This is a genomic window from Vibrio sp. Vb1980 (assembly GCF_033338615.1).
GTDB classification, from domain to species: Bacteria; Pseudomonadota; Gammaproteobacteria; order Enterobacterales; family Vibrionaceae; genus Vibrio; species Vibrio alginolyticus.
This window is the reverse complement of the sequence record NZ_JAWOSZ010000002.1, coordinates 576,714-692,056: the sequence shown is the minus strand read 5'-3', so window position 1 is coordinate 692,056 and position 115,343 is coordinate 576,714. Positions and strand designations below refer to the sequence as shown.

103 protein-coding genes (2 of these 103 cut by a window edge) are annotated in these 115,343 nt (G+C 43.8%); 59 read left to right on the top strand and 44 right to left on the bottom strand.

Annotated features, from left to right (window positions below):
• The 10 genes from pepN to rmf form a co-directional block, all read left to right on the top strand.
• On the top strand, positions 1-1,195 hold the 3' portion of the coding sequence (pepN, locus tag R7F64_RS06255; protein WP_054574165.1) for an aminopeptidase N. It extends 1,412 nt beyond the left edge of the window; 1,195 of the gene's 2,607 nt are visible here — the last part of the coding sequence; its start codon lies off the left edge, out of view; it ends in the stop codon at positions 1,193-1,195.
• A gap of 65 nt (positions 1,196-1,260) precedes the next feature.
• Positions 1,261-1,479, top strand: a complete 219-nt coding sequence (locus R7F64_RS06250; protein WP_005377440.1) for a DUF2835 domain-containing protein — start codon at positions 1,261-1,263, stop codon at positions 1,477-1,479.
• 201 nt (positions 1,480-1,680) lie between these two features.
• Positions 1,681-6,522 carry an NAD-glutamate dehydrogenase gene (locus R7F64_RS06245; protein ID WP_042522994.1) on the top strand — a complete coding sequence of 1,614 codons (4,842 nt, stop codon included), beginning with the start codon at positions 1,681-1,683 and terminating at the stop codon, positions 6,520-6,522.
• 311 nt (positions 6,523-6,833) lie between these two features.
• Positions 6,834-7,844: a quinone-dependent dihydroorotate dehydrogenase gene (gene pyrD / locus R7F64_RS06240; RefSeq protein WP_017634281.1), complete on the top strand. Its 1,011-nt coding sequence runs from the start codon at positions 6,834-6,836 to the stop codon at positions 7,842-7,844.
• Positions 7,845-8,012: 168 nt separating this feature from the next.
• The gene (locus R7F64_RS06235; protein ID WP_005377444.1) at positions 8,013-8,555 is read left to right on the top strand and encodes a cell division protein ZapC; all 543 of its coding nucleotides are present in this window, start codon (positions 8,013-8,015) and stop codon (positions 8,553-8,555) included.
• Between the two features lie 486 nt (positions 8,556-9,041).
• On the top strand, positions 9,042-11,162 hold the full coding sequence (rlmKL, locus tag R7F64_RS06230) for a bifunctional 23S rRNA (guanine(2069)-N(7))-methyltransferase RlmK/23S rRNA (guanine(2445)-N(2))-methyltransferase RlmL (RefSeq protein ID WP_053350765.1): 2,121 nt from the start codon (positions 9,042-9,044) through the stop codon (positions 11,160-11,162).
• A 21-nt stretch (positions 11,163-11,183) separates the two neighbouring features.
• Positions 11,184-11,426, top strand: a complete 243-nt coding sequence (locus tag R7F64_RS06225; protein WP_017821808.1) for a glutaredoxin family protein — start codon at positions 11,184-11,186, stop codon at positions 11,424-11,426.
• Complete coding sequence (locus R7F64_RS06220) at positions 11,404-13,323, top strand: ABC transporter ATP-binding protein (protein WP_054730902.1); 1,920 nt, start codon at positions 11,404-11,406, stop codon at positions 13,321-13,323. Before R7F64_RS06225 ends, R7F64_RS06220 begins: the two co-directional genes overlap by 23 nt.
• Positions 13,324-13,330: 7 nt before the next feature.
• Positions 13,331-15,064, top strand: coding sequence for a DUF3466 family protein (locus R7F64_RS06215; protein ID WP_318071534.1), 1,734 nt, complete (start codon positions 13,331-13,333; stop codon positions 15,062-15,064).
• 181 nt (positions 15,065-15,245) lie between these two features.
• Positions 15,246-15,419 (top strand): ribosome modulation factor, encoded by a 174-nt coding sequence (gene rmf, locus R7F64_RS06210; protein WP_005377453.1) that lies wholly within the window; start codon positions 15,246-15,248, stop codon positions 15,417-15,419.
• A 140-nt stretch (positions 15,420-15,559) separates the two neighbouring features.
• On the opposite strand, the gene fabA is transcribed toward rmf, so the two are convergent.
• Both fabA and R7F64_RS06200 read right to left on the bottom strand, forming a co-directional pair.
• A complete protein-coding gene (gene fabA / locus R7F64_RS06205; protein ID WP_005390081.1) occupies positions 15,560-16,078 on the bottom strand; it encodes a bifunctional 3-hydroxydecanoyl-ACP dehydratase/trans-2-decenoyl-ACP isomerase in 519 nt (172 codons plus the stop codon).
• 70 nt (positions 16,079-16,148) lie between these two features.
• Positions 16,149-17,789, bottom strand: a complete 1,641-nt coding sequence (locus R7F64_RS06200) for an AAA family ATPase (RefSeq protein ID WP_053303052.1) — start codon at positions 17,787-17,789, stop codon at positions 16,149-16,151.
• A gap of 210 nt (positions 17,790-17,999) precedes the next feature.
• On the opposite strand from R7F64_RS06200, the gene matP reads away from it, so the two are divergent.
• The 3 genes from matP to R7F64_RS06185 all read left to right on the top strand — a co-directional run bounded on the left by matP (position 18,000) and on the right by R7F64_RS06185 (position 19,214).
• A complete protein-coding gene (matP, locus tag R7F64_RS06195; protein ID WP_005396497.1) occupies positions 18,000-18,449 on the top strand; it encodes a macrodomain Ter protein MatP in 450 nt (149 codons plus the stop codon).
• 15 nt (positions 18,450-18,464) lie between these two features.
• The gene (locus R7F64_RS06190) at positions 18,465-18,776 is read left to right on the top strand and encodes a DUF3634 family protein (protein ID WP_005377468.1); all 312 of its coding nucleotides are present in this window, start codon (positions 18,465-18,467) and stop codon (positions 18,774-18,776) included.
• A 114-nt stretch (positions 18,777-18,890) separates the two neighbouring features.
• Entirely contained in the window at positions 18,891-19,214 is a 324-nt protein-coding gene (locus R7F64_RS06185; RefSeq protein ID WP_318071533.1) for a hypothetical protein, read from the top strand.
• Between the two features lie 620 nt (positions 19,215-19,834).
• Here R7F64_RS06185 and R7F64_RS06180 read toward each other — a convergent pair.
• From R7F64_RS06180 to R7F64_RS06170, 3 genes are all read right to left on the bottom strand, one after another.
• Entirely contained in the window at positions 19,835-21,556 is a 1,722-nt protein-coding gene (locus tag R7F64_RS06180) for an ATP-binding protein (protein WP_005377471.1), read from the bottom strand.
• Positions 21,546-22,727: an FIST signal transduction protein gene (locus tag R7F64_RS06175; RefSeq protein WP_017634895.1), complete on the bottom strand. Its 1,182-nt coding sequence runs from the start codon at positions 22,725-22,727 to the stop codon at positions 21,546-21,548. Before R7F64_RS06175 ends, R7F64_RS06180 begins: the two co-directional genes overlap by 11 nt.
• A gap of 113 nt (positions 22,728-22,840) precedes the next feature.
• Positions 22,841-23,197, bottom strand: a complete 357-nt coding sequence (locus R7F64_RS06170) for a hypothetical protein (RefSeq protein ID WP_171342957.1) — start codon at positions 23,195-23,197, stop codon at positions 22,841-22,843.
• A 257-nt stretch (positions 23,198-23,454) separates the two neighbouring features.
• Here R7F64_RS06170 and ccoN point away from each other — a divergent pair, with 257 nt between their 5' ends.
• The 10 genes from ccoN (at position 23,455) to uspE (ending at position 32,456) form a co-directional block, all read left to right on the top strand.
• On the top strand, positions 23,455-24,882 hold the full coding sequence (gene ccoN / locus R7F64_RS06165) for a cytochrome-c oxidase, cbb3-type subunit I (protein ID WP_005396488.1): 1,428 nt from the start codon (positions 23,455-23,457) through the stop codon (positions 24,880-24,882).
• 12 nt (positions 24,883-24,894) lie between these two features.
• On the top strand, positions 24,895-25,515 hold the full coding sequence (gene ccoO, locus R7F64_RS06160; protein WP_005377475.1) for a cytochrome-c oxidase, cbb3-type subunit II: 621 nt from the start codon (positions 24,895-24,897) through the stop codon (positions 25,513-25,515).
• 9 nt (positions 25,516-25,524) lie between these two features.
• Positions 25,525-25,698 carry a cbb3-type cytochrome oxidase subunit 3 gene (locus R7F64_RS06155; protein WP_005377485.1) on the top strand — a complete coding sequence of 58 codons (174 nt, stop codon included), beginning with the start codon at positions 25,525-25,527 and terminating at the stop codon, positions 25,696-25,698.
• Positions 25,698-26,672: a cytochrome-c oxidase, cbb3-type subunit III gene (ccoP, locus tag R7F64_RS06150; RefSeq protein ID WP_005377487.1), complete on the top strand. Its 975-nt coding sequence runs from the start codon at positions 25,698-25,700 to the stop codon at positions 26,670-26,672. Before R7F64_RS06155 ends, ccoP begins: the two co-directional genes overlap by 1 nt.
• A 105-nt stretch (positions 26,673-26,777) precedes the next feature.
• A complete protein-coding gene (locus R7F64_RS06145; protein ID WP_005377489.1) occupies positions 26,778-27,254 on the top strand; it encodes a FixH family protein in 477 nt (158 codons plus the stop codon).
• Positions 27,255-27,258: 4 nt separating this feature from the next.
• On the top strand, positions 27,259-29,622 hold the full coding sequence (locus R7F64_RS06140; protein ID WP_213872050.1) for a heavy metal translocating P-type ATPase: 2,364 nt from the start codon (positions 27,259-27,261) through the stop codon (positions 29,620-29,622).
• 15 nt (positions 29,623-29,637) lie between these two features.
• Entirely contained in the window at positions 29,638-29,802 is a 165-nt protein-coding gene (ccoS, locus tag R7F64_RS06135; RefSeq protein ID WP_005377493.1) for a cbb3-type cytochrome oxidase assembly protein CcoS, read from the top strand.
• An 8-nt stretch (positions 29,803-29,810) separates the two neighbouring features.
• Positions 29,811-30,491 (top strand): sulfite exporter TauE/SafE family protein, encoded by a 681-nt coding sequence (locus tag R7F64_RS06130; protein ID WP_017634899.1) that lies wholly within the window; start codon positions 29,811-29,813, stop codon positions 30,489-30,491.
• A gap of 90 nt (positions 30,492-30,581) precedes the next feature.
• Complete coding sequence (locus tag R7F64_RS06125) at positions 30,582-31,328, top strand: FNR family transcription factor (RefSeq protein WP_005377497.1); 747 nt, start codon at positions 30,582-30,584, stop codon at positions 31,326-31,328.
• A 180-nt stretch (positions 31,329-31,508) separates the two neighbouring features.
• Positions 31,509-32,456, top strand: coding sequence for a universal stress protein UspE (gene uspE / locus R7F64_RS06120; RefSeq protein WP_005377500.1), 948 nt, complete (start codon positions 31,509-31,511; stop codon positions 32,454-32,456).
• Positions 32,457-32,596: 140 nt separating this feature from the next.
• On the opposite strand, the gene ttcA is transcribed toward uspE, so the two are convergent.
• The 4 genes from ttcA to R7F64_RS06100 form a co-directional block, all read right to left on the bottom strand.
• On the bottom strand, positions 32,597-33,490 hold the full coding sequence (gene ttcA, locus R7F64_RS06115) for a tRNA 2-thiocytidine(32) synthetase TtcA (RefSeq protein ID WP_005377502.1): 894 nt from the start codon (positions 33,488-33,490) through the stop codon (positions 32,597-32,599).
• A gap of 198 nt (positions 33,491-33,688) precedes the next feature.
• Positions 33,689-34,351, bottom strand: coding sequence for a DUF2987 domain-containing protein (locus R7F64_RS06110; RefSeq protein ID WP_318071532.1), 663 nt, complete (start codon positions 34,349-34,351; stop codon positions 33,689-33,691).
• Between the two features lie 13 nt (positions 34,352-34,364).
• A complete protein-coding gene (locus tag R7F64_RS06105; protein ID WP_025766642.1) occupies positions 34,365-35,201 on the bottom strand; it encodes a glucosaminidase domain-containing protein in 837 nt (278 codons plus the stop codon).
• On the bottom strand, positions 35,194-35,991 hold the full coding sequence (locus R7F64_RS06100) for a hypothetical protein (RefSeq protein ID WP_005389175.1): 798 nt from the start codon (positions 35,989-35,991) through the stop codon (positions 35,194-35,196). The genes R7F64_RS06105 and R7F64_RS06100 overlap by 8 nt, the downstream gene beginning before the upstream one ends.
• Positions 35,992-36,391: 400 nt before the next feature.
• Between R7F64_RS06100 and potA the strand changes: the two genes are divergently transcribed.
• The 5 genes from potA (at position 36,392) to R7F64_RS06075 (ending at position 41,539) form a co-directional block, all read left to right on the top strand.
• Positions 36,392-37,507: a spermidine/putrescine ABC transporter ATP-binding protein PotA gene (gene potA / locus R7F64_RS06095; RefSeq protein ID WP_017634901.1), complete on the top strand. Its 1,116-nt coding sequence runs from the start codon at positions 36,392-36,394 to the stop codon at positions 37,505-37,507.
• On the top strand, positions 37,488-38,348 hold the full coding sequence (gene potB / locus R7F64_RS06090) for a spermidine/putrescine ABC transporter permease PotB (protein ID WP_005377512.1): 861 nt from the start codon (positions 37,488-37,490) through the stop codon (positions 38,346-38,348). Before potA ends, potB begins: the two co-directional genes overlap by 20 nt.
• Positions 38,348-39,118: a spermidine/putrescine ABC transporter permease PotC gene (potC, locus tag R7F64_RS06085; RefSeq protein WP_005389180.1), complete on the top strand. Its 771-nt coding sequence runs from the start codon at positions 38,348-38,350 to the stop codon at positions 39,116-39,118. The genes potB and potC overlap by 1 nt, the downstream gene beginning before the upstream one ends.
• Positions 39,119-39,220: 102 nt before the next feature.
• Positions 39,221-40,252, top strand: a complete 1,032-nt coding sequence (locus R7F64_RS06080; protein ID WP_054579293.1) for an extracellular solute-binding protein — start codon at positions 39,221-39,223, stop codon at positions 40,250-40,252.
• A gap of 249 nt (positions 40,253-40,501) precedes the next feature.
• Entirely contained in the window at positions 40,502-41,539 is a 1,038-nt protein-coding gene (locus tag R7F64_RS06075; RefSeq protein ID WP_005377521.1) for an extracellular solute-binding protein, read from the top strand.
• 88 nt (positions 41,540-41,627) lie between these two features.
• On the opposite strand, the gene cobB is transcribed toward R7F64_RS06075, so the two are convergent.
• Entirely contained in the window at positions 41,628-42,359 is a 732-nt protein-coding gene (gene cobB, locus R7F64_RS06070) for a Sir2 family NAD+-dependent deacetylase (protein WP_005377522.1), read from the bottom strand.
• A gap of 118 nt (positions 42,360-42,477) precedes the next feature.
• Between cobB and R7F64_RS06065 the strand changes: the two genes are divergently transcribed.
• Positions 42,478-42,651 carry a hypothetical protein gene (locus R7F64_RS06065; protein WP_005377524.1) on the top strand — a complete coding sequence of 58 codons (174 nt, stop codon included), beginning with the start codon at positions 42,478-42,480 and terminating at the stop codon, positions 42,649-42,651.
• Positions 42,652-42,683: 32 nt separating this feature from the next.
• Here the strand turns inward: R7F64_RS06065 and R7F64_RS06060 are convergent, their stop codons facing one another.
• The 12 genes from R7F64_RS06060 to R7F64_RS06005 all read right to left on the bottom strand — a co-directional run bounded on the left by R7F64_RS06060 (position 42,684) and on the right by R7F64_RS06005 (position 58,844).
• A complete protein-coding gene (locus R7F64_RS06060; RefSeq protein WP_017634904.1) occupies positions 42,684-43,904 on the bottom strand; it encodes an ammonium transporter in 1,221 nt (406 codons plus the stop codon).
• A 322-nt stretch (positions 43,905-44,226) separates the two neighbouring features.
• Positions 44,227-45,126, bottom strand: a complete 900-nt coding sequence (locus R7F64_RS06055) for an immunity 49 family protein (protein WP_005377528.1) — start codon at positions 45,124-45,126, stop codon at positions 44,227-44,229.
• Positions 45,119-49,504, bottom strand: coding sequence for an RHS repeat-associated core domain-containing protein (locus R7F64_RS06050; protein WP_318071531.1), 4,386 nt, complete (start codon positions 49,502-49,504; stop codon positions 45,119-45,121). The genes R7F64_RS06055 and R7F64_RS06050 overlap by 8 nt, the downstream gene beginning before the upstream one ends.
• A gap of 423 nt (positions 49,505-49,927) precedes the next feature.
• The gene (locus R7F64_RS06045; RefSeq protein WP_005377532.1) at positions 49,928-50,344 is read right to left on the bottom strand and encodes a membrane protein; all 417 of its coding nucleotides are present in this window, start codon (positions 50,342-50,344) and stop codon (positions 49,928-49,930) included.
• The gene (locus R7F64_RS06040; RefSeq protein ID WP_005377534.1) at positions 50,328-51,380 is read right to left on the bottom strand and encodes a formate dehydrogenase subunit gamma; all 1,053 of its coding nucleotides are present in this window, start codon (positions 51,378-51,380) and stop codon (positions 50,328-50,330) included. The genes R7F64_RS06045 and R7F64_RS06040 overlap by 17 nt, the downstream gene beginning before the upstream one ends.
• A gap of 14 nt (positions 51,381-51,394) precedes the next feature.
• Positions 51,395-52,003, bottom strand: a complete 609-nt coding sequence (fdh3B, locus tag R7F64_RS06035; protein WP_005377536.1) for a formate dehydrogenase FDH3 subunit beta — start codon at positions 52,001-52,003, stop codon at positions 51,395-51,397.
• Positions 52,004-52,014: 11 nt separating this feature from the next.
• Entirely contained in the window at positions 52,015-54,870 is a 2,856-nt protein-coding gene (locus R7F64_RS06030) for a formate dehydrogenase subunit alpha (protein WP_005377539.1), read from the bottom strand.
• Between the two features lie 10 nt (positions 54,871-54,880).
• Positions 54,881-55,081: a twin-arginine translocation signal domain-containing protein gene (locus R7F64_RS06025; RefSeq protein ID WP_005377542.1), complete on the bottom strand. Its 201-nt coding sequence runs from the start codon at positions 55,079-55,081 to the stop codon at positions 54,881-54,883.
• Positions 55,082-55,154: 73 nt separating this feature from the next.
• Positions 55,155-55,781, bottom strand: coding sequence for a molecular chaperone (locus tag R7F64_RS06020; protein ID WP_005377544.1), 627 nt, complete (start codon positions 55,779-55,781; stop codon positions 55,155-55,157).
• 9 nt (positions 55,782-55,790) lie between these two features.
• Positions 55,791-57,452, bottom strand: coding sequence for a 4Fe-4S dicluster domain-containing protein (locus tag R7F64_RS06015; RefSeq protein WP_318071530.1), 1,662 nt, complete (start codon positions 57,450-57,452; stop codon positions 55,791-55,793).
• 308 nt (positions 57,453-57,760) lie between these two features.
• Positions 57,761-58,390, bottom strand: a complete 630-nt coding sequence (locus tag R7F64_RS06010) for a DUF3306 domain-containing protein (protein WP_318071529.1) — start codon at positions 58,388-58,390, stop codon at positions 57,761-57,763.
• Positions 58,380-58,844 carry a DUF3305 domain-containing protein gene (locus R7F64_RS06005; RefSeq protein WP_005389514.1) on the bottom strand — a complete coding sequence of 155 codons (465 nt, stop codon included), beginning with the start codon at positions 58,842-58,844 and terminating at the stop codon, positions 58,380-58,382. Before R7F64_RS06005 ends, R7F64_RS06010 begins: the two co-directional genes overlap by 11 nt.
• A 323-nt stretch (positions 58,845-59,167) precedes the next feature.
• Between R7F64_RS06005 and R7F64_RS06000 the strand changes: the two genes are divergently transcribed.
• A complete protein-coding gene (locus R7F64_RS06000; RefSeq protein ID WP_054730068.1) occupies positions 59,168-59,992 on the top strand; it encodes a formate dehydrogenase accessory sulfurtransferase FdhD in 825 nt (274 codons plus the stop codon).
• Between the two features lie 240 nt (positions 59,993-60,232).
• Here R7F64_RS06000 and R7F64_RS05995 read toward each other — a convergent pair whose 3' ends face one another.
• The 3 genes from R7F64_RS05995 to R7F64_RS05985 form a co-directional block, all read right to left on the bottom strand.
• Positions 60,233-61,825 carry an ABC-F family ATPase gene (locus R7F64_RS05995; RefSeq protein WP_017634911.1) on the bottom strand — a complete coding sequence of 531 codons (1,593 nt, stop codon included), beginning with the start codon at positions 61,823-61,825 and terminating at the stop codon, positions 60,233-60,235.
• A gap of 215 nt (positions 61,826-62,040) precedes the next feature.
• Positions 62,041-64,080, bottom strand: a complete 2,040-nt coding sequence (locus R7F64_RS05990; RefSeq protein ID WP_005377562.1) for a cache domain-containing protein — start codon at positions 64,078-64,080, stop codon at positions 62,041-62,043.
• Positions 64,070-65,521 carry a sigma-54-dependent transcriptional regulator gene (locus tag R7F64_RS05985; protein WP_031778964.1) on the bottom strand — a complete coding sequence of 484 codons (1,452 nt, stop codon included), beginning with the start codon at positions 65,519-65,521 and terminating at the stop codon, positions 64,070-64,072. The genes R7F64_RS05990 and R7F64_RS05985 overlap by 11 nt, the downstream gene beginning before the upstream one ends.
• A gap of 334 nt (positions 65,522-65,855) precedes the next feature.
• Here R7F64_RS05985 and R7F64_RS05980 point away from each other — a divergent pair, with 334 nt between their 5' ends.
• From R7F64_RS05980 to R7F64_RS05955, 6 genes are all read left to right on the top strand, one after another.
• Positions 65,856-66,674: a substrate-binding domain-containing protein gene (locus tag R7F64_RS05980; protein WP_005389522.1), complete on the top strand. Its 819-nt coding sequence runs from the start codon at positions 65,856-65,858 to the stop codon at positions 66,672-66,674.
• A gap of 6 nt (positions 66,675-66,680) precedes the next feature.
• The gene (locus tag R7F64_RS05975) at positions 66,681-67,379 is read left to right on the top strand and encodes an ABC transporter permease (protein WP_005377569.1); all 699 of its coding nucleotides are present in this window, start codon (positions 66,681-66,683) and stop codon (positions 67,377-67,379) included.
• A 50-nt stretch (positions 67,380-67,429) separates the two neighbouring features.
• Entirely contained in the window at positions 67,430-68,149 is a 720-nt protein-coding gene (locus R7F64_RS05970) for an energy-coupling factor ABC transporter ATP-binding protein (RefSeq protein WP_005377570.1), read from the top strand.
• Positions 68,127-68,714: a molybdenum cofactor guanylyltransferase MobA gene (gene mobA / locus R7F64_RS05965; RefSeq protein ID WP_005377572.1), complete on the top strand. Its 588-nt coding sequence runs from the start codon at positions 68,127-68,129 to the stop codon at positions 68,712-68,714. The genes R7F64_RS05970 and mobA overlap by 23 nt, the downstream gene beginning before the upstream one ends.
• The gene (locus tag R7F64_RS05960; protein ID WP_033905269.1) at positions 68,711-70,489 is read left to right on the top strand and encodes a bifunctional molybdopterin-guanine dinucleotide biosynthesis adaptor protein MobB/molybdopterin molybdotransferase MoeA; all 1,779 of its coding nucleotides are present in this window, start codon (positions 68,711-68,713) and stop codon (positions 70,487-70,489) included. Before mobA ends, R7F64_RS05960 begins: the two co-directional genes overlap by 4 nt.
• Before the next feature lie 74 nt (positions 70,490-70,563).
• A complete protein-coding gene (locus R7F64_RS05955) occupies positions 70,564-70,830 on the top strand; it encodes a DUF2960 domain-containing protein (RefSeq protein ID WP_005377584.1) in 267 nt (88 codons plus the stop codon).
• 219 nt (positions 70,831-71,049) lie between these two features.
• Here R7F64_RS05955 and nagK read toward each other — a convergent pair whose 3' ends face one another.
• The gene (gene nagK / locus R7F64_RS05950; protein ID WP_005377586.1) at positions 71,050-71,958 is read right to left on the bottom strand and encodes an N-acetylglucosamine kinase; all 909 of its coding nucleotides are present in this window, start codon (positions 71,956-71,958) and stop codon (positions 71,050-71,052) included.
• A gap of 176 nt (positions 71,959-72,134) precedes the next feature.
• The gene (locus R7F64_RS05945; RefSeq protein ID WP_005389532.1) at positions 72,135-72,884 is read right to left on the bottom strand and encodes a tRNA-uridine aminocarboxypropyltransferase; all 750 of its coding nucleotides are present in this window, start codon (positions 72,882-72,884) and stop codon (positions 72,135-72,137) included.
• A gap of 140 nt (positions 72,885-73,024) precedes the next feature.
• Here R7F64_RS05945 and R7F64_RS05940 point away from each other — a divergent pair, with 140 nt between their 5' ends.
• Positions 73,025-73,840: a sterol desaturase family protein gene (locus R7F64_RS05940; RefSeq protein WP_033905359.1), complete on the top strand. Its 816-nt coding sequence runs from the start codon at positions 73,025-73,027 to the stop codon at positions 73,838-73,840.
• Positions 73,841-73,944: 104 nt separating this feature from the next.
• Here the strand turns inward: R7F64_RS05940 and R7F64_RS05935 are convergent, their stop codons facing one another.
• The 5 genes from R7F64_RS05935 to R7F64_RS05915 form a co-directional block, all read right to left on the bottom strand.
• Complete coding sequence (locus tag R7F64_RS05935) at positions 73,945-74,163, bottom strand: hypothetical protein (protein ID WP_033905267.1); 219 nt, start codon at positions 74,161-74,163, stop codon at positions 73,945-73,947.
• 48 nt (positions 74,164-74,211) lie between these two features.
• Positions 74,212-74,592: a hypothetical protein gene (locus tag R7F64_RS05930; protein ID WP_033905266.1), complete on the bottom strand. Its 381-nt coding sequence runs from the start codon at positions 74,590-74,592 to the stop codon at positions 74,212-74,214.
• A 211-nt stretch (positions 74,593-74,803) separates the two neighbouring features.
• Positions 74,804-75,217, bottom strand: coding sequence for an NUDIX hydrolase (locus tag R7F64_RS05925; RefSeq protein WP_033905265.1), 414 nt, complete (start codon positions 75,215-75,217; stop codon positions 74,804-74,806).
• Entirely contained in the window at positions 75,207-75,626 is a 420-nt protein-coding gene (locus R7F64_RS05920) for an NUDIX domain-containing protein (protein WP_033905264.1), read from the bottom strand. The genes R7F64_RS05925 and R7F64_RS05920 overlap by 11 nt, the downstream gene beginning before the upstream one ends.
• Positions 75,627-75,833: 207 nt before the next feature.
• A complete protein-coding gene (locus tag R7F64_RS05915; RefSeq protein ID WP_005389543.1) occupies positions 75,834-77,852 on the bottom strand; it encodes a methyl-accepting chemotaxis protein in 2,019 nt (672 codons plus the stop codon).
• A 134-nt stretch (positions 77,853-77,986) separates the two neighbouring features.
• On the opposite strand from R7F64_RS05915, the gene R7F64_RS05910 reads away from it, so the two are divergent.
• Positions 77,987-78,481, top strand: coding sequence for an NlpC/P60 family protein (locus R7F64_RS05910; RefSeq protein WP_258649981.1), 495 nt, complete (start codon positions 77,987-77,989; stop codon positions 78,479-78,481).
• A 45-nt stretch (positions 78,482-78,526) separates the two neighbouring features.
• On the opposite strand, the gene R7F64_RS05905 is transcribed toward R7F64_RS05910, so the two are convergent.
• From R7F64_RS05905 to R7F64_RS05895, 3 genes are all read right to left on the bottom strand, one after another.
• Entirely contained in the window at positions 78,527-78,871 is a 345-nt protein-coding gene (locus R7F64_RS05905; protein WP_005377620.1) for a DUF3802 family protein, read from the bottom strand.
• A 190-nt stretch (positions 78,872-79,061) separates the two neighbouring features.
• Positions 79,062-80,024 carry a GGDEF domain-containing protein gene (locus tag R7F64_RS05900; RefSeq protein ID WP_258649980.1) on the bottom strand — a complete coding sequence of 321 codons (963 nt, stop codon included), beginning with the start codon at positions 80,022-80,024 and terminating at the stop codon, positions 79,062-79,064.
• On the bottom strand, positions 80,024-80,998 hold the full coding sequence (locus R7F64_RS05895; RefSeq protein WP_021033872.1) for a response regulator: 975 nt from the start codon (positions 80,996-80,998) through the stop codon (positions 80,024-80,026). Before R7F64_RS05895 ends, R7F64_RS05900 begins: the two co-directional genes overlap by 1 nt.
• 224 nt (positions 80,999-81,222) lie before the next feature.
• Between R7F64_RS05895 and R7F64_RS05890 the strand changes: the two genes are divergently transcribed.
• Both R7F64_RS05890 and R7F64_RS05885 read left to right on the top strand, forming a co-directional pair.
• Positions 81,223-82,089, top strand: a complete 867-nt coding sequence (locus R7F64_RS05890) for a fructosamine kinase family protein (protein WP_005377623.1) — start codon at positions 81,223-81,225, stop codon at positions 82,087-82,089.
• Between the two features lie 253 nt (positions 82,090-82,342).
• On the top strand, positions 82,343-82,537 hold the full coding sequence (locus R7F64_RS05885; RefSeq protein ID WP_017634925.1) for a CPXCG motif-containing cysteine-rich protein: 195 nt from the start codon (positions 82,343-82,345) through the stop codon (positions 82,535-82,537).
• Positions 82,538-82,612: 75 nt separating this feature from the next.
• Here R7F64_RS05885 and R7F64_RS05880 read toward each other — a convergent pair whose 3' ends face one another.
• Complete coding sequence (locus R7F64_RS05880; protein WP_005377625.1) at positions 82,613-83,224, bottom strand: riboflavin synthase; 612 nt, start codon at positions 83,222-83,224, stop codon at positions 82,613-82,615.
• Positions 83,225-83,616: 392 nt separating this feature from the next.
• Here R7F64_RS05880 and R7F64_RS05875 point away from each other — a divergent pair, with 392 nt between their 5' ends.
• The gene (locus R7F64_RS05875) at positions 83,617-84,987 is read left to right on the top strand and encodes an MATE family efflux transporter (protein WP_005377626.1); all 1,371 of its coding nucleotides are present in this window, start codon (positions 83,617-83,619) and stop codon (positions 84,985-84,987) included.
• A gap of 133 nt (positions 84,988-85,120) precedes the next feature.
• Entirely contained in the window at positions 85,121-86,119 is a 999-nt protein-coding gene (locus R7F64_RS05870; protein WP_213969924.1) for a DUF3080 domain-containing protein, read from the top strand.
• A gap of 15 nt (positions 86,120-86,134) precedes the next feature.
• Here R7F64_RS05870 and R7F64_RS05865 read toward each other — a convergent pair whose 3' ends face one another.
• Positions 86,135-86,980 carry a DNA ligase gene (locus tag R7F64_RS05865; RefSeq protein ID WP_086046755.1) on the bottom strand — a complete coding sequence of 282 codons (846 nt, stop codon included), beginning with the start codon at positions 86,978-86,980 and terminating at the stop codon, positions 86,135-86,137.
• A 422-nt stretch (positions 86,981-87,402) separates the two neighbouring features.
• On the opposite strand from R7F64_RS05865, the gene R7F64_RS05860 reads away from it, so the two are divergent.
• From R7F64_RS05860 to R7F64_RS05785, 16 genes are all read left to right on the top strand, one after another.
• Entirely contained in the window at positions 87,403-87,723 is a 321-nt protein-coding gene (locus tag R7F64_RS05860; protein ID WP_017634929.1) for an STAS domain-containing protein, read from the top strand.
• A gap of 26 nt (positions 87,724-87,749) precedes the next feature.
• Complete coding sequence (locus R7F64_RS05855) at positions 87,750-88,616, top strand: OmpA family protein (RefSeq protein WP_053350556.1); 867 nt, start codon at positions 87,750-87,752, stop codon at positions 88,614-88,616.
• Positions 88,613-90,715, top strand: a complete 2,103-nt coding sequence (locus R7F64_RS05850) for an SLBB domain-containing protein (protein WP_318071528.1) — start codon at positions 88,613-88,615, stop codon at positions 90,713-90,715. The genes R7F64_RS05855 and R7F64_RS05850 overlap by 4 nt, the downstream gene beginning before the upstream one ends.
• Positions 90,715-91,401 (top strand): AAA family ATPase, encoded by a 687-nt coding sequence (locus R7F64_RS05845; RefSeq protein ID WP_033905258.1) that lies wholly within the window; start codon positions 90,715-90,717, stop codon positions 91,399-91,401. The genes R7F64_RS05850 and R7F64_RS05845 overlap by 1 nt, the downstream gene beginning before the upstream one ends.
• Positions 91,402-91,412: 11 nt before the next feature.
• Positions 91,413-91,793, top strand: a complete 381-nt coding sequence (locus tag R7F64_RS05840; RefSeq protein WP_005377636.1) for an Hpt domain-containing protein — start codon at positions 91,413-91,415, stop codon at positions 91,791-91,793.
• A 308-nt stretch (positions 91,794-92,101) separates the two neighbouring features.
• Complete coding sequence (locus tag R7F64_RS05835) at positions 92,102-93,628, top strand: sigma-54-dependent transcriptional regulator (protein ID WP_053350558.1); 1,527 nt, start codon at positions 92,102-92,104, stop codon at positions 93,626-93,628.
• Positions 93,603-94,673, top strand: coding sequence for a glycosyltransferase family 4 protein (locus R7F64_RS05830; RefSeq protein ID WP_033905256.1), 1,071 nt, complete (start codon positions 93,603-93,605; stop codon positions 94,671-94,673). Before R7F64_RS05835 ends, R7F64_RS05830 begins: the two co-directional genes overlap by 26 nt.
• 144 nt (positions 94,674-94,817) lie before the next feature.
• A complete protein-coding gene (locus tag R7F64_RS05825) occupies positions 94,818-96,002 on the top strand; it encodes a glycosyltransferase (RefSeq protein ID WP_053350559.1) in 1,185 nt (394 codons plus the stop codon).
• Between the two features lie 11 nt (positions 96,003-96,013).
• Positions 96,014-97,186, top strand: coding sequence for a glycosyltransferase (locus R7F64_RS05820; RefSeq protein ID WP_017634933.1), 1,173 nt, complete (start codon positions 96,014-96,016; stop codon positions 97,184-97,186).
• Positions 97,179-98,609: a lipopolysaccharide biosynthesis protein gene (locus R7F64_RS05815; protein WP_017820656.1), complete on the top strand. Its 1,431-nt coding sequence runs from the start codon at positions 97,179-97,181 to the stop codon at positions 98,607-98,609. The genes R7F64_RS05820 and R7F64_RS05815 overlap by 8 nt, the downstream gene beginning before the upstream one ends.
• The gene (locus tag R7F64_RS05810; RefSeq protein WP_162497020.1) at positions 98,606-99,970 is read left to right on the top strand and encodes an O-antigen ligase family protein; all 1,365 of its coding nucleotides are present in this window, start codon (positions 98,606-98,608) and stop codon (positions 99,968-99,970) included. Before R7F64_RS05815 ends, R7F64_RS05810 begins: the two co-directional genes overlap by 4 nt.
• Positions 99,971-100,085: 115 nt before the next feature.
• Complete coding sequence (locus tag R7F64_RS05805) at positions 100,086-101,210, top strand: glycosyltransferase (protein WP_318071527.1); 1,125 nt, start codon at positions 100,086-100,088, stop codon at positions 101,208-101,210.
• Complete coding sequence (locus R7F64_RS05800; RefSeq protein WP_005377649.1) at positions 101,207-102,640, top strand: GumC family protein; 1,434 nt, start codon at positions 101,207-101,209, stop codon at positions 102,638-102,640. Before R7F64_RS05805 ends, R7F64_RS05800 begins: the two co-directional genes overlap by 4 nt.
• Before the next feature lie 221 nt (positions 102,641-102,861).
• Positions 102,862-103,980, top strand: coding sequence for a glycosyltransferase (locus R7F64_RS05795; protein ID WP_318071526.1), 1,119 nt, complete (start codon positions 102,862-102,864; stop codon positions 103,978-103,980).
• Positions 103,973-105,163, top strand: coding sequence for a glycosyltransferase family 2 protein (locus R7F64_RS05790; protein WP_042522924.1), 1,191 nt, complete (start codon positions 103,973-103,975; stop codon positions 105,161-105,163). The genes R7F64_RS05795 and R7F64_RS05790 overlap by 8 nt, the downstream gene beginning before the upstream one ends.
• Before the next feature lie 10 nt (positions 105,164-105,173).
• Entirely contained in the window at positions 105,174-105,812 is a 639-nt protein-coding gene (locus tag R7F64_RS05785; RefSeq protein ID WP_005377654.1) for a sugar transferase, read from the top strand.
• 19 nt (positions 105,813-105,831) lie between these two features.
• On the opposite strand, the gene R7F64_RS05780 is transcribed toward R7F64_RS05785, so the two are convergent.
• From R7F64_RS05780 to hrpA, 5 genes are all read right to left on the bottom strand, one after another.
• Complete coding sequence (locus tag R7F64_RS05780) at positions 105,832-106,221, bottom strand: ATP-binding protein (RefSeq protein ID WP_005377656.1); 390 nt, start codon at positions 106,219-106,221, stop codon at positions 105,832-105,834.
• A 126-nt stretch (positions 106,222-106,347) separates the two neighbouring features.
• A complete protein-coding gene (locus R7F64_RS05775; RefSeq protein WP_005377659.1) occupies positions 106,348-107,928 on the bottom strand; it encodes a BCCT family transporter in 1,581 nt (526 codons plus the stop codon).
• 362 nt (positions 107,929-108,290) lie between these two features.
• Positions 108,291-108,806, bottom strand: a complete 516-nt coding sequence (locus tag R7F64_RS05770) for an outer membrane beta-barrel protein (RefSeq protein ID WP_005377661.1) — start codon at positions 108,804-108,806, stop codon at positions 108,291-108,293.
• A 199-nt stretch (positions 108,807-109,005) separates the two neighbouring features.
• Entirely contained in the window at positions 109,006-109,485 is a 480-nt protein-coding gene (locus tag R7F64_RS05765; RefSeq protein ID WP_021033871.1) for an outer membrane beta-barrel protein, read from the bottom strand.
• A gap of 182 nt (positions 109,486-109,667) precedes the next feature.
• On the bottom strand, positions 109,668-113,654 hold the full coding sequence (gene hrpA / locus R7F64_RS05760; RefSeq protein ID WP_318071525.1) for an ATP-dependent RNA helicase HrpA: 3,987 nt from the start codon (positions 113,652-113,654) through the stop codon (positions 109,668-109,670).
• A gap of 185 nt (positions 113,655-113,839) precedes the next feature.
• Here hrpA and R7F64_RS05755 point away from each other — a divergent pair, with 185 nt between their 5' ends.
• On the top strand, positions 113,840-114,424 hold the full coding sequence (locus R7F64_RS05755; protein ID WP_025766683.1) for an FMN-dependent NADH-azoreductase: 585 nt from the start codon (positions 113,840-113,842) through the stop codon (positions 114,422-114,424).
• Positions 114,425-114,518: 94 nt separating this feature from the next.
• Here R7F64_RS05755 and R7F64_RS05750 read toward each other — a convergent pair whose 3' ends face one another.
• A complete protein-coding gene (locus tag R7F64_RS05750) occupies positions 114,519-114,806 on the bottom strand; it encodes a hypothetical protein (protein WP_005389458.1) in 288 nt (95 codons plus the stop codon).
• A gap of 164 nt (positions 114,807-114,970) precedes the next feature.
• Positions 114,971-115,343, bottom strand: the 3' end of a protein-coding gene (locus R7F64_RS05745) for a MipA/OmpV family protein (protein ID WP_318071524.1). It continues 932 nt past the right edge of the window; the window shows 373 of its 1,305 coding nt (coding positions 933-1,305); its start codon lies beyond the right edge, outside the window; the stop codon is at positions 114,971-114,973.

The following is a 115,343-nucleotide window of genomic DNA, read 5'->3' as shown; positions in this document are numbered from 1 at the left end:
GCAAGACCAAGCAGAAAAACAAGCGCTGCATATTCCGTTCGATATCGAGTTGTATGATTCGAAAGGTCGAGTTATCCCACTGGTGATTAACGGTGAATCAGTTAATAACGTGCTGGATATTAAACAAGATAAGCAAACGTTCGTATTTGAAAATGTCGAAGAACAGCCAGTGCCATCTTTGTTGCGTGAATTCTCGGCACCAGTCAAATTAGAATACGATTACAGCGATGACGAGTTAGTCTTCTTGATGAAGCACGCAACGAACGATTTTGCTCGATGGGACGCTAGCCAAATGCTATTGGCTAAATACATTCGTCAGAATGTGAAAAACGTTCAAGCGGGACAAGAAGTATCGCTTTCTGAAGGTGTGATAGATGCTTTCCGCGGTGTGCTGTTGGATGAAACGCTTGAGCCTGCTTTCATTGCTCAAGTTTTCTCTATGCCTTCAATCAATGAGATTACTGGTTGGTACCAGCAAATTGATATCGATGCCGTAGACAAAGTGCTAAACAGCATTACAGTGTCACTTTCTAAGGAATTAGAAGATGAGCTAAGTGCGACTTATCACACGCTTAAGCAAACAGAGTATACGATCGACCATGCTGCTATTGGCAAGCGTGCTTTACGTAACCGTTGCCTTCAGTACCTAGCATATACGGAAAAAGGTAATGATTTAGTCAACGCGCAGTACGCATCTGCAAATAACATGACAGATACGATTGCTGCGATGAGTGCCGCAAATAACGCTCAGCTCGAGTGTCGTGAAGCACTTATGGCTGATTATAGCGATAAATGGAAGCACGATGGTTTGGTTATGGATAAGTGGTTTGCACTGCAAGGTAGCAATCCTGCAGAGGATGCTCTTGAAAAAGTAAAAGCAACCATGAACCACGAAGCATTTAGTTTGAAAAATCCGAACCGTACGCGCAGCTTAATTGGCTCGTTCTTAAGTGCGAACCCTGTACGTTTCCATGATAAATCCGGTGTAGGTTACCAATTTGCCGGTGAAATTCTTCGCCAACTAAATGATTCGAACCCACAAGTAGCTTCTCGAATGATTGATCCTTTGCTTAAGTTCCGTAAATACGATGAAGCTCGCCAAGCAATGATTCGTGCAGAACTTGAAAAGCTCAAAGCAATGGATAATCTTGCTAAAGATCTATTCGAAAAAGTGACTAAAGCACTAGACGAATAGTAAACAACACAATAGGGTGGTCATTAAGACCACCTTATTTGTTTATGTCACTTAGTTTTCACTTCATGAACTATTACTACTTCAATCTCAACATTTCATATCAAACGTTTTTATCTCATTATTCTGGTGCGGCAAGTGTTGTTCAAGTTGTCACACACAACGGTTTGCGTTTGCAGTTACCCGCCGCGAGATTTAGACCATTTCTTAGTCAATTGGGCGTTAGAGGCCAGTTTAGACTAACAACTGACCAAAATAATAAGTTTCTTAAGTTAGAAACTCTGTGATGTATTGTATTTGCAGAGAGTTAAATAGGAATCTTAGTCACAGAATCGGACATTTCACCTCTTACCACTACGATTAGTTGTTAAACATTTGTAATTATGCTTTTACAATGGGCACATGCATTACCTATGCTTAGTTTCTAAGGTAACAACCTAGCTACTAAGTCCCCCTACAAAACAACAATTCTAATGTGGAGTGTGAATATGACCGCGCGTGAAAATGTAGTGCCGGTTCTGCTTGAAAAGGTTTACCAACTGATTCAAGACAAACTCGAGCTTTCTCACCAAACGCTTGTAACTAAACTTGCTCAACACTTATTCAGTAACATTGCTGATGATGATCTAATTCAGCGAAACGAATCCGACCTTTATGGTGCTGTCGTTAGCCTTTGGCACCATATCAATGAAAAAAAACCAGAAGAGATTTCGGTTCGAGTATTTAACCCGACCGTAAGTCGTCAAGGCTGGCAATCCACACACACAATCGTAGAAATTGTTGTTCCAGATAGTCCATTCTTAGTGGACTCAGTCAAAATGGCTTTAGCACGTTTGGATCTTGTTTGTCACCTAATGTTGAATAACCCAACACAGATTCAGCGTGATAAAAAAGGCCAAGTTACAGACGTAAACGGTGAGGGTGGTGTTCTTCAATCACTTTTCCACATAGAGGTAGACCGCCTTACTAGTAAAGACGAGATGCAAGCGCTTAAAGAAGAGCTGTTAAGAATTCTATCTGATACTCGCTTAGTCGTTGATGACTGGAAGCAGATGGTTGATAAGCTTAAGTTTGTTACTGATGAACTTGAGAAAAATAAAGATCGTGTTTCTATCCAAACTGATCGTATGGATGAAACGATCGCATTTCTTCGTTGGCTAGAAGATCATAACTTTACCTTTATGGGTTATAAAGATTATGACTTAAAAGAGGTCAATGGTGATACCGAACTTGTTCCTGCTAAAGAAAAAGGACTAGGTCTGTTTGCTGATGACAAGCGCGTGCGTAGCGTCAAGCTCTCTGAATTATCAGATTCAGCGCGATTAGAAGCGAAAAAACCATACGCTCTGATCATCACCAAAGGTAACAAAGCATCTCGTATCCACCGTCCGGCTTATACTGATTACATCGGTATTAAAAAGTTTGATGAAAACGGTAAAGTAATAGGTGAGCATCGCTTTACTGGTTTATATACCTCCGCCGTTTACAACCAAGCGGTACAAAGTATTCCTCTGATCCGTGAAAAAGTTGACCGTATCCTTGAAGCAAGTGGATACCGCCACGGATCATACTCATACAAAGCATTGCACAATATCTTAGAAAACTACCCACGCGACGAGTTGCTTCAAGCTAATGAAGAAGAGCTGCTTGAGGTGGGAATGGGTGTTGTACAAATGCAAGATCGTGACTTGCTGCGTTTGTTTGTTCGTAAAGACCCATTTGGTCGTTTCTTCAGTTGCATGGTTTATGTCACTAAAGATCGTTACAACACAGAATTGCGTCGTCAAACTCAACGCATTCTTAAGCAGTACTTTGGTTGCGAGCAAGAGGTTGAATTTACAACGTACTTCTCAGAAAGCCCACTAGCGAGAACACATTACATTGTTCGTGTAGACAATAACAACATTGACGTAGACGTGAAAAAGATCGAGCAAAATCTAATGGAAGTTTCTACCTCTTGGGATGACAGACTAAAAGAATCCATCATTGCTAACTTTGGTGAAAGTAAAGGCCTTCCTCTTTCAAAAGAATATATGAGTGCGTTCCCTCGCTCATACAAAGAGGACATGATGCCAGGTTCTGCGGTTGCAGATATCGAGCGCTTAGAAGCGTTAAGTGATGATAATAAACTTGGTATGTTGTTCTACCGACCTCAAGAAGAGGGAGCTGATTCCAAAGCTGTCCGCTTAAAGTTATATCATCGCGATGAACCAATTCACCTTTCTGACGTAATGCCGATGTTGGAAAACCTTGGTTTGCGTGTGATTGGCGAATCGCCATATGAGATCGAGAAAAACAACGGTCAGACCTTCTGGATCCTTGACTTCTCTATGCTGCATAAGAGCGAGAAAACCGTTGACCTTCGTGAAGCTCGTGATCGTTTCCAACAAGCATTTGCTGCCATTTGGGCGGGTAATCTTGAAAGTGATGGTTTCAACCGATTGTTATTAGGTGCGTCTTTATCTGGCCGTGAGATTTCCATTCTTCGCGCTTACGCACGATACATGCGCCAAGTCGGCTTCCCATTCAGTCAGCAGTACATCGAAGACACGCTAAGCCACTACCCAGACTTAGCGACAGGTCTAGTCAAGCTGTTCACCAAGCGATTTGATCCGAAACACAAAGGCAGCGAGAAAGGCCAAAACGATCTAATTAAAAAGCTAACAGAGCAGTTGGATCGTGTAGAGAGCTTGGATGATGATCGTATTATTCGTCGTTATATCGAAATGATCATGGCGACGCTTCGTACCAACTACTACCAAGTAGACGAGAATAAGCAGCCTAAGCCTTGGTTATCTTTGAAAATGAAGCCAAGCGATATTCCTGAGATTCCGCAGCCTGTACCTGCATTCGAGATCTTTGTTTACGCACCAGATATTGAAGGTGTTCACCTTCGTGGTGGAAAAGTGGCTCGTGGTGGTTTGCGTTGGTCAGATCGTCAAGAAGACTTCCGTACGGAGATTCTTGGCTTAGTGAAAGCGCAACAGGTTAAGAACACTGTAATTGTACCAGTGGGTGCAAAAGGCGGCTTCGTTTGTAAACGCCAGCCATCTCTCACCAGTCGTGATGAAATTTTTGCGGAAGGTCAGCGTTGTTACAAACGCTTTATCCGTGCACTGCTTGATGTGTCAGATAACATCATTGAAGGAGAGGTGGTACCACCACAAAACGTTGTTCGTCACGATGAAGATGACCCATATCTAGTAGTGGCTGCCGATAAAGGCACAGCAACCTTCTCAGATTTGGCAAACTCTGTTTCTGCAGAATACAACTTCTGGCTAGGTGACGCATTCGCTTCAGGTGGTTCAAACGGTTACGATCACAAAGCAATGGGAATCACCGCAAAAGGTGGTTGGGAATCTGTTAAACGTCACTTCCGTGAAATGGGCATCAACTGTCAGACCACTGATTTTACTGCAATCGGTGTAGGTGATATGGCAGGTGACGTGTTCGGTAACGGTATGCTGTTATCGAAGCATATTCGATTGCAAGCTGCGTTTAACCACATGCACATCTTTATTGATCCAAATCCAGATTCAGCCAGCAGCTGGGAAGAGCGTAACCGCTTGTTTAATTTGCCAAGATCAAGCTGGGAAGATTACAACAAAGACTTGATCTCTCAAGGTGGTGGCATCTTCTCTCGTCGATCAAAATCGATCCAGTTGACGCCAGAAATTCAGAAAATGTTAGGTACGAAGAAAGCATCTTTGGCGCCTAACGATCTGATAAAGATGATCTTGAAAATGAAAGTCGATCTTCTTTGGAACGGTGGTATCGGCACTTACGTTAAATCATCGACAGAAACTCATACAGATGTTGGTGACCGTGCTAACGACATGCTGCGCATTGACGGCCGTGACTTAAGAGCCAAAGTGGTTGGCGAAGGTGGTAACTTGGGTATGACTCAGCTTGGTCGTATCGAATACGCACTAACTGGCGGTCGAGTGAACACGGACTTCGTTGATAACGTAGGTGGCGTTGACTGTTCGGATAATGAAGTCAACATCAAGATCTTCCTCAATGGACTGGTTTCAAATGGCGATCTTACGGTTAAGCAACGTAACCAAATTCTAGAGTCTATGGAAGACGAAGTGGGTGAAATTGTCTTGGATGATGCTTACCGTCAGTCGGAGTCGATCTCTGTTACTGAACAGCAAGGTGTTGGCATTGTTAAGGAGCAAATTCGATTCATCCACACTATGGAGAAAGCAGGGTACTTGGACCGTGCTCTCGAATACATTCCTGATGATGAAACGCTAATCGAGCGTGAAAAACAGGGACTAGGTCTGACTCGCCCTGAGCTATCAGTGTTAGTTGCCTACGGTAAAATGGTACTTAAACAGCAACTTGTTACGGATGAAATCGCAAATGATGAATTCCATGCAAAACAACTTGTTGAATATTTCCCAAGTGCGTTACGACGTAACTATAAAGATCAAATGGTTAATCACCCACTGCGAGCTGAAATTATCGCTACAGCATTGGCTAACCAGATGGTTAATGAAATGGGCTGTAACTTCGTTACTCGTTTGCAAGAAGAAACTGGTGCAAGTGTTGTCGATATTGCCAACGCTTACAGTGCGGCTAGAGAAATCTTTGATTTAGAAGAAATCCTCAAGCAAACTCGCAAACTTGATAACGTTGCGACAGCGCAAGCTCAATACGAAATTATGTTTTACGTGCGCCGAGCACTGCGTCGAATTGCACGCTGGTTGCTTCGTAACCGTAGCGGCAAATGCACGGTCGGTGAGTTGATTGCTATCTACAAGCAAGATGTCAATGTTATCACTGAAACCCTAGACACTATGTTAGTTGAGTCTGAAGTTGAAGAACACAATGAGTTGGCTCAAGGTTGGATAGAGAAAGGGGTTGAAGAGAAACTCGCTCACCAAGTTGCCCGCTTATCAAGCTTACAATCTGCACTGGATATTTCATCAGTAGCAAGTGAAACAGGTAAAACGGTTGAGCAAGCATCGAAACTCTACTTTAACTTGGGTGACCGTTTATCGTTGCATTGGTTCTTGAAGCAAATTAATAGCCAAGCCGTTGATAACAACTGGCAAGCACTTGCAAGAGCGGCATTCCGTGAAGATCTGGACTGGCAACAACGTCAACTTACCGCTCAGGTACTGACTTGTGGCTGCTCAACCGAAGAGCTTGACGTGATGGCTGCGTTAGAAGATTGGATTGAAACTAACGAGCAATCGTTGCACCGCTGGGAGAGTATCTTAAACGAGTTCAAAGTTGGCTCAGTACACGAATTTGCTAAGTTCTCTGTAGCACTTCGAGAGCTAGTACTTTTAAACCTCAACTGCTCATCGAAAGAGTAGTGGAATAATCAAGTCATAAGTAAAAGCCTCGTTATTTAACGGGGCTTTTTATTATCTATTATTCACATTTGGAACGAAAATAGTTACATTGTCACATTGAGTTGAAATTAAAACAGAGTGAAATCGATTGCTTTTAAGCGGTTAGTTACGATTTTTATCGCAGAAACTTGATTGTAATTGTTTGTTTTATATTTGAAAATCTTATAAAGATATAGGTTTTTACTTATTACGTTCATTTTCATTGAATTACGATGAAAAACGGTAAATAATATTGTCCCGTTTATACGGGGCTTTTTTCTTTCGGAGGCACAATGCTTTACCGTCTAGCCAGAACTGGCTTTTTCCAACTCGATGCCGAGAAGGCACATGATCTTGCAATCAAGAACTTCCAACGCTTTAACGGCACACCACTTGATCTCTTTTACCGCCAACAGTTACCAACTCGTCCAGTTGAGTGTATGGGTCTAACATTCCGTAACCCTGTTGGTCTTGCGGCTGGTTTAGATAAAAACGGCGAATGTATTGAAGCATTTGATGCCATGGGCTTTGGCTTTGTCGAAGTCGGCACTGTAACGCCACGACCACAACCAGGTAATGATAAACCACGCTTATTCCGTTTAGTGGAAGCAGAGGGGATCATCAACCGCATGGGCTTTAATAACCTAGGCGTTGATAATTTGATCGAGAATGTTAAACGAGCAAAATTCAATTGTGTTCTCGGAATTAATATCGGTAAAAATAAAGATACGCCAATTGAAAAAGGGGCAGAGGACTACCTGATTTGTATGGAAAAAGTGTATGAGTATGCTGGCTATATTGCAGTAAACATCTCATCGCCAAACACTCCAGGTCTTCGTTCACTTCAATATGGTGAAGCGCTTGATGAACTGCTTTCCGAATTAAAAGCGAAACAAGCGGAGTTATCAGAGAAGTACAACAAGTATGTCCCGTTAGCATTAAAGATTGCGCCAGATTTAAGTGACGATGAAATCTGCCAAATCTGCGATTCTTTATTGAAAAACAATATAGATGGTGTGATCGCGACTAACACAACTTTGGATCGCACGATCGTAGAAGGGATGAAACACGCCAATGAGGCAGGTGGCTTGAGTGGTCGCCCTGTGCAATCACGCTCTACGGAGGTCGTACGTAAGCTTCATGAAGAGCTTGGAGACAAACTTCCAATTATCGGTGTTGGTGGTGTAGATTCCTATGTTGCAGCCAAAGAAAAGATCATGGCAGGCGCTAAACTTGTTCAAGTCTACACTGGCTTTATTTACCACGGCCCAGGTCTCGTACGTGATATTGTTAAGAATCTTTAACATATACATCAAAAACTACTGAAAAATCAGTACCTGTTACATAAAAAAGAGGACTTTGTTTCCTCTTTTTTTTTATCCGTTCGTTTGTAGAATTTAAAAATCACGAGTAGGTAATTAAGCGTCTTACCTCTTTACCACTGATTTAACTAGTCAAGAGAGAACGGAATAATGCTTAAACCCAGCGACAAATGGAATTGGTATTTTGACGAGCAAAAAGCTTGCTTAATGCTGGATCTGGGGGAGGAAATGATTTTCCAAACCAATCTATCCCGAAAATTGTTGGTTAACTGTGCCTTCTCAAACAGTGAATTTACCGTTGATGACGCCAGCGCATTTCAAACGTTTAATGAGCGCATTCGCTGTCTCGATATCAGTGAATATCGCCAAGCTGAATTAACACTGTATTGTGTTGCTGCAAAGCGTTTTCATAAACCTGTACAGCCTAAGAGCTGGTTCTTCGATGCACAGTCCTCTGATTATGAACCTCAAGAAGGGGACATGGTCTTTCTCACAAATCAATATTCTGATGGTATGTTCATCGTTCTAGAACCAGGCGAAACATCGAGCTTATGTGCTTATGTTAACCAAGAAGCCTTTGTTCTTGATGGCAATAAGGCGCTTCAATTTGGGCAGCCGATTAAAGTAATGCATGATCGCATGGCTTGTGCAAACCACCTCTTTGCAATGACCCCTATGGCAATGGTGGGTTAAAGCTGTTTAATTTTTCTTTATTTCGTTCCTTTGTTTGCCTTAATCGACCTTAGTGGGTCGATTTTTTTTGTCCTTTCCTCTGACACTCCAATCCGAAATACCATGAAACTGTTTGTTTTCTATGCATGCAAACATGAAGCTGGTCACTTTTATTTTACTTATTTCAATTTGATTACTCCTTTAACTAGGCAACCTAGCGCCTAAAACAACCCTATTTATTCCCCTATAAAGGGTATTTGTAAGTAATTTACATCAATCAATCCACACTGGTATATACCAAAGTGAGCGTAAATAAGTATTCACTTCTTCTAAAGGAAACAAAATACGTTCATGAATGAAAAACATTCAAACTAAAGATGTTGAAAGTTTTAGATCATTTGAGTGGTGATGATTTGAACTAACGGGTGGGAAAATACCTTTAAAAACGAGGCATTGATCGTAAAGTCAGGTATAATTGAAGCTATTTTTTATCAGCGAAAGAACACTATGAATCAATATCTCGCGGTAACTTCAAATGGCATGGAAAATTTGCTTGTTGAAGAACTGACTAAACTAGGCATTGAAAATGCGAAACCAGTACAGGCAGGCGTAAAATTTAAAGCGACAAACGAACAGGTTTATCGCTGTTGTTTGTGGAGCCGTTTAGCGTCTCGATTTGTACGTGTTTTATCTGAGTTCACGTGTAACAACGACATGGACTTGTATCTATCCACTTCCACTATTAACTGGGTTAACCAATTTCATAGCTCTAAACGCTTTGTTGTGGACTTTAACGGCACAAACCGTGAGATTAGAAATAGCCAATACGGGGCTATGAAGGTCAAAGATGGCATCGTAGATTGCTTTGAGAACAAAGGCTTGCCACGTCCTAATATCAGCAAAGAACGCCCAGATATTCGTATTCACGTTCGTTTGCATAAAGATAAAGCGTTGCTTGGGGTAGACATGGTAGGTAGTGGTCTTCATCAGCGTGGTTATCGACCAGAATCGGGTCGTGCGCCATTACGTGAAACGCTTGCTTCTGCGATTATCATGCGTTGTGGCTGGGATGGGCATCAACCATTACTCGATCCAATGTGTGGTTCTGGTACTTTGCTTATTGAAGCAGCAATGATGGCAGCCAACATGGCACCTGGCGTTAAGCGCAAACAATGGGGCTTCGAAGTTTTGGAAGACTTTGAACCGGAGACCTGGGCTGAGATTAAATCAGAGGCTAATGTTCAAGCTAGACGAGGTGTCAAGAAAGTTGACGCTAAGTTTTTTGGATTCGATAACGACCCCAAAGTATTAAAAGTCGCTCAAGAAAACGCCCGCAGAGCAGGTGTTGAAGAGTTGATTGAGTTTGCGCAAGGTGATGCTGCAACTATTACTCGTCCCGCAGGATTTGAACACGGTGTTATCGTTTCAAACCCACCTTACGGTGAGCGTCTAGGAACTGAGCCGGGGCTGATTGCGCTCTATACCGCATTCGGTGGACAGCTAAAATCAGAGTTTGGCGGATGTAAAGCATCTATCTTCTCTAGCTCAGACGAGCTCTTGAGTTGCCTTCGCATGCGCGCTGATAAACAGTTTAAATTGAACAACGGTGCGTTACCGTGTCACCAAAAGAACTACAGCATTGCCGAGCGCAGCGCTGATGAAGTTAAAGGTGCAGATACTAACGTTCAAATCGCACCAGACTTCTCAAACCGTTTGAAGAAAAACATTGGCAAGATTGGCAAGTGGGCTCGTAAAGAGAAACTAGACTGCTATCGTATCTACGATGCAGACCTTCCAGAATACAACGTAGCGATCGACGTGTACGGCGATCAAATTGTGATTCAAGAGTACGCAGCACCTAAGAACATCCCTGAAGAAAAAGCCAAGCGTCGTCTAACGGACATTATCCGTGCGACGATTCAGGTGACCGGTGTCGAAGCGAACAAAGTTGTACTGAAAGTTCGTGAGAAGCAGAAAGGTCGAAGCCAGTACCAAAAATTAGGTCAGGTATCAGAGACGCTCGAAGTAAACGAGTACGGTGTGAAGCTGATCGTGAACCTTCATGACTACCTAGACACAGGCCTGTTCTTGGATCATAAGATCACTCGTCGTCGTCTTGGCGAAATGGCACAGGGTAAAGATTTCCTTAACTTGTTTGCTTACACTGGTAGTGCAACAGTGCACGCTGCAGTTGGTGGTGCGCGTTCCACTACAACTGTCGATATGTCAAACACCTACTTGAATTGGGCGAAAGACAATATGCAGCTTAATGGCTGTGTAGGGCGCCAACATAAATATGAACAAGCGGACTGTTTGCAATGGCTAGAAAACGCAAAAGGTGAGTACGACTTGATCTTTATTGACCCACCTACGTTCTCTAACTCTAAGCGTATGGAAACATCATTCGATGTACAACGTGACCACATTAAGCTAATGAAGAACCTCAAACGTTTACTGAGAAGTGAAGGCACAATCGTATTTTCAAATAACAAACGTCATTTCAAGATGGATGAAGAATCACTCGCTGAATTGGGTTTGAAGGCTCAGAATATTTCTTCTCAAACGTTACCATTAGATTTTGCGCGTAATAAACAGATTCATAACTGTTGGCTAGTAACGCACGCGTAGTATAAACAAAAGGATTAATACGTGCTGATATTGTATAGCACGGAGGGATGCCATCTTTGTGAGATGGCATTTGCTCTAGTAGACCAAGTCGGTTTGGCCGAGCAAACAGATATCATCGATATTGCGTTCGATGATGTACTATTTTCTCGTTACGGCGTCACAATACCCGTCTTAAAATATCAAGATTCTGAGTTGAACTGGCCGTTTGACTTAGAACAACTCACACATTGGTTGGATAATAATGGCATTACTTACCATTCATAACGCACAACTTGCATTTGGTGACCACCCATTGCTAGACAAAGCGGAGTTCGCTCTTCAAGAAAACGAACGCGTTTGTTTAGTTGGTCGTAACGGAGCAGGTAAGTCCACGTTAATGAAAGTGCTTGCCGGCGACATTTTGTTGGATGATGGCAAGATTCAAATAACTCAAGACGTAGTAGTTTCTCGGCTTGAACAAGATCCACCGCGCAATCAAGAGGGTACAGTTTACGAATACGTATCTGGCGGTTTGGCTGAAATCGGCGAACAATTGAAGATCTATCACGATCTTCTCGATCTTGTTGCTCAAGACCCAAGTGAGAAGAACATTAACCGTTTGGCGAAAGTTCAAGAGCAACTTGATCATTCTAACGCTTGGCGCTTTGATGACCGTGTTAAGAACGTACTTGGCTCTTTAAAACTAAGCCCAGAAACCAAACTGACCGATCTATCCGGTGGCTGGCAACGTAAAGCTGCTTTAGCTCGTGCGCTGGTTTGTGATCCTGATGTATTGCTTCTTGATGAACCAACAAACCATCTCGATGTGACAACGATCGAATGGTTAGAGAACTTCTTAAAAGACTTCAAAGGCTCGATCATCTTTATTTCTCACGACCGTGCATTCATCAAGTCGATGGCGACACGCATCGTTGACTTAGATCGCGGTCAATTAGCTTCTTTCCCTGGTAATTACGAACAGTATTTGAATGACAAAGAAGAAATGCTTCGCGTCGAAGAAATGCAAAATGCTGAGTTCGATAAGAAACTAGCTCAGGAAGAAGTGTGGATTCGTCAAGGCATTAAAGCACGTCGTACTCGTAATGAAGGCCGTGTTCGAGCCCTTAAAAAGCTTCGTGAAGAGCGTCGTGACCGTCGTGAAGTTCAAGGTAAAGTTAACCTAAACATCGATGATGCTTCTCGTTCAGGTAAGATTGTATTTGAAGCAGAAAATGTATCTTTTGCTTACGAAGGCAAGACAATTGTCGACGACTTTAGCTTTAACATCATGCGTGGTGACCGTATTGCACTTATCGGACCAAATGGCTGCGGTAAGAGTACGGTACTTAAATTGCTACTAGGGCAATTGGAAGCGCAGTCTGGTCGTTTACACTGCGGAACAAAATTAGAAGTCGCGTACTTTGATCAGTACCGAGAGATTTTGGATCCAGAAAAGACAGTGATCGATAACTTAGCGGATGGGAAACAAGAAGTAATGGTTGGGGGACGTCAGCGTCATGCGCTGAGTTATCTTCAAGACTTCTTATTTGCACCTAAGCGCGCCAGAACCCCGGTTAAGGCACTTTCTGGTGGTGAGAAAAACCGATTATTGCTAGCCCGCATCTTGTTGAAACCAAACAACTTACTTATTCTTGATGAACCAACTAACGATTTGGATATCGAAACGTTGGAACTTTTAGAAGAAATGCTTGCCAATTATCAGGGTACATTATTGTTAGTGAGTCACGACCGTGAGTTCGTAGACAACACAGTAACAACAAGCTGGATTTTTGAGGGTAACGGTATAATCGAAGAGTTCGTTGGTGGTTATCATGATGCTAAACAACAGCGTGACCAAGTTCTTGCTTCGCGCAGTCAGGTTGAAAAACCAACGAAGAAAGAGAAAGTGGTTGAGGAAACTCCCAAAACTACGCAACCTAAGAACAATTCGAAGAAGTTATCGTATAAGCTGCAAAGAGAATTAGAGGCTCTACCAGCTAAACTTGAACAATTAGAGTCGGATATCGAGAGCCTTCAGGAGCAAGTGAACGATCCAGAGTTCTTTGCTAAACCTGTAGAGCAAACTCAGCCGGTATTGGAACAGCTTGCTGCACTAGAGCAGGAGTTGGAAATCGCATTCGAGAGATGGGAAGAACTCGAAGCAATGCAACAGGATAGTTAAGAATTCAATGAATTGTAGTAGTAAATTCAAATTGACCGCCATTGCAATGATGGTTGGTACCACAATGAACGCACAGGCGGCATTGTATCAAGTTGTTGAGGTTTCACCTCAGGATCATGGTTCAAACGGTGACTACCAAACGGCTTACGGGGTTGCAATTCAACAGGGCGATGCAGGTACAGATCCTTCAACAGGTTCACCTTTCGCTTTAGGCTGCTTTGATGCAGCAGCAAACTGCACGCCAGAGCAGTTTAAACTTGCAATGGAAACTCGCACTACACCGATTTCAGCGACACAAGCCGTGGATGGGAACAGCTATCGTGAAGAAATCCCATTCGGATTAGACGCTGGCTTTTATTACATCCAAGAACTCAAAGACTTTGAGCGTTACTGTTACAACCAGCTTCGCTATTCCACCTGTGACTCTTGGGCCTCAGTAAACTGGACGCCGTGGAATAAAGAACGTAGTAAAGACTTTACTTCTAATGCGTTAGCGTTCATAGAAGAAGATTCTGCTGCTTATAAAAATGAATATAACAATGTTATCAACCAGCTTACCGAGGATGGTGCAGCTGTCGGTAATCAGAGTAAAGTTAGCACAGAAAATGCTTCTACATTAGAAACACGAAATACCGTAGTTGCACCAGTAGAGCCAAATATTCTTACTGGCGATAGTGACGCAAGTGTTGTGCAAAGCCATGCTTGGAGCACAGACGGCATTTTTACTGTTGGCAGTGTTTCTCGAACAGCAAGCAATACCAATGGATCTCACCATACATCAAAAGCAGCGATTTGGGATCAAAGCGGAACCGTCAGTGAATTGGCTTGGCCAAGTGGCACATCTAAAGATGGAGAAAGGTTAGCTCAAGGGAGCATGCGTGACCTTGTCACTGATGGAACTACGGTCTATGGCGTAGGTTACAACACTTACAGTGATGATAACTACCTGAATGCGACTGTTTTTGTCGGAACTCTAGAAGCCGAAGGTAGCGTTGAAAACGCAACTTGGAAAAATAAAGTTGTTGTAGGAGCTAGACAGCGCGAAGGTGATGATACGGTTCATACAAACTCACGATTAACCGACGTTAACTCTAATTTTGTTGCTATTGGTGAAGCGAAACGTTCGGGCGGATACTTAATGCCAACGGGCTCTGCTCCGAATCGTCTCTTTATCGTAGATGATGTTCGTAAGGATTCTATTCGCGCTTTTTACCCAACTACTGGCATTTTCTTTAGCGGTGCGGGCGGTAAGATGGGCGGTATCAACTCTTACAATGAAATCGTCGGGCAACTTGATGCGGAAACGACTCGTGAAGACGATGGCAAGCCACGTCGTAAGCGCGGTTTTATCTATCCATATAGCCTAGGTGGCGAGACTAGTGAACGTGCTGCAACATTGTTTAATGGAAAAGCTTGGTTCCTAGACAGTTTGACTAATGGCGGTGATTACTCTGAACAAAACAATCAGTTCCGTATTATCGACGCAACTGATATTAATGATGCAGGTGTGATCTCTGGTACTGCTATGAAATGTGCAGGTGGTTATAGCACAACAGCAAACAATGCGACATGTAGCTCTGAAGAGCAAATTGTAGCAGTCAAACTAGTACCTATTGCTGACGCAACTAAGGACGACATCGTATCTCGAAGCATTGACTCAACGACGACAGAGCGTCAAGGTGCAGGCCTTGGTTGGTTAGCTTTGACCATGCTTGGATTGTTTGGGTTCCGTAGAAAATAGTTAAAAATCGTCAGTAATTTTTAAATCAAGCAGAGGCTCACACATTTGAGTCTCTGCTTTTTTTATGCCTTGAGAAATTGCCTACTTTGATCGATTCTTATAAGTGGAGTCATAAAAACTCCATCAAAGTTTCACAATAACAGCTGTACGTTAGTAAATGGACCTGTATGAGGAATTAACTATGAAGAGACAAAAGCGTGATCGCCTAGAACGAGCTCAATCTCAAGGCTACAAAGCTGGGTTGAATGGAAGGTCTCAAGAGGCTTGCCCATATCAACAAGTTGATGCTCGGTCGTATTGGTTAGGTGGTTGGCGTGATGCCAGAGATGAAAGACAATCTGGTCTCTACAAATAAACTCTCCACATACAAAAAGAAGGATTCGAAAGGGCTCTACGGAGCCTTTTCTACATTATAGGGACATAGGGAAGTAGGTTAACACTGGATAACAAAAAGGCTCCTAAATAGGAGCCTTAATAAATCGATTAAAATCGAGATTAGAAGCTTGAAGTATCTTGGAACAAGCCAACTTTCAAATCTTTTGCTACGTAGATTTCTTTGCCGTCCACACATACACGACCGTCAGCCAAACCCATCACAAGCTTACGGTTTACAACGCGTTTCATGTGGATTTCGTACGTCACTTTTTTCGCTGTTGGCAGGATCTGACCTGTAAACTTCACTTCGCCAACACCCAGAGCACGACCTTTTCCTTTGCCACCAACCCAGCCAAGGAAGAAACCAACAAGTTGCCACATCGCATCAAGGCCAAGACAACCCGGCATTACAGGGTCGCCAGGGAAGTGGCAGTCAAAGAACCACAAATCTGGAGTAATATCCAATTCCGCCAAGATCAAACCTTTACCAAAATCGCCTTCAGTCTCAGACATTTTAGTAACACGATCCATCATTAGCATGTTTGGCGCAGGAAGCTGAGGGTAACCAGGCCCAAACAGTTCGCCTTGGCTAGAAGCAAGTAGATCGTCACGGTTATAAGAATCACGTTTGTTTTGCATTATCAATTACTCCAATTTTTGATAGCTGCATCTTAGTGAACACGTGTACGCTAAACAACTCCGATCAGTACTAGACAAACCAGTTTTTGATGCGCTGCACAATTCCTTCTGGATGCTCATGTCTTTCAAAGTTTTCAATACGTTCCGCTATTTTGCCAATAATGCTATCGTCTTCACCTCTAAAAGGTTTATTCATTACAATCGGAATAGCTTCATCTACGGTAGAAACGGACCAAATATGGAACTCACCATTTTTAATGCTTTCTATTACATCTTTATGTAATGCAAGGTGTTTAAGGTTTGATTTTGGCATCACAACACCTTGATTTCCTGTAAAACCTTGATGTTTACAAACCTGATAAAAGCCTTCAATTTTTTCGTTCAAGCCACCGACGGCTTGCACTCGACCAAACTGATCAACAGCTCCTGTAACAGCAACTTGTTGATTAATTGGAGATTCAGATAAAGCACTCACCAAGCAACAAAGTTCTGCAAGAGATGCACTGTCACCATCAACTTCACTATAAGACTGTTCAAATACGATGGAGGCAGAGTAAGGCAGTGGTTCATCCAGTTTCAGAGCAGAGCTCAAGAAAGCTTGCATAATCATCATGCCTTTTGCATGTAGATTGCCTCCAAGCTCAGCTTTGCGCTCAACATCGGAAACATCGCCATCACCAAAATGAATTACACAAGATATTCGTGCAGGCTCACCATAGCTGACAGGGTGCCCAGCCATATCAATAACGGTTAGGCCATTGATTTGACCAACTTGTTCCCCAGTTGTCTCAATGATGACTTGGCCATCTAAAATATCGTACACGGCACGCTGAGGAAGGTAAGATTCTCGGTAATACTTGTCGTCAATCGCTTTATCTAACGACTTGTAATCTAATGCTCGGCCATCACTGAACTGGCTGGCAAGCGTTAGAAGTTGAGAGTGCCACATTACTCCTAAAGGCAGATAATGTTGATCTTCAGTAAATCTCATACCGGCCAGCAACAATCTTCTAAAACCACATTCGGTTAAGTGAGGCAGCTGATATTGAGAACATATCCAGTTCACCAAACCAAAGTAATCTGTCAAATTCTGCTCTGACAGATGAATATCTTCTTCAACTTCCGTATACATGGCAAAGCCAGAACAGAAGTCTTCATCGATGTATTCTAGCTCTGCTAACTGACTTCTTTCTCCTGTTACAATCAGTTTTACATCATAAGCTTTAGCTTGCGGTACTGAAGTAGGTAAACGAGTAGGGCTTAGGTTCAGTGGCTCGATAAGGTTTTGTTGAATTGCAGACTTTATATTTGGCCAAAGTCCTGGGTTAGCCAAAATTAGATTAGCCGGTACAATTAAGTAACCGCTATCTGCCTGTGAAATTAAGCCAGGTTGGAAGGCAATATCACCACTTAAATCGACACTGTAACGGTCAAATAAGCGTTTGGCATCAAGTGATTCCGACAAAACAATCGCAGCGTTAGACTGGCTCTGAAGAGCTTTACTGATGAACTCTCTATAGACAGAATTATCTACGCAGTTAATGAGTAGTACTCGCGTCAATCCAGAAATTTTTGAAAAACGAGATATCGTTGCCGACATTCTCGGTTGGAGCTCAGTAAAAGACTTCTTTGGTAACGAAGGTGCAGACTTTAAAAGTGCTTCGTACTGCTCAAGTGAAGGTGTTACGTCTTGCCAATTAAGTTGGTTCATTAAAATTCATCGTAATTCAATCTTGCCGACATTATAACGAAACGGACTATAACACCCTAGCACCAATTTGGTTTGCTCTCGGCATTCATCTCTCAATGAACAATACTTAGACAAATGAGTGATCAACATCGATACTTCTAAGAGTTTTATTTGCCCAAGTAAACCATCTGGGTTACGCTGTCACTAGGTTATGTTTATGGGTCGGAACAAATGAAATATCAGCAGCTTGAGAATCTAGAATGTGGGTGGAAATGGAAGTATCTCATCAAAAAATGGAAAGATGGTGAAGCGATTACCCGACATATTGATACAAGCGAAGCAGATGCAGCGGTCGCAGAACTAAAACGCCTTGAACACGAGCCTACACTTGTCTTAGCTTGGATAGAAAACCACATGTCAGAAGAGTTAGATAATAAACTCAAGCAGGCTATCCGAGCGAAACGGAAACGTCACTTCAATGCAGAGCAAGTCCATACAAAGAAGAAATCCATTGATTTAGATTACCGAGTTTGGGAAAAGCTTTCTAGTAGAGCGAATGAACTTGGTTGTACGTTATCTGACGCAATTGAATATTTGCTTTCCGAAGCGTCGAGAAGTGAAAAAGCGAGTCAAAAAGTTACCTCAATTAAAGAGGATTTGAGTAAATTGCTATCTAGCTAGGATAGGGAGTGCCAAATGTTATATGTAATCTTAATTGCAGCCATCGTGATCTTTTGGTTGATCGCAGTCGATAGGCCGGTGTTAAAAGTAAAGTTCGATAATGGCCATATTAGTAACGTAAAAGGGCATCTACCTCCTTCTTTCAAACACAACTTACAGGATATTAGTGAGCATAACCCGTTTACTGGTGAAATGAAGGTGTATAGCCAACGAACAGGAATGCGCTTAAGCTTTTCCAAAGGCATTCCCAAAAAAGTTCAACAGAGGATTCGTAACGTTTTTCCGCACCAGGGCTTCAAAGCAAACAAAGGCAAGAAGCGCGCTTAATTACATATCAGTTACTTCATCATGTTAAATGGGACGCAATGTGGCGTCCCATTTTCGTATCTACAGAAAAATTACTTATCATCGAACAATCAACAACATAAACGGACCAAAACGATGAGATACGTTGTAACTTTAATGGTATTGATCTTTGCAAGTAATTCAGTTTTTGCTGACGATTCAGAAACGAACCTGTTGGCTAAAAAGATTAAGACTAAGCTTCAAAAGAAAGTAGACAATAAGTTTGATGGCTATCAAGGTTATTGTGACGTCATGATAGAAATGGAGCACAAAAGTAAAAGCGCAGTAATAAAAAGAGTAACCAGCAGTGGTGACCAAAAAGTGTGTAGGTACGTTAAGTCCAACTTGAAGAAAGGAAAACGCTATCGTTACAAATACCCCGAAAAGTACATTCGCCTCCATATAACCACAGGCTTATAAATGTTTCAGAACGCAACTGAGCTCGTGATTTTTGGCAGATTTCGTTGCGGAGCGATTAGAGCGTTTAGCTGATTTTTGCTGTTGTACGAGGCGAGTATGAAAGGCTTTTTTGTTTGGTAGCGCTTAAGTTAGTAATCGTGATGCCATTGAATGGCAAATTCAGTGAGTTGGCCATCATCACCATACATAGATTGATTCAGGTGCTTACGGAAGAACACGCCAGTAAGTCGAGGACTAAGCGCGCATCAATTTTCAATAAGAGATTTGATTTGCTTCGTAAGCATAACCACAAACCAAACTAGCGATTGCAAGTCCACAGAAACCTCGGTTAAAGCTTCAAAAGCAAACAATGTTGTTAATCTTAGGATGACATTTTAAAGTAGCTAAAACCGGACATTATTGCTTTGAGATCCCACCCCTTGGTGCGCATTATATGTGTTATGTTAAATTGCGTATTGCTGTACGCTAAATGTTGTCTGAGTATGCTCCTATTCCCCTGCAGATTTTAAATTTAAGGGCCTTACTGTGAGCATTAAACATAATCGTTATTTACCATAAAATACTTAATATAGATCTTAATAATCTATCGATTGTTAAGATCTATATTAACGCCTTTTTACTTATTGAAATGACTGTATAGCTTCAAAGATATCTTGTCTTCTAACTGGCTTGGAAATGAATCCGTCCATACCGGCATCCAGGCATTTATCTCTATCGCTTTCTAGCGCATGTGCAGTTAACGCTATAATTGGGGTCCTGAGACCTTTATCTCGAATAAGTCTTGTTGCGGTAATTCCATCCATCACTGGCATCGAGACATCCATGAGAATCAAATCGATTAAATCCTCATTCTCTTCTAAAAATGTTAATGCCTCTGCTCCATGGCTTGCGATATGAACATTATGGCCAAGCTTATTTAAGATAAGCTTTATTACGAACTGATTCGACTCGGTATCTTCTACGACGAGAAGTTCCATTGCTTTTGTCGGTTGATTGGTTTCGATTCTAACTGGACGATTTTGATTGCAACGAGTCAAAACTGGAATCGAAATCGTAAAGGTTGAACCAACATGCTCGTCACTTTTAACGGCAATCTTGCCACGCATCATTTCAACTAAATGCTTGGTTATTGCGAGCCCCAGTCCTGTACCACCGAAGCGTCTCGTGATGGAACGGTCTCCTTGATGAAATGCCGTAAACAAGTGCTCTTGCTTTGCTTTAGATATACCAATTCCAGTGTCAGATATTGAGATCACAAGTTCAGCATCTTGCTCAGATACAGAAACTTTTACTTCACCTTCGTCTGTAAACTTTATTGCATTTCCTATTAGATTAAACAGGATTTGAGATAACCGCGTGGAGTCAATCCAAAATTGTTTGTCATTAGTGACAGTACAGTTGAGCTTGAATTTAAGATTTTTCTTCTTAGCGATTTGTTTTTGCTGAGAAATAACAAAAGTGACAGTGTCTCTTAAGTTAATCCATTGTTCATTGAGCTGAAAGCGACCTGACTCGATTTTAGAAAGATCAAGAATGTCACTGATTATCGCGAGAAGTAACTCTGCAGAGCACTCCATTTGGCTCAAAGCATCAATTTGTTCTTCTGATAAGGTTGATTGCTTCAGTATATCTAGCATTCCAAGAACGGAATTTAAAGGGGTTCTTATTTCATGACTCATCATCGCTAAGAACTCCGACTTAGACCGGTTCGCAAGCTCTGCTTCTTCTCTTGCTTTAGCGAGCTGAGTTGTTCTTACTTCAACGATACGTTGTAACTTCTCTTTGGTCTCGATATCAATGACCGCCCTTTCAATTAAGGGACGAAACCGCCTCAAGGTTTCCTTATTCTCTATGCTAAAGTGCCCTTTCTGAGCTCCAATAAGTAGGATTACGGTTTGCGTTACTTCTGAACGTATACCAGTTAAAACGACCGAGTTTACATGGCTTTTTATAAAGCTGTTTAAGTTAACAAACTCAGCGAGTTTATCTGGCTCGAACAGTAGAATGCATTCACCATTGAGAGCTCTTTGATAGGTGTTACCGTGTAACCAGGATACATTATCAAATACGCTATTAGTTGATATCAATGTCTTGAAGGGATATCGTTCACCATCACGAGTCAGTACAATAAAATCATCGAAGTTGATGTACTTTTTGAGGACATTGTTTAATCCCGTAAATATCTCATGCCGATTCTTTGCCTCACTCATCGCAGATATCGCGGAAAGAATGGCCTTGTTTTCATCAGCGAGTAGTCGTTCTCTTTGTCTAGCCTGCTTTAGCTCAACTAACGCTTCTTGAAGCGCTTCCTGTTGATATATGTCTAAGTATTTATCTTTCATAAGGTTTATGGAATATAGCCGATGAAATCATCAGGTTTCCATGTCCATTCTCACCACCAATAAATCTACCTTGCTCGCCGAAAGTAAAAGGGCAAATAAAAGGCAAATGTTCTAGTTCTTGGTTAATTTGTTCACAAACGCTATTCATGTCTTGCATTAAGTGCAACATGGGACCTGCGCAAAAGATATTTATCACTCCAATTTTTCGAGACTCTTCTAATTTTTGGTTAAAAGCGGCATTGACGACTTTTGCAGCGCGCGCAACGAGATGCTCACGACTTCCTTTCATTAATGTGAGCTCGTCACCCTCTTCTATTCGTGTAAACAACTCGATTCCACCATCTGGCGTCTCACGGATCGGATGGGATAACTTGTAATATGGGCGATCATAGAGATGACCTGCGATCCGCCCTAATGGATAAGCACTCGAGTTTGTAAACAGCATATTATCTTTACCTACTTGGTTATCCTGGTGATTTGTCCACCTTCTATAAACATTGAGCGCAGGTTCATTATCAATTTCAAGTAAGCATCTATCGTTGGTCTTGGTTGCAACACCTTTGATATTAGTTGGTGTATGCCCAGCGCTGAAAGCGATATCAACAGGTTGAGAGGAGTAAAAGAGAGTTAAGCTTAAACCTGAAGTTTGAGAGCCTTGGGCGGTTATCACAGACCATTTCCCAGCGATGTTATTATCAGCGGCCGAACCACCAATAATTGGAATTAGAGTTCCAAATCTTTCATCTATAGACGCAATGATTGATTCCTCTTGCCCTGGTGTAGCATGAAGTAGAATTAAGTTTGGTACCTCTCCTACACGGTTTGCGTTCTCAAGGGCCATATCCAAAGCCTTGGTGACGCTGTCACCTGAGTTGTGATTAGAAATACCAGTACCATAAGCATGAGGACCTGTATCATAAACAGCAAGTGCCGCAATTACTGGTCCTGTATGAAAGCCCTGATCTGTCATTACGGCTTGACATGAACTGGCGCCATGAAAAGGCACACCAGGAAAATGCGCAAGAAACGCTTCTCGAATCAACTCGAAATTGTATTCTTCCGTGTAGTAACACATCACGTAAGACAAGTTCTGTTGTGTCAATTCGGACCTGAGCGTTTTTATCGCTGAGTCTTCATCTTTAATATGAGTAAAAACTGATTGGCAATGCATACGATTTTATAATTGGATATCACTCTGCTGTTATACCATTCCAACCAATTTTCTCTAGGTAAGAAGGTGTTAATTTCATTAATAAGTTACGATTATCTCGTGATAGATCGTATTTATAATTGAACTACAACAATGTTTTCACCTTTTTTAAAGGTGATTTTTTTCGATTCAGGCATGATGTCCCATTCTACTGACTTATGCTTCTCGTTGAGATTGATAAAATTACCAGATTGATTTAGATCAATTTTTAGAGTGCTACTTTCTATCGTTTCGAGCGAAATTCCCATTGAGTCACGATTAATCGTGATTATTTCTCCTTCAATTGTTACATCGCATCGTTCTTTTTGTGAACAGTCAACGCTATTAACACTCTCGTGTGTAAAGGTACGCCAGAAAAATGCGCCTATTAAAACACTGAGCATGATTAAGATTTGTGCAAGTCGCGCCTTTGTTAACTTTTGTGCAGGCATAATTACTAATATCCTTGTTACAAACTTCAAACTTTTTAAATAAAAAATGATTTCCAGAGGTCCAGTAAGGTTACTACCCTGTCATTGAATTGTTAATTCAAGTATAGTGTCACGCTGAAAATGCCACTTTTTATTAAAGTCAGCAATGGAAATAAGGTGATGATAACACTTGAATTCTAGAGTTTACTTGGGTGGTGTTACGACGCAAGTCGTGTTGGAAGTAAAAGTGTAGTTAATTAGAAATTGGAAGCATGCAAATGAGCCAAGTAAAGCAGCTTGAACAAAACTACAACTATACAGTCGTTCGCCAATTTACCCTTGTGACCATTTTATGGGGCATAGTTGGTATGGCTGTTGGTGTTTTGATTGCCGCTCAATTAGTTTGGCCACAGCTAAACTTTGATACGCCGTGGTTGACGTACAGTCGCTTACGTCCACTGCATACTAATGCGGTAATTTTTGCGTTTGGTACCAGTGCTCTGTTCGCAACGTCTTATTATGTTGTACAGCGCACATGTCAAACACGTCTTTTTGGTGGCCCACTCGTTGCCTTCACCTTTTGGGGTTGGCAAGCAATCATCCTGGCAGCAGCCATTACTTTGCCTCTCGGTTTAACATCGGGTAAAGAGTATGCTGAGCTAGAATGGCCTATTGATATCGCAATTGCGCTAGTATGGGTATCATATGCGGTGGTGTTCTTCGGCACACTGGTGAAACGAAACACGTCACACATATATGTGGCAAACTGGTTCTTCGGTGCCTTTATTATCACAGTAGCAGTACTTCACATCGTGAACAGCATGGCTATTCCTGTGTCACTCGGTAAATCTTACTCGATTTACTCGGGCGCAGTGGATGCGATGGTTCAGTGGTGGTATGGACACAATGCGGTAGGTTTCCTACTGACCGCTGGTTTCCTAGGTATGATGTACTACTTCGTTCCTAAACAAGCTGAACGTCCTGTTTATTCTTACCGTCTATCTATCGTTCACTTCTGGGCACTTATTTCTCTATATATTTGGGCAGGCCCTCACCACCTTCATTATACAGCGCTACCAGACTGGACTCAGTCTCTAGGTATGGTTATGTCACTGGTTCTATTTGCTCCTTCTTGGGGTGGTATGATCAACGGTATTATGACGTTATCTGGTGCATGGCATAAGCTTCGTTATGACCCTATCCTACGTTTCCTAATCGTTTCACTGTCGTTCTACGGTATGTCTACCTTTGAAGGCCCGATGATGTCGATTAAGACGGTTAACGCACTTTCTCACTACACAGACTGGACCATTGGTCACGTTCACTCTGGTGCGTTAGGTTGGGTTGCGATGGTCTCTATCGGCTCTGTATATCACTTGGTACCTCGCCTATTTGGCCAAGAGCGTATGTACTCTGTTGGTCTAGTTAATGTGCATTTCTGGCTAGCAACAATCGGTACCGTTCTTTACATCGTTGCGATGTGGATCTCTGGTGTAATGCAAGGTCTTATGTGGCGCGCGGTTAACTCTGACGGTACGCTAACTTACAGTTTTGTTGAATCTGTAGAAGCGTCTTATCCGTTCTACTTTGTACGTTTCCTAGGCGGATTTATCTTCCTATCTGGTATGTTCCTAATGGCATACAACACGTACAAAACGGTAAGTGCACCTAAAGAAAGCCTAAAAGCTATCCCACATCCGGCATAAGGAGATTTAAGAATGAGTAATAATTCTAATAATCGCCATGAAATCTTAGAACGTAATGTCGGTTTGTTGGCTATTTTTATCGTGTTTGCTATCAGTTGGGGTGCTCTTGTAGAGATCACTCCTCTGATTTTCCAAAAGCAAACGACTGAACCTGTAGAAAATCTGCGCGCTTACACTCCTTTGGAGATGGAAGGCCGTGATATCTACATCCGTGAAGGTTGTAACGTTTGTCACAGCCAGATGGTTCGTCCTTTCCGCTCAGAGACTGAACGTTACGGTCACTACTCTGTTGCTGGTGAGAGTGTTTGGGAACACCCATTCCTTTGGGGCTCTAAGCGTACAGGCCCGGATTTAGCTCGTGTTGGTGGTCGTTATTCTGACGAATGGCACCGTGTTCACCTGTTAGATCCTCGTGAGCTTGTACCTGAGTCAAACATGCCAGGTTTCCCGTGGCTAGCTGAAAACGTTTTAGACGGTAAGCTAACTCAGAAGAAACTTGAGCTATTTCGTGATCAGTTCGGCGTTCCATACACTGATGAAGAGATCGCGAATTCGGCTAAAGAAGTAGAAGGTAAAACAGAGATGGATGCAATCATCGCTTACCTTCAGTCTCTTGGTCATGCAATGAAGTAAGGGGATCATATGGATTTCGGTACAATTCATAGTATTTATACCGTTGTACTCTTCGCTAGTTTTATTGGCATCGTATGGTGGGCATTTAGTAAAAAGCGTAAAGCACGCTTTGAAGAAGATGCCAACTTGGTGTTTGCTGACGAAGAACAAAAGACCCCTAATAACCAAGGAGTGAAGAAGTAATGACTACATTCTGGAGTCTCTGGATTATCGTGATTACTGTCGGTACGCTAGTAGGCTGTGCGATTCTCCTGACTTGGTGCGCTAAAGATAAAATGGGCGTCGAGGAAGGGGAAGACATGGGCCACGAGTACGATGGTATTCGCGAGCTAAACAACCCTCTACCAAAGTGGTGGACTTACCTGTTTGTAAGCACATTTGTGTTCGCAGCAGTTTACCTTGCCCTATTCCCAGGTCTAGGTAGCTTCAAGGGCTTTTTAAACTGGCAGAGTTCGGCTCAAACCGTTCGCTCACTAGAAGAGTCAAAAGAAGCCATCGCTGCAGCACAAGAGAACAAGCAACTAAACCAATATGCAAAAGAACTGGATGATGCCGACGCTTACTTCGGCGAAGCATTCCGTAAACTTGCGCACAATGACAGTGGTCTACGCCCAATTCCTGAAATTGCGCAAGATCCTGAAGCATTAAAAGTTGGTCAGCGTTTGTTTTTGCAAAACTGTTCTCAATGCCATGGCTCTGATGCACGTGGTCAGAAAGGCTTCCCTAACCTGACTGATGATGCATGGCTATATGGTGGCGAGCCAGCAGCGATCGTTACAACCATCATGCACGGCCGTATTGGTCAAATGCCAGCATGGAAAGATGCCCTTGGTGAGCAAGGTGTTCAAGAAGTTGTAAGTTACACACTTAGTCTATCTGGTCGTAAAGTAAATGCTCGTGAAGCCGCGGCAGGTAAAGCACGCTTCGTAGTGTGTGCTGCTTGTCATGGTACCGATGGTAAGGGTAACCCTGCAGTCGGTGCGCCTGACCTTACAGACCAAGACTGGTTATTTGGTGACTCTCGTGCAGCTGTAACAGAAACCGTAATGAACGGACGCTCAGGCGTAATGCCTGCGTGGAAAGACATTTTGGGTGAAGATAAAGTTCAGCTCGTTGCCTCATATGTCTGGAGTTTAAGTAACTCAGAGAGTAAGTAACTGAGATATTACGTAACATAGCAATAACAGCCCCTTTCATAGGGGCTGTCTTTCCTTTAAATTTAACGCCTTACATTTTTTCATTTAGCTGTTGAGAACTTTTTTATGGTAAAGCCTTGGTATAAACAATTTTGGCCGTGGTTCCTAATCATCCTTCCTCTTACTGTCGTAGTTTGGACTGTGATTACTGTGGTCGTTTTCTCGAACAACTCTGTTTCTTTAGTCGCTGAGGATTACTATAAAAAAGGCAAAGGCATTAATATCGATATTAGTAAAATGAATGTCGCTCGTGACCTAGGTCTTAACGCTGAGATTTCCTCTGAAAATAACAATGTTGTGATTGTTTTCGCTAAAGGGAAGCTACCTCATTACCCTGCTCTAACGGCCACTTTCACTCATCGTACTCTTCCTGATCGTGACTTCACAAAGCTTGTAACAGCGGATGCATCTGGTAATTACCGACTAAAAGCTGAGGAATCTATTCAAGGGCCATGGTTTGTTGAACTACAACCACACGACAAGCAATGGATGATCCAAGGTAAAGTTGAGTTTCCTGCCTCTTCAACACCGTTAATGAAGTAAGCATATGTGTAAATCCTGTTATCACTGCGGTGAAGATGTACCAGCCAACACGGATTTCAAAGTAGAAATATTGGGTGAAATTCGCGACATGTGTTGTCCGGGCTGCGAAACTGTGGCGCAGACTATTGTCGATAGTGGTCTTGTCTCATATTACCAATACCGCACTGCGCCTGCAGAAAAGGCAGATCTAGTACCAGAGCAACTCCAAGCTTTAATTCATTATGACAATGCGGATGTACAATCTGAATTCGTACGAAATCGCGAAAATGTTTCTGAAGTAACCCTTTCTTTGGAAGGCGTTTCATGTGCCGCTTGTGCGTGGTTAATCGAAAAGCAAGTTTCTAATACGGCCGGGTTGGTATCTATCCGTGTTAATACAACCACCAATCGAGCGTTACTAGCCTGGGATAAAACTCAGGTACGGTTAAGCGAGCTCCTTTCCGTTATACATAAACTTGGTTACAAAGCTGCACCTTTTGAAGCAGATAAGCAAGAAGCCTCTTACCATCGAATGATGAAGCAATATCTATATCGGCTAGGTATTGCAGGTTTAGCAACCATGCAGGTCATGATGCTCGCCGTTGCATTGTATCTCGAAGTCTTTGGTGATTTAGAGCCAGAGTTTAAAAGTTACTTTCGTTGGGTAAGTTTGATTTTTGCTACTCCTGTTTTGCTTTATTCCGCTCTTCCATTTTACTTAAACGCATGGCGCAGTATCAAAGGCCGAACCCTTGGTATGGATGTCCCGGTTTCTATCGCGTTGATCTTTGCCTATGTTGCAAGTTTAGTTGCAACAGTAACTGAACAAGGCGAAGTCTTCTTTGAATCTATCTCGATGTTTACCTTCTTTTTGTTAGTAGGTCGATTCTTAGAGATGCGCGCTCGTCGCAAAGCTGCTGCAGCGAGTGGTAACCTTCTTAAGTTGATTCCGGCAATTGCTACAACGCTGGACGGTGATCAGATACCCGTGAAGACGCTAAAAGTTGGCGATCGTATTCGCGTTCTACCTGGTGAACATATCCCCGCTGACGGTAAAGTTATTTCAGGCCGTATTCATATTGATGAATCCATGCTAACGGGTGAGTCAGTGCACGTTGTGAAACGAGAAGGTGATGTCGTCTATGCGGGAACGCTAAACGGAGACGAATCATTTGAACTCGAGGTAGTAAGCTCAAAGGCCGATTCAATGATTTCTAATATCGTGCGTTTACAAGATGAAGCTCAACACTCCAAACCTAAAATTGCGGAAATTGCAGACATTGTCGCCCGTTACTTTGTTGGTGTGGTTCTTATTATCTCTGCTGGTACTTGGTTTTACTGGCATCAAACAAAACCAGATGATGCGTTTTGGATCATGCTGTCTGTGTTAGTCGCTACGTGTCCATGTGCGCTATCTCTGGCCACTCCGACCGCTCTCACTTGTGCTACCTCTAGAATGGGTAATTTTGGCATTTTGCTTCGTAAAGGCCATGTGTTTGAGACATTATGTAAGATCAATCACTTAGTTGTAGATAAAACAGGCACTCTAACGAAAGGTGATATTGAGATCTGTGAAACAAAGGTACTTAGTGATCTCCCACAGAAAGATTGTCTATCACTAGCTGCAGCTTTAGAAGCTCATGCAAACCACCCTATCGCTCGTTCTTTTGCAACTTTCACCAATGATGACTTTATCGTGTCTGATGTGCAAAACGTGATTGGGTCGGGGATTGAAGGGATATGGAATGGCAAAATCGTTAAGATAGGCAGTGCGGCTTTTGTTCAAGGCAAAGAAAGTGGTGAAAGCCAGGCGGTCTATCTGTCGGTTGATGGCAAGCATGTCGCTAGCTTTTACTACCGCGACCCTATCCGAAAAGAAAGCAAAGCCTTTATTCAACGTTTTGCTGACGCTGGAATTAAGACAACCCTGCTAACTGGTGATTCTCTCTCAAACGCCCAACCAGTGGCGAATGAAATTGGTATCGATCACATCGTCGCGTCAGCAAAGCCAGAAGATAAGCTTGCATACCTTAAGAGCTTGGACGAAAACAGTATCACTATGATGGTTGGTGATGGAATCAATGACGCGCCGACTCTCGCCGGAGCTCACCTTTCTGTCGCAATGGGCGGTGGTACAGATGTCGCTAAAGCTTCTGCAGATATGACGTTACTTGGGGATAATCTCGAAAAGCTACTAGAGGCACGTTTGCTTGCACTGCGTACAAGAAAGATTATTCGAGAAAACTTGGCTTGGTCTTTGGGTTACAACCTGTTAATTTTGCCTTTGGCGGTCGCAGGTTTAGTGGCTCCCTACATTGCAGTAGTTGGCATGTCTGCAAGCTCAATTATCGTTGTATCTAACTCTTTGCGCCTGCTCAAAGAGAAATAAGTAGAGAAAGCAAACATGGAAAGTCTTTATATATTGATTCCCATCGCTATCGTTCTCGTTTGTGTTGCTGTCGCCGTTTTTCTTTGGGCGGTAAGAAGCGATCAGTTTGAAGATCTTGAACGGCAAGGGCACAACATTCTTCTCGACGAAGAAGACCAATCTAATAGTGATAAAAAGTAGCGACCTTTATGACTCCTGATTTTATCGGTGCGTTGATGATCGGCTTAGTAGGAGCCGGTCATTGTATGGGTATGTGTGGTGGTATCGCGTCTCTACTTACCATGGGCTCTTCTGCTAAAAATAAAACTACCCCTCTTATCCCCCTCTTCTACAACCTCGGACGATTGATCAGTTATACCTTAATAGGTGCATTAGTGGGTGGTGCTATATCAGGTTTATCTGAACTTAGTGGGTTAACGCACTCTCTTGCTTGGTTAAGGCTGATTGCTGCGTTATTCATGATCCTGGTCGCGCTGTATATTGCTAAATGGTGGCAAGGCTTACTTTTAATAGAAAAGCTAGGGCAGTATATCTGGCGCTTTATCTCGCCGGCAGGGAAGAATCTGTTGCCACTAAAGCACCCTCTTCACGCGTTGCCATTTGGCTTTATTTGGGGTTGGTTACCATGTGGCTTAGTTTATTCAGCGCTTACTTGGTCGGCGGTTTCTGGTAGTGCGATGAACGGCGGCCTAATTATGCTTGCGTTTGGGCTCGGAACGCTACCTGCAATGCTTATTATTGGATACGGTGCCAATCATTTTCAGAAATTACAAAAATCATTAATATTTAGAAATATTTCAGCATTAATCCTTATTGGCTATGGTACGTATACCGCTGTAGGAGCCTTAGCATTACTCGGTTTCATATAACGTTAAACTCTATTGAGGTGACATTTTTGCTACCCTTTAGGATTAAGCGATGCTAAAATATTGATGTATATCAAATAGTGAAAGGTTGTTATGATTTCTGAAAAACCTGCAACAAAGCGTATCCAATCAGGCGGTTGCGCCATTCATTGCCAAGATTGTAGCATTAGCCAACTGTGTATACCGTTCACTCTAAATGAGGCAGAACTTGACCAGCTTGACCAAATCATCGAACGTAAGAAGCCTATTCAAAAAGGACAAGAGCTTTTTAAGGCCGGTGATGAGCTAAAATCGCTATACGCTATCCGCTCTGGTACCATCAAGAGCTATACGATCACAGAGCAAGGTGATGAGCAAATCACAGCGTTTCACTTAGCTGGAGACTTAGTCGGTTTCGATGCTATCACTGGTGACTCCCACCCTAGCTTTGCTCAAGCACTCGAAACGTCGATGGTATGTGAAATCCCATACGAAATTTTAGACGATCTATCGGGTAAGATGCCTAAGCTTCGCCAGCAAATCATGCGTTTGATGAGTAACGAAATTAAAGGTGATCAGGAAATGATTTTGCTTCTTTCTAAAAAGAATGCAGAAGAGCGACTAGCTGCTTTCCTTTACAACCTATCAACGCGTTTTTCTCAGCGTGGCTTCAGCCCTAGAGAGTTTCGTTTAACTATGACTCGTGGTGATATTGGCAACTACCTTGGTCTTACAGTCGAAACGATCAGTCGTTTGTTAGGTCGTTTCCAGAAATCTGAGATCCTAAGCGTAAAAGGTAAATATATCACTATCTTAGACCACGATGCATTGATGGAACTTGCTGGTGTAACTAAAGAATAATACACGCTAATTATTGATGTAGCTCGAAAATGAGCTACATCATATTTCTCATAAATTCCTTTCGAAAGTCCTCAAAAAGTTCTCCAAACTAAGCTACAGTAAAAATGTACGGTGAGTACTCCAAAATACTGATTTAATTTACATTCAGTATCTGGTTTTGCAATAGAAGTGGGCTTAGTTATGAGTATATACAGTAAGATCCTTGTTGTAGCTGACATCAATAATGATGAGCAGCCCGCACTTGCAAGAGCTGTTCAATTAGCTCAGAAAAGTGTATCTAGAAGCCGAATCACTTTCTTTTTATCCATTTACGATTTCTCGTATGACATGACGTCAATGCTATCAGTGGATGAAAGAGATGCTATGCGTCGAGGTGTCATTCATCAGCGTGAGCAGTGGATGCGTAAAATTGCTCAACCATACCTAAACGATGGCTTCGACTTTGATGTTTGTGTTGTCTGGCACAACCGCCCTTATGAGGCGATTATTGCTGAAGTCTATGCAGGCAATCATGACCTAGTCATCAAAGGCACACGTAAGCATGATGTTTTAGAGTCTGTCATTTTCACACCGACAGATTGGCACTTGTTGCGAAAATGCCCTATTCCAGTGCTTCTTATCAAGAATGCTGCTTGGCCGGAACAGGCAAGTATCCTTGCCTCAGTACATGTGGGCTCAGAAAACCCGACTCATATTGATCTCAACGATACGATGGTCGAGCGATTAAAAGAAATCACCACTCGGCTTGAGGCCAAGCCATATCTTGTTAACGCCTACCCCGTTACACCGGCGAACATTACGATTGAACTTCCTGAATTTGACCCAACGACTTATACCGATGCAGTGCGAGGTCATCATTTAACGGCTATGAAAGCACTACGCCAAAAACATGGTCTTGATGAAGAACAAACGATAGTTGAGCAAGGTTTACCTGAAGATGTCATTCCGGCAGCTGCAGAGCGCTTGAACGCTGCAATGGTTATTTTAGGTACTACAGGGCGAACTGGGCTTTCTGCTGTCTTTATTGGTAATACAGCGGAGCACGTAATTGATAAAATAAATTGCGATGTGTTGGCTCTAAAACCAAAAGGCTACATTAGTCCTCTCGATCCAAATACAGCAACCTAATCTCTCCTTAGTATTGCTATGTATTGAGCGCTTTCAAATAAGCGCTAATAAATCCCCCGAATACAGGGGGATTTTTGTTTGGGAACAGTTAAAGCGTTGGGTACAAAAAAGGAGGTCTAATTGACCTCCTTATTTACGAGTTAGATGTTCGTAACATCGATGAACATTGATTCATCAATATTCGTCGAAGAAACGACAGCCTCATTAAATTCATACTCTTCGCGGTTACCTTCACGATCTAGCGGTAAGTTAACAAAGTCGAACAATTCGCGGTCTGCTAGTTGGCTTGGGCTTACGTTTTGAATTGATTTAAAAATCGCTTCCACACGCCCTGGCGTCTTCTTATCCCATTCAATCAACATTGCTTTTATAGATTGACGCTGAAGGTTCTCTTGAGAGCCACAAAGGTTACACGGAATTATTGGGAAATCCTTGTGCTCAGCGTATTTGATCAAATCTTTTTCACGACAGTAAGTCAATGGACGAATGACCACGTTACGGCCATCATCAGAGCGTAGCTTTGGTGGCATCGCTTTAAGGCGAGAGCCGTGGAACATATTCAAGAACATTGTTTCGACGATGTCATCCATGTGATGACCTAGCGCAAGCTTAGTTGCACCAATCTTCTCTGCAAATGAATACAGCGTACCACGTCGCAGGCGTGAACACAGACCACAAGTGGTTTTGCCTTCTGGTACCTTCTCTTTTACGACGGAATACGTGTCCTTATCGACGATATAGTAAGGGATATTCAGTGTTTCGAAATACTCTGGCAGAATGTGCTCAGGGAAGCCCGGTTGTTTTTGGTCTAGGTTTACCGCAACCACTTCAAATTTGATCGGTGCGGCTTTTTGAAGATTCAGCAGGATATCAAGCATCGCGAATGAATCTTTACCACCGCTAATACATGCCATTACAACATCGCCTTCTTCGATCATGTTGTAATCAGTAATGGCATTTCCAACATGTCTTCTTAGGCGTTTCTGAAGCTTGTTGAATTCTAGGGTTTCTTTTCTTGTATCTATTTGGTTCATTGCGGGCTCTCACATCGCCGATAAATCGACTAGGACTTCCTAACATGGGTTTCTTTGGGGCGTGGATTATACGAGCTTTTTACGCAGGATTAAATGCTTGTCTTATTGAGTCTTTAAGAAAAGAGTGTGAAAGATACTTTAGTTACGGTCAAAATTAAAAAAGAGCTGCGATTGCAGCCCTTTCTAAACGTTCAGTGTTCATTTCTTTGCGTTAGGTAGATAAGGTAACACTCGCATCGTCGGTTCTGGTAGTGTCATTGTGCCACCTTGCCCTATTTCACTTAGTGCGACTTGTATCTTGCCATTGACAATTGGCTTTTCGGTTCCGTTTGAGAAAATCACTTTATCATTCAGTTGATTTGCAAACTCCATCGTCACACCTTGAACCTCCGGTGTAAACCAACCCGCAAACATACCGCCTAAATCTTCCAGCATCGTCTGCATTTGAGGTAGAAGAGGCTTAAGTTGGTCGTAAGAAACGTTACCCTGTAATGGTTCTTTGGTTATCACGACAAGTGAGTAATCGCAACGTGTATCTTTTGGGGTATCGACAAAAACCAACGGATTCGCTGACTTTAAGTTTTTATCAACAGGTAAAGGCAACTCTTGTGAAGCAGGGATAACAAACTCTTCATAGTGCTCTTCTTTTTCCATCCAAGCTTTTTCTATCGTACAAATTTGTTTAGTTTTTGCGTCCACAAAAAAGACACCAACTTTCACATCGTCATGCCCTTCTTTATTGTTGTTTTTTAGTTGAGTGTATAACTTTGAGTACGTGAACATGTACTCTTGAGCTTGGGTTATCGGCGATACAAGAATTAGCGCCGCACTTCCCAATAGACTTAGGCTTAACTTTTTCATTTTATCCGTTATTTTATTGCGTCCAGTAGGCGTTGTTATGACGAATCATAGCGCGAAGATCGTGTACATAGGCGATGCCACGTTCAGAATAGGCTAGTAACCCATGCGTTAACTCTGACGCCGTTGCGACCGTTAACAAGCCCTTGTTCTTTTCAGCCAGAGATGTTCTGATTTCACGCAGGTCTGCATACGCTGGGTTTCGATTAACGTTCATAAAGTAGCCATGAACAGACTGTTGTACAGAATCGAATTTTTCAACTTCATGAACTTTGTTAGCGCCACGTTGCGCTGGAACAATTCCACAGCCCTTTTTATAACACCATTGGCCGAACAAGTTGTTTGCTTGAGTAGCAAAACGAGAAGTGCCCCACGCAGATTCATTTGCCGCTTGAGTTAGAACCAAGGCTTCAGGTAAGACGTTCACTCGCACAAGCATCTCATCTAGCCACGTTTGATCAATCTTATCGTTACTCAAGGGCAACGAATACAGAGATGATAACCGCTGAGCATACTCTTGTTGTTCTTGCGTCACTTGTCCCACCTTTAAAGAGGTAAGAAAGGCCCGCTCATGACGAATTCGTTGATTCTCAAGAGCAATTTTAGGCCTTAAAAAATCAAAAAAAGCAGCTTTTTTCTCTTTCGTATCTTTTATTGAATTGAAGTCTGGGATATCACCGATGTATGGCAAGTGTGATAAATCGACATGCTTAATCTTGCCAGAGAGTACGTCAGGATTTTCCACATATTTAAACTGTTTCTCGTAGTGTAAATATGGGCCTATAGAAATGAAAGTGGCGGCTATACAGGTTGCCGCCACTCGTAAACTTATTGATTTCAAAGAATTAGGCATCAAACACCTGTGAGTTACCATCGTGATCATTATCGTTTTTCTGTGTTGTAACGATCTTAAGCTTAATTCCAAACATTTCGCGGTAGAGTATGCCTTTCAAATGGAAGAAGAATGGCAGCACAAAAATCAAGCCAATACCGTAGAACATTGCTGCAATAATAAACATTAACATCACGCCTAAGTAAAGCCCCGCGACCACAAAAATCTTCTTGTTGATTGCGCGAAGTGATAACAGCAACGCTTGCATTGGTGGCACCCTTTTCTCACAAATCAACAAAATAGAGTGACTAAATGCCAAGGAAAGATACAGCGACAGTAAAGGAAAAATCATACCAACCACACCTTGTAGCATTAAGCTCATGAGCGTTGCTAGAATAACAGGAATGGTGAACTGCAACCCCTTTCCAACATGGCGCAACTTAGTCTTCAGGCCAGCGACATGGCTCATAGCCATCAAGCTGATCCCCGCATAAATTGGTGCGCTAATCACCTCATAACTGAAATTCGCGACATAAATAGAAGACACAATATCGTTTGTGAACGACTCTGGGTTCTCAAATGCATCAAGAATAACGCTCAAATCGCCCAACTGCAGTTTTAATGCAATATAGAAAATACCTAACTGGACAAAAAGCAATACAATAATGGCAGGAGAAAATGATAAAAAGTGCTGGATGGTTGCTCGCCAAGCTTCGTTAAAAACCGCGCCAGCTTTAAGCTCGTAGTTGCCAGACAAAGCTCGCTCTACACTCCCCCCAAGATTGAAATCTTTCTCAAAATCGTCGTTCATAGTTTATCCAAGACTAACTTGTAAAATTTTGACTGGAATTCCAGTCAATTAATGTAATCGTCATTATAAAGAAATCTTTCCACATCTAACATCACAACTCACCTACAATCCTTGCAATCTCAACTGTATGGTTGATAATTAACCACTTTCAAGGTCATGAAATTGAAACAATTGTTGAACAAAGTTTAGTGCTATCAAACTGTGTCTAGATGCCAATTAATCTCATAAAAACAGTATGGTAAGGAATGATGGCTTTTTCCTGCAAAATTATTTCTGTTTCAAGATAAGAAAATGCTTTAATTTCACACTTTTGGTGATTATGATGCGCGCCTCAAAAGTGAATGGTTAGTGTCACATCAGCTGGGATAATCCCGGCTTGAACGTGGGGGAAATACAGACGTTGAACGCAAAACCGCAAGCAGGAAAGCCAGTTATTCGTTTATCTGGTATTAGTAAAAGTTTCGATGGTAAGGAAATCATCGGTAATTTAAATCTGGATGTTAATCATGGTGAATTTCTGACGATTCTCGGGCCTTCTGGTTGTGGTAAGACAACAGTTTTACGCATGATTGCAGGTTTTGAAACGGCAGATAACGGTCAAATTATTTTGGATGACCAGGATGTAACACAGGTTCCTGCAGAGCAAAGGCACGTCAACACGGTATTTCAAAGTTACGCATTGTTTCCACACATGACCGTATATGAGAATGTCGCTTTTGGTCTTCGTATGCAGAAAACGCCTACTGCGGACATTGAACCACGAGTAATGGAAGCGCTACGCATGGTGCGCCTAGAAAAAATGGCACAGCGTAAGCCTCATCAGCTTTCTGGTGGTCAGCAACAACGTATCGCCATTGCGCGTGCGGTTGTTAACAAACCAAAAGTACTGCTGCTAGATGAATCTCTATCTGCACTTGATTACAAACTGCGTAAGCAAATGCAAATCGAGCTTAAACAGCTTCAGCGTCAACTTGGTATTACCTTTATCTTCGTTACGCACGATCAGGAAGAAGCCCTATCGATGTCTGACCGCATTATTGTTATGCGCGACGGTGTTATCGAACAAGATGGCTCTCCACGTGAGATTTACGAAGAGCCGAAGAACCTATTTGTTGCTCGCTTTATCGGTGAGATCAACGTATTCAACGCAACAATGCTAGAGCGTATCGACGAGAAACGTATCCGTGCAGAAATCGAAGGTGTCGAGTCTGTTGTTTACTACGATCAGGAAGCGCAAGCAGGTGAAAAACTGCAAGTACTACTTCGCCCAGAAGACTTACGTATCGAAGAGATCAAAGAGTCTGAAGAAAAAGGCATCGTAGGTCACGTAACAGAGCGTACCTATAAAGGTATGACGCTTGATTCAGTTATCCAATTGGATTCAGGCATGCGTGTAATGGTTAGCGAATTCTTTAACGAAGATGATCCTGATGTGGACCACTCACTTGGCCAGAAAGTCGCTATCACTTGGGTTGAGAGCTGGGAGGTAGTCCTCAATGATAAGCAAGAAGATTAATCTTCAAAACGCGATCATTACCTTAATCGTCGGTTGGTTAACACTTTTCGTGTTGGTACCAAATGTGATGATTATCGGTACGAGTTTCTTAACGCGTGATGAAGCAAACTTAATCGAAATGACATTTACTTTCGACAACTACTTACGTCTACTCGATCCCTTGTATGCGAAAGTGCTGATGCACTCGTTCTACATGGCGATTGTGGCGACGTTGTTGTGTTTAGTAATTGGTTACCCATTTGCTTACATCATAGCGAAAATGCCAGAGAAATGGCGCCCATTCATGTTGTTCTTAGTTATCGTACCTTTTTGGACAAACTCTCTTATCCGTACTTACGGCCTGAAGATTGTTCTGGGTACACAAGGTATTTTGAACAAATCATTAATGGCGATGGAAATCATCGATAAGCCATTACGTATTATGTACACCGAAACAGCAGTAATGATTGGTCTTGTGTACATCCTGCTTCCATTTATGATTCTGCCGCTTTACTCGGCAATCGAGAAGTTGGACAACACTTATATCGAGGCAGCGAAAGATCTTGGTGCGAACAAGTTCCAAACCATTACGAAAGTGATTCTACCTCTTACAATGCCTGGCATTATCGGTGGTTGTTTGTTGGTTCTGCTACCAGCACTAGGTATGTTCTACATCTCTGACCTTCTTGGTGGTGCGAAGAACCTACTGATTGGTAACGTTATTAAGAGCCAAGTATTGAACGCTCGTGACTGGCCATTTGGTGCTGCGACCAGTATCGCCCTCACCTTCGCAATGGCTGTGATGCTTTACGCTTACTACAGAGCAGGCAAACTATTGAATAAGAAAGTGGAGCTAGACTAATGGGACGCACAGTTAGATTTAGCTTTATGGCGCTGGTGTATGCATTTTTGTATCTGCCAATCATCGTCTTAATTGTTAACTCATTTAATGCCAACAAATTTGGTATGAAATGGGGTGGTTTCACCACGAAATGGTACGAAACCTTAGTAAACAACGATAGCCTAATGCAAGCTGCATGGCATTCATTGAACGTAGCGGTATTCTCAGCGACAGCAGCAACCATCATTGGTAGCTTAACGGCCGTTGCCCTATTCCGTTACTCGTTCAAAGGTAAGGGTGCGGTAAACGGCATGCTGTTTGTCGTGATGATGTCTCCAGATATTGTAATGGCGATTTCATTACTTGCTCTGTTCCTGGTATTGGGCGCACAGCTTGGCTTCTTTACACTATTGATTGCTCACATCACCTTTTGTCTACCATTCGTTGTGGTAACTGTATACAGCCGCTTAAATGGCTTTGATGTGAAAATGTTGGAAGCAGCAAAAGACCTTGGTGCAAGCGAGTGGGTTATCTTGAAACAGATCATCCTTCCTCTCGCTAAACCAGCGGTTGCCGCAGGTTGGTTATTGAGCTTTACCCTGTCTTTGGACGATGTGATCATCAGTTCGTTTGTAACGGGTCCAACATACGAAATCTTGCCATTGAAGATTTACTCCATGGTTAAGGTGGGCATTTCACCGGAAGTGAACGCCCTAGCAACGGTGATGTTGATTGTTTCTTTGGTCTTGGTAGTAATTTCTCAGTTGCTAGCAAGAGAAAAAGTGAAGTAGAATCCGCACCCGTTAACATCACGAAACAGAATGGTTACATGCCATTCTGTTTTTCTATCTATCGTCCAAAATTGGACAACGTTTGGTTTGGAGCTAACGTCAATGAAAAAATGGGCTACTCTATTAGCTGGTAGTGCATGTGCGCTTTCTCTGTTCTCTGGTACAGCGGCAGCGGATGATAAAGAATTAGTATTTATGAACTGGGGTCCTTACATTAACAGTAATATCCTAGAGCAATTTACTAAAGAAACTGGCATCAAAGTAATCTACTCGACTTACGAGTCGAACGAAACTTTGTATGCAAAGCTAAAAACTCATAACCAAGGTTATGACCTAGTAGTACCTTCAACGTACTTCGTAGCGAAGATGCGTGACGAAGGCATGCTACAAAAGATCGATAAGACTAAGCTGAAAAACTTCGGCAACCTAGATAAAAACTACCTAGACAAGCCTTACGATCCAAATAACGACTACTCTATTCCACACGTTGTTGCGATTACAGGTCTAGCGGTTAACGCGGACATGTACGATCCAAACGACTTCCAAAGCTGGGCTGACCTATGGAAGCCAGAGCTTGAAGGTCAAGTAATGCTGATGGACGACACTCGTGAAGTGTTCCACATTGCACTACGCAAGCTGGGTTACTCAGGTAACTCTACGGATCCAAAACAAATCGACGAAGCGTACGCAGAGCTACAAAAGCTAATGCCTAACGTTCTAGTATTCAACTCTGACAACCCAGGAGCACCATACATGTCTGGCGAAGTTGGTGTTGGTATGCTTTGGAACGGTAGCGCCGCAGCGGCACAAAGTGAAGGCCTAAACCTTAAACTCGTTTTTCCTAAAGAAGGCGGTATCGGCTGGGTTGATAACTTCGCTATCTCCTCTGGTGCGAAGAACGTAGAAGCCGCTCACAAGATGATCGACTTCCTACTGCGCCCAGAAATCGCAGAGCAAATCTCTCGTGATACTGGCTACCTAACGGCGGTGGAAGAATCGAATGCTAAGTTTAAAGACGTTGCCCCGCTGTTCCCTTCTCAAGAAGACCTTGACCGCGTTGAATGGCAAGATGCGGTTGGTGATCTAACCGTTAAATACGAAGATTACTTCCTAAAGCTGAAAGCGGGACAATAATCTAGCTTGTGTAACAAGTCATCAACCATAGGAAAATAGGCAGCAATACGCTGCCTATTTTTGTCTTAGGCTGATATAATCGCGCGTTGCTAGGTTTATTTGTCTTGGTATCATAGATTTATCGTCTCATAACAAGGAGACAACGATATTCAAGCTAAATGAACATATTTGTGCTTACTGCGATTTGGCTCAACTTGATAACTCCAGCTAGTATTGACTTGTCCAATCGCGAAACAAAACGGAAAACAAATGAAAAGTAAATTCTACGCAAGCGCTCTATGTGCAGCGACGCTCATCGCTACCCCTGCAATGGCTGCTGATCAAGAACTGTATTTCTACAACTGGTCGGAATACATTCCAAACGAAGTTCTTGAAGACTTTACAAAAGAAACCGGAATCAAAGTTATTTACTCTACATACGAATCTAACGAGAGTATGTACGCAAAACTAAAAACTCAAGGTTCTGGTTACGACTTGGTAGTACCGTCTACCTATTTCGTCTCTAAAATGCGTAAAGAAGGCATGCTACAACAGATCGACAAAGAGAAATTATCTCATTTTGCCGATCTTGATACTAACTTCCTAAACAAACCGTTCGATCCGAACAACAACTACTCTATCCCATACATTTGGGGTGCGACCGGTATTGGTATCAATGCTGACATGCTAGACAAGTCATCGGTTTCTAAATGGGATGATTTTTGGGATAGTAAGTGGGAAGGTCAACTAATGCTGATGGATGATTCTCGCGAAGTATTCCACATTGCATTGACTAAGCTTGGTTACTCACCAAACACGACTAACCCAGAAGAAATCAAAGCCGCTTACGAAGAACTGAAAAAGCTAATGCCAAACGTATTAGTATTTAACTCAGACTTTCCTGCAAACCCTTACCTTGCGGGTGAAGTTTCACTAGGCATGCTTTGGAACGGTTCTGCATACATGGCTCGTCAAGAAGGTGCGAACATCGACATCATCTGGCCAGAAAAAGGCACTATCTTCTGGATGGACAGCCTAGCAATTCCAGCTGGTGCGAAGAACGTTGACGCAGCTCATAAGATGATCGATTTCCTACTACGTCCTGAGAACGCAGCTAAGATTGCACTTGAGATTGGTTATCCTACGCCAGTTAAAACGGCACACGATCTGCTACCGAAAGAATTTGCTAATGATCCAAGCATCTTCCCACCACAAGAAGTGATGGACAGCGGTACTTGGCAAGATGAAGTTGGCGAAGCGAGCGTAATGTACGATGAGTACTTCCAAAAGCTAAAAGTGAACAACTAATTCGTTAGTTTTAAAGATATGAAAAAGCGGCTCATGAGCCGCTTTTTTGTTCTTAATGACAAGACAAAAACTCTTCCTGTTGAAGTTATTACGCTCTTTCTTTTCCTTCTAGAGCCAGTATCTCGTCAACTAATTTTGGAACCTCAACGCTTGCTTTTCCGTAGCGTTTTTCCTCAAATTCACTTTCTACCGCACTAGGTTCTAGGTTAATTTCAATGGTATGTGCGCCGTGCATTTTTGCATCATGAACAAAACCTGCTGCGGGATACACAACGCCAGAAGTCCCAATAGAAATAAACAAATCTGCTTCTTCTAATGACGCGTAGATATCACCCATTCGCAGTGGCATTTCACCAAACCAAACAATATGTGGTCGCATTTGTGAAGGGATCTGACAACAGTGACAAAGTTCGCCTGTCTTAATGTCCTCATTGTGCTCTACTACTTGGTTAGATTCACTACAGCGCGCCTTGAGCAACTCACCATGCATGTGAATCACATTCTGACTGCCGCCTCTTTCGTGAAGGTTGTCTATATTTTGAGTGATGACCGTCACTTTACCTTCTAACTCAGCCTCTAAACGACCTAATGCTTCATGCGCTGCATTAGGCTTTATCGCATTATCTTGAAGTTTCTTGCGGCGTTGGTTGTAAAAATCTTGAACAAGGTCCGGATCGCGAGCAAACCCTTCAGGCGTTGCTACATCTTCGATACGGTGATTCTCCCATAGGCCATCTTGCGCACGAAATGTTTGAATACCAGATTCGGCCGAGATACCTGCACCAGTAAGTACTACAATATTTCTATAAGGGAAATTCATAACTCATCCTTGCTGTTTTTTCATTAGCTTAACACTGAAAGAATAGCAACAGTAGTAATATGGATTAGACCATAGTCGTAATGGTCACTATTAGAATTACAATTTAAGAGGAACAGCAATGAGACAAGTATCTCTAACGTTTACATTGCTTCTGACTTTGGCAGGCTGTCAACTTACCAATGTTGAAGGCGAAGTCGATGATGTAAAGGTAAGAGTCAGCACCAATGATGATGACCATCGAGGTAATGGTAATTTCTGTCCTCCGGGCCAAGCCAAGAAAGACAATTGCTAAAAGAGCGGCTTTATGCCGCTCCCATATTGGCCTCAATCCTCGTTGGTCGAAGATATTTTATGAATGGCTAGGTCAGCGCCATTGAATTCGTCTTCTTCTGAAAGCCTCAGTCCCATACTGGTATTAATCGCACCGTAGACTACAAGTGCACCAAGCGCTGCGATGGAAAGGCCCAAAAGCGTTCCTAGAAGCTGAACGATAATGCTCACGCCACCTAGCCCACCCAATGCGCTTTGACCAAAAATCCCAGCGGCAATACCACCCCAAGCGCCACATACACCGTGTAAAGGCCAGACACCTAGCACATCATCAATCTTGGTTTTGTTTTGTAGGTGGGTAAAAAGATAAACAAATAGCACGCCAGCAATCGCACCTGTCACTAAAGCACCGATAGGATGCATTAAGTCTGAGCCCGCACATACAGCAACCAAGCCAGCTAGTGGGCCGTTATGAATAAAGCCAGGGTCATTCTTACCAGCCAACAGTGACGCGACAATGCCCCCGACCATTGCCATCAATGAGTTCATAGCCACCAAGCCACTTATGCCTGACACAGTTTGAGCTGACATGACGTTGAAGCCAAACCACCCCACACATAAGACCCAAGCTCCCAAAGCCAAAAACGGAATATTCGAAGGTGCAAAGTTGGTGTGCTTTCCTGCTCGAACTCTGCCTTTTCTCATGCCCAAAAACACGACGGCAACAAGCGCTATCCAGCCGCCAACACCATGCACAACGACTGAACCTGCAAAATCGTGGAAGCCATAACCAAAGGTATTTTCAAACCAAGCTTGAACACCAAAGTTTCCGTTCCAGATCATTCCCTCAAATAGTGGGTATACAATACCGACAGTGAAAAATGTTGCGATTAAAATCGGATAAAAACGAGCTCGTTCTGCGATACCACCTGAAACAATAGCGGGAATCGCTGCAGCGAAGGTCAGCAAGAAAAAGAACTTCACTAACTCGTAACCATTGCCTTGAGATAACGTCTCTGCATCAGCGAAGAAGGTGCCGCCATAAGCGACCCAGTATCCAATGAAAAAATACGCGATGGCGGATATACCGAAATCGGCCAAGATTTTAACTAAAGCATTAACTTGGTTCTTTTGGCGCACGGTTCCTACTTCAAGAAAAGCAAAACCAGCATGCATCAAAAAAACCATGATTGCGCCAAGTAGTAAGAAAAGTGTGTCGGAACTTTGCGTGAGAGTTTGTACAGCGCCGTGTACCTGATTGGCAGTTACACTCATTATGATTGTCTCCGTTGATCTGTAGCGCACTTATCCTGTGCATCAAAGTTAGGCTCATCACCAATTTGGTGAACTTAATTTATAGAGCGTCTAACAGAGCAATTCTCATTCCATAATTTACATTTCTAACACTTACACTTTAATTTATTGTTTTGTATGAACTTTAATAAAATTAGGCATTCTTGAAATGGTGCTTAACACGCTAATAAATGCACCAATATGGTTTTAGTGCACCAACATAATGCGCACCATATAGCTCAACAAAACGTAAAAGCCACCTCATGAGAGGTGGCTTATATACTGAATTGCTAACTAAAGGAGCTTATCGAGAGATCTTCCCGGCTTTTACTTCTTCTAGCCAACGTCCTTCGACAAGATAGGGAGGGAGCCAACCAGTTTCAACAGATAAACGGTTACCTTTGTCATACCACATACATGCCATGCCAAGAAGAGGGAAGTTAACAAAAGTTCGGATGCCTATCCTGTCGGGTCCTAATTCTCGAAGATGATATTTCTCTTGAAACTGTAGGTTTTTAACGAGCACTTCCTCAAAATCATAACCAATGTTAGTAGTGAGCGCTGCGAAGGTTTCTAGGATCCCCATCGCAATTTCCAACGCCCAGTTATCCCCTTGGGCTACCGCTGCGTCCATTGCTGCGACGAGTTTATCAGGATAGTCCGATGTGCGATTATGAAACGACTGGATGACATCTACTAACATGTAAGACAATTCACCCGCTTTAGTAGAGCTCTGTCTCATCAAAGAAATCGGAAAGTTCGCCAACACATCCATGCTAGCTTTGTCACGGACGATGACAGAGGTAAAATAGGCATCTAACCATCGATTAGGGTGTAAGCATCCAGTTTTCAAAATACCTTCACCTTTCCAGGTCACTTCTGGATAATCAGGTAATTTAATGCTTTGAGGCTCGCTTGGTTTGATGGCAAGTTGATGGTAAAAAGCACGCATCAATGATGATTCATATAGGCATAGCGTGCCGATTCTCTCATCATCATCTAATGGAGGTAACCATGTATACAAACGGAGCTGATAAGAAATACCATCGCTCAAGTAAACCAAGTTTTCTCGTTTTATAGATATGCGCCTTTTCCTTTTGTCTAAGCTCTCTTTTATCTCTTCTCGATAAGCTTCTCTTTCAAAATCACTTAGTTCAACATGAGCTACTCGTTCAACCTTTTTTACCTTTGAGTTATCAACCATTTCTGAACTCTCCTATATCTATATCAAACTCTTTTGCTATGAACTTGGAAACCTTACCACTAGAAGATATTTCTGCTTGCGTATGTACATAACGTATTGGTATACCATCTTGAATAGCAGAGTTAATGCTATTAGCAGCTGCCTTTTCTGTAGTCCCATATTTCTTACTGTCCATCAAAGATACTATTTCTGTCGCATATTCAGTTGTCCCTTGCTGATATGCCATATTTCCAATCTTGCGGCTGCCCAGCGGGCTGCTCCCTCCTTTAGCCTCAACAATTATAATTTCACCTGGTGGCGGCTCTTCCACCTCGTAAACCATATCAAAGTCGCCCGGCTTCGAAATTGAGGTTCCAATATCTTTGGGATGAAGCAGCTTAGCATTAGGACGTTTACTCCGGACAAAGTCATCCGCGGCCAACTCACCTATTTTTGCAGACTGTTGGTTAATATTACCAATTTGAGCGTTATATCCCTCTTCGCCAGCTCGAGCGTCGATTGCCTCTTGACGCTCTTTTAAGCATTCGTCAATTTTTTCTTTGTTTCTTTCTGTTAGCTCATAATCACTCGTATTGAGTTCAGAGTTTTCTTTATACTCTGCTTTATTCAGCACAAGATCTTCAGTAAAGATCGTGCAACCTTCTTCCCCGCCAACTTTCTCTGAGTCAAAAACATGCGCATTTACAAATTCCTCAATCCCAACAACATACTGAACTTCGTGCCTGCTGCCATCTGAATGATTGATATGACGATAAAAAGTAATTTCATTTTTCTCGCAATCAATATGGTCTAAATCGTATTCATATCGAATATGATTTTTACCTTTGGGTTTTCGGATTTTGACTTGCGAGCGAACGCCATCTTCTCCGACGGATGATTCTTTTGCTGCCTCTAAAATCTGATCGCAAACCTCTTGGGGGACATCGCTTTGCGCCTGATACGCTGCCAACATTTGACCCAAGCGTTTTAACCCTTCTTCACAAAGGAAACCTGTTGGATCAATCCACTGGATAGGATTGACTGCATATTGGTAATGGTTAATGCCACCAGCAATAGATATCGGATCTTGTTGGATAAAGCGTCCTAGCTTAGGATCGTAATACCGAGCGAGGTTGTAGTGTAAGTCGGTTTCTTGATCGAAGTACTGCCCTTGAAAACGCAGTGGATTTACTACTTTTTCAATATGTACATGAGCAAAGCCATGAGCATCGTAGCTGGCACTCCATACAACATTCCCCTCGCAATCGATCAGTCGCTCTGGTTTACCAACTTGATCGCACTGGTACCAATAAATAACGTCATTTTCTAGCAGTGCCACTGGCGTGTAGGTTTCTGGTTGATATAGGTACCAGCGGAAAGCGCATGAAGAGCGTTCACCAATTAAACGTTCCCCTTCCCACAAGAACTCCGTAACGCCTTGTTGTGTAATTTTCTTCGTCCTGCGCCCTAATGCATCATATTCATATTGACTGATGCCATCGTCGGTGTGAACTTCAATGAGCTGATTTAACGCATCAAATACGCGAGTCTGAACATGTCCTTGCCCCTCACGTTTTGTCTGGTTTCCTTGCGCGTCATATTTGAACCGGACACCATCGTGTACTTCAATACGATCAGCGAATACCTCTGAAGATGGCAAAGTAGGATTGCCAAAACTATCGTATTCAAACTTAGTCACTTCTCCGGAAGCATTGACTCGTTTCAGTTGCCCTAAGGCATCGTACTGATAGTGCGTTGCTCCTGCCGTATTATCAATGATTGATGAAATACGGTTTTGCGCATTGTAAACGTACTTTTTCTCTCTATCTGGCCAATGTTGTTCAACCAAACGACCAACACCATCATAAATGATGCGCTCATTAAAATGTGCCGTTTCAATTTGGGAAACTCGTCCCATTTCATCGTAATGAAATTTGATTTGAGGTAAATCTAGGTTTCCAAACCGAATCGCTGAAAAACGCCCATATCGATCATAAGAGAAGTTCAGCTCCGTATTATCTGGCAGTACCTGAGATACGCGTTGGCCAACTCTGTTAAACTCCTGCGCTATCTCAAACTGACCTTGAATGCGCTTTGTTAAATGCCCGAATGAAGAGTATTGGTATTGCAATGTTTGATGGCGATTGGAGGCGAACGTAAGTCGCCCACCAAGCGTATAATTAAAGTGGTGCTCTACAATACCGCTAGCATTTCCTGCTTTGACGTGCTTGAGATAACCCGCAGCGTCATAGCGGTACAGCACCGTCCTATCGGCGACTTGCTTACGATGGATCCGCCCCATATCGTCATAATCAAATTGGCTTTGTAGATTATCAAACCCGATAGTTCCTGACAGCTGGCCTTCATCGTCATACAGGAATTCGAACTCTAAGCCGTCACTCCGAACTAATTTAGTCAGGTTACGTTGTTGATCGTATTCGTAAGAAATATGGCTGCCATCGGGAAAGATGACTGCTTCTTGTTGCGCGAGTGATCCCCATTGATACGAGGCAATGCCTGCTGGCGTTCGAATCTGAGCAACACGGCTGTGCTCATCGTAAGAATATTCTTCGCTATAACCGACTTTGTCTTCGTCGTTAAAATAACGAACTGATGTACGCCTGCCAAATTGATCATAAGCGAGTTGAGCAATACACCCATCGGGATAAGCAACGCCATTCACCAGATCTTCTTCGTTGTAGCTGTAACGAAGTAATGTACCGTCTATTTCATTCGCGATAAGTCTTTGTTGTTCATCCCACCACCATTGACTTTTCTTACCATCTTCAGACTCTTTTTTGACGACTTGACCGTGTTTATCGTAATCATATTCCGTGACACAGCCGAACTGATCGGTATCCCAAACTCTTTGACCGAGGCTATTGTAGTAAGCCTTCTCGATATCCCCATCAGGTGAAACCGTTTTAACTAACTTACCTAAGCCGTCATAACCATATTGAATTTCTTTTCCAGAGGAATGAAACTTAGAGACTAATTGACCATGCTGATTATATTGATAATTGACCGTTGACTGATCAGGATAGATAGCTTGTGCTTTTCGTCCTAATTCATCATATTGCCATCGCCAAGTTTTACCTGTGGGGCTTATTTTCTCGAGTAAATTACCCTGCTCGTCATGCAAGAAAGACCATTGATGATCTAACGAGTCAGAATAAGAAGAATGATTTCCCTGATAATGGAAGCGATAGTCATAAATTCCTGCGTCCCCAACGTTCCTGATACAGTTCGCGTTAGCACCTTCGCCATCCCATTCAAAATAATGAGTAAAGCCAGTTGGTCGTACACGCTTAACAATTAAATGGCCGCGGTATTGATACTGTTCCTTCAAGCCCAAATGATTAGTTGCACTGACCAAATCATCGTGCTCATCATAGGTATAAGTTGTCAGAACTTTTTGGGACTTTGCATTAAGCAGTTCTACAAGGCGTCCTTGCTTATCATATTGACATTCAAGAACCGGACGCTTGTTATATGCGATCTCGATCAATCGATGGTTTCGAGAATACTGCAATTGAAACGTTGAAAACGTGCCATTTCTAACTTGTTTAACAAGCCAGCGATCATCTTTTTGCTCAAACCGATATTGATGCCCATTAGCGAGCGTTACAATCCGAGTTGTTGAGCTCAGGAAGTAACAGCTCGCACCAGCGTATATTTGATAACTTGTTGCTCCAATATCTACTGGCTCAAATTCTGTGATATCGGCCTTATCGTCAACAAACTCCCAAGCGATAACATTGTCTTTCTCGTCCGTCTTTTCGCGTAATTCAAACTGAAATGCATGTCGCCAACCAAAGCCCATTCCATGATTTACATCCGACTGCGAAGAGCGGTAAGTACGCTGCCAAGTAGTACCTTGTTGTAGCTCGATATCATAGAGTTCGAGAATTTCTTCACCCGTCACAAGTGATACAGGATCACCGGCTTTCTCATGTTTTTCGCTGCTTTGTTGCTGAGGCTTGGCGGATGCGGCACTTCTGCCACTCTTTTTATTCGACTTCCCCTTTCCCTTCGATGGTTTTGCATTGACGGTATTTTGAGTCGGTGGAGGCGTAACCGCTGACGAGAGTGCGTAGTTTTCGCCGGTAGGTACAATTCGAGCGACATGCAAATCACCGTTCACCAAAGCATTGGCAAACGTTGAATTATAGTGTTGGGAAGTAAGCTCACCGTCAGGTATGTTTGGCTTGAATTGACCAATCGCATAGAACAAGTCCTCGACAGAGCGAAGGTCAAGCTCACCAAAGCTCTCAAGAAACTCTATTGCCTCTTGTTTGGTCACGAATGTTTTAGGTTCGCCGCTAGTAAGTAACTGACCAGAGAAGTGATAACTTTCGCCAAAGCGATTCGTGATAGGAATGACGAATTGAGGGATCATAGCCGTAACGTGTTTGTCCTTTTCTTACCTTGCCGCATCATTTAATGCTCGTTTCGCTCTTTTTATTTGTGAGAGCAAGATGCCTTAATCAAACATCCTCCGATAGAGATTCCTCTGTATGCGTAGACTGAATGTATTGATGGCAATTTTCACGTATGCAACTCTTTGAATTTCTGAGCGCAGCGTACTTTAACGGGACGATGAATCCTGAGTAAATGAACAATAGCGTGAGTGAGACTAATGTCTCATCGTGACGCGATTTTTTTACATGTTTCTTACTTAACTATGATTTTCTGCCCAGTTACGTAAATTCACTCAATAAGTTGCATCAAGTATCACCACTGCGACTCAACGCTTCATATTTGAGACAAAACAGCAACAAAAAAACCGCCTATTACGGCGGTTTTGCTTAAAGAATACTGATTAAAGGTTTGGACCTGTCGATGGTCTGTGTGGTTGGTTATTGAGCAGTTGCTGCATCCCTTGAAACATTCGCATAAACCACACCAAGATGGCTAATGCAGCAAACACCATCCCTACCCAAGGAATAAAGTAAGCGATGGTTTCAAGCAAAGTACTATGCAACCAATAATCACTCACGCCAACGAGTACACCGTTAGAAGTCGCGACGGTGACGATCAACACAACAAAAAACGTCAGGTAGAGAAAGAAGGTGCGAATTAAACCGTAGTAATGAGAAATCACTACGTCGCTGTCTTCTCCCTTATCTAATCGGTAACCCGCATAGATAATTGCGATAACGCCTGAGATCAGAAACGTAAACGGGGTCAGACAGCTCAGGATGTACGCAACCCAAATCCCGTTATGAGGTTTGTTCATTCGCTTTCGCTCCTTTTACTTCCGTTTGTGCCGTATCTGTTTCGCCCATTGCTTCTTTGGACTTCACTTCCTCATACCAAAGATCGTGGTGTTCTTTCGCCCATGTCTCGTCAACTTCACCAGTCACCATGCCTTCTAACGCACCTTCCATACCGAATAGACCAATATAGATGTGGAAGATAAAGCCACAGATTAGAATCAGTGCCGAAATCGCATGAACTAAGTTAGAAAGCTCCATGTCACGGCGAGTTTGGCCAAAGATAGGAAAGTCCAGAACTAAGCCACTCACTGCCGCGATAGCACCAAAGAAGATCAACAACCAATAGATTGCCTTCTCGCCACCGTTTGAGAAACCAGCAGACGGATGTGTGCCTTTGTGTTTACCAACCATACCGCCCATTTTCATGAACCAACGAACATCAGTCATGTTTGGAATCGACTTGCGCCACCATTTAAAGAGCACGAGCATCAGTAAAATGAAGAACAATGGTCCCATGTAATTGTGGTACTGCTTCGCCAACATGACGATAAAGCCCCAGAACTCAGTAGGAACGTACGGTTTTAAGAAGTGCTTACCGTAAACCAGCATCAAACCACTGAATGCCAGCGTTAAGAATGTAAACGCCATACTCCAGTGAAGCGCGCGGTCTAAACGAGACCAACGCTTCATTTTTTTACCAGTACGCGGCTTGCTAAGCATCAAAGGACCAACGAATACGTAAGCCATGATTACCATTGCAATACTGCCGAAAATCGCGACAGCACCCGCTGGAGACATCCATTTCTCTTTTAGAATGTACCAAGTCTCACCAGGTTTACTGATCAATACGCCATGTTCTGGCGATTGAGACGTGGTGTAGCCTTCTTGCCCCTCTCTGACTTCGCGCCAATAGTCTGCCCCGGCGAGTTGCGTGATCTCCTGTTGAATAACTTTAGAAGATTGTTCCTCTGCTGAAGCAGGCATTGCGAAAGTCAGCAGCAATGCCGTCATCATTGACAGCATTGCTAGAGATGCACGTTTAAGCGTGTTTAACATGTGCCTCTCCTTACTTAGCTTTTCGTCGCATCGTAAGAAAGATCGTTTCCGTCTGTCCAACCTGCGTTTTTCGCGCCGCGTTCTACCACACGTTGACGGAAAATGTCAGAGACTTTCTCTGCGTCACCCGCAAGCAGCGCTTTGGTTGAACAAAGCGATGCACACATCGGTAACTTGCCTTCTGCGATACGGTTCGCACCGTATTTTTGGCGCTCTTCCTCAGAGCCAGGCTCTGTTTCTGGGCCGCCTGCACAGAAAGTACATTTATCCATTTTGCCACGTTCGCCAAACGCTTCTTGTTTAGGGAACTGAGGTGCGCCAAACGGACAAGCAAACAGACAGTAACCACAACCGATACACAGATCTTTATTGTGAAGAACGATGCCGTCTTCGGTATGCTCGAAACAATCAGCTGGACAAACTGCCATACAAGGCGCATCGGTACAGTGCATACAAGCAACAGAGATAGAGTTTTCACCAGCTTCACCGTCGTTTAGTGTTACCACGCGGCGACGTTGAATGCCCCATTCAAGCGCATCGTCGTTTTCGTTCTTACATGCAGTAACACAGCCGTTACACTCGATACAGCGTTTGGTGTCACATAGAAATTTCATTCGTGCCATTGTCAGACTCCTTACGCTTTACGAATGTTACATAGGGTTACTTTGGTTTCCTGCATCAAGGTAACCGGGTCGTAACCGTAAGTGGTTGCCGTGTTAGCCGATTCGCCAACAACGTAAGGCTGTGTACCTTCTGGGTATTTAGGACGTAGGTCTTCACCTTCGAACTTACCGCCAAAGTGAAACGGAATGAACGCCAAACCAGGTTTCACACGACGTGTTACCATCGCTTTCACCTTGATTCGTCCTTTCTCTGCACCTTCAACCCAAACATCATCACCATCTCTAAAGCCAAGATCGTTCGCGTCTTTCGGGTTCACTTCAACAAACATTTCTTGTTGAAGCTCGGCAAGCCAAGGGTTTGAACGCGTCTCTTCACCACCACCTTCGTATTCAACCAGACGGCCAGAAGTCAGAACGATTGGGTACTCGCCCGATTTGTCTTGCTCTTGAATGGATTTATACAACGTAGGAACACGGAAGATTGCATCTTTGTCTTCCCAAGTTGGGTAGTCCGTTACAAGGTCACGACGTGGTGTGTAAAGTGGTTCACGATGCAGTGGCACACGGTCTGGGAACGTCCAAACAATCGCACGCGCTTTCGCGTTACCAAATGGAATACAACCGTGCTTGATCGCGACACGCTGAATACCGCCAGAAAGGTCAGTCTTCCAGTTTTTACCCTCTGCTGCCACTTTCTCTTCAGCAGTTAGGTCGTCCCACCAACCAAGTTGTTTCAACAACTTGTCAGTGAACTCTGGGTAACCGTCTTTGATTTCACAGCCTTTCGAATAACTGTCTTCTGCAAGAAGGCTCTTGCCTTCAAATTCCACACCAAAGCGCGTACGGAAGTTACCGCCACCTTCTGCAACCGTCTTAGACGTATCGTACAGAATGTGTGTACCTGGGTGTTTCATTTCTGGTGTGCCCCAGCATGGCCAAGGTAGACCATAGGTTTCACCGTTGACAGGGCCACCTTCCGCTTCCAATGTGGTTTTGTGGAACGTATGCCAGTTTTGTTGGTGCGCTTTCAAACGCTCTGGGCTTTGGCCTGTGTAACCAATCGTCCACATGCCTTTGTTGAATTCACGCGTCAGGTCTTCAATCACCGGCTGGTTGTTTTCAACACGGATGTTTTTGAACAGAAGATCTGAATAGCCCAGTTTCTTCGAAAGCAGGTACATGATTTCGTGGTCTGGTTTTGATTCAAACAAAGGTTCAATCACCTGATCACGCCATTGTAGAGAGCGGTTAGATGCGGTAACGCTGCCGTGTGTTTCAAACTGTGTTGTTGCAGGAAGCAGGTAAACGCCGTCGGTACGGTCGTTCATTACCGCAGCAACCGTTGGGTAAGGGTCCACAATCACCATCATGTCCAACTTCTGCATCGCTTTTTTCATCTCAACACCACGTGTTTGAGAGTTAACTGCGTGTCCCCAGTAGAACATTGCACGGATGTTTTCGCGTTGACGAATGTTGTCTTTGTTTTCCAGTACACCATCAACCCAACGAGATACAGGAATACCTGCACTGTGCATTGGTTTCTGACCGCTATAAGCGTTGTCATCGAAACGACCTTTGATCCATTCGTAATCGATTTCCCACACTTTTGACCAATGACGCCAAGCGCCTTCAGAAAGGCCGTAGTAGCCCGGTAGCGTGTCAGAAAGTACGCCAAGGTCGGTTGCGCCTTGTACGTTATCGTGACCACGGAAGATGTTTGCGCCGCCGCCTGATTTACCAATGTTACCAAGCGCTAGCTCAAGCACACAGTAAGCACGTGTGTTGTTGTTACCAGTAGTATGCTGAGTACCACCCATACACCAAACAATACAGCCTGGGCGATTTTCAGAAAGCAGTTTTGCTGTTTGGTAAACGTCTTCTTCACTTACGCCTGTTACGCGCTCTACTTCTGCTGGCGTCCACTTCGCTACTTCAGCACGGATTTCATCCATACCGAATACTCGTTGACGGATGAACTCTTTATCTTCCCATTGGTTTTCGAAGATGTGCCACAACACACCCCAAATAAATGCTACGTCAGAACCTGGACGAAGTGATACATAGTGATCCGATTTTGCTGCCGTACGTGTACGACGAGGATCCGCTACGACGATCTTACAGTTGTTCTTCTCTTTCGCGATCAGAATGTGCTGCATCGCCACTGGGTGTGCTTCAGCTGGGTTTGAACCAATGAACAGCATCGACTTACAGTTGTGCATGTCATTGAAAGAGTTGGTCATCGCACCGTAACCCCAAGTGTTTGCTACACCCGCCACGGTTGTTGAGTGACAAATACGCGCTTGGTGGTCAACGTTGTTAGTGCCCCAAAGTGATGCCATTTTGCGGAACAAGTACGCTTGTTCGTTGCTGTGCTTTGCGCTTCCCAAGAAGTAAACCGAATCAGGGCCAGACTCTTTGCGGATGTCCATCACCTTGTTACCGATTTCTTCGATCGCTTGATCCCAAGAAAGCTTTTTCCACTTACCGTTTTCAAGCTTCATTGGGTATTTAAGACGGCGCTCACCGTGACCATGTTCACGCAGTGCTGCGCCTTTTGCACAGTGACCACCGGCGTTAAATGGGTGGTCGAATGCAGGCTCTTGACCCGTCCAAACACCATTTTGAACTTCTGCGTAAATACCACAACCCACTGAACAGTGAGAACAGATAGTACGTTTTACTTCTGTTTTCGCTTCTGGATCGACTGATTTTGCTTGCGCTTTTTTCATCATTCCCGGTGCGAATAGACTAGCACCAACCACTGCGCCACCAGCGGCAAGCGAAGTGTTTTTCATGAATGCACGACGAGATACGCCAAGCTGGTTCGTTTCTTTGCTCACACTGTCGGAGCGTTTGACAAGTTTCATCCGTTATCTCCTAAAGTGTGTCGTAGTAATCGCGAATGTGTTGAGTTTCACGATACCCTTTCTTCTTCACGTCGTTTTCAGAAGGCTCAACCGTTTCTGAAGCAACGGCCACTTTCGTGGTTCCCGCAACAACAGCACCGGCAACGGCAGCGGTTGTGAAGCCTTTTAGGAGATCCCTACGGCTTGTGTTTATTTCTTTATTATCTTTCATCATTGCTTCCTTACCTTACGGTAGATCTTTGGAGACTCATGCCTCTCTATCGATATGACCAAGTACTGCTCGATTACTCGTAATCAGTGACGTTTTTCACATCAATTTTTAATTTGTTCTTACTGCTTTTGGTGTTCACGCTAAAGCGCACTTGCTCTAACGTTAAAAACGCATCGCAAAGCTGTGCAGCTGGCTTGTAGAAGTTCACGCTTTCTGCGCTCTCTAGTTGGCGCGTAAAAGATTGGAACCAAGGGGCGATGTGTTTGTTAAACACCGCTTGTTGAAGTTCTTCCTCTTCACCTGTCAGCATTGCCATCACTTCGCACAGTGCAGAAATATGGTCTTCAGGCTCTTTCACGTTCTCTTCTCGTTCGATGCCTAAAAGATCCAAATCGCGACGAATTTCCGCTAACGGTTTTTCCATCATCGAGCCAGTGCGATGCCAAGATCCGAATGGCACAACTTCACCACGTCCAATGCCAATAAACAGATCTTGATATTCTTCTTCTAACGCTTCTCGCTGCGTTTCGTTCGCGGCTTGTTGCAGTGCGAGCCAAGCTTTTTGCATCGCGCTCTCAGACGGTTCAATTTCTAGCGACTTCAGGAACGCCAGCATTTCATCACTAGGCGCACTACGAAAAAGTGCAGATAGTACGAGATAAATGTCTGTTCTCAGTGTTTGTTCTTGTTGTGTGTCCACTGCGAGCTCCTAGTATTTCAGTTGTTTCATTGGGTCTTCTGCCATCGACTCAAACATGTCGATCACACGGCAGTCTTCACACATCGCGATACGATTGATTGCCGCTTCATCAGAGAAATGAGAGTGACCGCGTAACTTGTTTTGTAGCATGTCGATCATCGATTGCGGAGCAAAAGGCTTGTGACAACGAATGCACTCGGCTGCCTTTTCTTCATGAATCACAACCGCTTTCTGGCGTTCTTCTTTCACCCAGTTCATACGAGGAGTAAGCGTCAGCACTTTCTCTGGACACGCTTTCTCGCACAGCCCACATTGAATGCAGTCTTGCTCGACGAATTTAAGCGACGGAGATCGACCGTCCGTATGCAATGCACGTGTTGGACACACCGCCACACAGCTCATACACAACGTACAACCTTTACTTTCACAAGAGACTGTGCCGTAAGGTGCGTTCGCTGGAAGTTCAACAATGTTCTCAACTGGAATACGTGATGCGGACAACGCATCCAACGCCGTAAATAGACGCTGACGTTTGTTACCTTGCAAATCACCTAATGCCAAATCAAAAGACTCAGTACAAAGTGTCGGAGCACCTTCACGTAGTGACTCTAGATACAGAATGTCGATGGTTTCTTTGGCGATACCAAGCTGACCGAGCAGCTCTTGAGCAATACCTACTTCGCTATTAAGCACACGAATAATGGTTTGAGGCATAAAACGTGAAGCCGCAAACAGCACCTGAGTAGCACCATTCACAAGCGCGGCGAACCAAGTATCAATACCAACCGAAGGCAGTTCTTCCACCACAATTGGAATCACATTATCTGGCAGTACTTTTAGTGCCATCACGTTGTAGCTCTCGTGGCGAGAACTACAAATCAATACGATAGGATCTAAACCACCCGCTTGCTCATAGTTGGCGAGCGTACGTTCAATAAACTTTTGCGTATCTTCAGGGTTTGGCAGTGCGTAATGAATCGCTTCTGTCGGACACGCTGTAGCACAAGTACCCACGCCTTGACATAGGTATGGGTTGATCTCGATGCGATGGCCCGTTCTGTCGCTGCCTTCACTCGATAGTGCCCCTGCCGGACAAGCATCCACACACCGTTCGCAACCTTTTACGCCACGAGAGCTGTGTGCACATAAATCGGTATCTAAACGGAAGAATTTCGGTTTATCGAACGTCCCCATTAAGGTTGGAATCTCTTCCAACGCTTCAGCCAGTTTCGGATAGCCACGACCTACTGGGTAGTAGCCCGGTACTGGGACTTCTTCCGACATGCAGCTGTTAAGGCAAAGATCGAGTACGATATCGAAACAATCGCTATTGATCGCGACCTTGGCAAGGTTGTTGGTCAAACCATGATTTTCAATCAGAACTTCAAACGTACCTAAGAACCCTGAAACCTGAACCGAATTGGCGTAATAAAGCTCGGGATTTGTGCCCTTTTCGCCATCGGTAGAAAGCAGAGTTAGGCTGTTCATTTGCGACAATTGCGCTGCCGCACTTTCGATGATTGCCGTTGGGCCCACAATCAAAGTATTACCGCCGCTTTCATAGCTTACGGTTGGTGGAATAAGATTGGTCAACTCTACGGTATTTTCGAAAGCGTACAGCCTCGCTTTACCGTTATTGGAAGTTGCTTGTTCTAATAATTGTTTCAGCATTGCTCAATTCCATTTATAAACATGGATAGTCTTTTCCATCTCTTAGTGTAGTTAGCGCCGGAGATTCTGCTGATTAACTTATCAATGAGCATTCTTATTCCACCGTCTATAGGCGATGAATACTACGCAGTGCGTCCGTACTAACTTCAACCAGATTGGTATTTAGCAACAAATAGCAAGTGTCATGCCAATAAAATATCAACTAAAAATCAATAGGTTATCAATTTTACTGACAAATAGTAGGGATAAAAAAACCGGTTGAGACATTTTGTCTCAGCCGGCTCATTGAGTGTTTAGTCAAAATGTACCTATTCTTTGTGTGGTATATTTTGTCTCACCTCGTTAGGCTGTGATTCTTCAGCAAAAGTATCACTTTCACTAGACACTGTATTTATATACAGTTCATTTTCATCTTGAGTAATTTGGGCATTTTTGTCGGTGTTTGACTCTGCGTCTTCAACTACCTCAGATGCGATATCGTTAGCGTTAAGCTCAGACCCTTGCGCAGTTTCAGCGTTTGGTTCGTCTTCCACTTTGTCTTTAACCCAATCACGCAGCGTCTCAGCGACGTCTTGAGAAAGTGACTTTAAGTTACTGTAATCATCATCGTAATCGTCTAGGCCGTCACGCACGTTAAATTCTTCGGACAAGAACATTTTGCGCAGCGCAGCTTTCTTAACGCTTTCTGAAGCTTCAGAAACCAGCAGTTGCGCCACAGACATTTCTTCGGTTTTTTCAACCTCTACAGTCGCGGTAATGTCTGGAGCCTGACTATGCTCATTGACGTTCAAAGTATCAGAGCTTTCGTCAGCGTTTGAAAGCGCTGTGACATTATCTTCGGATTGCTCCGTCTCTGCTATCGGCGTGATCTCTTCAGCATGTTGGGAAGATTCTTCTAGTTTACGTTTCGACCAACGGCTTAAAAAACTAGTTGCCATTTGCTCTGCCTGCTCCTTTGCGTTTCTTGCGTCTTACTTCTAACAACTCACCGTGGCGACCGATAAAGGCTTCCATCCAAGCCTGAACGGCTAACGGCATATCGTTAGATAGTACAAGGTTATCACCATCCATATATTGCGCCGCGACAGATTGTGAAGCCGTCAGTAGCTGTATCGCTGGTTTTTCACCAGACTCGACGTTATCCATCACTAAAAAGAGTTTAGGTTGCTGAGAGCTTAAGTTAAAACGGTAGTCTGTACGCTCGTCTTTATGTAATTGCAACAGACAAACATCTGGAGTCTCTTCCGTCGGATTCAGCGCAAATCCTGTCAACTGCCATTGGGTTGTCACCCAAATCCCTGTACTGATCTCATGCTCAACAAGCTCTACGCCGATTGGCCATGTATCCTCAGTCTTTTCGTAATTTTTTTCGAAATCTTTCTTATCCGACATAACTCACCCAGTCTTTCTATTTTTGGTCTGAAAACACACAGGACATTTTGCCCCCGTTTTCGACCATTTTTATTGTCTTCGAAGCAATAAACGCGCCAAGCTGATATAACTTAGTCTATATACTCCCTCAGGCTATAAGTACCAAACTAGACGAAACTCAAATGTATTGATGTGTCATTACTGCGAACTCGCAGTTTTAATGCATTGTTGACATAAAACCTCGCAATTTCTGTGGGAACCGCTATTTTGGAATGAGATTTGCTAGCCACTTAAAAAGCTAAAATGCGTAGCAACCTAACGCTCTTAATCACTAGGACACGACTGTGCTGAAACCAAATATTATTAAAACCAGTGAAAATCCCCTGCAAACCATTGAAGTCGATGTGTACGACGAGTACGGCGAAAAGCTCACGAAGCAAATCGCTTGCGAGCGTCCTCTTACGGTCATGCTGAACTGGAAAGAAGTGGTCACGCTCATGACGCTAGGTTCGCGTCCAGAAGCACTAGTACTGGGTTATTTAAAAAACCAAAGCTTCCTGTCCGATCCAGCCGCGATTGAATCCGTTATTATTGACTGGGAAACGCATTCCGCAGCGGTGATTACTAAAGAAAACACTGAACACTTAGAAGGCGCCCTGAAAAAGAAAACCGTCACCTCAGGTTGTGGCCAAGGCACTATGTATGGCAACGTGATGAAGCAGCTTGAAAATTATCAAGTGCCTCAAGTTTCTCTTAAGCAGTCAGAAATTTATTCTGCGCTGGAAGCGTTAACTCATTACAACGACACCTACAAAAAAGCGGGCGCAGTACACGGCTGTGCGGTTTGCAAAGGTAATGAAGTGTTGTCATTTGTGGAAGATGTCGGCCGTCACAACGCAGTGGATACACTTGCAGGTGAGATGTGGCTCAAAGAAGAAACAGGTGAAGATAAAATTTTCTACACAACTGGTCGCCTTACATCAGAGATGGTGATTAAAGTGGCTCAAATGAGCATTCCTGTTCTGCTTTCTCGCTCTGGCGTTACTCAAATGGGGTTAGATCTAGCGAAGCAATTTGGTATTACGACCATTGCGCGTGCGAAAGGTTTGCGCTTCCAAGTCTTTACAGGAGCCGACAAGGTTGAATTTGATGTAAAAGGCAACCAATAACACCTTTTCAGTGTAAACTAAAACCAATAATGCGGATTCACAGAGGATGTGGACTATGAATAATGACCAATTGTGGAATTTTCTGCTTACGCCCAGCGGTATCATGCTTTCTATGATTATTACCTTTGGCGTGGTCGGGCTCTATGCGTATATAACAGGTCAGTTTAAGGATTAAGGCCAAATATCAAAAAAGCCTCGCTAAATAGCGAGGCTTTTGCTTTTTAAACGCTTTGCGAGTAATTACGCGTCAACACCACGAGATTTTAGGAACTCAGAGTAAGTGCCTTTAAAGTCTGTGATTTTACCATCGCGGATTTCGATAATACGCGTTGCTAGTGAGTCTACGAATACACGGTCGTGAGAGACGAAGAACAACGTGCCTTTGTATTGCTCAAGCGCGGTGTTCAAAGATTCAATCGATTCCATATCCATGTGGTTAGTAGGTTCGTCCATTAGCAGCATGTTTGGCTTGTGCATCATTAGCTTACCAAGCAGCATACGACCTTGCTCACCACCAGACAGTACTTTTACTGACTTTTTAATGTCGTCTTGACCAAACAGCATACGACCAAGGAAACCACGAACGACTTGCTCGTCATCACCTTCTTGACGCCATTGACCCATCCAATCCGTTAGGTTCATGTCTTCTGCAAAGTCATGCGCGTGGTCTTGCGCGTAGTAACCGATGTTTGAGTTTTCAGACCATTTGTACTCACCCGCACGCGGTTCAAGCACACCAGCAAGCGTGTTTAGAAGTGTTGTTTTACCCACACCGTTCTCACCGATGATCGCAACGCGCTCACCCACTTCAAAAATTGCATTGAAGTCTGAGAACAAGTCCTCTTCGAATCCTTGGCTTAGGTTTTCAACAATCAGAGCGTTACGGAACAGCTCTTTCGACTGTTCGAAACGAATGAATGGGTTTTGACGGCTAGACGCTTTAACTTCATCCAGTTTGATCTTGTCGATTTGCTTAGCACGAGATGTCGCTTGTTTTGCTTTCGATGCGTTTGCAGAGAAACGAGCAACGAACGTTTGTAGCTCAGCGATTTGTGCTTTCTTCTTCGCGTTGTCGTTTAGTAGACGTTCGCGAGCTTGAGAAGCCGCCGTCATGTACTCGTCGTAGTTACCAGGGTAAACGCGTAGTTCACCGTAGTCCAAGTCAGCCATGTGTGTACATACTGAGTTTAGGAAGTGACGGTCGTGCGAAATGATGATCATTGTGCAGTTACGCGCGTTTAGCGTATCTTCCAACCAACGAATTGTGTCCATGTCCAAGTTGTTGGTAGGTTCGTCAAGAAGCATCACATCTGGGTCTGCGAATAGAACCTGCGCTAGAAGCACACGAAGTTTCCAGCCTGGTGCTACTTCACTCATTAGACCGAAGTGTTGCTCCATTGGGATACCTACAGCAAGAAGAAGCTCGCCCGCTTTGGCTTCTGCCATGTAGCCGTCCATTTCAGCAAACTGAACTTCTAAGTCAGCCACTTTCATGCCGTCTTCTTCGCTCATCTCAGCAAGTGAGTAGATACGGTCACGCTCTTTCTTCACTTCCCATAGCTCTTTATGACCCATGATGACGGTATCGATTACCGTAAATTCTTCGTAAGCGAACTGGTCCTGGTTCAGTTTTGCAACGCGCTCGTTTGGATCGTAGCTTACGTTACCACTGGTTTGCTCAAGCTCGCCGCTGAGGATCTTCATAAAGGTTGATTTACCACAACCGTTAGCTCCAATTAAGCCGTAGCGATTGCCTTCGCCGAACTTAACTGAAATGTTTTCGAATAGCGGCTTAGCGCCGAATTGTTGAGTAATATTCGCTGTGGAGATCAAAACCTTTACCTTAGCAATTGGGGTGTATTTAGAAAAACCGGGCAACGGTACTTGTTCATGCTACATACTGCAAGTGTTGTTTTTATTAATTCACTCCAAGTGAAATCATTGTAAGGTTTCTAAGAAGCAAAAGCGCAAACATAAATGCGTCATTAAATACAAAAAAGAGCCACTATCGTCAGTGGCTCTTTTCCATTAATACTTCAAAAAAGTGACTATGCGATGTTCGTCACCTCTAGGATCAGTTCGGCTTTTTTAGGTAAATAAATACTGAATTTACTGCCTTTTCCCCATTCAGACTCTGCTTTTAACTCACCACCCGTTTGGCTGAGAATACTTTGAGAGACCGATAGCCCTAACCCTGTGCCTTCTCGTTTCGTTGTGTAAAATGGCGAGAAGATTCGACTCAAGTTTTCTGGTTTAATACCGCAGCCCTCATCGATAACATGAATCGCGGCTCCTTTCACTTCGCCCTCTTCAATCCAGTCTTCACTGACTACTGTTAAAGTTCCTTTACCGCTCATTGCGTGAATGGCGTTCATTTGCAAATTAACTAAGATTTGTAGCAAGTGGTGACGGTTTATCTCAACGGACGTATGCGCTTGTAGGTCAGTCACAAACTCAACGTCGCGTTTCTTGGTGCCAGTTTTAACCAAGGTGATGCTTTCATCAATGATAGGATTGACATGTTGCCAAGTGATTTCATCTTGAACACCGCCTTGGCGACTGTATTGCAATAAACTGCGTGTGATATTGCGGATACGATCAATTTGCGCGTGAATCGCATCAATTTCTTCTTGTACTCGACTTGCATCGTCACCCAATTCAAAATGGATCAATTCTACGTTGCCAAGAATCACGGCGGTTGGGTTATTAATTTCGTGAGCAATCCCCGCGGTGAGCTCTCCCAGCGCTGCCAGTTTTTCATGAACAACGAGTTTGTCGCGGGTTTGGTTGAGCAATTGAATATGCAGTTCAAGATCTTGGGTTTTTTCTCTCAGGCTTGCCGTACGCTCTTGAACTTTGCATTCAAGTTGAGCTGCGGAGTTTTTCAGTTCAATTTTGCGCTCTTCTAGCGCGTCTAACATATCATCAAACTGTCTGGCTAACTGCGCAAGTTCATGATCGGCATCTAATCCTAACGGGCCAATCCGTTTTTCTTTACCTTGTTGGACCTGCTTCACCACTTTATGAATGCGTTCGATCGGTCGAAACAGATCATAAGAACCGCGATATACCATCACGCCGGAAACCAGCAATAACATAACCGTAATCAAGCTGATTTCGGCAATGTTCGTCATGTAGGCTTTAACGAATGGCCACATGAGGTAACCGGTATAAAGCATACCAATAACATTGTCGTATTGGTCTTTGATTGGTTGATACGCCGTAATATACCAAGCGTCATACACATAAGCGCGATCAACCCACTGTTCACCCTTCGAAAGTACTTGGTTATACACTTCTGCACTCACGCGAGTGCCTATGGCGCGCCCTAGCCTATGATCGCTGTCTAGAGGAACGTTGGTGCTCACACGCAAATCATCGAGAAACACAGTCAACGTACCCACAGGGCGAAGGCGGTCATTATCACTTAAGTAAATGAGATCGCGGATTTGATCCACCAACACTGTACTGTTGTTAAGGAGCAAACCACCATCAAGAAAGCCGATCAAATCGTTCGCTTGGCTGTATACCGGAATCACGGTTCGACTGACTAACCCACGCGCCTCCCTGTCACCATCAGCAAGAATAGGCACTTCTGCTCGTTTGGCGAGTTCAGGATCGAGGCGTTCGAGTTCTTCTTTATTGAGTACATCAAAAAACGATTCGCGCTTGGTGAGATCCATAAAGCGGAATTTGTTTTCCATGGAATTAACGCGTTGGAAAGAGAGAAAATCTAAAGCATATCTTTTCTTCTGCTCTGTGACCCACTTTTGCAGGTCACCTTGTGGCGTTCCTTGATTAATGCGAATACGGAAATCGTACGAATCGGCAAACGCCCGCACGTAATTGGCTTGCTTTTGCTGTAACAACGTTACGCTGTTATTTGCAACACCAAGACGCTCCGAGACATCAAGCAGCGCATTTTGCCACGTGTAATGAATAGACCAATAAATGGTAATGCCGATCAGAGCTAACAACGTGAGGAAAATCGGCGCAGAGGTTAAGAATAACAAACGATAACGCACCATGGTTTTAAAACGGTGCGTCCATTTTGACAATCCTTTGTGCTGTGGGCCGTTAGTCGGCATATTCCTCATCCTCAGAATCCCATTCTTTGTATTTACGTTCTAAGGTCTTGCGAGCTACGCCCAAGTCGCGAGCAGCGGCTGATTTGTTGCCTTCGTGCAAGTTAACGACTTGTTTAATATGTGCTTTCTCGACTTCTTTTAACGTCCAGCTGTTTGGATAGCCCTCGCCAGTAAATTCTTTGCCTTCTTTAAAGGTTGGTAACTCAGCTGAGTGAGAAACAGTAATCGATACATTAGGCAGTGAATGCCCGCCATTCAGCTCTCGCCAATAGTGTGCAGGTGGTTTGCCAAGCAAGATACAACGCTCAATCAAGTTTTTCAGCTCACGAATGTTTCCCGGCCAATCGTACTCACTCATGGCTTCCATGTCCTCGTGCGCCCATTTGGGCGCGGGCATACCTAGCTCGCGCGTCAGCATGTTGCTGAAAAATGGCACCAACTCAAATAAGTCGGTTTTGCGCTCTCGCAGCGGACACACTTCAATTTTCAGAACGTTTAAACGGTAATAGAGGTCACTGCGGAAATTACCTTGATTGACCTCTTCTTGCAGGTTTCGGTTGGTTGCCGCTACGATACGGACATCAATACTGATCTCTCTTTCTGAACCGACAGGGCGAATCGTACGCTGCTCTAACACACGTAATAATGATGCCTGCATTGCAAGTGGCATCTCCCCGATTTCGTCAAGAAATAAGGTGCCACCGTTAGCAACACGGAACAAACCTTCACGCGATTTTTTTGCACCGGTAAACGCGCCCGATGTATGACCAAACAACTCACTTTCTAAAAGCTCTGGTGCAATCGCACCGCAGTTGATTGGCACAAACGGGCCCGTTCTCCCACTCGCCTGGTGGATACCTCGTGCAACTAGTTCTTTACCCGTACCCGACTCACCTTCCACCAAAACAGAAGCGCGTGATGGTGCAAATTGGTTAATAAGTTGCTTAAGCAGACGCGTTTTTTCTGAGCCGCCGATGATCTCTGAGGTATTGTGACGTTGGTAATCGCGTGTCATGGCGTACTGCATGCGTTCGTTCAAACGGCGATCCATACAGCGACTGACCGCTTTTAACATCTGCTCAAGGTTGAATGGTTTGAGGATAAAGTCGGAAGCACCGAGCTGTAGCGCTCGAATGGCAATTTCTAAATCCGCATAACCCGTCATAAAAATCACATCGGCACGTTTGTCATCATCTTCAAACGCTTCTTCCCACTCAATTCCAGAACGCCCTGGCAGATTAATATCCAGTAAGATCAGATCATAATGTCGAGAATTACGCAGTAGTTCTGCTTCTTCGATGCTACCAGCTGTATCGACATGTGAAAAAAGCTTACCCAATGCCTTTTTCAAGATGGCTTGCATGCCTAATTCATCATCGACGACCAGTACGGAAAAGGCGCTATATTGTTGGTTTGTACTAAGATGGGATTGAGTAGACATATTTACCCCAGATGGATTTCGATGGGACAGAGTGTACCAAGTTTAAACAGAGATACCCTACAAAAAGTGCGACATTTTGTACCAACGCAAACTTTTATGCAAATAACCCCATGATTTAGTGCATAAACCAAGCACTTTAAGCTTGTAAAAGGTTGGCATCTTGTTTGCTATAAGGTGGATACGGAGCGCATTTAAGTGATCTCAGGATGTTGATGTTTGCTTATTCCAACACCCTAAGACAACTTGCGTATTACGCTAATCGCTCTCGTCCAAAAAGGCTTCTCCCTAAAACCTGGAGAGATTCCAAAGAATCATTGGAAAGGAACACATAAAAATGAAAAAAATTGCGCTAACTCTGGCTGCAACGTCTATCACGCTTGTAAGTTACTCTGCGTTTTCTGCTCAAGACGGAGAACATGTTCGCCTTGCAACCACAACCAGTACTTACCATTCAGGTTTACTTGATTACCTGCTTCCACAATTTGAAAAAGACACGGGCTACAAAGTCGATGTTATTGCTGCAGGTACGGGTAAAGCCTTAAAAATGGGCGAAAACGGTGACGTAGATTTGGTGATGACACATGCACCAAAAGCTGAAGGCGCATTTGTTGAGAAAGGCTACGGCGTTTTACCTCGCAAGCTAATGTACAACGACTTTGTGATTGTAGGCCCGAAAGCTGACCCAGCAACAATCAAAAATGACGAAGGCGTGTTAGATGTATTCAAAGAGATCGCAAACAAAAACGCAACGTTCATCTCTCGCGGCGATGATTCTGGTACGCACAAAAAAGAAATGGGCTTCTGGGCTCAAACTAAAATCGAACCGAACTTTGGTGGCTACCGTAGCGTAGGTCAAGGTATGGGCCCAACTCTAAACATGGCGTCTGAAATGCAAGGCTACACCATGACGGACCGCGGCACATGGCTGGCTTACCAAAACAAATTGGATCTAGAAATTCTGTTCCAAGGCGATGAAAAACTGTTTAACCCGTACCAAGTTATTCTTGTTAACCCTGAGCGTTACCCAACGATCAACTACCAAGGTGCGAAGGCATTCAGTGATTGGTTGGTAAACCCTCGCGGACAGGAACTTATCAATGGTTTCCGCCTAAACGGTAAACAACTGTTTGTTGCGAATGCTGAGAGCAAATAACGCAATATGAATCTTGCTGATACAACACTGGAAGCGCTTCGCTTACTGGTGAATTTTGATGCAGACCTATGGGAGATCGTTGCGGTCTCCTTTAGTGTTTCTATTAAGGCAATATCCCTAGTGGTATTGCCGGCTATTTTGATGTCCTTTGTACTGGCGTATACCGACTTTCGCGGTAAATGGTTTTTGTTGTCGATCGTAAATACGCTGCAAGCGGTCCCTACCGTGGTGATTGGCCTGTTGCTGTACATGTTGCTGTCGCGTGCTGGCCCTTGGGGAGACTGGCAAATGCTGTTCACTCAGAAGGCAATGATCTTCGGCCAAATGGTGATCTGCTTCCCTGTTTTGGTATCGATGATGCATGGTGCATTACAATCTAGCGACCGTCGTGCAGTGGAAACTGCCATCACGCTGGGCGTCTCCATTCCGCGCTTGGCAGCTACGATGATTTGGGAAACCCGCTTTCCTCTACTTGCGGCTATCATTGCAGGGTTTTCACGTATCGTGACCGAGGTGGGCTGCTCAATGATGGTTGGTGGGAACATTATGGGCGTGACGCGAAATATTCCCACGGCTATCGCAATGGAAAGCAGTAAAGGTGCTTTTGCGCAAGGAGTTGCATTAGGAATTGTATTACTATCTTTAGCGTTGGCTCTAAACTTCTTCTTATCAAGCATGAGAGGCAAAGGCTACCTCAGAACATAGAACATGAAGCAAACAAACGACTCACCATTAACCCCATGTCGAGGCGAATTATGACTATAAAAATCACCGCCGAACAGTTATCCATGCGCTTTAAAGAGCGTGTGCTTTTCCACATCCCTGAGTTAGCCATCGGCCCAAATGATGCCATTTATCTCAAGGGTGACAATGGTGTGGGCAAAACTACCCTACTCAAAATCCTTGCTGGCTTGCTCAAACCCTCTACTGGCGATGTTGTTGCGCCAAAAGATACGTGGCTGAAAAGACTGACGTGTCGCAATGGTCGTGTCGATGTGATTTATCTCCATCAATCCCCTTACCTTTTTGACGGCACTGTATATGAAAACGTAGTCTATGGAGTGAAATATCAACAAGACACGCAAAAAGATAAGCGAGCTCAAGTTATTCACGCGCTGCGCATGGTAGGTTTAGAAACCTTAGCGGACGAACATATTTCCGTGTTGTCCGGCGGTGAAAAACAGCGCGTTGCCATGGCAAGGGCTTGGATTTTAAAACCGTCGATTTTATTGATGGATGAGCCAAGTGCGTCTTTAGACCAAGAATCCATTGAACGATTGGTAATGATGGCGAAAGATCTTTTGGATCGTGGTTCCAGTATCGTGGTGACAAGCCATCAGGCCAACGCACTGACCGACTTATGTAAAAAACAGTGGTGGATTAAAGACAAGACTTTGATAGAGTCTCCTCTGTTGTATGTCATACCAAAAGAAACATCCCAAGAGAATGCATATGCTTCAACCAACACAAACTAGTTGGGTCATTTTGGCTGGTGGCCAAGCCAGCCGTATGGGTGGAAAAGATAAAGGTCTGATTGAGTTAAATCAGAAGCCACTCATCGAACACGTTATTGAGCGTTTATCTCCACAAACTCCACGCATTTTAATTAATGCCAACCGAAACCAAGATGCGTACAGCAAATTTGGTTTCGTATTTAGTGATCAATTCAAAGATTTCCCTGGGCCTATGGGCGGTATTCACGCGGGTTTGATGCATGCTGAAACTGACTGGGTCGGATTTGTACCTTGCGATAGCCCACAAATCAACACCGACCTTGTCGAGCGTTTCTGCCAGTTCGTCAAAGAAGACAGCGATATTTTGGTCGCGCATGATGGTGACCATCAGCAACCTGTTTTTACGCTCTACCACAAGCGCGTACTGCCAAAACTCACCGCATTTTTAGAACGTGGCGACCGCAAAATCATTCTACTCTACAAAGAGTGCAATACCAGTTACGTTGACTTTAGCGACTCACCAAACTGTTTCGTCAACTTGAACACTCCGGAAGAACTGGCGCAATTTGGACAATTAGAATCATGAAACACACGCTAAACATTCCTATTCTTGGTTTTGCGGCTTATTCAGGCACAGGCAAAACCACACTACTTGAAGCTCTATTGCCAAAGCTAACTGAAGCGGGCCTGCGCATTGGCATGCTAAAACATGCTCATCACAACTTCGATGTCGATAAGCCGGGTAAAGACAGCTACCGTTTACGCAAAGCTGGCGCATCTCAAATGCTGATTGCTTCTCGCAACCGTTTTGCGTTAATGACAGAAACGCCAGAAGCCGAAGCGGAGTTTGAATACCTATTAACACGTTTTGATGAAGACATGCTTGATGTGGTTTTGGTCGAAGGCTGCAAAAACATCGCGTTTCCTAAAATCGAATTGCACCGTGAAGAAGTCGGCAAGCCTTGGCTTTATCCAAACGATGAAAACATCATCGCTATCGCTTCAAACACTGCGGGGTTAGATTCTGAGCTCCCTCAAATGAACATCAATGATTTGGATGCCATCGCTCAATTTGTTCTTCAATACGTTCAAGATGCAAAAGCACCAAAATCTAAAGAGAAAGACGCCGCATGTTGCGACACTCTTTCTCCAGCTTTCCTTTCTGTGGTTCAAGGCCAAGAGAAAATCCTTTCTTTGGTGAACACGGTTTCGGAAATAGAAGCATGCAAGATTGAAAATGCTTACGGGCGCGTTCTTGCGGAACATATCGTTTCACCAGTAAATGTGCCGCAATACACCAACTCCGCGATGGACGGTTATGCCATCCGCAGTGATGATGTTGAGCGCGATAGCTACCAAGTGGTTGCTGAAGTGATGGCGGGCCATGCTTACGATCAACCTCTGGACGTTGGTCAAGCGGTGAAGATCATGACTGGCGCACCAACACCACGTAACGGCGACACAGTGGTCATGCGTGAGCAAGCCTCTCAAGAAGGTGACAAGGTCACCTTTAACGGTGCGAATATCAAAGCAGGCCAAAACGTTCGTCAAGCAGGTGAAGATCTCGCTATCGGCAGTGACGTCTTTACCGCAGGCACTCGCCTAGCCTCTCCAGAAATGGGCATGATCGCTTCGCTTGGTTTTGGTGAAGCGAATGTGTTCCGCAAAGTGAAAGTTGCCGTGTTCTCCACCGGTGACGAAGTACAAGCGCCGGGAACAGAGCAAAAAGCGAATTCTATCTACGATTCCAACCGTTTTACCATCATGGGCATGCTTGAAAAGCTCGGCTGCGAGATCTTGGACTTCGGTATTCTGGAAGACAACGAACAGTTAATGATTGAAGCGTTGGAAAACGCATCGGCGCAAGCGGACGTGGTTATGACTTCTGGTGGCGTATCTGTTGGTGATGCGGATTACATCAAACTTGCCTTGGATAAACTTGGTCAAATAGATTTTTGGCGAATCAACATGCGTCCGGGACGTCCATTAGCGTTTGGTCAAATCAACAACAAGCCGTTCTTTGGTCTGCCGGGCAACCCTGTGGCAGTGATGGTTTCATTCATCAACTTTGTTGAGCCTGCACTGCGTAAGATGCAAGGCGAACAAGGCTGGAAGCCTCTGAAAGTGAATGCCATCGCGACTGAGAATCTTCGCTCTCGCCAAGGTCGTACCGAGTTTAGCCGTGGCGTCTATGAGCTGGATGAAACTGGCCGTTTAACCGTTCGTACAACAGGCAAGCAAGGCTCTGGTATTTTACGCTCAATGAGTGAGGCGAACTGTTTGATCGAAATCTCCCCAGCTATTGATACAGTAAAAGCGGGAGAAAGCGTGACAATTATCCCACTTCAAGGCAGAATCTAGCTCAAACTAGAAATTCAAAGGTCAGCGAGTCTGGCCTTTTTGTTTAATACAGAAACCTTTTCAGAGAGACAGCTATGGCTCGCACCATTCTTTACACTTACAAAGACCAAGACAAAGAACTGACGTTCTCATACCAGCAGCACCGCAACATTCAAGAAGCAGTTGCAGAAGCCGAAGGTATCGATATCACTGAGTTCCTAAAGATGGAGCAACAAATCGAAGCAGTGTCTGACACTAAAGCGGTGCGAAACTACCGCGACAACTACTTCAGAAAATTAGGCTTTAGCAAAATCACCCTAGCTCAAAAAGAAAACCTGGGCGTAGGCAAAAAGAACAAATAAGCTTAGCTGCAAACAGAAAACTCACGATTCGTCGTGAGTTTTTTATGCATGCTACTTTTGTTCATGATCCATACCCGAGCATACCGAAATTACTTAGGTATATGAGTTACTTGGGTATACAAGTTACTTCGGTATATAAGTAAAAGCCCCGTTTAACCTTGAAAGTCTAAACGGGGCTTTAAATTTCTTCTTACTTTATATCGAGTAAGGTTTAAGTCATTACTTGATGTTTAAGAACGCAGCGCCGCGTACACCACCTGAATCACCGTGTTTTGCTTTGATGATCTTAGGACACTTAGCCACAGACAATAAGTGTTTAGGGATGCGTTTTGGCATCTCTTCGTAAATCAATTCGAAGTTAGATAAGCCGCCACCAAGTACAACGGTGTGTGGGTCTGTTGCAGTAAACAGGTTTGCAAAGCAGATCGCTAGCAGCTCCATAAAGCGCTCGACGTGCTCTACTGCTTTCTCTTCACCCTCTGCGTGCGCTTTAATAATGTCGATCGCTTTCTTCTCTTCGCCGTAGTAATGCGCGTAAAGAAGCTCGAAACCACGACCAGATAGGTAACTATCTAAACAGCCTTTGTTGCCACAGCCACAGCCAAGTAATGGTGCGTTTTCGCCCAGGTGGAACCATGCGTCGATAGGAAGACGTGTGTGACCCACCTCACCCGCTACGTGGTTGCGGCCAGAGAATACTTTGCCTTCGTAGATAAAGCCGCCACCAAAACCAGTACCAAGGATCAAACCTAGTACAGATGGTTCATCTTGAAGATCTTCATCCCAGGCTTCAGAAAGCGCGAAACAGTTTGCATCGTTTTCAATTTTTACGCTGCGACCGATTTTAGCTTCTAGATCAGCACGAAGTGGTTTGCCTTTTGCCGCAGGAACGTTAACTGTTAGTACCGTTGCATCATCGGCGTCTTCCATACCTGGTAGGCCAAGACCAATCGTACCTTCGCAGCCAAACTCTGTATCGTATTTATTCACCAATTCCGCAATGGTATCAACCAGCAGCTCGTAGTTGTCTGTTGGTGTAGGTACACGTTCCGTCGCTACACGCTCAAGCTTCTCGTTAAATGCACCAAATTCAATTTTAGTGCCACCGACATCAAAGCCGTAATACATGTATTTCTCTCCTAAAAAATGCTTCAAACGACTCTCAAAAATGGCTAGAGTCAAAAAGTATAAACTGATGGCATTATCCATATCTGTACGCCTGCAAACCGTGACCGAATGCAGATTTATCCCCTCACCGAAGCCAGTTGAACAACATACCATCAACAAAAGCTCATTCCTTAGAGTCAGCTCTCGGTTTTCATCCACTCTTTGAAACGTTTCAAGTGTGGCTGGTTAGGGTCGCTTTTGACTCGAGTCTTGCTCAGCATGTAAGTTTCTCTGAAGGCTTCAAACCACAATTGAAGGCATTCCGCAGCTTTAGGCTCACCAGCTTGTTTTAAAACTAATGTCGCGACTTCGGCGGTTGAAAGATGCTGATCATTCTCGGAGCGGCGCATGATGTATTCAGACAGAGATTCCGGCTCAATGGAAAGCACAGGCAAAGATTTAAGAAAATCAGAACGACGGAATATCTTTCGTGCCTCACGCCAGCTACCATCAATAAAGATCAGCAACCATTTTTTGTTCTCGACATCTTCTTTTACCAATCGCCCTGGCTCTAGATCTTCAATTAAACGAGAGGGATCATCCACATAGTCTGCAGGAAATACAATCACCGGTTGGTAACTGTCATCCTGTAGTAGCGCTAGCATCTCTTCAGACGGTTCTGTTCGGTTCCATTGATACACGTAAGTCTCTTGAATCGTATCAGCGATTAGACGACCGGTATTACTTGGCTTAAATACTTCGTTTTCAGAAACAATCAACATACATGCAATATTAGCCTTAATGTTTGGCTGAAGGTCGCACAAACAGTGTTGCTCAGAAACCTGGCAATATTGGCAACGAACCACTTTACATCCACGCGCGTTGAAAGGCTTGGTTGAGATAGATTGTCGGTACTGATATAAACGGTGGAAAGCGTGAATTCTCATGGTAAGTAATGCCAAGTAAAAAGTAGAGCGCGATTCTACTGATATTATGGTTTCGCCTCAAGATAAGCCCATCAGCAGTGTGTTGAAATAATTTCACACTTATCTCGGTCATAGATAAAGAAATAAATAAGGGAATGACAGTGACAGAAACGACATTTCAAGAACCCTCATGGCTCAGATTAGGCTTTTTCCTTGGCGTATTATTGCTTTGTGCCATTTGGGAGAACAAATTGCCTAGAAAAACACTGACCGCTTCGCGCAGGTTTCGCTGGGTCAATAACTTGTCATTGGTTGCTTTTAACAGCCTAGTTATTGCTTTAATCATGCCTATCGCCGCCTTTCAAGCTGCGGTCATAGCTCAGGAGCAACAATGGGGGCTGCTGAATATTCTGTCCCTCCCCGATTGGTTAAACATTTTCCTAATCGTCATTTTGCTTGATTTCGTCATTTACGCTCAGCATGTTGTCTTTCATCATGTAAAACCGCTGTGGAAGATTCACCGAATGCATCACGCCGATCTCGACATAGACGTCACTACAGGCGCACGCTTTCATCCCTTCGAAATAATCATTTCAATGGGAGTAAAAATTGCAGCCGTGTTTATCTTAGGTGTTTCACCTATCGGAATTGTGGTATTTGAAATTGTGCTTAATGCGAGCGCGATGTTTAATCACAGTAATGCAAAACTGGCTTTATCCATAGACCAAAAACTGCGAAACGTCATCGTTACACCAGACATGCATCGCGTGCACCATTCAGTGATAGTAAAAGAGACCCACTCAAACTTTGGTTTTTTCCTTTCAGTTTGGGACCGCTTTTTTGGGACATACCGAGCTCAGCCTAAGTTGGGTCATGATGATGTTGTTATTGGTGTGCCGGAAATTAGAGACGAAGAAGAGCAAAGATTAGATAAGCTTTTAACGCAGCCCTTTCGCTACAATAAAGAGAAGAAGTAATGGTTGAAAAAAATATTGTTGGATGAAGTATGTCAACAAAACGAATAGACCAAGCCTAAACCCCTGTTAAACACTACTTCATCCTCATGATGTGTAAGAACAGATTAGTTTTCTGCTAGCTGACGCTTTTTGTTTAACTGAGTAATACCAACAAATAAACCAACAACACCAAGCACTGCACATGCCAAAGCATTGGTGTTCATTACTTGCTGTACCTCTATTGAGCTGTATAGAAAAGCAAGGCTGAAGAAAGTGGTGGCAAAGCTCAAACCTGTCAGTACGCTGAAACCAGCAAAACTGGCCAAGTCTTTAAAATCGTTCATAACGAGTCCCTGTTTACAATCCTTAATCGAGTGTTGTGAAAATAATAATTAACGAAATATTTTGCGCGATTGACTATGTTTTCGCGCATTCCATAACCAGATAGATACCCCAAATGAGAACCCTAAAAACAGTGTCTTCATTTGTAGGGCGACGTTGTTATCTAATATTTCTAATGTATAGTGAGCGTGGGAACTAAAGATAACATTGGTTATAAGAATCAATAACATAACGACTAGGCCAGAGCGGCGATGCTTGACCAATAGATACGCTGCTAATAAGTCCAATAGTCCCAAAGCGCTCCAATACATATTCAACCAGCGTGGCGCAAAATCGTAAGGTAAAAAGCCACCAACAATGTTGTCATAAAGATGAACCACTCCGCCAACTGTCATAAAAAGGCATAAGAGAAACACGACGAATTTATCCATTACCGTTTCCTTATCTGAATGAATGAGCAAAGCATATAGAAGTCACTTAAACATTTGTAATCTCATCGCCATTTTTGAGATCGACAGTGCCATTATCAACACGATGAGAACAGTAACGGCTACTCTACCTTCTTTATTTGCTTCTAGTAGAAGCATAGTGTTTGCTTTGGCGTTTCGCCCAAATCCGCCAATGCAATGACAGAATCCTCCTTTAAATCACGCCTTGGTCTATCAGTTTTCGAACTTTTTCCAGTCCGTGCTGAAAAACAGTATGCGCCTGTGAGGAAATATCGCTCCCTATATCGTGCCAAAAAAACGCAAAATCATGTCCGCCATCGTCTTGTGTATGAAACAGCCATGAATTAGCGAGGCCAGCACACTCACACAAAACAAAATGCCATACTTGATTTTGAAAGCCACTGTCCCATGAGCATAAATATCGTGCGGAACGAACATGTGTGATACCAGACTCCTCAGCGAGCTCCCGCTTGGCTGCTATGATGTAACTTTCATCAAACACTTCAACAGTGCCCTTGACGAGCTGAACACCCGCCAACGGATGTTTAAAAAGTAGGATCTCTTGATTTTGATTACGTAGAACAACGGGGCAAACTTTATCGATCACAAAACCACTCCTTATGCTTCAAGCAAAAGGCTTTAGCTTTCTCTGGATATAAAGAAATCGAGTGAAGTTGCTCTACACGCACCCACTTCAAATGGTACTGATTAACATCTGATTTTCTGATTTGCTCTGGCCCACTCCCAAGTTTCACTTTTAAGTTCCCTACATAAGAAAGAAAATAGGTTTCTAAGCGACCTTGATTTTCGAGTTCCAAAACTTTCTTAACCGAGCCAAGTTCTATTGAGGTTTCTTCCAGCGCTTCTCTTTTAGCAGCTTCAAAAGGTTTCTCACCTGCTTCAACACTGCCGCCAGGGAAAACCCAATACTGTCTGTCGTTTCGAACGCGGTGGATAAGCAAAAGCTCTTGGTGATGATTAACTAGTATGAGGCTGGCTCTTTGTGATAACTGCATGATTCGTTCCTTTGAATTCTGGCGACATTCTAGTCAACGAGTCCCTCGAACAAAGCATTAACATCACGTTGTGATAACTAAACCCTTTAGAAATGAACGAGATGAGATGTAACTCACTCTTGCAATGCAAATAGGAGCCATTGAATGGGTAGCCGTAACAAAAAAGCAGAACCGAGGTTCTGCTTTTAGTCGGTGGAAACATCTCATTTACTTGGTCTGATGAAGCTCATACTTGTGCAGCATTGCTTGCTGGTGCCCGGCAATTTCCGCCACTTGCTCAGAACTCTCAACCATAGACTCAAGCTGCAGCTTTGTGCGTTCGCCAAGATCAGAAATATGCGTGATGGATTGAGATACATCTGCCGTCGCTCGTTCTTGTTCTTCTGTAGCAACTGAGATTTGCTCAACACGTTCTTGAATGTGCTTAACCGCGAGGTTGATATCAGAAAATGTCGATTTCACTTCATTGCTGGACTGTAGCGCGTGGGTCATTTCTTCTCTTGAATCATTAACTGCTTGGCGCGAACGCTCTGCGGCAGTAATAAGCTCGCTCATCATTTCTCGGATGTTCGTAGTTTGTTGAGAGGTATCACTTGCAAGTTTGCGAACTTCATCAGCGACAACCGCAAATCCACGCCCTTGCTCACCAGCACGGGCAGCTTCTATTGCTGCGTTGAGAGCAAGTAAGTTGGTGTTGTCCGCGATCCCACTGATCATATCCACCATTTCACGAATCTGTTTAACACGCTGGTCTAGCTCTAACATTGACTGTTCATTTACATCCAAAGAGCTTTCTAATGACTCCAAACGTTCGCGGTTTTGTTCCACGACTTGAACTCCTTTTTCAGTGTGTTGGGTTGCAAGGAGCGAGTCCTGTGAAGATGCATTTGTCACCATTGCTATTTCACGAATAGAGGCTTCAAGCTGCGTTATGGTCGTGATCATACTCGACAACGCTTCATTTTGTGTTGCCAACCCATCACTTGTTTGTTCGGCTGCACTGTGACTTACTTCTGCCGTCTGATAAAGCGTTTCACAATTGCGCGTCACCGTTTGAATGGAGTCATGTGTGGAATCGATTACTTGATTCAACTTTCGTGCTACTTCTTTCAGTTCATAGGGGCCGACTTCTTCTGCCTTGTCACGAAAATCATGTTCGGTAAGTGCTGAAAGACGCGTTAGTACATTCCTTAACCCTCGGTTTGTCCATGACTTGAGACTAAACCAAGTAACCAGAATAATAAAAGAAATCACACACGCCGCAAACACGAGCACAACGCTCACCGATTCAATGGTCTCGTTGACCACCCGCTCTTTTTCATCGATCAACTGACCAGCGGTTTGGGAGATTTGATCAAGTAACCGCATGGTTTCATCCGCAAGCATCGAAGCCTGTTTAAACTCTGAACGTTGCAATTCCCCTTGTTCTAGTTTGGCGAGGATCAAACGCAGCACGCCCTTTTCACTAAAGCCTTGTTTCACCATCTCATATGGTGCGGTTAAGCTTGCATATTCACTTACTTCAGGATGGAAAGATTGGAAGTCTTCATAGGCGAGTTTAATACCTGCTATGCGATTTCGCATTTCTCGGTATTCTTTTTCGGCTTTGTTTAATTCTGAGTGCATCATCATGACTAAGAACGTACTTTCCATTGAGCTTGCAGAAGCAATGAAACGGTTAGCGGCATCGCTCGACTCAGGATTATCAGCACTAAGGAACGAACTGATTCGATTCATTTCCGGACCGATAGAGCTAAGCCCATAGCGAAAACCACCAACAGCGGCATCAATATCCATTTGAATTTGTATCACCGAAGATTGCTTCAACAAAATGGACTGCGTGATGTTATGTAAACGCGCTAGTTTGGTGTCTAACTCCTCCGAAAGTTGCTGAGCTACACCAGACGCTTCCACAACCAAAGTTGTGCTTTGAGTTGCAAGAGAGTCGATTTGCTCTTTTATGAGAGGCAACTCTTTCGGCTCAGTAATCTGCATACCATGGTTGAGTAGCTTAACCATCTCCAATACATTCCTGGTTAACTTTGCGTTTGCCATCGCGATGGGTAATGCTTTTTGCGACAAGTCTTCAAATTGTTCCCCTACCTGTTCCATTCCTTTGAAACTTGAGACAGAAAGGGCTATAACAAGAGCAATGATAGTTAAAAATGTTGCACTGACAGCCTGAATCAGTGAAAGTGATGTGCGTGAGCGTTTTCGCTTTGCCATAATCAATTTTTATTCTTTCTTAAGGTTGAATCGGTTCTGCAGTGATTCCGTCACATTTGTGAGACAAAACCGTGATTTGCAGCCCATACTATGGATTGGTTATGACACTAATATTTCAGTTGTGAGTCATAGAGATGACAGGTGGTGATTTGCGTCGAGTATATTTTCCTTTGATAGTCAGTGTGCTACTAAGCGCCTGCTCTTCTGGGCCTGAGCCTAGTGAGCAAGCACAGGTGACAACACCTACAAATCAGCTATTGTCGGACAACCCAGACTTGTTCGACTTTTACACAGAGTGGCACGGCACGCCTTATCGCTTAGGCGGGACACAGAAATCTGGAATTGATTGCTCAGCATTTGTACAAAAAGCGTTTGTTGAGGCTTATCAGCTCTCGTTACCAAGGACAACGAGGCAGCAATCAAAGCAAGGTGTGGAGTTAAGTTGGACGGATGCCAAGCAAGGGGATCTAGTGTTTTTTAAAACAAGACGTACAACTTATCATGTCGGAATTTACTTGGGTAACAAGCAGTTCATGCATGCATCGACGTCTAGAGGTGTGATTATTTCAAGAATCGACAACCCATACTGGGCATCTAAGTTTTGGCAAATAAGAAGAGTTACAATGTAACTCTTCTCACTCTTTAACCGGACATTGCTGTAAGTTAAAACAATATCAGTCGTAAGTCGCAACAGCATTATCGAACAGATTTTTGACCAGAGCGATGTATTCATCAAGGAACGTGATCTGTTCATTGGTCGCTTTTTTATGCCATACCCCAGCCAATATCTCACCAAGATCTTCAACAACTGCATCAGCCTCTTTCAATAATTTGAAGCGTACGCTCGAGTGAAGTTCTGGATTTTGCTCAAAAATCGCCATGATGTTTGAAGCCACCATATCGGTGACAACATCTTCGATGCTTTCGGATCCAGTGTCGCCAATTTCGGTCGTAAAAATATCTAGATTTAGAGACAAGTGCTCGATAAGAGCGAGATATCCATCGGTTTCTAAAACCACTGTTTTTCTCCGTTTATTGCAAGCCTTCGAAGCTGAAAGCAGAATAGTTTCAATAGTAAGACATGCCGAGAAAATTTCATTAACTTATTTCATATTAACAAACATTCACGAACCAACTGGATGATTTTCAAACAATTGAGCTTTGCTTCACTGAATTCGGATACAGGATTTCTTCAAACCTTTTTATATTTCAGTCATTTTCATGCAAACAGGTTTGGTTACGACCATTTTCTTTTGCACGATACAGCGCAGCATCGGCACTCTTTAACCATTGAGTGTGAGTTTCAAAATAAGGCTTATACTCGCAAACACCAATACTTATCGTGTAATTAATCAAAAAATCTTCCACTTTCACGATCTCTTGCTCAATTCTTTTGCGCAAACGCTCTGCGAAATAGCAAGCTTGCTCCTGGTTTGTGTGAGGAAGTAGTACCGTAAACTCTTCACCACCAAAACGACCGCAGATATCACTGCTCCTTGCTGTTTTTCTCAACAATGCAGAGGTTCGACGAATGACTTCGTCCCCTGTCGGGTGACCATAAGTATCATTCACCTTCTTAAAGTGGTCGATATCGAATATTACTAATGAGCATGGTCCGTCGATAACTTTTAAGTGAGCAAACTCATCTTTCAATGATTGCTCCCAATAAGCGCGATTAAATAAACCTGTTAAACCATCTTTGCGACTGATTTCCGACAAATGTTGATTTGTTTCTTTCAAATGAATGCGATTTCTCGCAGTTTCAGAAACATCATTGACTTGAATCGCTATGTGGCTGACCTCTCCTGAGAGCCCAGTTAACGGCGTGATCACGATATCTTGATACATAAAATCACTGCTGTTTGAAACCGGAGAAAAATTGTTGAACTTAAAAAGGTACGGTCGGTTTTCCCAGCTAGAAAAAGAACGAGTTTCCAGATCGGCGGCTGCTTTTATCTTGGTTTCTAGCCAAGTTCTTGGCAGCTCTTCAAAATGCTCAAATAAACATTCACCAAGAATTTCTTGTGATAGAACGCCACTGTATGACTGCATAAAACTGTTCCACACACATACTTTATACTCTTGATCCAAAACAATAAGCCCTGAATCCATCGTATCGAGAATTTGTGTGACCCAATGAAAGTCTGCTATGTCCAGCGTGATATCGGACATTAGATTAGCTCCATGATTTCATAGATAATTTCTACGGATGGCTTATCAATTAAAAACAGTACCTCGCACTCGAAATCGAGCGCTTCTGCCATGTAGGTGTATTCGATAGTAAAGAGCTCACCCAACTCGCCTTGCTCTTCACAATAAGGTGTTAAGGTATCCACAATGCCTGGCTGACGAAGTGAGAACTGCTTGTCGAGTTGATCGCCCAACGATGTGAGAAATGACGAAACCAGTAGGTTAGAGATATTCAAGATGATTTCATTATGAGGCGTAAACTCAAGGAGGTAACCTAATTTTTCCCCAATCTGATTGATATCCCTACCACGTAAACACACCAGTGCCTCTCCGTGAATACCACCACCGACAAACCTCTGCGCTACCGCAACGGAACTGTCACGCCCAACCACATCAACCAGTGTCATATGAAGCTCGCCGTAGGACAAAGGTCCAACATGAGGAACAGGAAGTTGGATGAACTCATGTAAATGGTCGGCCATAATCGCAGCCCCTTTACCAAGGGCAATGTTCGCAATTTCACGGAATTTGGCTAGTAAGGAAAGCTCTTCGCAACCCTGGTTTTTAGAATCAACCGAATGACTAGGTTTGAACGCATAATGCAGCCCTAATTGTTCGTATAGTGGGAGCACCTGCTCTTCTGTCAGAGGCTTAGCGATAAAAGCTTGAGCACCAAGATCGAGACAGCGCTGTTTTGCCTCTTGTTGAACATCTCCAGAAATAATGACGATTTTGGTCGGGTACTGACTAACAGGTAATGATTCGAGGACCTCAAAACCATCCATTATGGGCATCGTTAAATCGAGAAACAAAATATCGATATTTTGCTCAGCAAGAATATTAAGCGCCTCATAACCATCTTGCGCTTCAATAAGATGCAATGATGTATCTTGTACGATAGAACGCGCAATAAGCTTTCTTGCAACAGCTGAGTCATCACATATCAGTATTTTCATGCCACCAATGGAACTAACGTCAAAAAAATCATAATACCTGTTGTAAACGTTCATCTCCATATGCTAAGCCAACAAATCAGAGGCTTATAAGCGATTTGATTCACATTTATACAAATTGACTACACTAAGAGGAAGGTTTCTTTACTAAGTATGCTCAACATAGCGCCAACTCCCTGCTATTTATCCTAAACTATTGGTGGTCAAATAGATTCGCGAGGTTTTGTATGTGGCAAGCAATATCGCAACAGCTTTCTGATACTTTATTGTTCGATTACCAGATCACGGAAAAAGTAAGGCTGTCTGGTGGGGATATCAGTGAAAGCTACATGATCAATGATGGCGAGCAACGTTATTTTGTGAAAATTAACGATCGCGAATTTTTGTCTAAATTTGAGGTAGAAGCTGAAAGCCTGCATCTTTTGCGTGAAACATCCACCCTATTTGTACCTGAGGTGGTATTGGTTGGTAAAACCAAAAATGCCTCATTCCTAATTCTTAACTACCTTCCAACGAAACCATTAGAAGATGGTCCCAACAGCTTTAAATTTGGGCAGCAATTAGCTCACCTACACCAGTGGGGCGAGCAAAAAGAGTTTGGTTTTGATACCGACAACTATCTCGGTTCGACTCTACAGCCCAACAAATGGCACAAGAAATGGTGTGTATTCTTTGCTGAGCAACGCATAGGTTGGCAATTACAGCTCCTTAAAGAAAAAGGCGTCACCTTGGTTGATATCGATGACTTTATCGACGTCGTAAAACAGCGGCTAGCAAACCATGCTCCGGAACCTTCTTTGTTGCATGGCGATTTATGGAATGGAAATGCGGCACTCACTGCATTCGGTCCTATCTGTTACGATCCTGCGTGCTATTGGGGGGACAGGGAGTGTGATATTGCGATGACAGAGCTTTTTGGTGGATTTCAACCAGAATTTTATCAAGGCTACGAATCGGTTATGCCACTTTCTTCAAGCTATGAGGAACGTAAAGATATCTATAACCTTTACCATGTTCTCAACCATTGTAATTTGTTTGGCGGCCATTACTTGGAACAGGCTCAACTGGTTATTAATAAAATCATTTCTTATTAATTTGGAAGCCACTGCATATTTCAAGATGTAAAATCTCGAGGCACATCACTACAGAAAATCACCCTAAGCTCAAGGTTGAGTTTGGGGTCAAGTTTTGTACTTATTTCGACTCAATTAGCAACAACTCTGCCTAATATCAAAGGAGACTTAACTTTGGATTGTGCCTATTTTCCTTGTAGGCAAAGTAAGTAAAGGGCTGTACTTCCTTGATGAATAGTGTGTTTAAAAGCCCTGCGAGATTAGGAGTTGTTGTATGAAAAATTATACCGAAAGGTATGTAAAGTGCCCGCATTGCGGACACTCTATCGGCATTACACTGGATGCAAGTAATGGTGACCAAGAGTTTTATGATGATTGCCCAGCTTGTTGCCACGCTATCCACCTAAATATGCGAGTGGATGAGTTACAAGATAAGGTCGAACTATTTATCGATGACAATTACGAATAGCAGCTCGAGCATGTGAATATCAGAAATATAAAAACGCTTAAATGAAAAAGGAGCACTAGGCTCCTTTTTCTCATTCTAAAGCTGTTTTGCTGCAAGAACGCGCTCAACAGTATCAACAATTGCTTGAGTCTGAGGATCAAACTCAATATTAACACGCTCCCCTACTTGTCTCACTCCGAAAAGCGTTCGCTGCAAGGTTTCTGGAATTAGGTGTACCGAAAAACGACACGCTTCAACTTCACCAATAGTTAGCGAGCAGCCATCTAAACCAATGTAACCTTTCGCTAATACATATTTCATTGATTCTTGCGGCAGTTGGAACCAAATCGTGCGGTTATTGGGCGTATCGATGATATCGACAATATCTGCCGTTAAACTAATATGACCAGACATGCTATGCCCGCCTATTTCGTCACCAAACTTAGCCGCGCGCTCAATGTTTACGCTATCCCCTTCAACCAGCCGACCTAAATTAGTAAGAGCCAATGTCGCTTGCATTAAATCAAAACTGATAAGGTTGCCTTCGATCTTAGTCACAGTTAGACAACATCCGTTGTGTGCAACGGATGCACCAATTTCTAACCCTTTACAAAGTTCATCGCTTAACTCGACAACGTGCGTTTGAAAGCGTTCTTTTTTATCAATTTTAACGACCTTCGCCGTACCCTGAACTATTCCTGTAAACATTTCTTTTTACCTATTGATTTAATACCAACTGTAGTCGAAGACTAAGCCCTAAACACTGCGCTACAGGTCGGAAATAAAGACCGCAGACGATAAAGCCATGGCTTAATGAACACTGGTTTGTTCTCATGCATGCTTCAACATTACCATGATTCGCTGCTGTTCTCAGTAAAAGCGTATCCTTAGCGTGGAGAGCGTCCAGTCAGTGTTATCGACTATTCGCTACCTAGCTATGGAATATAAACATACAATTGTTTATCATTTGCGCGGAGTTTCTCCGAGGCATTTTTTCACCTTATCGTGACTAAAATCAACCATCAGATCCGTTCACCACATCTTTTGCCCTCGAGTACTCTCATTCTTTCAACTTATTGTTCCGCTCTGGAGTATTTTTCGTGCATCGCTATAAAGAAGAAGCATCAAGTCTTATCAAATTGGCGACCCCGGTATTGATCGCATCTGTCGCTCAAACTGGTATGGGGTTTGTTGATACCGTAATGGCTGGCGGCGTTAGCGCCACCGACATGGCTGCGGTTTCTGTCGCTTCAAGTATTTGGCTACCATCCATTTTGTTTGGGGTGGGTTTATTAATGGCATTGGTCCCTGTTGTCGCACAGTTAAATGGCTCTGGTCGTCGAGTGAAAATCCCGTTTGAAATTCAGCAAGGCGTCGTTTTGGCATTGCTGATCAGTGTGCCGATAATTGCAGTCCTGCTTCAAACCCAGTTTATTCTCGGGCTGATGGATGTTGAAGCACTGATGGCTGAAAAAACGGTGGGATACATTCATGCCGTTATATTAGCAGTACCCGCTTTTTTACTTTTCCAAACGCTTAGAAGCTTTACGGATGGTATGTCATTGACGAAGCCGGCAATGGTTATTGGCTTTATCGGTTTGCTGCTCAACATTCCTCTAAACTGGATTTTCGTGTACGGCAAGTTTGGTGCACCTGAATTAGGCGGTGTTGGCTGTGGTGTAGCAACCACGATTGTTTACTGGGTCATGTTTGCCATGCTATTGCTGTATGTGATGACATCAGAGCGATTGAAAAGCATCAACCTATTTGGAGAATGGCATCGCCCACAATGGAAAGCGCAAGTTCGTCTATTCAAGCTCGGCTTTCCTGTTGCAGCAGCACTGTTTTTTGAAGTGACACTGTTTGCTGTCGTTGCGCTGCTCGTTTCACCACTGGGTCCTATCATTGTGGCAGCGCATCAAGTCGCGATTAACTTCTCCTCGTTGGTATTTATGCTACCAATGAGTATTGGTGCAGCAGTAAGCATTCGTGTCGGCCATCGACTTGGTGAAGAAAACGTAGATGGCGCGCGCGTAGCGTCACGAGTCGGCATTATGGTTGGTCTAGCTTTGTCCGTTCTCACAGCGATTTTAACCGTCTTGTCTCGCGAGTGGATCGCCGAGCTTTATACTAGCAACCCAGAGGTCATCACTCTGGCGATGCACCTGCTCGTGTTTGCCGCTGTTTATCAATGTACGGATGCGGTTCAAGTGATCGCAGCTGGTGCATTACGCGGCTATAAAGACATGCGAGCCATCTTCAACCGTACTTTTATTGCTTATTGGATTCTTGGGCTGCCAATTGGTTACGTCCTTGGCCGTACAGACTGGATTGTCGAGCCAATGGGAGCACAAGGCTTCTGGCTTGGTTTTATCATCGGCCTATCTTCTGCGGCCTTTATGTTAGGCGTCAGAATGCGTTGGATGCATCGCCAAGAGCCAGAAGTGCAATTGAACTTTTCAGTTCAATAAAAAGTAAAAAAGCCAGCATCCGCTGGCTTTTATGATCGAATAATCACACGGTTGAGTATACTTATAACAAGATTACGAAGCGGTTGATTTTGCTCTCTAGACAACGGATACGAAGTTATAAAAAAGGATATTTGTGCGGTCTATTTTATTGTTCTTAATCTTGATTCTTAATGGTTGTGATAACTGGTTCAATCCAGAGAACGCCATGTTTGATAAGTATCATCAACGTGTAGCCAATGTATTGGACGTTCCTGCTATTCCAATAGAATTACAGTCTACGGTAACGATTCCTGCGAAACGCGTTTTGTTCGAGCCATTGCCAAGGCTATCTATTGGCCTGCTAGAGAGCTATCAATTACGACAATGCGGACTCTTTAATTTACTTGCCGAGAAAAACTCACAACTTGGAAAGGTGCAGGATGCCTTTCATGATTTTGATTATCAAACTGCCCTTTTAAGAGTCATGAATCGATGTTTATCCGAATTTCCACTTAGCGATGAAGAACGCGCGACATTGACAGAGCTTTACTCAACCAAGTGGCAGCATTTAGACATTCATCTCGACAACTTACTACTCGTAAGTGATGCCATGCAAAAGCAACTAACTGCCTCTGATTGGCTATCTCAAAATACGACGAATGATATTGCACGCATTAACGATGTCTATCGTATTTTCAGCGAAATGTATGATTTACCCCACCGCGCGGTCTCACGTCTACCCGATGTGGAAGTTACTCAATATCAAGAAGAGTTAGAGAAATCTCGTTTACTCGGACGACTTTACTATTCAATGGTAAACACATCCCTTTGGTTAAAAGCAACAACTCAGCTACTTGAGCAGAACCAGAGCAACGTATTGTGCGGGCCGAACAGAGACACCACCCAGTTCCGCTACTTAAGAAATGTCTTTCAATCCATTTACGTTGAAGAAGTGCAACCTTATTTGGCTTATTTAGACAGTACCTATCAACAACTTAATGATGGTGCCACTTTGGTGGAGAACCGTATGCAACTCCATGGTCACCAGTATGGCATCATTGAGGCACATAGAACATTTAGGCAAGAAACCCTAAACCACGTTCAGTTTTGGCAGGGTCTCTTCAAACGATGTGGCGTAACCGTTGGCAACTAGTAAGTGCAGAGCGTTCTATTCCTTCAACCTTTCACGCAAGAATCGAGCAAAACGTGGTTTACCAGTATGTGTAAAACCGTTATATCTAAATGTAATGGTTGAACCAATTTTCGGAGGCTGGCGACGCACTTCATCGGTAAATCCGCTACCGATGTAAAACTCAATGCCATTTGGTAAGCGAACTAACATTGCTCCCATCATACCTAATAAGCGCCCTGTTCCTGGCTTATAACCCACAACTAACGCTTCATCATCTGCGTATCGTTTTAGTTTAAGCAAATCACTACCGCGTCCAGCCTGATAGCGGCTTGATACCTTCCGCAACATCACCCCTTCACCGTCGGATATTGAAATTTTATCCAACTGTGTAAACAGATGAGCTTCATTTTGAATGGCTCGGTGCTCGACATATTTGATATGAGGCTGGTCGACTTCAAGCACTAAATCTTTGATGTTGTAATAACGCTTCCGATAATCACCAGCGGAATATGGCATATCAAAGATCATAAAGTCGATATGTCGCCAAGCAGACTCTACAGGAGTTTTATCTAATACCGTTTGCTGAACAAGATGGAAGTTACCTCTCCCAGCCCAAAGTTCACCGTCCAACGGATAATCAGGCAAAGGTCCTGTAAACCAATCTGGGGCGTAGATTCGATTACCATTTCTCGTCACGAGATGTTGCCCAGTCCAATAAGCGCGAACACCATCAAGTTTTTCGCTATACCAATATTCAGACACATCAATACCATCCTGATAGCTTTGTGCAAGAGAAACTGGTGGTGCGAGAGAAGTATCCGCTTGAAGCTGTGAAGACGCTGCCATAACAGCCAGCGCAATTAATGTCATTTTTAATGGCATAAGAAGACCTTGTACAAAAAATCGTCTTTATTGAAACGTAAGTCCTCTCGATGACCTATTTATTACTAGTTGTTCTTCGACTCATAACAATCAACATTAGTAATAATTTGCAAAGATAATCATAAACTTTAGACAGGTTTTGCATTTAGTCGTTACACGTTATTCACTTAAGGCGGATGGTTCGTCAATCGAGTTGGAATCTAATCATGACGAGATCCCCCGCTCTAATGACTTCTTTAGGTTCAACACCTCTTATAAGCAAACCATTTCTCTGTGCATTTTTGATTCTCAATTTGAGAATCAGTCCTTTCTCAAATTGAACAACATCATCAACAGCGCTTAAACTTTTGATTTTTAAATAGTTTAAAATTGGCACGTTACCTGCTCTATATCCAATTAGAAAAACAAACGGAGACAGAGTCATGGAATTACGCAAACTAGAAATCAATCAAGACAAGTTAGCCATTGAGTTTTTTGGTGACTTAGACGCAAGCGGCTGTCGACAAGCACAACATCACATTGATGAAGTAATTCACAACAATCATCACAAAGAAGTCGAAATTAACCTACAGCACGTCCAATTTCTTGATTCTTCAGGGATTGGTGCCATTGTTTACTTATATAAGCGTCTAGTTGAACGTGAAAGAAGCATGAGTATTGAAAACGTATCAGGCCAACCTTTAGAAATCATGAGCTTGCTTCGTATCAACCATGCCATTCCCGTTAACTCAAAAGGACACTAAAAATACCGGTTTAAACGGAGGTTGGCATGGTAAATCTTATACGACGATATGCATTAAGCGGTCTTGTTGTCGGCATGTTTGGTTGTTCGTCGTTTGACTACCCAGAACACGGAAAAGGTGGCTTGGCGGAAAGCTATCAAGATATCTCGATCGAGAATTATCAGTTTTCCCCTGTGATGCCTGACGAGCCTTTAGGTCCAGAACATGGGTTAAGGTTTGATTGGCAACTGACCAAGTTACATCTAGACGCACTAATCCAAGAGGGAGCGCGCTGGTGTTTTCCTGCGGCAGTTGTTCAGGCCCTTGAAAAACAAAATAGAATTGCGCGCGAGTTGGAAGGTGGGCTTTTACTCGACGCTGCCAACGACCTTGTGATTCAGCGTCGACGCTTAAACCAGCTCGAACAACAACTCGACTACGTACTGAGCCAAACCACTTGCACACCGCCCGATGATATTGAAGCACTACGTAGCGACCTAAACATAGTGTCGGATATCTATGCACTACTTAATATCGACAACCAGTTTGCTGTCGATTCAGCAGAAATCAACCCGAAGTACATGGGACATTTGGCAGAAGCAGCCTACATTTTACGTGACCACCCTAACCTATCTCTTGTAGTAACGGGGCATGCGGATGCAACTGGAACACCCGATTACAACCAGAAACTTGCTCAAGCGCGTGCAGAACAAGTAAAGCGTTACCTAACCGTATTTGGTATCACTTCAGAGAGAGTCACTACCAAATCTGTCGGAGATAACCTGCCACTCTATGAAGGTGAAACATCCGCCGTGCGTTTAACTAATCGTCGAGTAAGCATCGAGGTTATTAGCCCTAATTCAGATAGCGATACCTCAATAAACCGCAACCCAACGGCAGGAGGCGCGCTATGAACACGATGAAACCATTTATCCTCTTAATGTTGTTGTGTCTGGTCGCGTGGGTACCTTCTTCCATAGCGGATGAGAGCAATACTGTTAAGGTCGGTGATTTAATACAGATTAACTTACCTGGAGAGGCGTCGTTAAACCAAGGGTTTCAGGTTGATCGTCGTGGACGAATTAATTTACCAGAAGTCGGCCCTGTATTAGTGGCCGGCTACAATGAACAACAACTCCAAGACGTGATTATCGACAGGCTAAAGACCGTGTATCGTGACGTTAACAACGCTCGAGTTTTTATTAAACAGCAACAGTTGTTAGTGTCCGTTCAAGGCTACGTGGTCAAACCCGGTGAATATACCTTACCTTTTGGGTCCAACATTCAAATGTTTGTGTACGAAGCTGGCGGCCTGCGCGCTGGGGCTCAGCTTGATAAAATGATCGTGAAACGTGGAAATAGAAACATTGAATTTGACTACAAACGCTTCCTTGATACGGGTGACAATAGCCAACTGCCAAAACTAGAATCACTGGATGTCTTATTTGTCCCCGCTTCCCCACTCGTAGGGAATATTGAGCAAGAGTTTGATGCAGCAAAACTCGCGAATTCAGGTGACAGCGCAGATTCCGCTCGTGCAATCAAAGTCTTTGGTGAAGTCAACGCACCTGGCTCGTTCTCATACAAGCCAAACACCACGCTAGTTGATGTCGTAATGCGAGCTGGCGGCGTGACACGATATGCCAGTGTTGAGCAAATTCGCGTGATAACAAACAATAACCCAACCATGTTTAACCTGAAAAAGTACCTTGATACTGGAGACCAAAGCCTACTGCCGGAGATCCTGCCAGGTGCCACCATCTTTGTCCCAAAACAGGAAGAAGAAATCAAAGCAGGTGCAAATGTGGTTTACGTGATGGGTGAAGTCGCCCATCCTGGGGCATACGAAGGCAAGCAAGGCGCTAGCTTCATGGATATCCTCGCCAACGCTGGCGGGCCCACTCGCTACGCAGAATCTCGCCAAATTCGCGTTATAAAAGCCGATGGCAAAGTCATCAAATTCGATCTTACCGCGCATACAGAAGGACTATCTTCAGCCAGACCACCAAATGTTGGACCAGGAGACGCGATTTTCGTGCCGGAGAAAACCGATTTCAATGAGAAGTCTTGGTTAAAAGTAGCACCTAGTAGAGCGGTCGCAGTGATGGGAGAAGTTGTTCGCCCTGGACGCATCGAGTGGTCAGACGAAATGGATTTGATTGATCTGCTTGCACACGTTGGTGGCCCAACTCGACGAGCTGATACCACCAAAATTGAAGTCGCCAATAACGGTCAAATGACACAATTTGACTTAGACCAATACATTCTGGATGGCTCACCAACATCAAGCCTACCTCGAGTTTCCGCTGGTACAGTCGTAAGGGTACATGCATTGCCTGACGACCCATCCGATAATAAATCGCAATGGGTAAGCCAAAGCTCTGACGCATCGATATACGTTTTCGGGCAAATCAATGCACCTGGGCGCTATCGTTTCACTGAAGATATGCATTTTCTGGATATTTTGTCTGCCGCCGATGGACCGACAATGGATGCAGATATTCACAACATCCGTGTCACACACCGAGGCCTAGGTTATGCCAAAGTGAGTAAATTGAATTTATCGATGTACTTTGAAACAGGTGATGAATCAATTCTGCCCCACGTTCGTCCTGGTGATACCATTTACATTCCAGAAAAAAACAAAAACTGGTTAGATCGTTCAAAAGAGTCCACGGTACGCGTATTAGGTGAAGTAAGAGACCCAGGGCGATACGTATTCAATGACAACATGACTGTGCTTGATCTGTTAGCGGAAGCAGGAGGACCAACTGACAATGCCTACCTTGAAAAGATCAGTGTGGTCAATATGTCTTGCTGCCAGGGCCAAGCCCGAACATTTGATTTGGTGAACTTTAGTAAAACAGCCAACATTTATGAGCTGCCAGTCATTCGCGCAGGCGACACGATTTACATTCCCCATAAAGACGAAAGCTTTGTTGAAAAAGCGAGGGCCGGATTAAGAGATATTTTACAAATCACCACAACCATCGTGTTAATAGGAGCGTTGTAATGACTATTCCTGCAACTCACGCTGAGATTGAGCAAATTTATCTTCAGAGTGAACAGAAAGGCCACAAAACGATTTGTGTTGTGGGTTGTAAATCTGAAGATGGTGTCACTTCCGTGGCGTCATCTCTTGCAGAGCGCTTGGTTTTAGCAGGCCACAATACTTTGTATGTAGACCTTAACTTATTCAAACCCGCTTATCACACTGTTCACGACTTTGATGATGACGAGAAGGTTGGCCATTTGATCACACGAGAGAATACACATCAAACTTTAGTCGGCCTCCCTGCTCCATCTCTCGCCAGCACTCAGTTAGCGTACCGAGACCCAACAATGCTGAAACGAAACATTGCACAATGGTTAACGCAGTACGAGCGCGTCGTGATAGATACATCACCACTTCTCAGTGTCAACCGAAGCAATATTGCGCCTCAAGTGATTGCTGGCGTATGTGATGCTACTTTGTTAGTAGCGCATTATGGTTCTACGACTGCAACCCAGCTCGAGCAAGCCAAAAAGCTACTCGATGCTAGCGATGCGAACTTGATTGGTTCTGTACTGAACATGAAGCACACTCCAAGCCTGAAAGATGAGTTAATCCGCCAAGTTTCCAAGCTGCGTTTCTTACCAAAAAAGTGGAAAGAAAAACTGTCTCAGCAAATTAAAAAAAGCGAACTGTTTATGTTATAGGGAGCGCTATTATGACGATAAATAACACATTGACTATCGAGCAAGAATTAGTGGATGAGCATATTCTTCAGCAAATGATCAAAGATACGTGCGCCGAAATCATCCCTACCTTGATTGATCACTATGTCGAAGAGTCACGCGATCGCATGGAGAAAATAGAGCAAGCATTAAGCACAAAAGACCTTCAAACATTAGAGTTCGAGGTTCACACACTGGGCAGTTCTGCTCTCGCTCTAGGCAATCGAACGCTTTCAAGACAAGCAAGAATGATTGAGAAGTACTGTGTCGAAGGAAAAATACCAAAAGCATTGGAGCTTTGTGAAACACTTCCGCAACTCGCCAATGAATCGTTTGATGCGTTAGAAAAGCGAAAAGCTCAAGGGTTTGAGTAGTATCAGTGTCTTACTCCCTAGCGAAGCATCGCGTTTGATAAAGCGCGATGCCTACATCATCTCAGAAATTTAGGCTCCAAATTCAGTCACCCTCGCCAAGCCACACACCTTGAAGTTATTTGGGCATAACTTAATCAATTAAAAAGTATGGATTTTTCGCAAATTTCCTACCTTGTGCTAATACTTAAATAACGCTTTTCTCAAATTGAGAATTTTCAGCACTAGAGAGCAATAAACCACTCATAACGCCAAATAGTAGTGCTGACAAAAATCATAAAAAATGAAACAAACTACGTTGGGATGGGACTATGAGACCAAGGGTGTTACTGGTAGAGGACTCTACTTCACTAGCCATACTTTATAAGCAGTATGTGAAAGACGAACCTTATGACATTTTTCATGTCGAGACAGGTCGCGAAGCGATTCAATTTATTGAAAGAAGCAAACCTCAGCTCATCATTCTCGATTTGAAACTGCCCGACATGTCTGGCGAAGACGTGTTGGATTGGATCAACCAGAATGACATTCCTACGTCCGTTATTATTGCTACGGCACACGGCAGCGTCGACTTAGCCGTTAATCTAATTCAAAAAGGTGCGGAAGATTTCTTAGAAAAGCCCATAAACGCTGATCGCCTAAAAACATCAGTCGCATTGCACCTCAAACGCGCCAAATTGGAAGATTTGGTGGAAAATATTCAGTCCAAGTTTGATCGCCACAACTATCACGGATTCATCGGTTCAAGCCTCCCGATGCAGGCGGTATACAAGACCATTGATGCTGTTGCGCCAACTTCTGCCAGTGTGTTTATTGTGGGAGAAAGCGGCACAGGTAAAGAAGTTTGTGCTGAAGCCATCCACCGCCAGAGCGACCGTAAAGACAAGCCTTTTATTGCAATTAACTGTGGGGCTATTCCACGAGATTTGATGGAAAGTGAGATTTTTGGTCACGTTAAAGGGGCCTTTACTGGAGCAACAACAGATCGAAAAGGTGCGGCGACGCTGGCACATGGTGGCACGCTTTTTCTTGATGAGCTGTGTGAAATGGAACTAGAGATGCAAAAGAAGTTGCTCCGCTTTCTACAAACGGGCACTTACACCCCTCTTGGTGGCACTCGAGAAATGAAAGTGGATGTGAGAATCATTTGTGCCACTAACCGAGATCCATTAACAGAGGTAGAAGAAGGTCGTTTTCGTGAAGACTTATACTACCGTGTGCACGTTATACCTATCGATATGCCCCCATTACGTGAACGAGGAAGTGACATTGTCACGCTTGCCAAGCACTTCTTGACCACTTACGCCAAACAGGACAAAAAGAAATTCTCAACAATCGACAGCGAAGCTCAACATATCATCAAGCATTACGAATGGCCGGGTAATGTAAGGCAACTACAAAACATCATACGTAACATTGTGGTGCTTAATAACGACGAAAAAGTCACGGTGAGCCACCTACCCGCTCAACTTACTAAAAAGTCTAAAGTGACGAAAACAACGACGCCTGCGCATGTTGCTCAAGAGTCAGCAAACATTGCACCAATCACACCACCACCTGTTTATACTGAGGAACCTTCACCTTCTGCGGTCGAACCGTCGATTACCGCAGCGGAGCTGCCTGGTACACCGTCCTCTGCTGCTACCTCACCGTACTTTAACTCTGATGGAACCATTCGTCCTATGTGGCAAGTAGAGCGTGAAGCAATTCAAAACGCAATCGCGTACTGTGATGGCAACGTCCTCAACGCCGCTGTCATGCTGGAGTTAAGCCCATCTACGGTTTACCGAAAAAAACAAGCGTGGGAAGCGGATGAAATTAATCTCGAACAATCTTGATAAACCTGCCATTGGTGAAATTTGGATCTTGCTTGATAGCCGTCTATTCGGCGGCATTGAAAGTCACGTTATCGAGCTAGCTCGGGGATTAATCGCCTTTGGAAACAAAGCTCGAGTTGTGCTAACCACTGAGTATTCGCCAGCCGCTCAGATTGTACAGAAGGCAAAAGAAGCCGCGATCCCTGTGAGTTACTTAAACTATTTGTCTGGCGAGCCCAATAAAGCTTTAAAAATTAAACACCTAACAAGCGCCGTCGCCAATCACCAACCCTCAGTGGTTCACTCCCATGGTTATAAAGCGTCGATTTTGTCGCGCTGCGCCAAACTGCTCACCCGTACGTTTCCTCGTTTGATTTCAACTTATCATGCTGGTGAATCGTCCTCAGGGAAACTATGGCTATACGATTGGCTTGATAGAAGCTCCGGCAGCCTATCTGACCATTGCTTTGCTGTCAGTCCAAGTATTCAGCGCAAAGTTTTTTGTTCTTCAGAACTGCTGAATAACTTTGTTTCGATTCCCAACAGTCAACTCAACTATCAGGAGATCGCTTTTGTCGGCCGATTGAGTCAGGAAAAAGGCGCCGATCAATTTATTGAGGTAGCGAGGCTCTGTCCAACATTACAGTTTAGTGTGTACGGTGATGGCCCGGAAAAAGAGTCGCTTAATCAAACTGCCCCTTCAAATGTGACTTTCTTCGGCCATCAAACCGATATGGAAGGTGTTTGGGAAAATATCAGTGTACTTATCATTTCTTCTCGTTATGAGGGTCTTCCAATGGCGGCGCTTGAAGCCATGTCGAGAGGCATTGCCGTGATGAGCTTACGTGTAGGTCGTCTTCCAGATATTATCCAAACGGGTAAAAATGGTTTTATCGTCGAAGACATTCCCTCTCTTGCTAAATGTCTTCATGACTGGATGTCGATTGGTGAAGCGCAACAATCACTCATTCGCCAGAATGCTCGACAAACCATCATTGATGATTTCTCAGCGCAAAGTGTGATTCCCGTATTGCTACAAAAATATCAAATTGAAACGGATCACTAATCCATATTGGTTCTCAATATGAGAATGATGAGTTCCAAACATAAATATCATATAAGATTCAATCACATAAACTAATAGCATATTTTGGCATCTCTATTGCAGCTCAGCAGTTAACGCAGATTAATGATGAGACAGAGGTGACTTATGACTACGCCAAAACGCATTCTATATGTTCATTATGGTGATAATTGGATTCGCGGCAGTGAAGTGGTGCTTCTGGATCTCATTTCAGGAATCGACCGCAATAAGTTTGAGCCATTCGTATGGTCAAACTGCCAACCATTAATCGATAAGTGCCATTCGCTCGGAATTGAAGCGGAACATTCATCCTTCAATTTGGTTGGTGGTTGGAGCGCTCCACGCTGGGATATTAGCGGGTGGAATAGCCTTATCAAACAAGGCTCAGCTTTGATCGAAAAGCACAGCATTGACTTGGTACACGTCAATAGCGGCGGCCCTTGTCAATGGATGTGTTTGGCTGCTCGCATGAATCATATACCACTTGTCACGCAACTTCATTGCCATTATACATTGCGCGATCGCTTCTCTCTCGGACTTCACCTCTCTCCAAAATTGATTTGCGTTAGCAAAGATGTTGGACGCGAAATTCTTCAGGACGGCTACCCGCAAAACCAACTTCATGTCGTACACAACGGCGTGTCACTTCAAGGCGTGGATACACCCATCGACATTAAAGATCGACTCGGAATCCCATCACAGGCCTTTACCTTTCTGTCGGTGGGTTCGCTGATTAAGCGCAAAGGGTTCGACCGCCTTATTCGCGCAATGCGCATGCACAACTACCACCACCACAACCCTCACCTTGTTATTGTTGGTGACGGCGAAGAAAGAGAAGCATTGCAACAGCTTGCCGCGGATCTTGGTATCCAAGAGCGAGTGCACTTTGTCGGGGAGCAACACAATGCCGGAGAGTGGATGTGTGGTAATGCAGACGCTTTTATTAGCGGCGCCTATGAAGAGGCCTTTGGTCTCGTGCTCGGGGAAGCGGCTTTAGCTCAACTGCCTATCGTGGCTCCTAAAACGGGAGGCATTCCTGAGTTGTTCGAGCATAATCACTCTGCATTGCTGTACCAGAACAGTGGAATGGCGAGCCTGTTAAACGCGATTCAACAAGTCATGCAAGACGCGGCATTAAGAAACAAGCTGGCGGAAAACGCTTACCTACATGCTAGCCAGAACTTAACGACGACTGCATCTATCAACGCTATTGAACGTATTTACGAAGGTGAACTTAATAACAACGCCATTACACCAATGCCAATGACTCACTGCATGAAGCCTCTTTCACGCTGGTTGAGCATCAATTGAGGAGCCCGGTCATGAAACGTGTATTGATGTTCGACGCCATCCCAATGCAAGGTGGATCCAAAATCGCGAATGCAGAGCTCCTTAAGCAGTGCGATAAGCTGAACGTGATTGGTTATCTACTCACTACAAATCCAGAGCATTGGGCGTCACTGCTTAGTGATACACCGCGTGTGCAAGTTATAAAAATAAAACCATCACCATTTAACTCGACTCATGGACTGACCTACTGGTTGATGAACGCTTACTACTTTCTCCAACTTCTCTACGCGTGCATGAAGCTGCCAAAAATAGATAGCTTTTTGGGCCTATCTTGCCCAAGTAATGATATGCCTTTGTACTTACTACGATTAATTAGCAAAAAGCCTGTGGTACAGATGGTTCATGGCCCTATTGGACGATCGAGATCTGCTGGCTACTGCTTAGTAAAAGCATCGGCAATTTACTACTTGGCAAACACCCGCGAATCAATGGTAGAAGCATTACAGGCCTACCTCAAAACAGAGAAGCCAGCCACCGAACGCTATTGGTGTGGTTTGAATACATCTACGTTTGTTAATGGATTATCGAAAGATCGCTGGCCAAAACAAGCGAATCCGATTTCAAGCCGCGTTTTCTGGGCAGCTAGCTTACTAAAATGGAAGAACATCGATCTTTTGCTTGATGCTTTAACACTTGATGAGTCGAAAAAGATCAAATCCACCGTGTGTTACATCAAACCTAACGTGGCAGGTGTGGAATATTCAACACCGGACTTCAACACACAAGGTGTTGAATGGCATGAGTGCCCAAACAACTTAGATGAATTGCGTTCACAGTGTGGTGTGTTTGTTTCCACCAGTATCAACGAACCTTTTGGGTTATCTATTTTGGAGGCTCTCGCTGCAGGTATGTGTGTTGTCATTCCACATGATGATAGTTATTGGGACCGCGTGTTAACTCACGGCCGAAATTGTATTAAATACACGCCTAACAATGTGGCTTCGCTACACAACGCAATTCGCCTTTTGAATGAATCGCCGTGGATGAAAGTAACGATGGGTATCGAAGCACTCAATGTTTCTCAACTATACACAGCCGAACGTTGTTATTTGCCAATCGCCCAGCACCTTGCTGCCGAAATTGCTACCAACAATGATTGCACACTCAAGACACCGCGAGACATCAAAGGATATGATCATGTCTAAAGCAATGACCAACATGACGCTATTTGCTATCGCCTTAGTGATCAATAAAAGCATCAGCCTAATCATGCTGCCTGTATTGCCCCACTTTCTCTCACCAGAACAAATGGGCAAGCTTGAGCTTCTAACAACCTTTGGTGTTGTTACGACCTTGTTTGTCAGTTTCGCTTTGCATGAAGCGCTTTATCGATTCGTCGGCGTTGAAAAGGATCAAAATACGCGCACAAGCCTACTAAACCAGCTGTACTCACTTGCTTTACTCATCGCTGGCGTCGTCGCTCTTAGCTTGCTCACTATCATTTTAATCGCCCCCATTCCCGCGCCTTTTACGCGAGTCGAATTTGCTATTGTTATGTTTGCCATCGTTCTAGAAGGCAGTATTGCAATCGGCACTGCCTGGTTAAGAACACAAGACGACAAAGCAAGAACACTGCTTAACGTCATGGTCACTACCACCATTTTTCAGGTCATTTTTATCGTCGCGGCGCTGTCTGTTCATCCCCATGTTATTTCTGTTTTGTGGGGGGGCTTGTTGGCTGCTATTACTCAATTTGTTTGGCTGCACATCGTTAACCGTTACAATGTCACCCTTCCTAAGCTGACATTGGCAAAGCAATACCTAAACTACTGCCTACCAATGATGATGGCCGGTTTAGTAGCATTTTGTCTCAATGGCGCTGAACGCTGGTTCATTGGTGCCAACACTTCTCTTGCGACGTTAGGGATTTACGCGATAGCGGTAAAATTTGCAGTGGGCATGTGTATTTTAGTGCAGCCGTTTGGCATGTGGTGGATGCCACGTCGATTTAACTACTTAGAAGGGCGCAAGAGCACTGAAGCAGTGCGCATCACACACTTAGGTATGATTTACATTACAGGTTTGAGTGTAGTGGTCGGCACATTAGCAATGGTGATGATCACCTACTTACTGCCAGAAACCTATCATGAGGCGGTACTATTCAGCTTATTCTTGCTACCTATCGCCATGTTAAAAGAATGGAGTGAGTTGATTAACATCTCCATTTTGTACAAGCGTCGTACTCGCTGGCTACTGGGTATAAATGTCGTCTCTGCGTGCGTTGCGATTGCTTTGCTGTTTGGCTTATCTTCTCTGGGTATTTATGGTGTGTTCATTGCGCTTTATTACGCACAACTGTGTAAGCTGGGCCTGACTTATGTAGTAGGCCAACAATGTATGACGTTGCCTTTTCACCTAAGTCTGATGGTTTTATTACAGATTATATCCGGTGTGGCACTGTTCCTGCTTCACTCTTCACAATCAATAGGAATCGCCATCGCAATTTGCATTTTGACATGCAGTTTGCTGGCAGGGATAGCCACTCGCTACATGAGTAAAGAGACGCTCAATGCTCTCACTCGATACATAGTGAAACGGCGTGGACAGGTGAAGAGATACTCGTTATGAATGAAACCAAGGTGAGAACAAAGCAGTCCATCGCAGCACTGACGATCACTGTCGGTATCGGCCTGCTTTGGGTTGTTATGCCTCATCCCATTTTGATTGTTGCGTTGTGTTTCGCACCACTCGCGTTACTGTTTGTTCTCAATCAAACGTTTTGGCTTGTCACACTGTTCGTTATTTTTTCATTCTTTCGTATTCACGAAGCCTTTCCTGTTATCTATAACTTCAAGATCCCATTACTGTTATCATTGGGGGCACTCGCCGCACTCGCTTTTCACCTTCTTATAAGCCGCCAGATTACAGCTTTTTGGCACCCTTCATTAAAGTGGCTGTGTATATTTTGGGGTCTGGTGATCATCGGAATCATATTCGCTTCCAGTCGTGATATCGCAATAACGGTGTTCAAAAACACCTATTGGAAAATCATCATTATGACGTTGGCCATCACCTGGCTTATTACTAAACCTTCACAGCTCGCACAGATGTCAAAAGCAATTATTTTCGCCGGATTATTGATTGGCTTAGTGGCATTACAAAACGCTGCGAATGGCATTGATTTGGTTGAAGGGACGCGCGTGTCAATAGGACGATCCATAGGTTCAGTACTTGGCGATCCTAACGATTTGGCACTAGTGCTGATGTTTCCCCTTGCCTTTACCGTTAGTCAATTGATGGAGAAGCATTCCCCCAAGCATCTCAGGCTCTTTGCCCTTATCACCTGTTTGGTTTTGTTCTTTGCGATCATTGAGACGCAGAGCCGCGGTGGGTTACTAGGTTCACTGTCTGTATTTGCCTACTTTGCTTTTAAACACATCAAAAGCAAAACATTAGTCTTGGTACTAGGCGCCATCGCAGCGATCGTACTCTACGCATTCGCTGGTATTTCAGGACGAGAATCGGGGGGAGCCGCTGAGGATGGTATAGATGCCTCTGCGATGGGGCGACTTTATGCGTGGGAAGCGGCATTTAAAATGGCGCTGCATCATCCGTTGACTGGCGTAGGTCTAGATAACTTCTATTTTAATTACTATTTCTACAGCCCACACTGGGATGGTATCAACCACGCCGTCCATAGTACTTGGTTTGGCGTGTTAGCAGAAACGGGTTTTGTCGGGCTCGCGGTGTTCATTACTTTAATTGTGTCATTGATCCGCACCTCTTTGCATTCCATCTCATTGCTGACACCAAAATCAGATTACACCCTCTCTGTAGGAGCAAACGCCGTGTTAAGTGGGCTTATCGGTACCATCGTATCAGGCACGTTTCTGACTCAAGGTTTCACTTGGCCAATTTACATTCTAGCGGCGTTAACAGTTGTCGTTAGCCGAATTGTTCAAAGTGACTGTCAAAATGAGAAATCCTAGTTTCAAACATAAACAAAACCCATAACTCACTGTTTTAAAATGGCTAATTCCTTGGCACGCATTGTGATTACTCACTTAATTAGTAATCAAATAACCAAGACTCAAGGAGAGCCACATGACAGACATCGTAGTATTTGGAGAAGATTTTGGTGGGTTACCCTCTTCCACTCAGCATATTGTCAAGCGACTAGCAGCGAACCATCGCATCCTTTGGGTTAACTCCATTGGCCTTCGTCAACCTAAGCTGGATTCTAAAGACATACAGCGTGCGTTAAACAAACTCACTCGTGTATTTCATAACGTAGGCTCACACAAGCCAACATTGGACTCTGAAACAAGCCCAAACATTCACATCATCAACTTGCTCACCATTCCTGCCCCTAGCTCTGCATTAGCAAGAAAAGTGGCCGCTAAGATGATGAAACACCAACTCAATAAACAATTACAAGCTCTTGGTTTTGATAAGCCTGTATTTTGGACGTCGCTCCCGACTGCTGCCGATCTTTGTGCAGAAATGAACCCACGTGGACTGATTTACTATTGTGGCGATGACTTTAGCGCTTTAGCTGGTGTTGACCACGACACGGTGGCCAAGCACGAACGTACTCTTGTTAATGCGGCCAGCGTTATCTTTACGGCAAGCGAAACACTCTCCACCAAATTTCCATCTGGTAAAACCGTCACTTTGCCTCACGGTGTCGACGTTAGTCTGTTTTCTGAGCCAGCACCTAAGGCTGAAGATTTTCCTAATAATGGTCGCAAAGTGCTGGGCTTTTATGGCAGTTTGTCTGAATGGTTAGACTACGACTTAATTGCCCAAGTCGCAGACCAAGCGCCTGACTGGGATCTCGTGTTCATCGGCCCTAACGAGTTCAGTGATAATCCACTTCCACAAAGATGCAACGTATACTACCTGGGCCCGAGAGCGCATCACACTCTGCCACGTTACTCCCAACACTGGGATGCCAGTTGGTTGCCCTTTGTTGATAACGCTCAAATCAAGGCATGTAATCCGCTTAAACTTCTTGAGTACTTGGCAACAGGAACCCCTGTTATCAGCACACCGTTTCCTGCATTAATGCCCTACAAACATATGCTTCATGTGGTTCAAGATGTCGAAGACGTGCGTGCCAGTCTCGATCACCTCCTACCGCCACCGACAGATTCAAAGTCATTTGTTCAACAGCAAAGCTGGGAAGCAAGAGCCAACCAAGTTGATAAATTAGTGAGGGCGCTATGAACGATTTAAGAGAAAACCTCAGCGTACTGTTACATGGAGCTTGGAGACGTCGCTACATGATCGTTATTCCTATGCTTGTATTGCCTGTGCTGGGTTTCATCGTAAGTAAACTGGTTCCGACGACTTATGTTGCTCATACCAGCATGCTTATTCAAGAGACAGCGAAAATGAACCCGTTCCTTCAAGACCTTGCCGTCTCAACAATGCTTAAAGACCGATTGAGCGCACTCAGTACTCTGCTAAAAAGCCGACACGTTTTGTATTCTGTCGCAAAAGAACAATCGCTGATCAATGACGAGATGAGTGCAAAAGAGCAAGAGTTCATCATAAAAGATCTTGCGTCGCGCCTGTCTGTTCAGCCACTCGGTAAAGACTTCATTCAAATTCAATTGCAAAGTGGTAAATCAGAAGGAATGGAGTCGATGCTGCTGTCTGTCAGAGAGCATTTTGTCGAACAGCTTTTGGCTCCTGAGCGTTCTTCGATTAAAGATTCGAGCCATTTTTTGACTATCCATATCAACAAACGCAGGGAAGAACTAGACAAGGCTGAACAAGCCTTTGCAGAATATAAAAATACTTACTCAGACGCGACGCCCGAAATGCAAGCTCAAAGCCTTACTCGCCTTGCTAGCCTCAAACAAACGCTAGCCGAAAAGGAGGCGGAGCTTGCTGGTGTTTCACGAAGTCTAGGCAGTTTGGATCAACAACTATCCAAAACGAACCCGGTTATCGGTAAACTGGAAGAGCAAATCATCGACATTCGTAGTGAACTTACCCTGCTTCGCGCTAAATACACAGAGGCGCATAGTTTAGTGCAAGGTAAGTTGCGAGAATTAAACCGGTTGGAGCAGGAACGCTCGGTACTCTTGAACTCTAAACAACCAGAACTAAACAGTGCTCAACTATGGGATATCGCGAGCAATACCACAGTAAACAGTCTTGGCGAAGCACAGCCTCTACTTGTCTCCCAACTACATCAATTACAAATGATGCGTGGACGTTTTGAAGCACTTACGGAAGAAACCAACAGCTTGCGAGACATGATCCAAGAATTAGAGCGAAATGCGCACCAATTTGGGAGCACAGCAACAGAAATCAACCGCTTAGCTCGTGACGTCGCAGTGAAGAGAGAAATGTATGATGAACTCGTCGAACGCTATGAGATGGCCCAACTAACGGGTTCTTTGGGAGAGTTTGAAGAGAATAAGCGCGTAAAAATCATTGATGAACCGTTCACGCCAACGATTCCAACTAACTTACCTAGTTTTGTGTTTGTCATTTTAGGATTTATTGGTGGCGCTGGTTTAGGCATTGGATTAGCGACGATACTTGAGTTAGCCGATAACTCTATCCGCTCTAAAAGAGCATTAGAAAAACACCTTGGTGTTCCTGTCATCACCACTTTACCTAACGTAGTGTACGGAAACTAACCGCCATAAGAACTCATTTACAAGCACTCGGTCGGCGAGTGCTTTTCTTTTACTACTGCCTTATACAGCCTCATAGCATGTCCACTAATATGAATCTCAAATTGAGAATAAACATAGAACTTCACACGAGCTGAAATTAACCTATTGTTTTTAAGTGTTTAATTTCTTGGCACGCTGTCTGCAATTCCTAAATAAACAAAGAACTCAACGAGGGTTTGAAAATGGAATTCAGACAAAAACACAATAACACTAAGCACAGCAAAAAAGTGATATTACACGTCGTGCAACACTTAGCTCCTGGCGGTTTAGAAACGCTCGTGCTAGAAATGCTTCGTTTTGCGCCGCCAAACCATTCCGTTTTTGTCGTGAGCTTAGAAGGAAGCAAAGAACATGCACTACAAGGCTGGCAAAAACTGTTGCCCTACCAAGGCCAACTACACTTTCTTAATAAAAGACCTGGATTCAGCGGGAAGACCATCGCTACGCTGAGTTCAATGATAAAAAGAATGCGACCAGACGTGGTCCACACCCATCATATCGGCCCACTTCTGTATGGTGGTATTGCTGCACGTTTAGCGCACGTACCTGTAGTGATTCATACCGAGCACGACGCATGGCACCTTAATAACAAAAAATCAGCTCGACTACAGTCCCTTTTGCTAACGATGATTCGACCGCAAGTAGTTGCCGATGCTAACTTTGTCGCCCATCAAATACAGACTAAGTTAAAGTATCGCAAAATTTGTACTATCCATAACGGGATTGACTGTCAGAAGTTTAAAAGCGGTGACCAAACGGCAACAAGACACTTGTTTGAACTTCCAACCGACAAAATCGTGATTGGCGTTGCCGGGCGTCTAGAAGCAGTTAAAGGCCATAAAGTGCTTATCGAAGCATTCTCTCATCTTACGCCAAACACACACCTAGCCATTGCTGGAGATGGTTCTCAGCGAGCTCAATTGGAAGCACAAGTTAGAACGTTAAAACTTGAAGATCGAGTAACCTTTTTAGGCTTGGTCGACGATATGCCCAGCTTTTACCAAAGCCTAGACTTGTTTTGCTTACCATCACTTCAAGAGGGATTTCCTCTCTCAACCCTCGAGGCTCAAGCATGTGACATTCCTTGCGTCGCGACGGATGTTGGCGGCGTGAAAGAGACGCTCTGTCCGAACAACAGCACACTGGTTGAAGCAAATCGCGTGTTTTCGTTGGCCGAAGCGTTATCACAGCAACTGGAATCATCACACCATTCTCCTCGAACTTTTATTCTCAAACACTTTGATATCAGAGACATGGTGAGTCGCTACTCACGTTTGGCCAAGGAGGCTAGCTATGAATGATTTACTTTGGATTATAGGGTTTGGTTTATCCGCGTTTTTGATTGTCTATCATCACGTTGGGTACCCACTGCTCCTTAAGTGGCTTCCTTTAAAACAGCAAGACGAAACCAAAGCACCATTTGTAGAGCGAGCTTACAAAGCCTCCAAAACAGACAGCCAGCTACCCTCTATTACTGTCATCGTGCCCGCCTACAATGAAGAACAATGGATAGCAGAGAAGATCCGTAACCTTGCGAGCCTAGACTACCCGAGGGATAAATTAAGAGTAGTGATCGCATGTGATGGCTGCACAGATAACACAGCCGAGATTGCTCAAGCGACAATTCAAGAAGCAATCTGCTCTGATACTCTGTTCATTATTAATGATCACCAAGTCAATCGCGGTAAAGTTGCCCTACTCAACGAAGAAATGCGTCATGTTAGCTCGGACATTACCGCACTGAGTGACACGTCGGCATTGATTTCTTGCGATTCTCTATTGCTAGCTAGTCAGCATTATCAAAATGAGAACGTTGGAGTGGTTAACGCAACATATCAAATAATGAGCACTGATAACCAAGGTGAAGCGGCGTATTGGCAATACCAGTCTCGAGTAAAGCACCAAGAATCTTTGTTAGGTTCAACGATTGGTTCCCACGGTGCGTTTTACACTTTCAGAACTCACTTATTTGAACCACTGGAAGTTAGCACCATTAATGACGACTTTATTCTCCCTATGAGAATCGTTTTGCGAGGCTATAGCGCTATTTACGAGCCAAACATGCTGGCTCTTGAACTAGAACAGAGCTCAGACAACGCAGATTTCAAGCGGCGCCTAAGAATTTCAGCGGGTAACATGCAGCAGCTCATGCAATTAAAGAAATTACTGCTACCTCGTTATCGTGGCACTGCCTTTGCATTTCTATCGGGAAAGGTTCTGCGCTTAGCAACACCCTATTTGATGATTGTTTGCTTTATTTGCTCACTACTACTGGCACACAATCCGCTGTTTCAAGTAATGCTGTCCGCACAAGTTGGTATTTATAGCATCGCGCTTATCACTTACTTGATGCCAGCACTTAACACAATTAAACCTTTTAAGCTGATTAGCTACATCGTCATTGGTCATCTCGCCAACTTTATCGGCGGTATGAAGTATTTACTCGGAATGGAAAATGGACGTTGGAAACGCGTCAACCAATAAGGAAAGCATCATGAAAAACTCACGCTACGATTCAAATGTATGCCACGCGAAAAGAACGTTTGATGTACTGGTTGCAATGCTTATTTTGGTCGTCACTGCACCACTATTCCCATTTATCGCGCTAGCGATCAAAACCACATCGAAAGGCCCTGTGATTTATCGCCAATTGCGAGTAGGACGCTGCACACCAGAAAAAATGGATCTTTTTCAAATCATGAAGTTTCGCACCATGTATATTGATGCAGAGCAACGCTCTGGCGCAGTATGGGCAACTGAAAATGATCCCCGCATCACGCCAGTAGGACGCTTTTTACGCAAAACGCGTTTAGATGAACTACCTCAACTGTTTAATGTGTTGAGAGGTGAAATGTCGATGATTGGGCCGCGCCCAGAACGCCCAGCTTTCTACCAGAAATTAGAAGATGAAATCCCCTATTTTGTAGAGCGCACATATGGCGTGTTACCGGGTATCACAGGCTTAGCTCAGGTTAACCAAGGCTATGATGCATGCATTGAAGATGTAAGACGCAAAGTTGGGTTTGACCACAGTTACGCACTAAGCTTAGGTTCGTTTTACTCTTGGATTTCAATGGACCTTTCAATCATGAGCAAAACATTCGTTGTGATGATTGACGGACGAGGCCAATAACTTCCGGTTCTGGTAACGGTCACTCTTGCCACTGGCGGCGCATCTTTTCTATCGTCGCTGGTGGCACGTCATGAATGCTTTGATACGCTCCGTGACACACTTTAATTTCCACCTCGATGCGCTTCTTCATGCAGTAGTCCATGTAACGCTTCATCTCCCAATGTCGAACAAACGTATTGCTCACAATCACGACTCTCCCTTTGTTCAACCACTTTCTAGTTTGCTGAAAACACCACTCATGCGCTTGAGGTAATTGAACCGGTTCAAAGTGATAATCACCTTCATCATTTTCAAAATACATGTCAGCTTCAAAATGCTTAGCACCAAGCTCTATTGCCAGTTGTTTTGCTAAGGTTGTTTTACCTGAACCCGGAAGTCCACGAATAAGAATGAGTTTAGCCAGTGACATAATGCAGTTTAATGAGGTGGAAATAAGCCTAAACTGTAACGAAATTATTGGAAAAGAAAAGTAGAAATAAAAAATGCCGAGCACATTAGGCTCGGCATTTAAACTCAATCATGGATCGCGTTGTATTTATTTGTAAGCTGGCAGTTCAGTTCTTAACCCTTTCACCAAACTGACACACATCAACAGCAGAACAAAAGTAAACGGTAATCCTGTTGCAACAACGCCTGATTGCAATGCTTGCAGGGCTTCTTTACCACCAACCCAAAGCATTACGGCTGCAATTGCACCTTCAATACACGCCCAGAAAATGCGTTGCGGTACTGGTGCATCAATCTTACCACCGGCGGTAATACTATCGATAACCAGCGAGCCAGAGTCTGACGATGTAATAAAGAATACCAGAATCAGCACGATAGAAAGCATTGAAATCACTGAGCTGTACGGAAGCGCATCGTAAACATGGAACAGAGTCAATGAAATATCAGTTAGGCCATTTGCACCTAGCTCACCAACTTTATTCACCACTTGGTCAAGCGCGATACCACCAAACACAGACATCCAAATCAAAGTAACAACTGTAGGAATAACGATGACTGCGAATAAGAATTCTCGAACCGTACGACCTTTAGACACACGCGCGATAAACATACCAACAAACGGTGACCAAGATACCCACCAAGCCCAGTAGAATACCGTCCAGCCGTGCATCCAAGTTTCATCTTCACGACCGTGAGGGTTACTCAATGGAATAATATTTTCAATGTAAGCCATTGTTGTGTCGCGTAGCGAGCTCCACGCCGTATCAAACGTGATGAAGGTAATGAAAATAAGCAGCGCAAACGCAACCACCATATTGACGTTACTCAGTAGCTTAACACCACCATCAATGCCACGAATCACTGATAACACCGCGATAAAGGTAACGAAGGTGATCACAATCATTTGTGTACCAATGCCGCCTTCTAGACCAAAGACATGGTTAATACCACTGGTCGCCTGCTGAGCACCTAGACCTAGCGACGTTGCAAGACCAAATAGCGTCGACAAAACGGCAAGGATATCAATAACGTGACCTAACCAACCCCATGCACGGTCACCAAAAATTGGATAGAACGCCGCGCGCAATGAAAGTGGTAAACCTTTGTTAAAGGCAAAAAACGCTAATGCTAGTGCAACGAGTGCGTAAATACTCCAACCATGTACACCCCAGTGGAACATAGTGGCACCCATCGCGAGGGATTTTGCTTCTTCGGTGTATGGTACTGCGTTAAGTGGCATTCCCCACCAATCAGTGAAATACGCGGTCGGCTCAGCCACACTCCAGAACAGAAGACCAATACCCATACCCGCGGCGAAAAGCATCGACAACCAAGAAACGGTTGAGTGATCCGGCGTTGCTTCTTTGCCTCCTAAGCGGATTTTACCTAGCGGAGAAAAAAGAAGAGCAACGGCGAACAATAAGAAGAAGTTTGTCGACCACATAAAGAACGCATCAAACTGTTCGATAATTCCGTTTTTTAGACCGTTTAATACGTCACGAGCAGTGGTTGGCTCAACAAGAAGAAGTGAAATCAGACAGAAAACAACTAGCCCCGCACTAATGCCAAAAACCGGGTTATGTATATCGAATCCCCACTTTTGAACGTTATCCTGTCCAACCTGATAATCGGTTGTATCAATACTATATTTTTTAAATGCATTATCCATAAATACAAATTTAACGTGAATTTGAAACGCCCCTCAGGTGAGAAGAACTCCAATACCGCCCTCCATTAATTTGAACTCTAAAGTTTTAAAGCGGGACGAATTTTAGCAGCAATCACATATTTTTGCAAAAAGTCGTGATTTATTGCATTTTAAGCTCAATTCGAGACAGATGAAGGGGAAATAATATCAACACAAAAATTATGAGGTCTAACGATTGATTTTGTCGTAGGTTGTAGACTAGAAAAGACACAAGAAAGACTTAAGTTCATAGCCAGTCACTGCGCAAATAGAGAAGACCTGCGCTGATTTGGTTTCACAATTAACGACGAAACCAAATCAGCAAACCTTTCATCCAGCGAGCATTATAAGAAATGGAAGGTGATGTTCCCTGTTACGCTGCTAACGGTATCGCTATCGCCTTCAATATCCACGCCAAACGCTTGATAACTCGCGCCCACAGACACATTGTCAAGCAAGAAGTATTCGGCACCAACACCATACATGTAAGAGACGCCATCATCTTTGTCTAAGTTTCTCAGTCCGCCGTCATAATCAACGTTGAATGCATTGATGCCGCCTTTTGCGTAAACGTGTAACGGGCCGAAGTCGATACTAGGTTTCGCCGCTAAATAGAATGAATCAAAATCAGCACTACCCCTGCTGCCACTCAAAGATAAATCCACTTTGCCGTGGTTAAAGTAGCCTGCTTCAATGCCAATGAATGGCAAAATACCAGTACCGACATGAATACCATAAGTTGTATCATTTTCGCTGTCGATATCGGACTGACCAATTTGGCCACCAGCGTAAATCCAAGAGTCAGCCATTGCTGACGTTGAGCACAACGTTAGAGCGAATAACGAGAGTGTTTTTTTCATACTATCCCTTCCTGATCGATTCCTAAGCGAAACATTACGCAAATATGCGCATTTAATCGCCACTATATATTGGAAAGCATAGGCATTTTAAGACTCTAAAAGTGAATAATTTATGTTCAACTTTTGTTTTGTGACTTCCAGACAAAAAAACACCGACATAAAGCCGGTGTGTTTCATATGGTGTTAGAAAGCTTGACGCTTATAGGAAATGTAGTGTTGCGTTAACAGAGAACGTGCTGATATCGTCTTTACCAGCAGTGTAGTTCATGTAGCTAGCACCAACAGACATTGGGCCAAAAATGAAGTACTCAGCACCCACACCGTACATTAGGTCCAAATCGTCATCGTCTTTGCCGCCTTTCACTTTTTTGTCCCACTGATGGAAACCACCTTTTGCGTACACGTGTAGCGGACCGAAGTCGATACTTGGCTTAAGTGCTGCGTAGTAAGAAGTTAGCTTAGTGTCTTGACCATTTACGTTGAACTCACCGTGCTGTGTTACACCAGCTTCAACACCAATGATAGGTAGAATGCCTGTACCAACGTGAACAGAGTATGATGTGTCCGTCTCACCTTTGTAGTCAGACTGACCTACTGTTGCACCACCGTAAATCCAAGAATCCGCCATTGCCGCAGAAGATGCGCCAAGTAGCGCCACTGCTAATAGAGTTTTTTTCATCATCTACCTTTACTCTTTATTATTCCCACGTCTGCATAACTCAGTCGTTGGTACTACAAATAAAGGGAGGCGAACTATTGCCTCCCAGAACTAAAAAATAATGCTTATTGAGTTACTAGCAATTAGTGTACCAGCAACTTCTTAAGCGATAATTACAAATCTGACACTATTTTACTGGTTGATTAGCAAGCATCAATCGCGTTTTTGACTCGTTTATCAGAAACAGGATAAGGAGTGCCTAATTGTTGAGCAAAGTAACTCACGCGAAGTTCTTCAATCATCCAACGCACTTCTTTTACATTTTCAGGAATAGCCACACCTTTCGGGATCTTGTTCAGCAACTCTTTATAGTCTTGAGTCACAGATTCAATCTTCAGCATATGTAAACGATCTTTGTTTGGATCGATAGGCAACTTCTCCATACGGCGCTCTATCGCGCGCATGTAGCGAAGAATATCCGGCAAGCGCTTCCAGCCACATTCCGTTGCAAAGCCTTTGAAGATCAAGCCTTCAATTTGTGCTTTGATATCGGACAGAGCAAACGCCATTGTGAAGTCGATCTTGCCTTTTAGCTTCTTATTGATGCTAAACGCCGTGGTCAGAATAGTCTCAACCTGTTGAGCAATCTCTACAACGGTGTCACCCAATTCAGCACGAACGTGTTCTTTCAACGCTTCGAACTTCTCTGGCTCCCAAACTAAACCACCCTGATCTTCAATAAGCTTATCGACACCACAGGCAATGCAGTCATCTATCAGATCAAGCACTTTGCCGTATGGATTAAAGTACAGACCCAGCTTCGATTTGTTCGGTAAGTTGGCGTGCAAATATTTAATTGGCGACGGTACGTTCAATAAAATTAGGCGACGCTGACCAGCACGCATTGCCGTTATCTGCTCGTACTCTGTTTCGTAGAGTTTGATTTCAACGCTGTCTTTGGTATCAACAAGCGCCGGATACGCTTTTACATCGTAGCCGCCACGTTTTTGTTGATACACTTTCGGCAATTCTCCAAAACTCCACGTATGCAGACCTTGCTGTTCGATATCGTCATCCGCAACTTTGGAAAGCGTTTCTTGAACTTTGTCTTTCAAACTTTCTTTCAGTTCATGAAGGTCTTTGTTTTCCTTCAGTTTACGATTTCGGTGATCAACCGCACGAAACGTGACTTTCAAGTGCTCAGGTACTTGTTCCAAGTTCCAGTCTTCACGCAGTACCTCTACGCCCGTCATGCGTCGCAACTCTTTCTCTAATGAATCTAGCAGCGGCGCTTCCATTGGCGTGACGCGTGCTAAGAATGCATCGGCATAGTTCGGCGCAGGTACAAAGTTCTTACGAATTGTCTTTGGCAACGATTTAATCAAGCTAACCACAAGCTCATGGCGCAAACCAGGGATTTGCCAATCAAAGCCCGCTGGTTCAACTTGGTTTAAAATCGGCAACGGCAAATGCACTGTGACACCGTCACTATCATCGCCTGGTTCAAATTGGTAACTCAATTTGAGCTTCAAACCATTTTGATGCCAGAAGTTCGGGTAATCCAAATCGGTCACATGGCTAGCATCACCCTTGAACAGCATCTCTTTTTCAAAGTTCAGCAGTTCCGGATTTTCTTTAGATGCCTTTTTCCACCACGTATCGAAATGCTTACCAGACACCACTTCGGTGCCAACGCGTTGGTCATAGAAATTAAACAGCTCATCATCATCCACTAAGATGTCTCGACGACGAGATTTATGCTCAAGCTCTTCCACTTCTTGCAGAAGCTTACGGTTTTGCTTAAAGAACGCGTGTTTGGTTTCCCATTCACCCTCAACCAATGCACTACGAATGAAGATTTCGCGACTTACGGTCGAATCGATACTGCCGTAGTTGACCAAGCGTTTCGGTACGATTGGTACGCCGTAAAGCATCACTTTTTCGTGCGCCATCACCGCAGCGCGTTTCTTCGACCAATGTGGTTCGCTGTAACTGCGTTTAATAAGGTGTTTAGCTAACGGCTCAATCCATTCTGGCTGAATCTTTGCGATGATACGACCCCAAAGTTTTGAGGTTTCCACCAACTCAGCAGACATGATCCACTTAGGCTGTTTCTTGAATAGACCTGATGCAGGGAAGATATGGAAACGAGCATTACGCGCGCCTTGATATTCATTCTTTTCTTGGTCTTTCATGCCGATGTGCGACAGCAAACCAACCAAAATGGCACTGTGTACGCCATGGTAAGAAGCGGGCTCATCGTTAAGCTTGAATTCCATCTCACGCATCGACTGATGAATTTGGAAGTACACATCTTGCCACTCGCGAACGCGCAAGTAGTTCAAATAGTCTTGCTTACACTGTTTGCGGAACTGATTGCTAGACAAGGCTTTTTGCTGCTTTTGGATGTATTCCCACAAATTCACAAATGTCAGGAAGTCCGACTCTTCATGGAAGAAGCGACGATGTTTATCGTCTGACGATTGTTGTTTGTCTGAAGGACGTTCGCGTGGATCTTGAATCGACAAGGCAGCTGCGATGATCATCACTTCTTTAAGCGCACCATATTTTGGCGCTTCCAATACCATACGCGCCAAGCGCGGATCGATTGGCAAACGCGCTAATTGGCGACCAATGGAAGTCAGGCGTTTTTTCGGGTCTTTTACCTCAGAGTTAATCGCACCAAGCTCTTCCAGCAAACGCACGCCGTCTTGGATGTTACGTTTATCCGGTGCTTCCACAAACGGAAACGCTTGAATATCACCCAAACCAAGTGCCGTCATTTGCAAGATAACCGACGCTAGATTGGTACGTAGGATTTCAGGATCAGTAAACTCTGGGCGTGACTCAAAATCTTCCTCTGAGTACAGACGAATACAGATACCCTCTTCCACACGACCACAACGACCTTTACGCTGGTTCGCACTCGCCTGAGAAACTGGCTCGATTGGAAGACGCTGAACCTTAGTACGGTAACTGTATCGACTGATACGCGCCGTACCCGGGTCGATAACGTACTTAATGCCCGGAACAGTTAGCGAGGTTTCTGCCACGTTGGTTGCCAGTACAATTCGGCGACCAGTGTGAGGTTGGAAAATCTTATTCTGCTCACCTGCCGACAAACGCGCGTAAAGCGGCACAATTTCCGTGCTCTTCAGATTACGTTTGGACAATGCATCTGCGGTATCACGGATTTCACGTTCACCGTTCATGAAAATCAGGATGTCACCTAAACCTTCATCGCACAGTTCATCTACCGCTTCGAAGATGCCTTCAAGCTGGTCACGATCATTGTCGTCATCACCGCTTAGTGGGCGGTAACGTGTTTCTACTGGGTAAGTACGACCCGATACTTCTATGATTGGTGCATTGTTGAAGTGTTTTGAGAAGCGTTCTGGGTCGATGGTTGCCGACGTGATGATCACTTTCAAATCAGGACGACGTGGCAGCAACTCTTTCAAGTAACCCAAGATGAAATCGATGTTGAGGCTGCGCTCGTGCGCTTCATCGATAATGATGGTGTCGTATTGATTCAAGAAACGGTCATGCTGAATTTCAGCCAACAAGATACCGTCCGTCATCAATTTGATTTGGGTATTTTCAGAGATCTGATCGTTGAATCGAACCTTGTAACCAACAAACTCACCAAGCTTGGTTTCCATCTCTTCGGCAATACGGTTAGCAACCGAACGCGCTGCAAGACGACGAGGCTGAGTATGACCAATCAGACCAAATTTACCGCGACCAAGCTCAGCACAGATTTTTGGTAGCTGAGTGGTTTTACCAGAACCGGTTTCACCCGCGACGATAACCACTTGGTTTTCTTCGATCGCTTTCGCAATATCGTCGCGTTTTTGGCTTACAGGCAGGATTTCTGGGTATTCAATCGTTGGTTTGTAGTTGCTGCGCTGCTCTGCAACCATCATGGATTTTGCGATGTCTAATGCGATTTCGTCGAACACAGCATTACGCGCTGCGTCCTTCTTAATTTTGCTTGCACCAGAAATACGTTTACTCAAGCGGAAACGGTCGCGCATCATGCACTGATTCAGCGCTTTACGCAGAGATGCCGCGCTATTCACTTGAGCCTGAGGTGTTTGAGCTTGTTTCGCTGTCGCTTTTTGCGCACCATTTGACGGTGTCGCTTGCTCTTCAGCTAGATTCTTTTTTGGGGGCTGTGACGAAGTCAAAGCGTTTCCTATTCTTTTCATTACAAAAACTGCGCGGATTGTATCACACAAGATCTGTAACAAGATAACCGAAAGCTCATTCAATTTTTTCGAACATGTTCAGCGAATCGCTAGGCTTTTGAACTCACTTACGTTGCTTATAATGGCTCCCATAGTCGAAAGCACTTATTTAAGGAATAACCATTATGTCTCGTGTACTAGCTCTAAAATCAAGCATCCTTGGCGATTACTCTCAATCAAACAAATTGGTTGAAGACTTCATCAAAAATGTAGACCAAGACAAGCTTACTGTTCGTGATTTGGCTGCAAACCCGCTACCTGTTTTGGACTTCGCCGTTGCGACTGCACTGCGCGCTACGGAAGATCTTTCACAAGAACAGCAAGCGGTGGTCGACTTGTCTGACACCCTTATTGAAGAAGTAAAGGCCGCAGACACTTTGGTTATTGCCGCTCCAATGTACAACTTTACCATCCCGACTCAGCTTAAAAACTGGATTGATTTGATTGCTCGTGCAGGCGTGACATTCAAATACACAGAAAACGGCGTTCAAGGTTTGATTGAAGGTAAAAAGGCGATTGTAATAACGACTCGTGGTGGTATTCATAAAGATTCACCAACTGACAACGTTACGCCATACCTACGCACTGTGCTGGGTTTTGTAGGAATCACTGATGTGGAATTTGTTTACGCAGAAGCGCTAAACATGGGTGAAGATGCGGCTGCAAAAGGCATTTCAGAAGCGCAAAGCCAACTTGCAACAATGGCGTAAGTTAGAATAAACCAGAATACAAAAGGGATTGGTTCGCGCCAATCCCTTTTTGGATCCTGATGCCTTGATCGTATTTATAGGGTCTCTAACATCGTCAAAAACGATTCACTTTCTCCAAGTTGCGTATTGCATCGAGGTAGACTTTTTCTAAAGACCGCTCAGCTTCGCTTATCATATTCTCGATCATCGCATTAAACGCGACATCGCTACGGATTTCTATATTGTCTCCCGCCTTAACGTCAAGAGAGTTGACGTACAACACCAACCATTCATCGCCCTCCAAGTGCCCTTCTCCGTGAATGGCAAAAAAGCGTTTGGCAAATTCAGCGTTGGTACAATTTATCGCTTCAATTTGAAGATTGAATGAGGAGTCGATACTCATGGTGCTTATGCCATCCGATTCATCAGATGCATCACAAACAGCCTTAACTCTGGCACGATATACGAAATTTCTCGTTGAAAGCAGCATAGTATTATTCATCATTACTCATAATGGGCGATAAATAAGTCAGTTGCAAATCCGACCTATATGCATCTCGCGATGCGCTAAAACTCGAACTGGAAATAAATAGTATTGTAGTTGCTCCCACCTTTAATTCGCCCAAACTGGGAAGCGCTTTCAAAAATCGCCGAGCGGTGATGCAATGAATAGCCCACCCACATATTGTTCCAGCTCTTTTGGTTGAAGAGATCGCCTACATTGACATCAAACGAGAAATCTAGGTAGTTGAGCAACTTGCTTGGTGTATAACCCTTGTCTTCCATTTCTGTGCCTTCAATATAGGTAATGCTATCAATGTATGACACACCTTCCGTTACACCAAATCGCCAAGTCGTAGGCCAATTAACCGTATAATAAGCCTTAATCGCCATGACGTATTCTGTGCTCGCAGACTGAACACTGGACGACCAGTGATGA

Coding starts and splice junctions, on each gene's coding strand:
- R7F64_RS06110 (WP_318071532.1), bottom strand. CDS start 34,351: ATGAAAAAGTTAAGCCTAAGTCTATTGGGAAGTGCGGCGCTAATTCTT.
- R7F64_RS06030 (WP_005377539.1), bottom strand. CDS start 54,870: ATGAAACTTGTCAAACGCTCCGACAGTGTGAGCAAAGAAACGAACCAG.
- R7F64_RS05770 (WP_005377661.1), bottom strand. CDS start 108,806: ATGAAAAAAACACTCTCGTTATTCGCTCTAACGTTGTGCTCAACGTCA.
- R7F64_RS05820 (WP_017634933.1), top strand. CDS start 96,014: ATGAAACGTGTATTGATGTTCGACGCCATCCCAATGCAAGGTGGATCC.
- cobB (WP_005377522.1), bottom strand. CDS start 42,359: ATGAATTTCCCTTATAGAAATATTGTAGTACTTACTGGTGCAGGTATC.
- R7F64_RS06100 (WP_005389175.1), bottom strand. CDS start 35,991: ATGAACGACGATTTTGAGAAAGATTTCAATCTTGGGGGGAGTGTAGAG.
- R7F64_RS06055 (WP_005377528.1), bottom strand. CDS start 45,126: ATGGTTGATAACTCAAAGGTAAAAAAGGTTGAACGAGTAGCTCATGTT.
- R7F64_RS06145 (WP_005377489.1), top strand. CDS start 26,778: ATGGTAAAGCCTTGGTATAAACAATTTTGGCCGTGGTTCCTAATCATC.
- R7F64_RS06010 (WP_318071529.1), bottom strand. CDS start 58,390: ATGGCAACTAGTTTTTTAAGCCGTTGGTCGAAACGTAAACTAGAAGAA.
- R7F64_RS05840 (WP_005377636.1), top strand. CDS start 91,413: ATGACGATAAATAACACATTGACTATCGAGCAAGAATTAGTGGATGAG.
- R7F64_RS05850 (WP_318071528.1), top strand. CDS start 88,613: ATGAACACGATGAAACCATTTATCCTCTTAATGTTGTTGTGTCTGGTC.
- uspE (WP_005377500.1), top strand. CDS start 31,509: ATGAGTATATACAGTAAGATCCTTGTTGTAGCTGACATCAATAATGAT.
- R7F64_RS05885 (WP_017634925.1), top strand. CDS start 82,343: ATGAAAAATTATACCGAAAGGTATGTAAAGTGCCCGCATTGCGGACAC.
- R7F64_RS05945 (WP_005389532.1), bottom strand. CDS start 72,884: ATGAGAATTCACGCTTTCCACCGTTTATATCAGTACCGACAATCTATC.
- ccoO (WP_005377475.1), top strand. CDS start 24,895: ATGAGTAATAATTCTAATAATCGCCATGAAATCTTAGAACGTAATGTC.
- R7F64_RS05930 (WP_033905266.1), bottom strand. CDS start 74,592: ATGGATAAATTCGTCGTGTTTCTCTTATGCCTTTTTATGACAGTTGGC.
- R7F64_RS05795 (WP_318071526.1), top strand. CDS start 102,862: ATGGAATTCAGACAAAAACACAATAACACTAAGCACAGCAAAAAAGTG.
- R7F64_RS06245 (WP_042522994.1), top strand. CDS start 1,681: ATGACCGCGCGTGAAAATGTAGTGCCGGTTCTGCTTGAAAAGGTTTAC.
- R7F64_RS06040 (WP_005377534.1), bottom strand. CDS start 51,380: ATGTTAAACACGCTTAAACGTGCATCTCTAGCAATGCTGTCAATGATG.
- R7F64_RS05815 (WP_017820656.1), top strand. CDS start 97,179: ATGTCTAAAGCAATGACCAACATGACGCTATTTGCTATCGCCTTAGTG.
- fabA (WP_005390081.1), bottom strand. CDS start 16,078: ATGCAAAACAAACGTGATTCTTATAACCGTGACGATCTACTTGCTTCT.
- rmf (WP_005377453.1), top strand. CDS start 15,246: ATGAAGAGACAAAAGCGTGATCGCCTAGAACGAGCTCAATCTCAAGGC.
- R7F64_RS06235 (WP_005377444.1), top strand. CDS start 8,013: ATGCTTAAACCCAGCGACAAATGGAATTGGTATTTTGACGAGCAAAAA.
- R7F64_RS06025 (WP_005377542.1), bottom strand. CDS start 55,081: ATGAAAGATAATAAAGAAATAAACACAAGCCGTAGGGATCTCCTAAAA.
- R7F64_RS05755 (WP_025766683.1), top strand. CDS start 113,840: ATGTCTCGTGTACTAGCTCTAAAATCAAGCATCCTTGGCGATTACTCT.
- R7F64_RS05990 (WP_005377562.1), bottom strand. CDS start 64,080: ATGCCGACTAACGGCCCACAGCACAAAGGATTGTCAAAATGGACGCAC.
- fdh3B (WP_005377536.1), bottom strand. CDS start 52,003: ATGGCACGAATGAAATTTCTATGTGACACCAAACGCTGTATCGAGTGT.
- R7F64_RS06075 (WP_005377521.1), top strand. CDS start 40,502: ATGAAAAGTAAATTCTACGCAAGCGCTCTATGTGCAGCGACGCTCATC.
- R7F64_RS05825 (WP_053350559.1), top strand. CDS start 94,818: ATGACTACGCCAAAACGCATTCTATATGTTCATTATGGTGATAATTGG.
- R7F64_RS05830 (WP_033905256.1), top strand. CDS start 93,603: ATGAAATTAATCTCGAACAATCTTGATAAACCTGCCATTGGTGAAATT.
- R7F64_RS05935 (WP_033905267.1), bottom strand. CDS start 74,163: ATGAACGATTTTAAAGACTTGGCCAGTTTTGCTGGTTTCAGCGTACTG.
- R7F64_RS06045 (WP_005377532.1), bottom strand. CDS start 50,344: ATGAACAAACCTCATAACGGGATTTGGGTTGCGTACATCCTGAGCTGT.
- R7F64_RS05895 (WP_021033872.1), bottom strand. CDS start 80,998: ATGAAAATACTGATATGTGATGACTCAGCTGTTGCAAGAAAGCTTATT.
- R7F64_RS06190 (WP_005377468.1), top strand. CDS start 18,465: ATGTTATATGTAATCTTAATTGCAGCCATCGTGATCTTTTGGTTGATC.
- R7F64_RS05800 (WP_005377649.1), top strand. CDS start 101,207: ATGAACGATTTAAGAGAAAACCTCAGCGTACTGTTACATGGAGCTTGG.
- R7F64_RS06180 (WP_005377471.1), bottom strand. CDS start 21,556: ATGAAAGATAAATACTTAGACATATATCAACAGGAAGCGCTTCAAGAA.
- R7F64_RS05980 (WP_005389522.1), top strand. CDS start 65,856: ATGAAAAAAATTGCGCTAACTCTGGCTGCAACGTCTATCACGCTTGTA.
- R7F64_RS06125 (WP_005377497.1), top strand. CDS start 30,582: ATGATTTCTGAAAAACCTGCAACAAAGCGTATCCAATCAGGCGGTTGC.
- R7F64_RS06130 (WP_017634899.1), top strand. CDS start 29,811: ATGACTCCTGATTTTATCGGTGCGTTGATGATCGGCTTAGTAGGAGCC.
- R7F64_RS05810 (WP_162497020.1), top strand. CDS start 98,606: ATGAATGAAACCAAGGTGAGAACAAAGCAGTCCATCGCAGCACTGACG.
- R7F64_RS05960 (WP_033905269.1), top strand. CDS start 68,711: ATGAAACACACGCTAAACATTCCTATTCTTGGTTTTGCGGCTTATTCA.
- R7F64_RS05780 (WP_005377656.1), bottom strand. CDS start 106,221: ATGTCACTGGCTAAACTCATTCTTATTCGTGGACTTCCGGGTTCAGGT.
- R7F64_RS06080 (WP_054579293.1), top strand. CDS start 39,221: ATGAAAAAATGGGCTACTCTATTAGCTGGTAGTGCATGTGCGCTTTCT.
- rlmKL (WP_053350765.1), top strand. CDS start 9,042: ATGAATCAATATCTCGCGGTAACTTCAAATGGCATGGAAAATTTGCTT.
- R7F64_RS06015 (WP_318071530.1), bottom strand. CDS start 57,452: ATGCTGAAACAATTATTAGAACAAGCAACTTCCAATAACGGTAAAGCG.
- R7F64_RS06220 (WP_054730902.1), top strand. CDS start 11,404: ATGGCATTACTTACCATTCATAACGCACAACTTGCATTTGGTGACCAC.
- potC (WP_005389180.1), top strand. CDS start 38,348: ATGGGACGCACAGTTAGATTTAGCTTTATGGCGCTGGTGTATGCATTT.
- R7F64_RS06170 (WP_171342957.1), bottom strand. CDS start 23,197: ATGCCTGCACAAAAGTTAACAAAGGCGCGACTTGCACAAATCTTAATC.
- R7F64_RS05845 (WP_033905258.1), top strand. CDS start 90,715: ATGACTATTCCTGCAACTCACGCTGAGATTGAGCAAATTTATCTTCAG.
- mobA (WP_005377572.1), top strand. CDS start 68,127: ATGCTTCAACCAACACAAACTAGTTGGGTCATTTTGGCTGGTGGCCAA.
- matP (WP_005396497.1), top strand. CDS start 18,000: ATGAAATATCAGCAGCTTGAGAATCTAGAATGTGGGTGGAAATGGAAG.
- R7F64_RS05775 (WP_005377659.1), bottom strand. CDS start 107,928: ATGGATAATGCATTTAAAAAATATAGTATTGATACAACCGATTATCAG.
- R7F64_RS05970 (WP_005377570.1), top strand. CDS start 67,430: ATGACTATAAAAATCACCGCCGAACAGTTATCCATGCGCTTTAAAGAG.
- R7F64_RS05785 (WP_005377654.1), top strand. CDS start 105,174: ATGAAAAACTCACGCTACGATTCAAATGTATGCCACGCGAAAAGAACG.
- R7F64_RS06105 (WP_025766642.1), bottom strand. CDS start 35,201: ATGCCTAATTCTTTGAAATCAATAAGTTTACGAGTGGCGGCAACCTGT.
- ccoN (WP_005396488.1), top strand. CDS start 23,455: ATGAGCCAAGTAAAGCAGCTTGAACAAAACTACAACTATACAGTCGTT.
- R7F64_RS05860 (WP_017634929.1), top strand. CDS start 87,403: ATGGAATTACGCAAACTAGAAATCAATCAAGACAAGTTAGCCATTGAG.
- R7F64_RS05955 (WP_005377584.1), top strand. CDS start 70,564: ATGGCTCGCACCATTCTTTACACTTACAAAGACCAAGACAAAGAACTG.
- ccoP (WP_005377487.1), top strand. CDS start 25,698: ATGACTACATTCTGGAGTCTCTGGATTATCGTGATTACTGTCGGTACG.
- R7F64_RS06140 (WP_213872050.1), top strand. CDS start 27,259: ATGTGTAAATCCTGTTATCACTGCGGTGAAGATGTACCAGCCAACACG.
- R7F64_RS05920 (WP_033905264.1), bottom strand. CDS start 75,626: ATGCAGTTATCACAAAGAGCCAGCCTCATACTAGTTAATCATCACCAA.
- R7F64_RS05915 (WP_005389543.1), bottom strand. CDS start 77,852: ATGGCAAAGCGAAAACGCTCACGCACATCACTTTCACTGATTCAGGCT.
- R7F64_RS06155 (WP_005377485.1), top strand. CDS start 25,525: ATGGATTTCGGTACAATTCATAGTATTTATACCGTTGTACTCTTCGCT.
- R7F64_RS05865 (WP_086046755.1), bottom strand. CDS start 86,980: ATGCCATTAAAAATGACATTAATTGCGCTGGCTGTTATGGCAGCGTCT.
- R7F64_RS06060 (WP_017634904.1), bottom strand. CDS start 43,904: ATGAGTGTAACTGCCAATCAGGTACACGGCGCTGTACAAACTCTCACG.
- potB (WP_005377512.1), top strand. CDS start 37,488: ATGATAAGCAAGAAGATTAATCTTCAAAACGCGATCATTACCTTAATC.
- ttcA (WP_005377502.1), bottom strand. CDS start 33,490: ATGAACCAAATAGATACAAGAAAAGAAACCCTAGAATTCAACAAGCTT.
- R7F64_RS05900 (WP_258649980.1), bottom strand. CDS start 80,024: ATGTCCGATATCACGCTGGACATAGCAGACTTTCATTGGGTCACACAA.
- R7F64_RS06250 (WP_005377440.1), top strand. CDS start 1,261: ATGAACTATTACTACTTCAATCTCAACATTTCATATCAAACGTTTTTA.
- R7F64_RS06050 (WP_318071531.1), bottom strand. CDS start 49,504: ATGATCCCTCAATTCGTCATTCCTATCACGAATCGCTTTGGCGAAAGT.
- R7F64_RS05890 (WP_005377623.1), top strand. CDS start 81,223: ATGTGGCAAGCAATATCGCAACAGCTTTCTGATACTTTATTGTTCGAT.
- R7F64_RS05855 (WP_053350556.1), top strand. CDS start 87,750: ATGGTAAATCTTATACGACGATATGCATTAAGCGGTCTTGTTGTCGGC.
- R7F64_RS05805 (WP_318071527.1), top strand. CDS start 100,086: ATGACAGACATCGTAGTATTTGGAGAAGATTTTGGTGGGTTACCCTCT.
- R7F64_RS06200 (WP_053303052.1), bottom strand. CDS start 17,789: ATGAACCAACTTAATTGGCAAGACGTAACACCTTCACTTGAGCAGTAC.
- nagK (WP_005377586.1), bottom strand. CDS start 71,958: ATGTATTACGGCTTTGATGTCGGTGGCACTAAAATTGAATTTGGTGCA.
- R7F64_RS06065 (WP_005377524.1), top strand. CDS start 42,478: ATGAGACAAGTATCTCTAACGTTTACATTGCTTCTGACTTTGGCAGGC.
- R7F64_RS06215 (WP_318071534.1), top strand. CDS start 13,331: ATGAATTGTAGTAGTAAATTCAAATTGACCGCCATTGCAATGATGGTT.
- R7F64_RS05835 (WP_053350558.1), top strand. CDS start 92,102: ATGAGACCAAGGGTGTTACTGGTAGAGGACTCTACTTCACTAGCCATA.
- R7F64_RS05765 (WP_021033871.1), bottom strand. CDS start 109,485: ATGAAAAAAACTCTATTAGCAGTGGCGCTACTTGGCGCATCTTCTGCG.
- R7F64_RS05880 (WP_005377625.1), bottom strand. CDS start 83,224: ATGTTTACAGGAATAGTTCAGGGTACGGCGAAGGTCGTTAAAATTGAT.
- pyrD (WP_017634281.1), top strand. CDS start 6,834: ATGCTTTACCGTCTAGCCAGAACTGGCTTTTTCCAACTCGATGCCGAG.
- ccoS (WP_005377493.1), top strand. CDS start 29,638: ATGGAAAGTCTTTATATATTGATTCCCATCGCTATCGTTCTCGTTTGT.
- R7F64_RS06005 (WP_005389514.1), bottom strand. CDS start 58,844: ATGTCGGATAAGAAAGATTTCGAAAAAAATTACGAAAAGACTGAGGAT.
- R7F64_RS05910 (WP_258649981.1), top strand. CDS start 77,987: ATGACAGGTGGTGATTTGCGTCGAGTATATTTTCCTTTGATAGTCAGT.
- R7F64_RS05790 (WP_042522924.1), top strand. CDS start 103,973: ATGAATGATTTACTTTGGATTATAGGGTTTGGTTTATCCGCGTTTTTG.
- R7F64_RS06185 (WP_318071533.1), top strand. CDS start 18,891: ATGAGATACGTTGTAACTTTAATGGTATTGATCTTTGCAAGTAATTCA.
- R7F64_RS05985 (WP_031778964.1), bottom strand. CDS start 65,521: ATGTCTACTCAATCCCATCTTAGTACAAACCAACAATATAGCGCCTTT.
- R7F64_RS05750 (WP_005389458.1), bottom strand. CDS start 114,806: ATGAGTATCGACTCCTCATTCAATCTTCAAATTGAAGCGATAAATTGT.
- R7F64_RS05975 (WP_005377569.1), top strand. CDS start 66,681: ATGAATCTTGCTGATACAACACTGGAAGCGCTTCGCTTACTGGTGAAT.
- R7F64_RS06175 (WP_017634895.1), bottom strand. CDS start 22,727: ATGCATTGCCAATCAGTTTTTACTCATATTAAAGATGAAGACTCAGCG.